Raw genomic sequence first — 115,343 nt, 5'->3', positions numbered from 1 at the left:
GGATCGTGCCCAACATCCACCGCCTGGCCGAGGCTCTCCGGGCCGCGGACGGTACGGTCGCCTGGGTCCTGCCGGCGGTGGGCGAGCGCACCGCGGTGGCCGACGAGTTCTTCGGACCGGAAGCGGCCGAGATGTACCGGACTTCCGGCGGCACCGGGCCGATGACCGAGCGCCTGTGGCGTGACTTCGTGGTCCATGCCGACGATCTGCTGGTGGAGAAGTCGGCGGCCAGCGCCTTCTTTCCGGGGCGTTGTCCGCTTCCGGATCTGTTGGAACAGCGCGAGATCGACACCGTCCTGATCACCGGCACCGTCACCAACGTGTGCTGCGAGTCCTCTGCACGCGATGCGAGCACCCTCGGATACCGGGTCATCATGGTCGCCGACGCGAACGCGGCACGCCGCGACCGGGACCACAACGCCACCCTGCACACCGTCTACCGGACCTTCGGCGACGTCCGCCCGACGTCTGATGTCCTCAGCATGATCGGATTGCTGTCATAGCCCGCGCCACACTGATGGCACGGCCCCACAACCGGGCAGTCGCACAATGCCGCCCTGCTCGCTGACCGGGCAGAAAGCAGGCAGCGCTTCAGTCCGGCAGCAGCACCACCTGCGGGAGCGGCGACCGGCGGCACGCTCCGCGCGCTGACCGATGCGACGGCCTCGCAGGTCCCCATTTCTGCGGCACCGCCGTTTCCGGCGGGCATGTTGCCCTGCTGGTTCCATCCCGGACAGTACGTAGTGTCCAGATCAATCTCGATCTCGGACCGTTCGTGACCAGGTCGCGAACGAACACAAACGGAGGAAAGATGAGTACAGATCAACCTGACCAGGCGTCCCATATAGGTTCGCACATCGACCTGTTAACAGACTTATCGAGGGTCGTTGACGGGGCGGACCCCGGAACGGTGGACGCCATTGTGGTTCCCACGATGACTCCGCTGGCAGTGGGGCCGGCGATCGACTTGGCAAAAGCGCTGGAGTGCACGATCGTCCTATTGTGCAGCCCGTCTGCACAGCTACGGGAGCTCGGCAGAATGGGCCGTGTCCTGCCCTCCAATGCACTTTATCTGGAAGTCTCGCAGGAGTACGGTCACCCGCTGCTCGGTTTCGAGCGGCGGGAGATCGAGAAGCATACGGACATCGCGACGAAGAGGAACATCGGACTGCTGATGGCCCGCATGTGCGGCTGGCGGACGGTCTTCTTCCTCGACGACGACATCCGGGGCATGGAGCCGTCCCTGATCAGGCGGGCCGCCGCTCTGACCGGGCAGTATCGGGTGGTCGGATTCCAGATTCCCGAATTCCCGGATAATTCGGTCGTGTGTCACGCCAGCCGGGTTTCCGGGGGAGTGCAGTCGACCTTCATCGGGGGTAACGCACTCCTCGTCGACACGCGTCGCGCGGAAGCGTACTTCCCCGCGATCTACAATGAGGACTGGCTGTTCATCTACGATGCGGTCGCCGCTCGCTCGGCGGGCGTCGCGGGCAGGCTGCGTCAGCTGGCGTACGATCCGTTCAGCCGGAGCGCCACACCGGAGGAGTTCGGCGAACTCATCGCCGAAGGCCTGGTCCGGGCGCTCCATTCGGGATCGGATGTTTCCACGCTCTACTTCTGGATGGACGCGATCAAGAAACGCTCGCGTTTCATCGACGAGGTGGTGGGCCGCCTGCACGGAACTGCGCCCGGAACGGATGAGCCGGTTCCAGATCGCGACCGTATCCTGCGACGCCTCGACGAGGCGAAGAAGCGGCTCCTGGAGATCTCCCCGATGAGCTGCTTGTCCTTCTATCGCACATGGCGCGAGAACGTGGACGTCTGGCAGCGGCAGCTTCTGGGTCTTCCCACCTCGCTCACCCCTCAACAGGCGATTCGCTATCTGCGGCTGCCGAGCGTGTAGGGCTTGCCGGCCAGGGAGGGCGAGGTCCCACGTGTCCGGTAGGGCCCGGTCGGTCACGACCGGGCCCTACCGGACCCAACTGGTCCCGGGGCCGAGGCCCCGGGACCGCGGTTTCATGAAGGACGTCATGCGGCGGCGCGGGGCTCTGCAGACGAACCGGGGAAGCGGTCACACCCTGGCCGCTATCCCTGCGACTCTGTTCATCGATCAGGGCAGGCCGTCTCCGAGCGACACCGCCCGATCAAGATGGATCGAGAGACGAGGAGCCGGATGTCGGTCAACGCTGTGACCCGCCTGAACTTCCGAGACCCGCAGGGGGCGACCCCGTGCGCAATGCCGACCGATCTGGGCCGGGCAGGGATCCGGGTCTCGGCCTTCATCGGCCCCCGCGCCGCGGCATGAGCCCGACGACCGTGTTGGGCACCCGGGCCCTCAACCGCGCCACGCTCGCCCGGCAGCTGTTGCTCGAACGCGCCGACCTGCCCGTCCACGACGCCGTCGCGCACCTGTGCGGCCTTCAGGCGCAGGAACCGCAGGCACCGTTCGTCGGGCTCTGGTCGCGGCTGCGCACGTTCGCCCCGGTGACGCTGGACGAGTTGCTGGTGGGGCGGCGCGTGGTGCGGACCCATCTCATGCGTCGCACCGTCCACCTCGTCACCGCCGACGACGCCCTGGCCTGGCGGGCCCGCCACGACCCCATGCTGCGGCAGCGGGTGCTCGGGGTCTACCGCGGCGAGCTCGCCGGAGTGGACCTCGACGAGCTCGCCGCGGAGGGCCGGGCGGTGCTGGCCGACGGCGAGCCCCGCTCGATGCCCGAGCTCGGCCGGGCGCTCGCCGACCGGTGGCCGGACCCGGGCCCGCGGGCGCTGGGCGAGATGCTGGTTTCCGCCCTTGTCCCGATGGTGCAACTGCCGCCGCGCGGGATGTGGCGCACGAAGGCGGGGGTCCGCAACGTCCCGCTGTCCTCCTGGCTGGGGCGCGAGATCGATCCCCCGGCCCGGGAGGGCGCCGATCCGGTCGGCGAGACACTCGTCCGGCGCTACCTGGCCGCGTACGGACCCGCCGCCACGGCCGACCTGCGCGCCTGGTGCGGCCTCGCCGGCCTGCCCGCCGCGGTCGCCGCGATACGCGAGGAGCTGGTCGCCTTCCGCGACGAGCGAGGCCGGGAACTGCTTGACCTGCCCGACGCACCGCGTCCCGATCCCGACACCCCCGCCCCCGTGCGCTTCCTGCCGGCCTTCGACAACGCACTCCTCGGCTACCAGGACCGCAGCCGAATCGTCGACGACGCCCATCGCGGACTGTCGGTCGCCGGTGCCCGCGTCGTCCTGGTCGACGGCCGGGTGGCCGCGACCTGGGGCATCGAGGACGGCAACGTGAGCGTCACCCCGCTGCGCCGCTTCTCCCGGGACGACCGCGCCGGCGTCGATGAACAGGGACGGGCACTGGCGGCGTTCCTCTTCTCCGACGACCGACACCGCGTACAGATCGACGCGTCCCCTCGGTGAGCGGCACACCACGAGCGCCCCACCCCGTCGAGCCGTCCCCTCGCGGATGGCCGCGCAACCGCTGTCGCGCCGACGACACCGTGGCGACCAGGCGCCGAGCCGATCCAGCGGCGGACGGTCAGGTGACCAGGCCGTTGCGGTAGGCGTAGACGACGGCCTGCACGCGGTCGCGCAGATCGAGTTTGGTGAGGACGCGCGACACGTAGGTCTTGACGGTCTCCTGGCTGAGGACCAGAGTCGCGGCGATCTCGCGGTTGGAAAGGCCGTCGGCGATGAGGCGCAACACCTCCAGTTCGCGCGAGGTCAGCGCGACGTCGTCCGCCGTGCCGGGGGCGGGCCGGATCCGCGCCGCGTACCTGCCGACGAGCTGCCGCGTCACCTCGGGCGCCAGCAGAGCGGCCCCGGCTGCGACGGTGCGGATACCGTGCAGGATCTGCGCCGGTGGGGCGTCCTTGAGCAGGAACCCGCTCGCGCCCGCGCGCAGCGCCTCGTACACGTACTCGTCCAGGTTGAACGTCGTCACCACGAGCACCTTGACGGGGTCCTCGACCCCGGCGCCGGCCAGCAGGCGCGTCGCTCCGATGCCGTCGAGCACCGGCATCCGGACGTCCATCACCACCATGTCCGGGTTCAGGCGGCGGGCGAGGTCGACCCCGGCCCGCCCGTTCCCGCACTCGCCCACCACCTCCAGGTCGGGCTGGGCATCGATGATCGTCGCGAAGCCGGTGCGGATCAGCGCCTGGTCGTCGCAGACCAGCACCCGGACGGGTGCGCTCACGACGGGCTCCCCGTCGGGATGCGCGCCCGCACGACGAAACCGCCGCCGGCCTCCGCGCCCGCGCTGAACTCGCCGCCGAGAGCGCCGACCCGGTCGCGGAGCCCGGCCAGGCCCCGCCCGCTCCCGCCGGGGGTCCCGATCCGCTTTCCGGGACCGTCGGTGCCGACCTGCACGATGATCTCCTTCTCGCCGTAGCGCACCCGGGTGAAAGTGCGGTTGCCGTGGGCGTGCTTGAGGGCGTTGGTCAGGGCCTCCTGGACGACCCGGTACGCCACCAGCTCGGCGCTGCCGGCGGACTCGGCGGGCTCGCCCTCCTCGGTGAACTCCACCGGTTGCCCGGCCTTGCGCGTCTGCTCCACGAGGGTGCGGAGGTCGCCGGTGGACTCCGTCCCGGCGTCGTCTCGGGGCGGCGTGCCGTGGTCGGGGTTGAGCAGGTCGAGCAGGTGCCGCAGGTCGGTGATGGCGCGCCGTCCGGTGTCGGAGACGGCGTTCAGGGTCGCGTCGAGCCGATCGGGCGCGCCGGTCAGGTACCGTGCCGCCTCGGCCTGCACGACCATCGCCGTCACATGGTGGGTCACGACGTCGTGGAGCTCGCGGGCGATGCGGGTGCGTTCGGCGGCACGGGTGGCCTCGGCGATGCGGAGGCGGCGCTCGGCCTCGGCGGTGCGGGTGGAACGCAGCCAGGACCCGATGCCCCAGACGACGGCCAGCGCAAGGTAGAAGATCACGTACCCGTCCAGATGCTCGGCCCCGCCGAGCCGGTGGAGCGCGACGGCCAGCGGCACGTACGCGGCGGACAGGACGATCACAGTGATACGCCGGTGGCGTTCCAGGTGGGCGCCGGCGCTCATCAGCGCGATGGGCAATGCGGTACCCGCGACCATGTGGTACCCGCGGAGTTCCGCGACGGCGAATCCGAGCGACACCAGGACGAGGCACGCGCCCGGCCACCGCCGGCGCACCGCGAGCGGGAGGCAGTGGAGGGCGAGCGCCGCGATGGCCAGCGCGTCGAAGGGACGGGCCGGAAGTTCGCCGACATGCGTCTCATGGCCGCGGAGCACCGGCAGGAACGACATGACGATGAGCAGGAGCGCGAGCGGGAGATCGCGGACGATCACGTTCCGACTCCGCCACAGGGCCTCGACCCGCCGCAGATCGATCACTGGGCGAGGGTAGCGGCCGCGGCCCCGCGGGCGCCGGGCCTCCGGGGAACCAGGTTGCCCCGCCTGTGGGCCAGCCACATGAAGGCGATCGTCAGCAGCACGCCGAACACGACCGTGTACGGGCTCGCCTCCGGCCCGAACCGGCCGCCGGTGAGCAGGTCCGGTCCGGACGTCACGCCTCGCAGAAGCCCTTCCGTTCTGCCATTGCCGGACACCTCGGTGCCGAAGATGCCGGCCTCGGCGAAGTTCCAGCCGAAGTGCAGTCCGATCGGCTCCCAGAGGTTGCGGGTGGCGGCGTACACGGCGGCGAGCGTTCCGCCGGCCGAGACCGCGATGGCGACCGCGCCCCACACGGTGGCGTCCGGGTTGAGCATGTGCCACAGGCCGAACAGCACGCTGGTCAGCGCCAGCGCCGTCCACGTGCCGGCGCGCTCCTCGACGACCCGGAACAGGACGCCGCGGAACATCAGTTCCTCCGTCACGGCGGCGGCGGCCATGAAGCCGAACAGGCCGACCGGGCCCGTCGCCGTCCCGAAGCCGTCGACCCGGTAGCCGTCGAGGAAGGCGATGTTCCCGATGACGGCCGCGAACCACCCGAACCCGATCAGCGTCCCCAGGACGGTACGGGCGATGGCGCCTTCGGCGGCGACCTCGTCAGGCGCGCGGCGCTCGGACCACCGCACCATCCGGGCGTACACCAACACGGCGAGCGCGGCCGTCGCGACACCGAGGACCAGGCTCAGAAGCGCGTTGTCCTTCACGGCCATAAGGCCCCGGCCGCCAACGAAAGCGACCGCTGCGACGGGCAGGAGTTGCTTCAACGACCGCATGCCGGCTCCTCTGCAAGACTTCTTCCGCGGGCTTCCTCGGACCGATCGGCTCGGCCAGGACGAACGCTAGGGAGTCGGCGACCCCGCGATCTTCCCCGCACGGAGGACATTCGCCGGTAGCTCGCACGGGGGACATAGGCGCGACCAGGCCGATGGTGCGGGCGCGGGCGGGGCTCCCGTAAGGAGACCGAGATGACTCTCGCCCGGTATGCGGGCCCCGATGGGGAGGCAACGCCTGAAGAGACTTTCAGGCCGTGTCAGTGCGTCCAGGCCGCGCCGGGAGGATCGTGCGGGGGATGGGGCCCTTGTTGCGCCGGCCGCTCTGGGTCTCCTCCCAGGCGTGGGCGAGGATGCCGATGCTGCGGCTGAGGACGAACAGGCCGCGCGCGAGCGGGGCGGGGAATCCGAGTTCGGCGTAGATGATGGCGGTGGCGCCGTCGATGTTCATCGGGACGGGCCTGTCGCGGCCCTCGGCGAGGAGGGTCTCCACCGACGTTCCGGCGCGGAGGTGGTCGCCGGGGACGACGCCGTCGCGGACGGCGTCCTCGACCAGGCCGATCAGCGGGTCGCGGCGGGGGTCGCGGGGATGGAAGCGGTGGCCGAATCCCGGGAGGTGGCGCGGCCAGGCGGCGATGGTCTGCTCGGTCGCCGTGCGGAGGTCGAGGCCGGCGGCCTCGCGCCGCAGGACGTCGTCCAGGAGCCGGACGCACTGTTCGCCCGCGCCGCCGTGGGTGTCGCCGAGGGTGTTGACGGCGCTGGCGACGGCGTTGTTGAGGCCGACGCCGCAGGTGGCGGCCATGCGGGCGATGGCGATCGAGGGGGCTTGGGGGCCGTGGTCGACGGCGGCGACGAGCGCCGCCTCCAGCAGGGCCGCCTGCCGGGGTGCCGGGAGGTCGCCGCGCAGCATCAGCCAGATCATGGAGGTGAGGCCGGTGGTGCCGATGAGGTCCTGGACGGGGCGGCCGCGCAGTTCGATGACGCCGGGTTCCATGCGGGTGATGGCGGTCGCCCACCATTCCGCGACGGCGCCCGTCGGGTCGATGTCGTTCACGGGAGCCTCCTGCGCTCGACGGTCGGTCATGGGGTGGCGGCGTTCCGGCCGTTCCAGCGGCCCGCCAGGGCACCGCGCTCGGGGTTCTGCTCGCCGAGCAGGGGCGGGGGGCCGGTGGGGCGCAGCGGTTCGCCGTCGTGCAGGACGCCGCTGCCGACGACCTTGAACACGCGTCCGGAGTCGTCGGGGAACGGGAGTTCGGTGAAGAAGCCCCGGTGGTCGAGCTGGTCCAGTTCGACCGTCTGGGGGACGGTGGTGACGCGGGCGGCGGGGACGCCGGCCGTGCTGAGCATCCCCTCCCATTCGCGGGCGGTGCGGCGGCGCAGGGCGAGGTTGAGCTCGCCGGTCAATTCGTCGCGGTGCAGTTTGCGCTGCTCCCGGTCGGTGAAGCGCGGGTCGTCGAGGAGGTCGCGCCGGTCGATGAGGGCGCACAGTGTCTCGAACTGCCGCTGGCGGTTGGCTGCGATGTTGAGGGGACCGTCGGAGGTCTCGAAGGTGCCCGAGGGGGCGGCGGTGGCGTTCTGGGTGCCCATGGGCTCGGGCGGGACGCCGCTGACGAGGTAGTTGGAGATCGCCCAGCCCATGGCGGACACCGCCGACTCCAGCATGGAGACGTCGAGGAACGTTCCCTCTCCGGTGCGGTCGCGGCCCGCCAGGGCGGCGCAGATGTGCAGGGCCGCGGTGAGCCCGCCCACGGTGTCGCAGACGGGAAAGCCGATCCGGAGCGGGGCGGTGTCGCTGGTCCCGGTGATGCTCATCATCCCGGAGAGGCCCTGGATGATCTGGTCGTAGGCGGGGGCCTGGCTCATCGGGCCGGTCTGCCCGAAGCCGGAGATGGCGCAGTAGACCAGCCGGGGGTTCAGCTCGCGCAGCCGCGGCCAGCCGAAGCCGAGCCTCGCCAGGACGCCGGCGCGGAAGTTCTCCAGGAGCACGTCGGCGCCGCGGACCATGTCCTCGAACTCGGCGCGGCCCGCGGCGTCCTTGAGGTCGGTCTCGACGGACTTCTTGCCCGCGTTCTGCGCCAGGAACGAGGCGCCGATGCCGGTCCGGTTCAGCTCGGCGTCCGGACCGAGGTGCCGGGCGAGGTCGCCCTGCCCCGGCACCTCGATCTTGAGGACCTCGGCGCCGAGCAGCATCAGCTGGTAGCTGCAGTACGGTCCGGCCAGGACGTTGGTCAGGTCGAGGACCCGGACGCCGCTGAGCGGTCGCTCTGGCATGCGGTTGCTCCTTTGGAACCGGCCCCGCGCGGGTTCAGCGCGCGGGGCTGAGCGGGTGGTCGAAACCGCGTTCGGACATCTCCTTCGCCACCTGGCGCAGATCCGCGGCGTACTGCTCGACGATCTCCCCGGGGAAGCGGACCGTGGGACCGCTGAGCGACAGGGCGGCGACGACCGTGCCGGACCGTCCGATGACGGGGACGGCGACGGCGGACAGGCCGTCCTCGCGCTCGCCGTGGCTGTCGGCCCAGCCCTGGTGGGCGGCCTCGTCGATCCACTCCCGCAGCCGCTTGACGTGGCCCTCGCCGTAGGGGGAGGCGACGGCGACGCGTCGCAGGAGGGGCTCGGGGGCGTCGCGCAGCAGGACCTTGGAGGACGCGCCCGCCCAGAGCGGCAGCTCGTCGCCGATGTGCACGACGTGCCGGAGCGGCTGGGGGCTCTCCTGCTGCGCGACGCAGACCCGGTAGATGTCGCGGACCATGTAGAGGTTCACCGTCTCGCGGCGGCGGGCGCCGAGGTCCCGCATGAACTTGCGGGTCTCCGGCGGCAGCTCCCAGCTGCTGCGCGCGAGGTGCGCCCATCGCCACAGGCCGGGCCCGGGAAGGTAGCCGTTGGGGGCGGCCCACAGCAGGCCGTTCTGCTCCAGCGTCTGGACGAGCCGGATGACCGTCGTCTTCGCCAGGCCGGTCGCCTCGACGATCTCGCGGATCGAGATGACGGGGCGCTCCTCGCCGAGCAAGGACATGATCTCGACGGCGCGCTGGACGCTGCGGACGCCCCCGGCGTCGGCCGCCTGGTCGCCGCCGTTCTTCTTCGCTGGGCTCACTGGTTCTCCCCGATTCTGGTCCGGGACGGTGGAAGCACGAGTGTCCCGGGTTTTCCGCCGTCGAGGGGACGCGGAACCGGCGAAGACCGCGCCCCTGGGGCGGGGGACGGTTCGTACGTTACACGTAGTCCACATAGCGGTCTAGTTGGACCATTAGTCGGTCTTTCTGGGGTCATCTCGCGATGATTTTCCCGTGCGCTCTTCCCCTTGTGAGCCCGGTCACCTATAACTAACTCACTGGTTCGAACATTACGAGCGGTGGAGGTGGAGTGCCGTGCAGGAGTCCCCATGGCCGAGTCGTGCCGCGCAAGTTCCTCCATCGCGGCCCTTGCCGGCACCCGGCGGTGGCCCCTACGTTAACGCGAAGTCCGCATGATGGCACGAATAGACCGCTTAGCGGATCAGGAGGAACGGATGCTGGAAGCGGTGCTCGCGGCGGCCGTGGAGGGCGGGCCGGTACAGGCGGCGGCCCTCATCGGGGGCCGGTGGAGTACGGACGGTCCGCAGAGCGAGCGCGTCGGACCGTATCTGCGCACGACGGTCAGCCGGGCGCCGGCCGCCGGGCCCGCCGAGGTCGCCGCCGTCCGCGGCCATGCGCGCGCCTACGCCCGGACCGTGGCGCGGCTGGCGCCCGCCTCGCGGGCGGACGTGCTGGAGCGGGCCTCGCGCGCCGCCACCGGCAACCGCGACGACCTGGCCCGGCTTCTCGCCCTCGAGCTGGGCAAACCCGTCAAGGACGGCCGGGGCGAGATCGACCGTGTGGCCGACACGTTCGCCGTCTGCGCGGCCGAGGCGCGGCAGATCGGGGGAGAGACCCTTCCGGTCGCCGGGTGGGCCCGCGGGGTCGCCGACACCGCCTTCACCTACCGGGCCCCGGCGGGCGTGGCGCTCGCCATCACCCCCTTCAACGCGCCGGCGAACCTTCTCGCGCACAAGCTGGGCGCCTCGTTCGCCGCCGGCAACACCACGATCGTCAAGGCGCCGCCGCAGGCCCCCGCCGTCTCCACGGCCGTCGTCGCGTTGCTGGTCGAGGCGGGCATGCCCGTGGAGGCCGTCCAGCTGCTGCACGGGGACGGCGCGGTCGGCGCCGAGCTGTGCGCGGCGGAAGAGGTCGCCGTCATCAGCTTCACCGGCAGCGCCGCCACCGGGGCGGCGGTCGCCAGGGCGGCCGGGGCCAAGCGCCTGGTGCTGGAACTGGGCGGGAACGCCGCCACGATCGTGTGCGAGGACGCCGACATCGCCGGGGCCGCCCGGATCTGCGCCCGCACCGGCTACAGCAACTCCGGCCAGAGCTGCATCTCCGTCCAGCGCGTCTACGTCCACCGCTCGCGCTTCGAGGAGTTCCTGGACGGGTTCACCGCCGAGGTGAAGTCGCTGACCGTGGGCGATCCGCTGGATCCGCGCACCGACGTCGGCTCCATGGTGGACGAGGAAGCCGCCGAACGGGTGGTGCGCTGGAGCGCGGAGGCCGCCGAGCAGGGGGCGCGCGTGCTCCTCGGCGGCCGGCGGGAGGGGGCCACCGCCCTGCCGACGGTCGTGGCCGATCCGCCGCCCGGCGCCTCGCTCGTGCGCGAGGAGGTCTTCGGCGCGCTGGTCGCGGTCATGCCGTTCGACGACTTCGACGGCGTCGTCGAGCAGTGCAACGAGAGCCGGTACGGCCTCCAGGCGGGCCTGTTCACCCGCGACCTCGACCGGATCGTCACGGCCTGGCGCGAGCTGGAGGTCGGCGGGCTCGTCGTCAACGGCTCGTCCAACTACCGCCTGGACCACGTGCCCTTCGGGGGCGTCAAGGACTCCGGCTTCGGGCGCGAGTCGCCCCGCTGCATGATCGAGGACTACACCGTCGTCAAGACGCTGATGCTTCGCGGCACCTCGCTGTGGGGCGCCGCGTGAAGGCGGTCGCGCTCCTCGCGCCGGAGACGGTGGAGGTCGTGGACGACCGGCCCGAGCCGGCCTGCGGCCCGGACGAGGTCGTCGTCGCGGTCCACGGGGTCGGGCTGTGCGGCTCCGACCTGGCGGTCGTCTCCGGCCACCGCCCGGTGCCCGCCCTGCCGTGGGTGCTCGGGCACGAGGCGTTCGGCGTCGTCGTGGCCGCCGGCGAGCGGGTCGCCGACCGTTTCCCCGGGCAGCGCGTCGTCGTCGAACCCAACTATCCGTGCCTGCGTTGCGCGCCGTGCCGGACCGGTGCCACGGCGGGCTGCAGGAACCGCCGGGCGGCCGGCATCTCCGAGCCTGGTCTGCTGGCCGAGCGCGTCGCCGTCCCGGCCCGCTTCACCTGGCCCGTCCCGGACGGCTGGGACGACACCGACGTCGTCTGCGTGGAGCCGTTCACGGTGGCGCTGAACGCCGTGCGCATGAGCGGCCTCGCTCCGGGGGACCGGTGCCTGGTCGTCGGCGCGGGCTCCCAGGGGCTGCTGGTCTCGGTGGCCGTCACGCATGCCGGGGGAGTCCCTTTCGTTGTCGAGCCCCACCCCGGGCGCCGGGCGCTGGCACGGGAGCTCGGGGCCGAGGACGCCTCCGAACCGCCGTCCGGGACGACCTTCCCGGTGGTGATCGAGACCTCCGGCGCCCCGGAGGCGTTCGAGCGGGCGCTGGAGCGCACGTCCCCCGGCGGCTCCCTCATCGCCGTCGGGCAGGGCGGCCGTCCCGCCCGCCTCTCCACCTTCACTCTCGTGCAGCGCCGCCTGACCCTGCGCGGCTGCCTCATCTACGACCACCCGGCCGACTTCCCCCGCACGATCGCGACGCTCGCCGAGCACGACCTGCACCCCGGCAGGGTGCTGCGCGAGCGCTTCGAGCTCGCCGAGGCGCCCGCGGCGTTCGCGCGGGCGGCCCGCATCGCCGGCAAGACCTGGATCAGCCTGCCCCGAACCGAGGAGAACGCCTCATGACCGTGGACGTCCACCCCCGTGACGACAGCGCCGTGTCGGTGTCCGCGGCGGAGGCGCTCGTCCGGCAGCTCGAGGGCTACGGCGTGGAGTACGTCTTCGGGACCTGCGGCCACACCAACATCGCCCTGCTGGACGCGCTGAGCCGCAGCCCCATCACCTTCGTCATCGCGCGCCACGAGCAGGCCGCGGCGCACGCCGCCGACGGCTACGCCCGCGCCTCCGGCAGGCCCGGCGTCCTGCTCGTCCACGTCGGGCCGGGCATGATGAACGCCGTCACCGGCGTGGCCACCGCCGCGCTGGACTCGGTGCCGCTGGTCGCCATCGCCGGCGACGTCCCGTCCTACTACCACGGCCGGCACCCGCACCAGGAGGTCAACCTCCACGCCGACGCCGACCAGACCGCCGTCTACCGGCCCTTCGTCAAGCGCGCCTGGCACGTCCACCGTGCCGAGGACCTCGCCCGCTTCACCGAGCGGGCGTTCTGGACGGCCTCCTCCGGACGTCCCGGCGCGGTGCTGCTCAACGTGCCGATGGACCTGTTCTCACGGCCCGTCGCCCCGGCCGAGCACCCGCTCCCGGCGCACGAGGGGGTGCCCGCCCTGCCCGCCGACGTCGCCGAGCGGATCGCCGTGCGGCTCGCCGAGGCCGAACGGCCGCTGATCTACCTCGGCGGCGGTCTGCGCGGCGAGACCGGCCGCCGCGCCCTGCTCGCCCTCGCCGAACACCTCGACGTCCCCATGGTCCACTCGCTGATGGGCAAGGGCACCGTGCCGGACGACCACCCGCTGCTGCTCGGCATGCCGGGCTTCTGGGGGCTGCGCACCACCAACGACTACGCCCGCACGGCCGACGTCGTGCTCGCCCTCGCCACCCGGTTCGCCGAGACCGACGCCAGCTCGTGGGACCCCCGCCACACCTGGAACCTCGGCGCCGCCGTCCCGGCGGACGGCGCGGCGCCGGGACGGCTCATCCAGATCGACATCGACCCGGCGGAGATCGGCCGCAACTATCCGGTGGAGATCGGCGCCGTCGCGGACGTGACCCTCGCCGTCCAGGCGGTCGAGGAGGCCGTGCGGGCCGTCCGGCCCGAGCCCGTGGCGCGCCCGGAGCTGCGCGAGCGCATCCGCGCCGCCCGCTCCGATCTGTTCGCGCAGAGCCGCGAGCGCGGCCGCGGCGCCGACTTCCCGCTCCGGCCCGAGCGCATCCTCGCCGACCTGCGGGAGGCGCTCCCGGCCGACGCGGTGCTGGTCACCGACGTCGGCTGGAACAAGAACGGCGTGGCCCAGTGCTACGAGCTGCCCGCCGAGGGGCGTTTCATCACCCCCGGCGGCGCGTCCACCATGGGCTTCGGCCCCGCCGCGGCCGTCGGCGTGCAGATCGGCGCGCCCGGCAGGGTCGTGGTCGCGCTGGTCGGCGACGGCGGCATGAGCGCCCAGTTGCCGGCCGTCCCGATGGCGGTCGAGCAGGGACTGCCGGTCGTGTTCGTGGTGATGAACAACCGCGCCCACGGCACGATCGCCGACCTGCAGACAGCCAACTTCGGCGCGGGCTACGGCTGCGAGTTCCGCGACCCGGACGGCCGGCCCTACAGCCCCGACTTCGCCGCCTTCGCCGAGGCGTGCGGAGCCGACGGCCACCGGATCGACGCGCCGGAGGCACTGCTGCCGGCGCTGCGCGCGGCCGTCGGCGCGCGCCGCCCGGCGGTCCTGGACGTGCCCATGGTCAACGAGCCCGTGCCCACACCCGGGCACTGGAACATCAACGACATCTACCAGGGTGTCTTCCCGGACGGCAGCGGCCACCCCACGCTGCCCGCCATCTGAGCCGACCGACCCCCACCCACCCCGACAGCCACCCACCGAGGTGAAGCAATGTTCAACATCCCCAGACTCCGTGTCACCGCCCTGGCCGCCGGAGTCCTCGCCGCGGGCCTGACCGCGGCGTGCGGTGCCCCCGGTGAGTCGAAGGACTCCGGCTCCGGCGGCAGCGGGCCGATCAAGATCGCCGTCGTCGACGCCCAGAGCGGGCAGCTGAGCTCGCTCGGCAAGTGGGAGCACAAGGGCGTCAAGCTCGCCGTCGACGAGTGGAACGCCAAGGGCGGCGTCAACGGCAGGAAGATCCAGCTGGCCGTCTTCGACGACCAGGGCGACCCCACGGTCGGGACGAACCTCGCCCGCAAGATCGACAGCCAGGGGTACATCGCGATGCTCGGCACCGCGGAGAGCGCCGTCACGATCGCCATGGCGCCCTCGCTCAGGCAGGCGGAGATCCCCAACATCGCCTCCGGGCAGTCGCCGGGCATGGTGGCCCTGAAGAGCCCGTTCCTCTTCCTCAACGGACCCACGAGCACGACCTACGACGAGACCCTGGCCAAGTACGTCGTCGATCAGAAGAAGATGAAGAAGATCGCGATGATCAGCAACAACGGGTCCTACGGCAAGGGCGAGCACGACGCCTTCCTCAAGGCGCTCGGGGACCGGGGCCTCAAGCCCGTCGCCGACGAGGTCGTCACCACCGACCAGAAGGACTTCAGCGCCCAGCTCACCAAGATCCGGCAGAGGTCGCCGGAGGTGATCTTCCTCGGCGCCGAGGAGGTGGAGTCCGGGCTGATCGTCAAGCAGGCCCGCGACCTCGGCATCACCGTGCCGTTCGCCGGCGCGGCGCCGCAGGGCACCCCGGTGTACCGCGACACGGCCGGCGTCAAGAACGCCGAGGGGACCATCGTCAGTTCGCCCTACCTCAGCAACGACGTGAGCGAGGCGTCCAAGAGGTTCGCGGCCGCCTACAAGGCCGCCTACGGCGAGGACGCCGAACTGCACGGCGCCAAGGCCTACGACGGAGCGCAGATCCTGCTCACCGCACTGAAGAACAGCGGCGTCGCGACCGGGCGGAAGCTCGCCGACGCGATCCGCGCGGTGCGGTACCAGGGCCTGCTCGGCGACTTCGCCTACGACGAGACGGGGGTAGGCATCAAGGCCACCACGATCGGGATCATGAAGAACGGGACGGTCGTCGAGGCCGGAACCTGATCCGGCGACCGGACGGGCGTCGGCGGCCGGACGCCGGCACCGAGCACGGTGCCCGGCCGCCCGCCCCGTCCCCGGCCGGCCCCTCCGCCGGCCCGCGTCAGAAAGAGAGCCATGCAGGTCTTCCTCCAGACACTCATCGGCGGGCTGAGCCTCGGCGCGATCTACGCCCTCGTCGCCATGGGGTTCTCCCTCGTCTACCGCACCATGGGCCTGGTCAACTTCGCGCACGCCGACGTGCTCATGATCGGCGCCTACACCGCCTCCACCTTCTCCATGTCCAGCCGGCTGCCCTTCGCGCTCGCCATGGCGCTGGCCATCGGGATCACCGCGCTCATCGGCCTGTTCATCGAGCGGGTCCTGCGCCCGCTGGAGAACAGGGACTTCACCCTGATGCTGATCGGCACGATCGGCTTCGGGATGGTCCTGCAGGCCGTCGCGGTGCTCATCTGGGGCGCCACCGGCCGCGCCGTCGCGTCCCCGGTCAAGGCCGCTCCGCTGGAGTTCCTCGGGCTGCGCGTGCGCACCTACGACCTCGTGGTGCTGCTCATCGCGGCGCTCGCGGTGCTGCTGCTCGTCGGCTTCCTCCAGCGGACGAAGATGGGCGCCGCCATGCAGGCGGTCGCCATGGACCACGAGGCGGCCACCGCGGTCGGCATCCACGTCGGCCGCAGCAACGCCATCGCCTTCGCCGTCGGCGCCGGGCTCGCCGCGCTGGCCGGCGGGCTCGTCGGCCCGCTGCTGTACGTGAACCCGACGATGGGCGGGACCATCGGGATCAAGGGCTTCGCCGCCGCCATGCTCGGCGGCTGCGGGAACGTGCCCGGGGCGATCGCCGGCGGCTTCCTCATCGGGATCCTCGACTCGTTCGCCGCGGGGCATTTCCAGGGCTACTCCGAACTGGTGGTGTTCCTGGTGTTCACCGTGGCCATCATGATCCGGCCGACCGGCCTCTTCGGCGAGACGACGGTGAGCCGCGCATGAACGCCCTCCTCCGCCACCGCCGCACCCCGGGGCTCGCGACGCTCGTCGCGCTCGTCCTGGTCGCCTGGCTGCTGCCGTACCAGCTCGGCGGCTACGCCATCCACGTCGTCAACATCGCGCTGGTGTTCGCGCTGCTGGCCATCGGCATGGGCCTCGCCATGGGGATCGCCGGCCAGATCAACCTCGCCCAGGTGGCCTTCTTCGGGGTCAGCGCGTACGCCACCGCGATCCTCACCACCGACAAGGGACTCGGGTTCTGGCCCGCCGCTCTGATCGCCCTCGTGGCCACCGCCCTGATCGGGCTGCTGGTCGGCATCCCGGCGCTGCGGATGCAGTCGCACTACCTCGGCATCGTCACCCTCGGCCTCGCGCTGGGGTTCATCAACTGGACGACCAACGCCGAGCTGGCCGGCGGCGCGGAGGGAATCTCCGCCATCCCCGTCCCGCCGATGTTCGGCGTCGACCTGTCCAGCGAGTACCTGTACTACTACCTCGAAGTGGTGGTGTTCGCGGGCGCGCTGGCGTTCGGGCTGTTCGTCGTCCGGACCGGGCTCGGCCGCAGGATGATGGCCATGCGGGACGACCCGCTGGCCGCCGGCGCCGTCGGCGCGGAGATCCCGCTGCTGCGGATGACCGCGTTCATGCTCTCCAGCGTCTTCGGCGGCCTCGCCGGCATCCTCTACGCCGGGCTCATCCGCTACGTCGCGCCCGACACCTTCAACATCGCCAACATGTTCCTGTTGCTCGCCATGGTGGTGATCGGCGGACGGCAGAGCCTCGTCGGCTGCGTCGTAGGCGCGGTCGGGCTGACGCTCGTGCGCGAGCAGCTCGTCGACTACCCGACCTACGCCCAGCTCGGCTTCGGCGCCGTCGTGGTCCTCATGGTGGTGTTCGCGCCGACGGGGCTCGCGGGAGTCCCGGCGCGGGTGAGGACCCTGGTGCACCGCCGCCGGGGCCGGACCGCCGAGCGCGCCGTGCTGCGCCCGTTCCGCCCGTACGAGCCGGTGGACGCCGCCGATGCCGCGGGCGGCACCGGGCCGGGCGGTGAACCGCTGCTGGAGATCCGGGAGATCGCCAAGCACTTCCGCGGTCTCAAGGCGCTCAAGGACGTCTCGCTGACGGTGCGGCGCGGGGAGATCCGCGGCATCGTCGGCCCGAACGGCTCGGGGAAGACGACGCTGTTCAACGTCATCAGCGGCTTCTACAGGCCGTCCGGCGGCCGGGTGCTCATGGACGGGCGGGTCGTGTCGGGCTCGCGCCCGTACCGGCTCTCCATGCTGGGCGTGGCCCGCACCTTCCAGAACCTGCGCCTGTTCGGGGAGCTGAGCGTCCGGGACAACCTCCTGGTCGCGCTGGACCGGTCCCGCACCCGGGCGATCTGGCGGTACGCGCTGTGGCCCGTCGGGGTCTGGCGGCAGGAGCGCCGGCTGCACCGGCGGGCGGACGAGCTGCTCGACCGCTTCGGGCTGACCGGGTTCGCCGGCGCCGCGCCGGGCTCGCTGCCCTACGGCATCCAGCGGCGCATCGAGATCGCCCGCGCCATGGCGGCCGGGCCGCGCCTGCTGCTGCTCGACGAGCCGGCGGCCGGGCTGAACGGCGAGGAGGTCCGCCAGCTCGCCGAGATCGTCCGGTCGATCCGCGACAGCGGCGTCACCGTCGTCCTCATCGAGCACAACATGGGCCTGGTGATGTCGCTGTGCGAGCGGGTCACCGTGCTCGGCGGCGGCTCGGTGATCGCCGAGGGCACGCCCGCCGAGGTGGTCGCCGACCACGCGGTGATCGAGGCCTACCTCGGCGACTCCGCCATGGCCGGGATGCCCCTTCCGGACACCAGCGAGGTGACCTCATGAACGCCGACACGACCTCCGCCGGAACCCGAGACGAGAAGACGCCCCCGAGGAGGGAGGGCGCGACCCTCACGGTGGAGGACCTGTCCGTCCACTACGGAGGGGTCTGCGCGGTCAGCTCGATCGGCTTCACCGTCGAGCCCGGCCAGTCGGTGGGCATCATCGGCGCGAACGGCGCGGGCAAGACCTCCACGCTCAAGGCGCTGATGGGCCTGGTGCCGCGCAGCGGCGGCCGCGTCACCTTCGGGGACACCGACCTGGCGAAGGTCAGGGCGCGCGACGTCGTCCGGCACGGCATCGGCTACGTCCCCGAGGGGCGGCACGTCTTCCCCGGCCTCACCGTCGAGAAGAACCTGATGCTGGGCGCCTACGCCCGGTCGTGGCGCGACACCGGGACCAGGGAGGCCCTCGCCGGGGTCTACGAGCTGTTCCCGGTGCTGGCGGAGATGCGGTCCCGGCTCGCCGGCGCCCTGTCCGGCGGGCAGCAGCAGATGCTGGCCGTCGGCAGGGCGCTGATGGCCCGGCCGCGGCTGATCCTCCTGGACGAGCCGTCCATGGGGCTGTCGCCGAAGCTCGTGGAGGACATCCTCGCCGTGCTGCTGCGGCTGCGCGAGGAGGGGCTGAGCCTGCTGCTGGTCGAGCAGAACGCCAAGCTGACCTTCGAGGCCACGAGCGACTGCGTGGTCATGGAGAACGGGGAGGTGGCCATGACCGGCACCTCACGCGAACTGCGCGACGACGTCCGCGTCCGCCGCATCTACCTGGGCCTGTGAAGCGGGCGGGCACGGGGGACCGGTGCTCCGGGCGTCAGCGGCAGAAGGGCTTCTCGCCCATCGCGGACTCGATCCCGTTGAGCAGCAGGCTCTGGAACTCCTTCGCCCCGGCGAAGGCGCTGCCGTCGTCGGTGAACGCCTCGGCGTCGTGGCCGAGCGTGGTGAGCCAGGCGCGTCCGCCGTCGTAGTACTGGCACCAGGCCACCGGGTGGAACGAGCCGTGCCCCGGGTGGTTCATGTTGCCCGTGGCGCCCTGCACCAGGGTCCTTTCGTCCACGGTCGCCAGGAACCGCACCCGGCTCGGGAAGGGGACGAGGTTGTACCACTCGTCGGCGAAGGTCCAGCGGCTCGGCAACCCGGCGGTGGAGACGTCCTCGCGGTCGACGGTCTGGACGGTCCCGGGCTGCTCGCGCGGATGGTCGTAGAAGTTGGCGCCGCCGAGGAGGCCCTCGTACCACGGCCAGTTGTACTCGGTCCCGAACGCGTTGTGGACGCCGACGAATCCGCCGCCGCCACGGATGTACTGCCGCAGCGACGTCTGGGCCGCGTCGTCGAGGGTGTCGCGGGTCGTGCTGAGGAACACGACCGCGTTGTAGCCGAAGAGCCTGGCCGGGGAGGACAGCTGCGCCACGTCCTCGGTCCAGTCGACGGAGAATCCGTTCGTCCGGCCCATCTCGACCAGGGCCTTCTGCGCCACGTTCGCGTCGCCGAGCGGCGGGTTCATGCCCGCCGGGAGACTGGGCCCGAGGTTGGCGTGCCGGGGTCCGGCCGTCCGGCTGTAGACGAGGATCTCGTAGCCCTCGGCCGGGTCGAAGTTGCCCCAGTCGTGGTAGCAGCGCGGGTCGGTGCCGCGGCACACGCCGTAGTCGGGGTCGCCGAGTTGCTGGGCGCCGCGGTCCTCGGGCTTGGCGAGCGGCGCGCCGGCGGTGGCGGACGCTCCGCCGAGCAGCGACGTGGTGACGAGCACCGCGGCCGTGCCGAGCGCGGCGGCGGCCCCGGCGACGAGGGGGGACGAGGGTCTCCTCATGGAACGGATTCCTTCCTGACATGCGTCCTTGGCGGTCCGCCTAGCGGTCTAGTTGGACCGTCAAAAGGTTCAAGGAACATCTCATGCGATGTCGGCGGCGGCAATACCCGATCCGCGACGGATTGAATTGGTGAGACATTGGCGTCGAAAACAGCGGTTTTGTCCCCGGACCCCGCATGCGAGCTCTTGTCAGGAGGCGGAAACCGGCTTACCGTGTCGTCCGTTCACTGGACCTTTGAGTCCGTCTAGCGGACCTTTGGAGGAGAGGGCATGGAACGACGGAACTTCCTGGCCGGCGCGGCGGCGGCCGCCGGCGGCACCGTGGCCTTCGCGCCGCTCCGTGCTCCGGAGGCGCAGGCCGAGGCCGCCCGCTCCCGGCTCGCGCTGCCGGTGCCCCGGCAGCCGGCCGCGTTCGGCTCGACCGGACGCGACTTCCCGACGGTCTGCGGCAACCTCGCCAACCAGAACCACTCCACGCTCCGCAGGATCAACCGCGGCAACGTCGAGCACCTCGGCGGCGCCTGGCACGTCAACCTCGAAGGTGGCAGCGCCTCCGGCCGCTCGCAGCAGAGCACGATCGTCGCCGCGGACGGCGTCCTGTACGTGCAGACCGCCGAGCAGAACGTGTTCGCCGTCGACGGCCGGACCGGCGAGATCAGGTGGCGGACCAGCGTCGGCGCCCGGCAGACCAACATGCGCGGCGTGGGGCTGGGGGAGGGGCTGATCTTCACCACCTCCGGCGAGAACATCGTCTACGCCCTCGACCAGAGGACCGGCGCCGTCGTCTGGCGGCGCGAGCTGCTCGTCGCCGGGGAGGGCGACCCGTCCTGCGACCCCGAGGAGGGGCAGTGCGGGGGCAACCGCGGCGGGCTCGCCGGGGCCGTCGTCTACTGGGACGGCCTCATCTACGTCGGGACCGAGGGCAGCACGGCCGGCGCCCGCGGCCGCGGCTACGCGCTGAACGCCCGGACCGGCGAGGTCGCCTGGACGTTCTGGGGCACGCCCGGCCCCGGCGAGTACGGCAACGACACCTGGGAGGGCGACACCTGGAAGACCGGCGGTGCCGTCTGCTGGATACACCCGGCGATCGACCCCGAGCTCGGCCTGGTCTACTGGACGTTCGGCAACCCCTATCCCCGGACGAACGGCTCCACCCGGGGCGGGGCGAACCTGTTCTCCAACTGCCTGGTCGCCATCGACGCCAAGACGGGGAAGCGCCGCTGGCACTTCCAGTCCGTCCACCACGACATCTGGGACTACGACAACGTCATGGCCCCGGTGCTGATCGACCTGCAGATCGGTCACCGCAAGCGCAAGGTCGTGGTGTACGGCAGCAAGGTCGGGATGTACTACATCCTGGACCGCGCGACCGGCAGGCCAGTGCACGGCATCACCGAGCGGCCCGTCCCGCAGGAGCCGCGCCAGAAGACCTGGCCGACCCAGCCCTTCCCGGGCGGCGAGCCGTTCGTCCACCAGGCGCCGAGTTTCCACGACGCCACCAGGCCGGTGCCGTACTACCCGACCGGGGGGATCTTCACACCGTTCTGGGACGACGCCACGATCCTGTTCCCCGGCGCGGGCGGCGGTGCGGACTGGTCGTACCTGTCGTTCAGCCCGCACACCGGGTTCGTCTACGTCGGCTACGGGCTCATCAACTCGTCCTACTCCAACACCAACGGCGGACGTGTCAACACCGCGCGCCCCTTCGGGGAGTACTTCTCGGGCGGCCTCGCCGCCGTGGACCCGCGCACGAACAAGCCCGTGTGGCGCAAGGAAGGCGAATGGTCCCTCGCCCACGGCAACGGCATCCTCACCACGGCCGGGCGCGTGATGTTCCAGGGCCGGCCGGACGGGGTGCTCGTCGCCATGGACGACACCAACGGCCGTGACCTGTGGACCTGGCAATGCGGTGCCGGGGTCCACACCAGCCCGATCAGCTACGAGATCGACGGTGAGCAGTACCTCGCGGTCTTCGCCGGCGGAAGCGGGCTGCCCTACCCCGACATCCCCAAGGGCGACCACCTCTGGGCGTTCAAACTCGGCGGGGAGGTCGGTCCGGCGCCCACGCCCACGCCGCCGTCCAGGCGGAACCAGATCCGCGCGGCGGCGGTCGCGGGCGGCGCCGTGAACGACACGGTCACGCTCGGCCGGATCTGGGACCCGGTGGCCGGCGCGCCCGGCGGCGAGGAGAACACCGTCGCGCAGAACGCCATGGCGCCGCAGCACCTGACGGTCCCGGTCGGCACCGAGGTCACCTTCGTGAACCCCGCCGGCAACGGGCACTCACACGGCGCCGCGTCGTTCTTCGAGCACGTCTTCAACAGCGGGCGGCTGAAGCCGGGCGAGTCCTACGAGCACAGGTTCACCGAGCGCGGCGAGTACTTCTACAACGACCCCGTCTTCCCGCAGAGCACCGGGAAGATCGTCGTCCGGTGAGCCCGCCATGGCCGCCGATGCTTTCCGGACGAGATCGGCTGACCGCCGATCTGGCGGCCGCTAGTTCCCGCCCTCCCGGAGTCCTCCGCGTCCGGCGGCGGTCAGGTAGGCGACGACCATGTCGCCGATCATCTCGCGGTGACGCTCCCGGTGTTCGGGCGCCGTCATGTCGCGGCCGAACAGGACGCCGAACGTGTGCTGGTTGGCGATCCGGAAGAAACAGAACGAACTGATCATCATGTGCACGTCGACGGCGTCCGCCTCGGCCACGAAGTCGCCGCTCGCGCGGCCGGCGTCGAGGATCTGCGAGATGAGGTCGGCGACCGGCCCGCTGAGATCGGCGAGCATGCGCGACTCGCGCAGGTGCTCGGCCTGGTGAATGTTCTCGATGCTGACGAGCTTGATGAAGTCGGGATGCGCCTCGTGGTGGTCGAAGGTCAGTTCCGCCAGCGTCCGGATCGCCTCCACCGGCGCCAGATGCCGCACGTCGATGGCCGATTCCAGTTTCCTGACCTCGGCGTAGGCCTTCTCCAGCACGGCGAGGTACAGCTTTTCCTTGCCGCCGAAGTAGTAGTAGATCATCCGTTTGGTGGTGCGCATGAGCGCCGCCATGTCGTCCACCCGGGCGCCGGCGTAACCGTGCCGCGCGAATTCCCGCTGAGCGACGTCCAGGATCTCCGCCCGGGTGCGGTCGGCGTCGCGCTGACGCTCTCCCGAGGCGGGTGTGACGGACCGCGTCGACATGTGACTCCGCAAGGTGGTGGCTGACGGACCAGATCCTATTGTGGCGCGCGGCGGGTCCGCCGGGCGTGCTGCGCGGCCAGCCGGACCGGCGCGTTGACCGCGCCGTATCCCCGGTAGCCGCCCAGCCGCTGGACGATCTCGAAGAACACCCGGCCGATCGTCGCCGTGTAGAAATGCAGGAACTCCCCCTGCTCGTCCCGGTCGTAGAGCAGTCCGAGTTCCCGGAGCAGCCGGTGCCGTTCCGCGCCGAGGTCGAACCGGGCTTCGAGATCGTCGTAGTAGTTGTCCGGAATGGCGAGCGTCGCCGCCCCCGCCGCGTGCGCCCGCCGCGCGGTCGCCACGATGTCGGCGCTCGCCAGCGCCACGTGCTGCCACGCCAGGTCGTACCTGCCGTCGTGCGCCCCGACATAGGCGACGTTGAGCGCCACCCGCACCCCGCCGTCCTCGGTGGAGACCGCGCGGCTCCGCATCAGCCCGTAGGGGTCGGGCAGTTCGAGGCTGTCATGCGGCCGGAGCCCGAGGACGCTCCGGTAGAACAGCGACGCCTCGTCGAAGTGGTGCCAGGGCTGGGTCAGCGCCACATGGTCGATATGGGTGATCTCGCCCGGCGCCTCACCGGCGGGACGGCGGTCCCGCGAGAAGTCGTCGGTCCAGCTGGAATGGTCGGGCCGGGCGGTGCGGCAGAAGAACACCTCGGTCCCGTCCGGGGCCGCGACGGCGTCCAGGGGCGCGTCCCGGGGGCCGCGCAGGCGGGGCAGGACGGGAGACAGGAGCGCCTCGGCGCGCTTGACCGACGCCGCCGGGTCGGGCGACTCCAGCCCGACGGCGGCGAGCGCGGGACCGTCCTGGCCCTCCGCGCTCCCGCTGTTCACCAGGATGCGCGCGGCCCCCTGCTCCCACAGTTCCACCGGCTTGCCGGCATGCCGCCCGCCGCGGACGAATCCCAGCGCGCCCAGCAGCTCGCCGACCGGCCCGGCGGACGGCGCGGCCAGCTCGGCGAACGCGAACCCGGTCGGCGCGAGCGGAGGGGGAAGGGCTCCGCCCGGGCGCGGCGCATCGCCCGCCCGCTGGACGACCTCCTCCAGGGCGATGAGCGACCGCATGGCGTCCTGCGCGGTGCGCATCGCGGCGGCCTGCCGGAAGATGTCGTTGAAGACCTCCAGCGACAGCGGGCCGTCGTACCCGGTCCGCAGGACGTGGTCGACGAGCCCCGCCACGTCGAGGTCGCCCTGCCCGGGGAAGCAGCGGTAGTGCCGGCTCCAGTGGAGGACGTCCATCGGCAGCGTCGGCGCGTCCGCGAGCTGCACGAAGAAGATCTTGTCGCCCGGGATCGTCCGGATCGCGTACGGGTCGACGTCGCGGGCCAGGATGTGGAAGCTGTCCAGGCACAGCCCGAGGTTGGGGTGGTCGGCCGCGCGCACGATCCGCCAGGCGTGGAAGTAGTCGTCGACGTGCCGCCCCCAGGCGAGCGCCTCGTAGGCGACGTCGACGCCGTGCTCCGCGGCGCGCTCCGCGAGCAGCCTCAGCTGCTCGGCGGCGAGGGCGTCGTCGTCGATCGCCGCGGGGGAGACGTTCGAGCAGACCAGCAGCCGCGTGGCGCCGAGCCGCTCCATCACGGCGAACTTGTGCTCTGCGCGCCGCAGCCCGGCCGCGAGGACGTCGGGCGGCACCGCCTCGAAGTCGCGGAAGGGCTGATAGAGGTCGATGGTGAGCCCGAGGTCCGCCGCCCTGCGGCGCACGTCCTCGGGGCTCATGTCGCTGCCGAGAAGGTCGTTCTCGAAGATCTCGACCCCGTCGAACCCTGCGGCCCCGATGGCGGTCAGCTTGTCGGCCAGCGACCCGCTGAGCGACACGGTCGCGATCGACCTGCGCATACCGTGCGCCCCTCTCCAATGGACGAACTAGTACGTTAGCCTAGCATCGCCCTGTGCCCGGGGTTCGCCGCCGGAGTCAGGTGATCAGTCTCAAGCCGGGGGTCGCCAGGGTGAGGGGGCCGTGGTAGGACGCGCGGGCCTCCCGGAGGGCGGCCATGGGGTCGGCCCATGGCCGCAGGTGGGTGAGGACGAGGTGGGCGGCGCCGGCTTCCTCGGCCAGGCGTGCCGCCTGCGCCGGGGTGAGGTGGGCGGCGCCCGAGCCGGGGGTCTCGACGGCGGCCGCCGCCTCGCACAGGAGGACGTTCGTCCCGCGCGCCAGTTCCAGGAGCTCCGCGCATTCACCGGTGTCGCCCGAGTAGGTGAGGCTCGCGGATCCGGCGGTGACCCGGACGGCCTGCGCCGGCACCGAGTGCCGCACCGGAACCGTCTCGATCGTCAACGGCCCGAGCCTGGCCGACCCCGCGGGCGGGTCCCGCCAGTCGAGGGCCCGCGCGTAGCCAGACGGGGCGGCGACGTGCGCCGCGGTCCCCGCCGGGGCGATCACGGGCAGCCGGGCGGTGGTGCCCCTGCGATCCCGCAGGTAGGCGAGGGGCACCAGGTCCGAGCAGTGGTCGCGATGCCGGTGGCTGATGAGCACCGCGTCGATCGCGCACGGATCGGCGAAGCGCTGCAGGGGCCCGAGCGAGCCCGTCCCGGCGTCCAGCAGGAGCCGGAAGCCGTCGTGTTCCAGCAGGTAGCAGGAGCACGCGGCCTCCGGCCCCGGGACGGTGCCCGCGCAGCCGACGACGGTCAGGATCACGGCAGGACGCGGGCCACGAGGTCGGCGACGGCGCCCTCGGCGCACGGGCCCACGACCACGTCGGCGGCGGCCCGGACGGCCTCGGCGCCGTCCCCGACGGCGGCGCCGAGGCCGGCGGCCTGGATCATGTCCAGGTCGTTGGGGTTGTCGCCGATCGCCGCGACGGCGCTCAGGGCCACGCCCTGGGACGAGGCCAGCTCGCGCAGCGCCGTGCCCTTGGTCGCGCCCTCGGGCAGCGCCTCCAGGTAGGTGCTCTCGGACCTGACGAGGGTGACGCCGGGCACGGCCGCCGACACCGCCTCCTCGGTCGGATCCATCAGCCCGGGGCGGTCGCAGATGAACATGACCTTGACGATGTCGTCCAACGGCAGGTCGCCCCAGGAGCTGATCTCTTCGAACTCGATGCCGTCGCGGCGGGCGTACTCCAGCAGCGCCGGCGAGGATCGCGCGGTGTGGGCGCGGCCCTTGGCGAAGGCGACCGGCCAGACCCCGGCGGGCAGCTCGGCGAACAGCAGCGTGAGCTTCGCCCAGGCGGCGACGCCGAGGCAGCGCCGGAACAGGACGGCGCCGGTGCTGAGGTCGACCACGCGCGCCCCGTTGTACAGGATCGCGGGGGTGGTCAGGCCGAGCGTCCGGTAGTACGGAAGCGCGGCCTCCTCGCTGCGCCCGGTGGCGATGAGGACGGTGCCGCCGGAGGCGATGAAGCGGCGCAGCGCGGTCAGGCTCGGCTCGACGATCTTCAGGTCGCGCCCGACGAGGGTCCCGTCGAGGTCGGTGACGATCCAGTCGGCGGTCCGCGCTCCGGTCGCGCTCATGCGGGCTCACCGGCGTTCACGAGCCCCGCGACGTCGGCGATGACGGAGCCGTCCAGGTCGAAGCCGCCCACGCACGCCAGGTAGCCGGGGGCCTCCCAGTCGTGGCCGCCGGGCTCCCCGTTCAGCGGCAGGTAGGTGCCGCCGGCCTGCCGGACCAGCAGCACGGCCGCCGCGACGTCCCACGCGTTGACGGACGTCCCGTAGGCCACGTCCGCCCATCCGGCGGCGACGTGGGCGAGGGTGAGGGCGGCGCTGCCCGGACGGCGCACGGTGGCGAACGCGTTGACCAGCGAGCCGAACCGCCGCAGCGACTCCTCTCCGCGGCGGTGCATCTCCCGCGCGTTGGGGTAGCCGGTGACGAGCACCGCGGTCTCGTCGCGGGTCGCCCCGCGGCTGCGGATCGGCTCGCCGTTGCAGGTGGCGCCGTCGAGCGTGGCGGTGAACATGTCGTCGCGCACCGGGTCGTAGACCACGCCCGCGACCAGCTCATCGCCTACGGCCGCGCCGATGGACACGCAGAAGAACGGCAGGCCGACGGCGAAGTTGGCCGTCCCGTCGATGGGGTCGACGAACCAGCGCAGGTCGCCGTCGCCTCCGCCCACGCCGCCCTCTTCACCGACGACGGCGCTTCCCGGGGCGTGCTCCGCCAGCACCTCCCGGATCGTCTCCTCCGCCGCCCGGTCGTGCTCGGTGACCGGGTCGTGGAAGTCGCGCTTGAGATCGACCTCGGGACGCGACCGGAACGCCGTCCGCAGACGGTCGCCGGTGGCGCGGGCCGCGAGTTCGGCGATCCCGGCGAGCTCCCGCGAGGCGGGGACATCGACGCTCATTGTTCTCCTTCGATCGTGGCGGTGAGCAGGTCGAGCAGTCCGTGCCCGTCGTCGACGACGGCGTCGGGGCGGCATCGCACCTCGAACGGGACGTCGTGGGTGCCCTTGGCCACCATCAGCACGTTCCCGCCGACGCCGGCGCGGTGCCCGCACAGGACGTCCCGGTCGAAGTTGTCGCCGACGTACCACGCGTCGGGCGGCTCGACCCCGAGGGCACGGGTCGCGATCCAGATCATCTCCGGGTTGGGTTTGCGGATCCCGACCTCGTCGCTGTAGACCTCCAGGGCCAGCTTGCCCGCCAGCCCCGTCGAGGCCGTGTAGTCCCGGTGCACCGCACCGGACAGCGCGTTGCTGACGACCGCGCAGGGGATGCCGAGTCCGGCGGCGGCGTCGAGCAGTTCGGGGATGCCCGGACGGGTGCGGCGGTCCTGCCGCAGTTCGCCCATCCGCTTGCACAGCGGGGTGGCGTGCGCGACGACGAGCTGCCGCGCGGGCGCGGGCCAGTCGGCCGCCACGTAGTCGCCCCAGAAGGCGGCGTGGGTCGTCTCGCGAGGCGCGTACGGGCGGGACATCGCGTCCTTCCAGCACTTGTCCGCGGCCGCGCCCGCCCTGATGTCGGTCTCGACCGCGGCGGCGTCCAGCTCGCGGGAGCCGGCGCCGGAGAGAAGGGCGTGCACCTCCTTGGCCAGGGCCGCCTGCCAGCCGGCCCGCTTGGAGGTCTCGACCAGCACCCCGCCGAAGTCCAGCAGCAGCGCCCTCGGCCGGCGCAGAACCGCGGTCACGAGGCCGCCTTCCGGACGGGCGCGACGGCATCGTCCCAGGCGCCCATCCGGGAACCGTCCTCGGCGAACACGTGGAGCCGCCCGGGACGCGTCCAGCAGTGGAGCGCGTCGCCCGGCGCCGCCTCGGGGTCCTCGTGGGTGACGGCGAACAGGTCGGTGTCCAGGACGCGCAGCTGCACGGTCCAGCTCGACCCGGTCGGCAGGACGGTCTCGACGACGGCCTCGTCCGCCCAGGCCGTGTCGGGCACCTCGTCCCGCGAGCGCGCCAGCTTCAGCGCCTCGGGCCGGACGCCCGCGCACAACGCCCCGCTCAGGCCGGCGCGCTTCTCCACATAGCGCAGCAGCGACCCGGCGAGCCCGTCGGGCTCGTCGCCCAGGGGGACGATGTTCATCGGGGGGCTTCCCACGAACTCGGCGACGAAGCGGTTGGCCGGACGCTCGTACATCTCCATCGGCGGCGCGACCTGCTGGAGCTCTCCCTCCGACATGACCGCGATGTGCGTGGCCATCGTCATGGCCTCCATCTGGTCGTGGGTGACGAACACGACCGTCGCGCCCGTCTCCTCGTGGATGCGCTTCAGCTCCGTCCGCATCTCCAGGCGCAGCCGCGCGTCGAGGTTGGACAGCGGCTCGTCCAGCAGCAGGACGTCGGGGTCGACGGCGAGCATCCGCGCCAGCGCGACGCGCTGCTGCTGGCCGCCGGACAGCTGGGACGGGTACCGGTCCATGCAGTCGGCGACGCGCACCTTCTCCAGAGCCTCCTGGGCACGGGCCCTGCGGCGCTCCGCCGGCACCCTGCGCATCCGGAGCCCGAACTCGGTGTTGCCGCGGACGGTGAGGTGCGGCCAGAGCGCGTAGTTCTGGAACACCAGGCCCATGTCCCGCTTCTCCGGCGGGACGTAGACGCCGCGCTCGACCGAGTCCAGGACCCGGTCGCCCACGCTGATCTCGCCCCGGGTCGGCTGCTCCAGCCCGGCGATCATGCGCAGGGTGGTGGTCTTGCCGCAGCCGGACGGTCCGAGCAGGCAGGTGAAGGACCCGTCCGGGATGACGAGGTCGAGGTCCTTCACCGCGGCGCGGCCGCCGCCGACGTAGTGCTTGACCACTCCGCTGAGGGTGATGTCCGGCATGGTCAACCTCCGATGCCCGAGGCCAGGCTGCTCTTGGTGAGCCGCTGGGCCAGGTAGGTCATGGTGAACGAGAGCAGGGCGATGACGAGCACGACGCCGTTGGCGAGCTGGGTGTAGCCGTAGTCGACGAGCCCGATGGACAGGGTGGTGAGCAGTTGCGTCCCGGACGTGGTCAGCATGATGACGATGCTGAGCTCCTTCAGCCCGGAGATGAACGGCAGGACCACGCCGGTGACGAGCGCGCCCCGCTGGATCGGGATGATGATGCGGACCATCCGGGTCGGCCAGCGCGCCCCGCTGATCTGCGCGGCCTCCTCCGGCTCCCGGCCGAGCTGCATCATCGCCGAGATCCCCGACCGGGACGAGTACGGCAGGTGCGTCACCACCATCACCAGGACCAGCAGCGTGATCGTCCCGTAGAGGGCGGGCACGGGGCCGCGCCGGACGGCGAACAGCGACAGGCACGCGGCGGCGAACGCGATGCCGGGCACCAGGTAGGGCAGGAACGACACCTGCCGCAGGAACGCCGAGACGCGGCTCCCGGCGCCGCGCACCACCACGTAGCCGACGAGGAGCCCGACGAAGCCGCAGACCAGCGAGGCCAGCCCGACGATCCGCACGCTGTTCCAGGCCGCCTCCCACAGCTCGCCTCCGCGCAGCACGCCGTGCGGGAACCCGACCGCGCCCTTGATGTCGGATCCGAACCAGTACTTCAGGGTGAAGTTGCCGGGGCTGAACACGCCGGGCGTCTTGGTGATCGTGGACAGCAGCAGCGTCAGCACCGGGATGACGACGCTCGCGGCGAACACCGCCATCGCCAGCCCGAACGCGGGCCACCGCCAGCGGCGCAGGTCGCCGCGCCGGTCCATGGCGCCCTTCCCGCCGACCGTGACGAATCGGCGCTGCTCCCTCACCAGCCGGGTGTCGACGACGACGACGAGCACCCCGACCAGCACGATCACGCCGGCGATCGTCGAGGCGACGCCGGTGCTGCGGTCGCGGATCGCGTGGAACAGGCTCGTGGACAGGACGTTGTAGTCGCTCGGCAGCCCGAGGATGTAGGGGGTGCCGAACGTGCCGAGGACGCGTCCGAGGACGAGCAGCACCGCCGACGACAGCGCCGGCAGCATCAGCGGCAGCGTGATGCGGCGCAGGACCGTCCGGCCGCCGGCGCCGAGGATGCGCGCCGAGTCCTCCAGTTGCGAGTCGATGCGGCGCAGCGCGTTGCCGAACAGCAGCAGCACGAACGGGTAGTAGTGCAGGCCGAGCGTCACGATGATCGGCACCGGCCCGTAGGCGAGCCAGTCGGGGGTGTGGATCCCGGCCCCCTGCAGATAGCCGACCTGCCCGCCGGACCTCTCGTTCTTGAACAGCGACAGCCACGCCAGCGCGAACGTCCAGGACGGCAGCATGTACGGCACGACCAGCGCGCCGGCCAGGAACGTGCGGCCCGGGACGTTCGTGCGGGTCACGAGCCACGCCATCGACCCGCCGACGACGAGTGCGAACGCGATCACGCCGACCGCCACCGTGAGGGTGTGCAGGAGCGGTTCCCAGAACAGCAGCCTGCTGACCGGGGAGCGGAACACCCGCCACAGGTAGTAGCTCGTCCACGAGCCCGCGCCCTGGCCGGAGCGGGCCTCGTCGCCGTACTGGACGCGGCCGGCGTCCGAGACGACCGAGACGAGCGGGGCGATGACGAGGTAGAGGAGCGCGGCGCTCAGCACGAGGCCGAGCAGCACGGTGGGGTCACGCAGCAGGACGCGGATCCGGTACAGCACGCGCCGGCCGCGTGACACGGGCCGTGCGGAGGCGGCGACCGCCATGGGTTCTTCCTCCGGGGTGGAGCCCGGCGGGCCGCTCGTGCGGCCCGCCGGGAGTCGGGCAGTGCTCAGGAGTGGTTGACGCGCCAGAAGTCCTTGATGTCCTGGCGGTTGCGGAAGTCGGCGAGCAGCTTGTCGGAGGAGAACCAGTACAGCTGGGTGTTCCAGTCGGTGAGGCCGGGCGGGTTGTGCGGGCTCACCCCGACCGCGTCGTTGCCGGACACGCCGCCTGAGTGGGCCTCAAGGTCGAAGCCCTCCTTCGACATCGCGAAGTGGACGAACAGCTTGGCGGCGTTGGGGTGCTTGGACTTCGCCGCGATCGTCGCGAACTTGGGGTAGGCGAAGCCGGTCCAGGGGCTCAGGCCCTCGCAGACCTTCATGTTGAAGCCCTTGCCCTCCAGGTCGCGGAACTTGGCGATCGAGAACAGCCCGATCGTCGTCCGGGTCTGGTTGGGGGCGCCGACGGCGGTCGCGACGTCCTCGTCCTCGGTGGTCAGCACCGGGTCGTTCTTCGCGAGCCGCTTCACCCACTCGTAGGCGGCGTCCTTCTCCCCGGTCTTGAGCTTGCCCTTGCCGAGCTGCTCGTAGGCGGCCGCGAGCTTGTCGGGGCTCCGCTCCGACAGTTGGGTGAACCACTGGGTGAAGACCTCCTTGCCCAGCGGGTCCTGCATCATGACCTTGCCCTTCCACTGGGGGTCGGTCAGGTCCCAGACGTTCTTCACCGGGCATCCGGCGGGGTTGAGCCTGGGGTTGTAGGCGAACACGTACGCCTTCGAGAGCATCATGAGCGGGTTCCGGTTCTTCTCGCCGATGGTCTTGGCGAGGTCCGGCGGGATCCACGTCGTGACGATCTTCTGGGGGAGGAGCTGGCCGACGAGCATCGGGCCGTCCTCGAACAGGCTGACGTCGATGGTGACGTTGCCGGCCTGGGCCTCGCGCGTCATCTTCTCCGCGGTCGCGGCGGCCTTGGACTTCTCGCCCTCGGCCTTGATGCCGTACTTCTTCTCGAACGCGGCGGCCATGTCCTTGACGTCGCCGCTGCCGTCGTAGGCGAGGACGCTCCCCTCCTTCCTGGCGGCGGCGATCAGCGCGTTCAGGTCGAAGGACGCCGCGTCCTCCACGGTCACGGCGGGGAGGGGCCGGTCGGCCCCCGCCTGCCCCTCGCTGGACGGCGCGCACGCGCTCAGCGCCGCGGTGGCGAGGGCGGCGGCGACGGCGGCCCCGGCCTGTGCCCGGCGCCCTCTCATCATGGTGCGGATCATGGTGGGTTCTCTCCTTGCGCTGTGCCCGCAGCCCCGACCTGCGGCTTCATGGTTCGATCAGTGACTGCGTTTGAGCATCGCGTCCGAGAGCGCGTCGGCCGCCTCGCCGAGCCGCCGCCCCACCGCGTCCAGGCGGTCGAGCAGCTCCCGCCTGCGCAGGACGTCGATGTCCAGCGGGCCGGCGAACAGCCGGGTCAGCGCCGCCTGCCGGGTCTCCCGGACGCGGTTGCCCGCCTTGCGCGCGCCGAGCGCCGCGACGGTGACCGCGGCGGGCTCGGCGAGGACCTTCCGGACGGCGGTGTCGAGGGAGGTCAGCCCCTCCAGGACCGCGTCCAGCGGTGGGACGGCGAAGCCGAGTCCGGGCGGCCCGAACATGTCGGCCTCGCGGACGAAGTCGCGGAGGTTGTCCAGGACGTCGTCGACGGAGCGGGAGAGCCGGTACAGGTCCTCCCGGTCGATGGGGGTGGCGAGGACTCCGTGCAGCATCGCGGCGAGCGCCGCGCGCTCGGCGTCCCCCGCGTGCTCGATCTCGGCCATCCGGGTACGGGCCTCGCCGGAGGGGACCCGCCCGGCCGCCATCTCCCGGGCCAGCTCGGCGCCGTCACGGACGGCGCGGATCTGCCGGGCGACCTGCCCGACGACCCGGTCTCCGGAACGGCCGCGCAGGTCGTCCCACACGAGCCGGATGCGGCGGACGGGCCGGACGGCGGCGCTCACAGCGCCCTCACCGCGACGCCGCCGAGCGTTCCCGCGGTGAAGGCGAGCGGCAGTGTGAACAGCCACGCGGCGCCGATGCCGACGACGTTCTGCCAGCGCACCCGGGAGGCGCCCTCGCTCGCGGCGACGCCGACCACCCCGGCGGTGACCGACTGCGTCATGCTGACCGGCGCGCCCGCGAGCGAGCTGGCCGCGACCGACGCGGCGGCCGCCGCTTCCGTGGACACCACGTGCAGCGGCCTGGCCAGCACGAGCCCGCGCCCCAGCCGGTCGCCCACCCGATGGGCGGCGCTCAGCGCACCGGCGCAGAAGACGACGGCGATCGCGATGAGCACCACCGGGGTCGGCTGGACGGGGCCGACCCCGCCGAGGCGCCGCGTGGACACCACATGCCGCGCCACGCTGACGACGGCGAGCATCTTCTGCCCGTCGTTGGCGGCGTAGGCGGCGCACTGGGCGGTGTAGGCCAGGACGTGGGCGGTCCGGACGGCTCCGGGCATGCCGGTGAAGGACGGCACGCGCCGCGACGCGAGCCCGAGCCCGAACCCGACGGACGTGCCGACCAGCGGGGCGGCGGCGCCGGCGATCAGGACGAGGCCGAGCCCGTCCCAGGCCACGTCCAGGCCCATGCCGAGCCCGGCGCCGCCGATGCCGCCGACGATCGCCAGGGTGAGACTGGTGGGCAGGCCGCGCCGGGTGAGCCCGGCGACGACGGCGAGCGCGACGGTCACGCCGAGCAGGAAGGCGAGCGCGCCCCGCCGGTCGCCGAGGTCGGTGAGGCCCTCGGTGAACGTCCGCGCGACCGTGACCGTCACCTGCGGGACGAGGACGAGGGGCACGAGCACCAGCGCGGTCAGCAGCAGTCTGGGTGAGCGGGGGTAGCGCCCGCTGAGCCCGAGCAGGGCCGCGCCGTCGTTGACGCCGGTCACCCAGACGAAGGCGAGCGCGACCGTGCCGAACGCCACCGCCCAGATCATCGGATCTCCGCGAGCGGGACGCGGCGGCCCTCGCGCAGCGAGAGCGCGGCGGCCTCGGCGACGAGGAACGCCTCCAGCGCGTCGTCGATCGTGCAGGGGCTGCCCGCGCGGCCCCTGGCCATTTCCAGGAACGTTCCAATTTCGTTCGCGTACGCGGGTTCGAAGCGCTCCTGGAAGTCGGTCCACGGGTCGCCGGGAGGCCAGTCCACGCCGGGCTCGGCCGACCGGAGCGGGGCGCGCTCGTCGAGCCCGACCACCCAGGTGCCGGCGGTGCCCGACAGCTCCATGCGCACGTCGTATCCGGCGCCGTTGTACCGCGAGCCCTGCAGCGTGGCGAGCGTCCCGTCGTCCATGGCCAGGACGGCGGCGCTGGTGTCCACGTCCCCGGCGGCGGAGAAGTAGGCGTCGCCGCGGTTGGCGCCGACGGCGGTGACCGAGTCGACCTCCCGCCCGGTGACCCACCGCAGGATGTCGAAGTCGTGGATGTGGCAGTCGCGGAAGATCCCGCCCGACGAGCGGACGTACTCGGCCGGTGGCGGCGCCGGGTCGGCGGTGACCAGGTGGACGCGGTGGAGGGCTCCCAGGCGCCCGTCGAGCACGGCCTGCCGCGCCGCCGCGTAGCCGGCGTCGAACCGGCGCTGGAAGCCCACGTGCACGGGCACTCCCGTCTTGGCGGCGCGGTCGCGGACCTCCAGCGTCGTGCGCAGGTCGGGCGCGACCGGCTTCTCGCAGAACGCGGGGACTCCCGCGTCGCAGGCGCGGACGAGCAGCTCGGCGTGCGTGGACGTCGGCGTGGCGATGACGACGGCGTCGAGCCCGGCGGTGAGCACGGTCTCCGGGTCCCCGGCGCGGGCGCCGATCGGGCCCGCCAGCGCCGCGGCGCGGCGGACGTCGGCGTCTCCGATCAGCAGGGTGTCGACGTGGGGATGGCCGCCCAGGAACCGGGCGTGCGACGCCCCGATCCGCCCCGCGCCCAGCAGTCCGACCCGCATGGTGCCTCCCATGGCTGTCCGATCGGATGGCGAGTTCATCTGATGGACCGGCGGCGGACACCGGTTGTTCATCTGCTCGTCATCTTCGTGTGGCTTGGGCCACATTTGTAGCCCGAGCCGGAACTGCAGTCAAGACTTTGTTCTTACATCTTGACGTTCTTACTTGGACTGGAGTCTTGTTCGCGCCGGCCGCGGGGCGGCGGAGCTGCGGGAACGGCGAGGCGCGGCTCGGCTCCGACCGGCCGCGTCCGGCCAGAAGCGACGCGCGAGGGCGCGGCACGACGGATCCGCGTGCCGCGGGCATGGCAGAAGGGCGTGCCGCGCGATCGGCCGGAGCCGGGATGGCACGCCTTCGAGCATCCGGGGCCGGGCTACCGGGTGGTGCCGCGCTCATCGAGGACGGGCGGGACGATGACGCGCCGGGTCGCCGCCGGCGCGCCGTCCCCGATCCGGTCCAGCAGGAGCGCCGCGGCCTCGCGGCCCATCTCCGCGGGCGGCGAGGCGATCGTCGTCAGCCCCGCGGCCCGCGCCCCCGGCGGATCGCCGTGGACGATCAGCGACACGTCGTCCGGCACGCGCCTCCCGGCGCGCAGCAGCGCGGTGAGCGCGGCGGTGCCCGTCGCGTCGCCGAGCGCGAGGACGGCCGTCGGTGGCTCGGGCCGCCGCCACAGCTCGTCCGGATGGGCGGCGACGGCGCCGGGCGGGCACGCGCGGCGCAGGGGCGAGGGGCGGGGACCGAGGTCGAGGCAGGCGACGCGGTGGTGGCCGAGGTCCGCCAGGTGCCCGAGCGCCCGCTCGACGGCCGCGGCCCCGTCGCCGGTCACGCAGTCGACGCGGTCGGAGCGCACGGAGCGCCCGACCACGGACACGGCGCAACCGGCGGCGGCGCGCTCGATGTCGGCGGCGGCCAGCCTCGGCCCGGCCAGGACGACACCGTCCGGGCGCAGGTCGAGCAGGTCGTCCAGGGCGATCCGCTCGCGCGCCGGGCCGCCGCGCCCGGTGGCCAGCAGGAGCCGGACGCCGCGCCGGGCGGCCTCGTCGGCGAGCCCGTCGTAGACCGCGCCGGACCAGGGGTCGTGGAGGTCGGAGAGGAGCACGCCGATCATGCCCGTCCGGCCGGCCGCGAGGCCCCGCGCCATCATGTTGGGCCGGTAGCCGAGCTCCCGGGCCGCCCGGAGCACCGCCTCGCGGCGCTCCTTGCCGACCTTGGGGGAGCCGCGCATCACCAGCGACACGAGCGCGCGCGACACTCCGGCACGCGCGGCCACGTCCTCCAGGGTCGGGTGGGTCATGCGGTGTTCTCCCGGGTACGGCGAGTCGCCGCCATGGGGGCATGGCGGCGACTCGCGTCGGTGCGGTCCGTGCTGTCGTCGCTAGTCGCGCGGGTCCCAGTCGCCGGGCGTGACGTCCAGGTCGAGCGGGTCCGCCACATCCTCCCAGTCGACCAGCTTGAAGTTGGTGTTCTCCCGGACCTCGCCGTTGCCGTCCGTGACGGTGGGGGTGTTGACGCCGTCGTGGACGACGAGGAGGCCGTTCTCGAATCCGCCGACGGGGGCGCTGGTCACCATCGCCCCGTCGCAGACCTCCGAGCCGTCGACCGTCGTGCCGGCGGCGACGCGGAAGTGGCCGAGGTACTGGCGCGGGTCCTCGCGGTCGTAGACGACGAAGGTGTCGTCACCCTGGCTGGAGGCGAGCAGGTACCCCTCGCCGTCGTCCTGCCGGTAGAGGGACAGGCCCTCGGCGTCGGCGGTGATGTGCGTGCCTCCGACGCCGGGGTCGGGTCCGCTCGGGGCGCACTCCTCGGTCTCGGGGTCGTAGGCGGCGGGGACGCCGTACTCCTTGACCTTGTCGATGAGCTGCGGCGCGCCGCCGCCCAGTGGGATGCGCCAGATGCCGACGTCCTCCTGGGCCGCGAAGAGCACCCCGTTCTCGGGGTCGGCGACCATGCCCTCGACCTGCGGCCCCTCGCCGGGATCCTCGCACGGCGTCCAGGTGCCGCCGCCCGGCAGCGCGAACGAGGTGGGCAGATCGACGTCGCGGACGTGCCGGTAGGTGACGGTGCCCGTGGCGGTGGCCTCCAGCCGGACGGTGCCGACCCGGGAGGTGTGCCGGCGGCTGAGCGCGACGTAGGAGGTGCCGCGGATGTCCTTCCAGGACGCCAGCCCGTACGCCGTCGCCTGCTCGTTGATCTCGTCGAGCGAGGACGAGAAGACGGGCGGGGCCGCGGGGTCGGTGACGTCGATGAGCGGGGTGCGGTGGGCCTCGGCCTTCGCCGGGTCGATCGCGTAGGTGCGGACGGTGTCGCGGCCGCGGTCGGACACGACGGCCAGGTCGACCTTGCGGCGGCCGAGTTGGAAACCGTAGATCAGGTCGACGTTGTTGAACCGTCCGGGCTCGTCGCCGGGGCGGGGCGGGGCGGGGGCGGCGAGCCGCTGGATCTCCCGGCCTGCGGTGTCGTACACCGCGAGCCCGCCCTGTTTGAGCGTGGCGACGATCAGGTCGCCGCGGCGGTCGCCGGGATGGCTCCAGATCGCCGGGTCGTCGGCGTTGGCGTTGCCGCCCGCGTCGTCGTCGAGGTTCGCGGGCGTCTCCAGCGCGGCGCGGACCTGGGCGAGCTCATCGCCGTCGGCGGCCGCGGGGGCCGCGGCCAGGAAGGCCGCGGCGAGCGCGGTCGTCGCCGCGGCCGCCAGGCGGACGCCCTGGGGGGTGGGTCGCAACTGCATCGGGTTCCTCCTGATGCGTGGGGGATGCCTGAACCGTAAGCATTAGAGCGCTCTAATTCAATAGAGCGCTCTAATCGATCACGAGGATTTCCCCGGACGTTCGCCCTCGGCCCCGGGCGGGCCGGCTAGCGCTCGACGAGGGTCAGGGCGAAGGAGTACCGGTCGGCGCGGTAGACGTGGCAGCCGTACTCGATCGCTCCGCCCTTGTCGTCGTAGGCGGTGCGGGTCATGGTCAGCAGCGGGACGCCGCGCCGCTCGTCCAGCAGCCGGGCCTCGGCCGCCGTCGCGCCGCGGGCGCCGATCGTCTGGTTCGCGATGCGCAGGTTGACGCCGGTCGCGCGCAGCAGCTCGTACAGGCCGTGCTCGGCGAGGTCGGCCTCGGTGATCCTGAGCAGGTCGGGCGGCAGGTAGTTGGTGAGCAGGGCGAGCGGCTCGTCGCCGGTGAACCGGATGCGGCGCATCCTGGTGACCTCGGCGCCGGGCGTGACGCCGAGCTCCTTGGCCACCTGGTCCTCGGCGGGGACGGGCCCGAGCTCCAGGACCTCGGTGCGCGGCTCGCGCCCCGCCGCCGCGAGGTCGTCGTGCAGACTGGTCAGCTCGATCGGGCGGCGGATCTCCGACTGGACCACCTGCGTGCCGACGCCGCGCTTGCGCACCAGCAGTCCCCGGTCCACCAGGTGCTGGATCGCCTGCCGGACGGTCGGGCGCGACAGCCCGCACCGCTCGGCCAGCTCGACCTCGTTCTCCAGACGGGTGCCCGGGGACAGCTCGCCCTCCCGTATCGCCGCCTCCAGCTGCTGCGCGAGCTGGTAGTACAGCGGGACGGGGCTACTGCGGTCCACGGTCACGCGCGGTCGGTACACCCGGCGCCTCCTCTCGTCGGGACGATCGTACCCGCCGCCACCAGTTAGCTTATTACCTCATAATGTCATAACAAAGTATTGACATACCTTCCCGGCTTTCAGCAGACTCGGCGAGGCCGATACCGAGCACGCAGCCGGGCGCGTCCCAGGGAGATGGTGAGCCGATGTTCAACGACCGCGTCGCGGGAGCCCCGATCTCGTGGGGGGTGTGCGAGGTGCCCGGCTGGGGGCATCAGATGGACCCCGGACGGGTGCTGGCGGAGATGCGCGACCTCGGGCTGGCCGCCACGGAGTTCGGACCGGACGGCTTCCTGCCGCCCGGGGCCGAGGAGCGCGCCGCCCTGCTCGACGAGTACGGACTCCGTGCGGTGGGGGGCTTCGCGCCCGTCGTGCTGCACGACCCTGACCGCGACCCGCTGCCCGAGATCCGGCGGATCCTGTCCGGCTATGAAGTGGAACGCTCCAAATCGGAACTGACGCTGGTGCTGGCCGCCGTGCACGGGCTGGAGGGCTACGACGAGCGCCCCTCGCTCGGCGCCGCCGGGTGGACGGCGCTGCTGGCCAATCTCGACCGGATCGCCTCGCTGGCCGCGGAGGCCGGCGTCCGGGCCGTGCTCCACCCGCACGTAGGGACCATGGTGGAACGATCCAACGAGGTGCGGCGCGTCCTCGACGGGTCGGGCGTGCCCCTGTGCCTGGACACCGGCCACCTGCTGATCGGCGGCACCGACCCGGTCGAGCTGGCGGCGGGCGCCGCCGGGCGGATCGCGCACGTCCACCTCAAGGACGTCGACGCCGAACTCGCCGAGAGCGTCCAGCACGGCCGGACGCCCTACACCGAGGCCGTCCGCGCGGGCCTCTACCGCCCGCTCGGCGCGGGGGACGTCGACATCGCCGCGATCGTCGGCTCTCTCGAAGGCGCCGGGTACGACGGCTGGTACGTCCTGGAGCAGGACACCGTCCTCGACCGCGAACCCGCCCCCGGCGCCGGTCCGCTGGCCGACGTCCGGGCCTGCGTCGAGTACCTCACCGGGATCGGCTCATGAGCGGCGCCGCGTCCTTCGACGTCATCACCATGGGCCGCGTCGGCATCGACCTCTACCCGCTCACCTCCGGTGTCGGGCTCGAGGAGGTCGAGACGTTCGCCCGGTTCCTCGGCGGCAGCGCCACCAACGTCGCGGTCGCCGCCGCCCGGCACGGCCGCCGGAGCGCCGTGATCACCCGGACCGGCGCCGACCCGTTCGGCCACTTCGTCCGCCGGGCGCTCGCCGAGTACGGCGTCGACGACCGGTACGTCGCCGACGTCCCCGGCCTGCCGACCCCGGTGACCTTCTGCGAGCTGTTCCCGCCCGACGACTTCCCGCTGTACTTCTACCGCTTCCCGAAGGCACCCGACCTGGAGATCCGCGCGGACGAGCTGGACCGGTCCGCGATCGAGGGCGCCGGGGTGCTGTGGGCCACGATGACGGGGCTGTGCGCCGAACCGTCCCGGACGGCGACGCTGGCCGCGCTCGGCGCCCGGCGCCCGGCTGCCCTCACCGTCCTTGACCTCGACTACCGGCCCATGTTCTGGGAGTCGCGGGCCGAGGCGCGGCGCTGGGCCGGCGAGGCCCTCGAACACGCCACCGTCGCGGTCGGCAACATCGCCGAGTGCGAGGTGGCCGTGGGGGAGAGCGACCCCCTCCTGGCCGCCCGCGCGCTGCTGGACCGGGGCGTCCGGCTCGCCGTCGTCAAGCGCGGACCGGACGGCGTCCTCGCCGTCGACGCCGAGGGCCGGACCGCCGAGGCGCCGCCGGTGCCGGTCGAGGTCGTCAACGGCCTCGGCGCGGGCGACGCGTTCGGCGGGGCCCTCTGCCACGGGCTGCTGTCCGGGTGGGACCTGCCGCGCGTCCTGGATTTCGCCAACGCCGCCGGCGCGATCGTCGCGTCCCGGCTGGCGTGCTCCGCGGCGATGCCCACGACGGACGAGGTGCTGGCACTGACGGAAGGGGTGGTCGCATGACCCTCGACATGCCGGTGACCTCCGCCGGTTCGTGGGCGGAGCGGATCGCGGGGCTGACCGAGGCGCGGGTGATGCGTCCGGAGGCGATCGCCGAGGCGGCGGAGCGCAGGACCAGGCGGAACTCGCTGGTCGGGGAGTCGGGGCGGTTGATGCTGCTGGCCGCCGATCATCCGGCGCGTGGCGCCCTGGCGGCCGGTGGCGATCCACTGGCGATGGGCGACCGGGGTGAGCTGCTGGACCGGTTGTGCGTCGCCTTGGAGCGGCCGGGCGTGGACGGCGTGATGGGCACGGCGGATGTGATCGAGGATCTGCTGCTGCTGGGCGTGCTGGACGGCAAGGTCGTGATCGGTTCGATGAACCGGGGCGGCTTGGTGGGGTCGGCGTTTGAGATCGATGACCGCTTCACGGCCTACAGCGCGGATGCGATCGCGGCGTCGGGGTTGGACGGCGGCAAGATGCTGGTGCGGGTGGACGATGACGACCCGGCGACTGTGCGCACGTTGGAGGCGTGTGCTCGGGCGGTGACGGAGCTGGCCGAGCATGGGCTGATGGCGATGGTGGAGCCGTTCATCTCCCGGCGGGTGGACGGGCGGGTGCGCAATGATCTGTCGCCCGAGGCGATGACGCGGGCGGTGGCGATCGCTTCGGGGTTGGGGTCGACGTCGGCGTACACGTGGTTGAAGGTGCCGGTGGTGGCGGACATGGAGCGGGTGATGGCGGCGTCGACGCTGCCGGCGCTGCTGCTGGGCGGGGAGGTGGCCGCCGATCAGGGGGCCGCGCGGGAGGGGTGGCGGCGGGCGCTGCGGCTGCCGACCGTGCGGGGTCTGGTGGTGGGCCGGTCCCTGCTGTATCCGCCGGACGGCGACGTCGCCGCGGCCGTCGACGCCGCGGTGGAACTGCTGTGAACGTGATGGCCGGGCCTTCGCCGGAGCGCGCGTGGCGCATCTGCGACGACCCGGCGCACGCCTGGATCCGGAAGAGCCGGGGAGGGCGGCCGGTCGGTTCGCGGCCGCCCCTGCCCCGGGCACGCGGTGTGGAGGAGCGGTCATGAGGTTGACGGTGAGTCAGGCGCTGGTGCGTTTCCTGTCGGTGCAGTACAGCGAGCGGGATGGTGTGGAGCGGCGGTTCTTCGCGGGGTGTTTCGGGATTTTCGGGCACGGCAATGTGGCCGGGATGGGGCAGGCGCTGCTGGAGCATGGTGGTGAGCTGCCGTATTACATGGCGCGTAACGAGCAGGCGATGGTGCATGCGGCGGCGGGGTTCGCGCGGATGAGTGACCGGTTGTCGACGTTGGCGTGTACGACGTCGATCGGGCCGGGTGCGACGAACATGGTGACGGGTGCGGCGCTGGCGACTGTCAATCGGTTGCCGGTGTTGTTGCTGCCGGGTGATGTGTTCGCGACGCGTGCGGCGAATCCGGTGTTGCAGGAGTTGGAGGATGCGCGCTCGTATGACGTGTCGGTGAACGACTGCTTCAAGCCGGTGTCGAGGTATTGGGATCGGATCAATCGGGCCGAGCAGTTGCCGGGGGCGTTGCTGGCGGCGATGCGGGTGTTGACCGATCCGGCCGAGACCGGGGCGGTGACGTTGGCGCTGCCGCAGGATGTGCAGGCCGAGGCGTTCGAGTGGCCGCAGGAGTTGTTCGCGCGGCGGGTGTGGCGGGTGGGGCGTGCGGTGCCTGAGCCGGCGGTGCTGGAGGAGGCGGCGGCGATCGTGCGGGGGGCGGAGCGTCCGTTGATCGTGGCGGGCGGCGGGGTGATCTACTCCGGTGCCACTGGGGAGTTGGGGGCGTTGGCCGAGCGGACGGGTGTTCCGGTCGCCGAGACCCAGGCGGGCAAGGGTTCGCTGGCGTGGGATCACCGGGGTTCGGTGGGGGCGGTGGGTGCGACCGGGACCACGGCGGCCAACGCGCTGGCGCGTGAGGCTGATGTGGTGATCGGGATCGGTACGCGTTACAGCGATTTCACCACTGCCTCGCACAGTCTGTTCGCTCACCCTTCGGTCAGGTTCGTCAACATCAACGTCGCCCGCGCCGACGCGGTCAAGCTGGGGGGATTGTCGGTGGTGGCCGACGCCCGCGAAGCGATCCGGGCACTGGACGAGGCGCTGGCCGGCTACACCGTCCCGCAGGGCTACAGGGAGCGTGCACGGGCGCTGATGGCCGACTGGAACGCCAGGGTCGAGCGGGCCTGCGCGCCCAAGGACGGGGACGGGGGGTTGCTGACCCAGGCCGAGGTGATCGGGGCGGTCAACGAGGTCAGCGGGCCGCGGGACGTGGTGGTGTGCGCGGCCGGGTCGATGCCCGGTGACCTGCACAAGCTGTGGCGGGCGCGTGACCCCAAGGGCTACCACGTCGAGTACGGCTACTCCTGCATGGGGTACGAGATCGCCGGTGGTCTCGGGGTGAAGATGGCCGCACCCGACCGCGAGGTGTTCGTCCTGGTCGGTGACGGCTCCTACCTGATGATGGCCCAGGAGCTCACCACCGCCGCCGCCGAAGGGATCAGACTCGTCGTGGTCCTGGTGCAGAACCACGGCTACGCCTCCATCGGCAACCTGTCGGAGTCCGTCGGCGCCCAGCGCTTCGGCACCCGCCACCGCCTGCGCACCCCCACCGGCCTGGACGGCGACCCCATCCCCCTCGACCTCGCCGCCAACGCCGCCAGCCTCGGCGCCGACGTCATCCGCGCCGACGACGCCGACGGATTCAGGAAGGCGCTCCGCCAGGCGATCGCGTCGCCCCGCACGACGGTCGTGCACGTGGAGACCGACCCCCTCGCCGCAGGCCCGGGCAGCGAGGCGTGGTGGGACGTCCCGGTCGCCGAGGTCTCCGAACTGGACGACACCCGGCGGGCACGCGCCCACTACGACGACAGCAAGAAGACTCAGCGCCGTTACCTCTGAAAGGAACCTGATGCGTTCTATCCAGCACTGGATCGGTGGTGTCCCGGTGGGCGGGAGCACCTCGGCCGCCGTCCACGACCCGGCGACCGGCCTGCAGTCGGGCGAGGTCGTGCTCGGGCGGCGCGCCGAGGTCGACCTGGCGGTGGGGGCCGCGGCGCGGGCGTTCGAGTCGTGGTCCGAGGTGTCGCTGAGCCGGCGGGCGCAGATCATGTTCGCGCTGCGCGACCTGCTGGAACGGCACGAGGACGAGCTGGCCCGCCTGGTCACCGCCGAGCACGGCAAGGTCCTGGACGACGCGCGCGGAGAGGTCGTGCGGGGGCGGGAGGTCGTCGAGTTCGCCTGCGGGATCGCGCAGGTGCTCAAGGGCGAGTACTCCGACCAGGTGTCGTCGGGGGTGGACGCGTTCTCGTTCCGGCAGCCGCTCGGCGTGTGCGCGGGCGTCGTCCCGTTCAACTTCCCGGTCATGGTCCCGCTGTGGATGCACCCGATCGCCATCGCGTGCGGCAACACGTTCGTGCTGAAGCCGAGCGAGCGCGTGCCGTCGGCGTCCAATCTGGTCGCCGAGCTGTACGCGCAGGCCGGGCTGCCGGACGGGGTGTTCAACGTGCTGCACGGCGACCACGAGACCGCCGACGCGCTGATCACGCACCCGGGCGTGGCGGCGGTGTCGTTCGTCGGGTCCACGCCCGTCGCGCGGCACGTCCACGAGGCGGCGAGCTCCGCGGGGAAGCGGGTGCAGGCCCTCGGCGGCGCGAAGAACCACGCGGTGGTCCTGCCCGACGCCGACCTCGACCTGGCCGCGGACCAGATCACGGCGGCGGCGTACGGATCGGCGGGCCAGCGCTGCATGGCGGTGTCCGTCGCGGTCGCCGTCGGGGCCGCCGCGGACCCGCTGATCGAGCGGCTCGCCGCCCGGGCCCGCGCGATCAGGGTCGGGCCGGGCGACGACCCGGCGAGCGAGATGGGGCCGGTGATCAGTGAAGCGGCGCGGCAGCGCGTCACCGGCCATGTCGAGGACGCCGAGCGGGCCGGCGCGAAGCTCGTCGTGGACGGGCGCGGCGCGGCCGGCCCCGGGTTCTTCGTCGGCCCCTGCCTGCTCGACGGCGTCGCCACCGGCATGGCGGCCTACCAGGAGGAGATCTTCGGCCCGGTCCTGCTGGTGCTGCGCGCCGAGACGCTCGACGAGGCGATCGCGCTGATCAACGCCAACCCCTACGGCAACGGGACGGCGATCTTCACCTCGTCCGGAGAGGCGGCGCGGCGGTTCCAGCGGGCCGTGCACGTCGGGATGATCGGGGTGAACGTCCCCATCCCGGTGCCGATGGCGTTCTACTCCTTCGGCGGCTGGAAGGCGTCCCTGTTCGGTGACACCCACGTCCACGGGGCCGAAGGGGTGCGCTTCTACACGCGCGCCAAGGCCGTCACGTCCCGGTGGCCCGCCCCCGTCGTGGCCGACGGGGCATCCTCAATGGCCTTCCCCACGGCCCGATGAGGACCCGCGCACGGTGGTGAGCGCCTCGTCGAGGGACAGGACGTCGGCGTACTTGGCGCCCAGGTCCAGCAGGTTCGCCTCGTGCAGGCGGCGGTCCCGGTCGCCGCAGGCCTCGTCCACCACCAGCGGGCGGAACCCGTGCTGCAGCGCGTCGGTCGCGGTGGCGCGGATGCAGCCGCTGGTGGTGAGCCCGCAGACCAGCACGGTGTCGATGCCGGACGCGGTCAGGGTGGCCGCCAGGGACGTGCCGTGGAACGCGCTGGCGTACTGCTTGGTGACCACGGTCTCGCCGGCACGAGGGGCCGCCCCCTCGGCGAAGTCGCCGAGGGGGCTCCCTTCCTCGAATACGCGGAGCGCGGGAATCTTGCGGCGGAACAGGCCGCCGTCCGCGCCGCCCGGCTGGTACTTCACCCGCGTGAACAGCACGGGCAGCCCGGCCGCCCGGCCCGCGTCGACGAGGGTCGCGGCGGCGGCCACCGCTTCCTCGACCGGGGCGCGCAGCGGCGACCCGTCCACCAGGTAGGCGCGGACGAGGTCCACGGCCAGCACCGCCGGCGACCGGCCGCAGCCGAGGCCGCGGCCGAATCCCGAGGCGCGGTAGCCGGCGGCGAGGTCGTCGCTCACCGGCGGTCCCGCAGCGCGGCGGCGGACCGGACGTCGACCGGCGGGCGCGGCGCGGGAAGGCCCGTCTCCTCCTCGCAGCGGGCGAGGATCTCCGCCAGCGGCGGGCCCATGTCGAAGACCGGGATCTCTGTCCGCTCCTCGGCCATCCTCGCCCGCAGCAGGTCGGTGGCCTCCTCGTCGAGGACGCCCTCGGCGGTGCAGACGACCCCGTAGCCGGCGCGGGCGCCGTCCGCGGTGACCAGGCCGCGCAGGACCTCCAGTGCGACCAGTTCGGCGGGACGGGCGAGGGGGTCGCCCCATCCGCCGCCGCCCCAGGTCACGAAGTGCAGGACGTCCCCGGGCCCGACCACGACGTCGTGGATCTTGCTGGGCAGCACCTCCCGGGTGCCGTCCGCCCGTTCGATCCACTTGCGGCCCCGCTCGCCCGGACGTCCGCCGTTCACCCCCCACGGGTAGGTGAGCCAGCGGTCGTCGTGGATCGCGATCGTGCCGGGCTCCTCGAAGCAGTACGCGACGTCGACCCCGTTGCCGCCCCGGTGCAGGCCCGCGCCGCCGGAGTCGGCGATCGTCTCCCACCGCTCGACGCGCAGCGGGTAGTACGACTCCAGGTACTCGCAGGGGATGTTGACGAACGACGGCCACAGCGAGTGCCCGTCCGGGCCGTCCCCGACGGGGCGTCCCGGCACACCGCCGAACCCGATCGAGTACAGCTGGAACCACTCGCCCTCGCGCGGCCCCGAGCCGTAGTGGCCCGAGTACATGAAGTGCGGCGAGGACGAGAAGCCGGCCGCGTTGAGGATCTCCGGGTTGGTCTGGCCGAGCAGCCCGCCGAACAGGTCGAACACCCGGCCGATGCCGTGGTTGCGGGCGTTCAGCGCGGCCGGGTGGCGCGGCTTCCAGAACGAGTCCTCCGGGATCGTCACGTCGATCAGCGGGTAGAAGCCGTCGTTCCAGAGGATCTGCGGGTCCGCGACGGTGATCACGTAGATCCCGAAGAACATCCGGACGAGGTTCTCGTTGATGAAGTAGTTGACCGGCCCGACGGCCTGCGGAGCCGCGTGGGAGAAGTCCAGATGGATCTTCTCGCCGGTCCGGGTGAGTGAGATCTTCAGTTCGTACGGGCCGTACCCGCAGCCGTCGTCGCAGATGTAGTCGGCGAACTCCAGCGTCCGGCCGTCCTCGAAGAGGGTGGCCAGCAGGACCTTCATGGCCTGGTAGTTGCGGTCGAGCAGGGCGTCCAGCGCCGACAGGTAGGTCTCGACGCCGAACCGGGCGCACAGTTCGGAGACCCGCCGGGCGGCCGTGGTGCACGCGGCGACCAGGCCGTTCAGGTCGGCCCGGTTCCAGTCGGGCATGCGCACCTGGTTGAGGATGATGCGCAGCGCCGGCTCGTTCAGCCGGCCGCCCTCGTACAGCTTGAACGGCGGGACGACCACGCCCTCCTCGTAGATGGTGCGGGCGTCGGCGGGCATCGAGCTGGGCGTCTTGCCGCCCACGTCCGACATGTGCCCGAACATCGAGGACCAGCCGACCAGCCGGCCCTCGTGGAAGATCGGCACCACCAGCAGCCAGTCGTTGGCGTGGCTGATCGCCGCGCCGCACGCGTACGGGTCGGACGTCATCAGGATGTCGCCCTCGCCGATCGTCCCGTCGAAGTTCTCCAGGAAGTCGGGCACCGAGAGCCCGAACTGGCCGACGACCATCTTCCCCGACGGACCGGCGATCAGCGGGAACTCGTCGTGCTGCTCGCGGATGCCCGGGGACAGCGCGGTGCGGAACAGCACCTCGTCCATCTCGTGGCGGGCGTTGCGCAGCGCGTTCTCGATGATGTCCAGGGTCACCGGGTCGACGTCGACGCGGCCGGCCGGCGCGGTCGCGGTCTGCAGGATCTCGGCCATCAGCCCTCCTCGTTCAGCGGACGGATCAGCAGGCTGCCGCTCGGGTGCACGGTCGCGGCGTGCCCGGCCAGCACGAGGGTGGTGGAGTCCATCTCGACCACCACGGCCGGTCCGGCCACGACGTCCCCTGAGAGCAGCCGGGAACGGTCGTAGACGCGGGCGGACGTCGTGGCGCCGTCCATCCACACCTCGGTCTCGCGGACGAGCGCGGCGGACGGGTCGCCCGACCCCTCCGGCAGCACGCGCCAGGCGACCTCCGGGCGCGGCCCGCTCACCGTGACCCGCAGGTTGATCACCTCGCGTTCGTTGCCGAGCAGGAAGGAGAACAGCCGCTCGTGCTCGGCGTCGAACGCGGCGCCGAGGCCGGCCAGCAGGTCGCCGTCGACAGTGGCACGGTCCAGCTCGACCGGGATCTCGAAGCCCTGCCCGTGGTAGCGCAGGTCGATCTGGTACGTCGCGGTCTGGCTCTCGCGCGGCACGCCCTCCGCCTCCAGCCGCCCGGCGGCGGCGTCGGCCAGTTCGGCGAGCGCGGCGCGCAGCTCGTCGTCGTCGAGGGTGGAGAAGCGGCGCACCATCGTGCGGGCGCTCTCGTCGCGCGGGCAGGTGGTCGCGTCCCCGTAGGCGCACAGGACGCCCGGCGACGGCGGCACGATCACCGGCCAGGAGCCGGTCAGCCGGCCGAGCGCGTTGGCGTGCAGCGGGCCCGCGCCGCCGAACGACATCAGCGCGAAGTCGCGGGGGTCGTAGCCCTGCCGGACGCTGATCAGGCGGAGCGCGCCGAGCATGTTCTCGTTGACGATGTCGATCACGCCGGCCGCCGCCGCCTCGACGCTCGGCAGGCCCATCGCGTCGGCGACGGAGCGCATCGCCTTGCGGGCGGCCTCGGCGTCCAGGGCGATCTCCCCGCCGGCGAGCCGCGTCGGAAGGTGGCCGAGCACGACGTTGGCGTCGGTCACGGTCGGGTCGGTGCCGCCCGCCCCGTAGGCGGCCGGGCCGGGGTCGGCGCCCGCCGACTGCGGGCCGACCCGCAGCGCCCTGGTCAGCTCCGGGACGTGCGCGATCGAGCCGCCGCCCGCGCCGACCGTGCGGACGTCCACGCTGGTGGCGCGGACGGTGAGGTCGCCGACGGTGGTCTCCCGGCCGATCCGGGGGCGCCCGCCGAGCACCAGCGCCACGTCGGTGGACGTGCCGCCCATGTCGAAGGTGAGGAAGTCGGGGAACCCGGCCTGCTCGGCGAACCAGACCGCCCCCGTCACCCCGCCGGCCGGGCCGGACAGCAGCAGCGACACCGGGTCCTCGGCCGCCTTGGCGGCCTTGGTCAGCCCGCCGTCGCTGCGCAGCACCGACAGCGGCGCGTCGATCCCGCTGCCGCTCAGCGACCGGTCCAGGTTGCCCACGTAGCGGGACACCTCGGGCTGCACATAGCTGTTCGCCACGGTGGTGACGGTGCGCTCGTACTCCCGCATCTCCGGCAGGACATGGCTGGACAGCGACACCGGCACCCCGGGCAGCTCCTCGGCGGCCAGTTCGGCCACCCGCCGCTCGTGCGCGTCGTTCGCGTAGGAGTTGATCAGCGAGACCGTCAGCGCCTCGATGCCGGCCCCGCCGAGCCGCCGCAGCTCCGCACGCGCGCGGTCCTCGTCCAGCGGGGCGACGACCGTGCCGTCGGCGGCGATCCGGCCAGGGATCTCCACGGTGTGCTCCAGCCGGGCCAGCGGCTCGGGCTTCGGCCAGATGATCCAGCCGGCGAGGCCGCCGGGGACGAACGACCGGCCGATCTGCAGGACCTGCCGGAACCCCTCGGTGGTCACCAGCCCGACCCGCGCGCCCCGGCCCTGGAGGATCGCGTTGGTCGCCACGGTGGTGCCGTGCAGGACGTGCGCCACCTCGTGCATCTCGATCCCGGCGTCCCGGCACACCTTGCGGATGCCGTTGAGCACGCCCTCCGACTGGTCGGCCGGAGTGGACGCCGTCTTGGCGCGGTGGCTGACGCCGGTCCGCTCGTCGACCAGCAGCACGTCGGTGAACGTGCCGCCCACGTCGACGCCCAGTCGATAACCCATCTGCTCTCCCGGTGCTGTGCTCAGATGACGCCGCGCTCCGACAGCGCGGCGATCTCGTCTTCTGGTAGGTCCAGGAGGCCGCCGTAGACCTCCCGGTTGTGCTCGCCGAGCCCGGGGCCGGGCCGGCGGACCGCCCCCGGGGTCTCGCTGAGCCTGGGGAACGCGTTGTGCATCGGGAGCTCGCCGAAGTCCGGGTGGACGAGGCGCACGATCGCCTCGCGGGCGGCGAAGTGGGGATCGTCGAACATGTCCTTGGCGGTGTAGATGCGGCCGGCCGGGACGCCGCCGGCGTGCAGCCGCTCCAGCAGGTCCTCCGTCTCGATCCGGGCCGACCAGGCCGAGATGATCTCGTCGAGCTCGGCCATGTTCCGGCCCCGGTCGGCGTGCCCGGCGTACCGGGGGTCGGCGCTCAGTTCGGGCCTGCCCATCGTCCTGGCGAGCCGGCCGAACACGGTGTCCTGGTTGGCGGCGATCAGGATCATCTCGCCCGACGCGGTCGGGTAGACGTTGCTGGGCGAGACGTTGGGCAGCACGGATCCGGTCCGCTCGCGCTGGTACCCGGCGACCGCCCACTCGGGCAGCAGCGACTCCATCATCGCCAGCACCGCCTCGTAGATGGCCGAGTCGACGACCTGGCCGCGTCCGGTGACGTTCCGGTGGTGGACGGCGACGAGCGCGCCGATCGTGGCGAACACCGCCGCCAGCGAGTCGCCCAGCGAGATCCCGGCGCGGGCGGGCGCGCCGCCGGGATCGCCGGTCACGTAGCGGATGCCGCCCATCGCCTCGCCGATCGACCCGTACCCGGCGCGGGGGGCGTAGGGGCCGGTCTGCCCGAACCCGGACACGCGCACCAGGACCAGGCCGTGGTTCGTCTCGCGGAGCCGGTCGAAGTCCATGCCCCAGCGCTCCAGCGTGCCGGGCCGGAAGTTCTCGACCACGATGTCGGCGCGCTCGATGATCCGCCGGGCGAGGTCCTGGCCCTCGGGGGTGCGCAGGTCGCAGGTCACCGACTTCTTGTTGCGGGCGACCACCGGCCACCACAGGGACTTGCCGTGCGGCTTCTCCCGCCCCCACTGGCGCATCGGGTCGCCGGCGCCGGGCGACTCCAGCTTGATCACTTCCGCGCCGAAGTCGCCGAGCAGCTGGCCGCAGAACGGTCCGGCGAGCAGCTGCCCCATCTCCACGACGCGGAGGTCGGCGAGCGGGCCCCTGGTGTCCGGCGCGGCGCCGTCGTGCGTTGACATCTAGCCGGTCCTCGTTTCCGTGTCGTCGTTCCGGTTGCTCGGGTCGTTCCACTTGCTCGGATCGTCCCGGTCGTCCGGGGCGCGGGCGGCGCGCAGGAGCACCGCCTTCGCGGCGAGCACGTGCGCCCGCATCACCGACTCGGCCCACGTCCCGTCGCGGGCGCGCAGCGCGGCGGCCAACTCCCGGTGGTGCGCGGAACTGCGGGCGAGGTCGGCGGGGGAGTAGCGGTGGAAGGTCCGCATCACGAGCGGGAGCTGCACCACCGCGTTGAGCATGGACACGAGCCGGCCGCTGGAGGCGGCGGCGCGGACGATGTCGTGGAACTCGGCGTTGAACTCGGCGACCCGGTCCAGGTCCTGGCCGGGGCCCGGTTCGACGGCCGCCTCCATCAGGCGGCACAGCTCGTCCATCCGGTCCAGGTCCGCGGCGGTCACGCGGGTGGCGGCGCGACCCGCGGCGGCGCTCTCCAGCAGCATCCGCAGGTCGTAGATCTCCTCCAGGTCCTCCGGCGTCCAGTCCGGGACCCGCGCGCCGCGGTGCGGCAGGACCTCCACCAGGCCCTCGACCTCCAGCCGCCGCAGCGCCTCCCGGACGGGCGTCCGGCTGGAGCCGGTGGCCTCGGCCAGCTCGGCCTCGCCGAGTCGTGCCCCGGGTGGGTGGACGCCGGCCAGGATGTCGGCGCGCAGCCGTGTGTAGACACGGTCCACGGCACGGACCATCCGAACCTCCCTCGATCGATTGCATGCAACATAGGCGGAACGTGAGCCTTGACACAAGAGACTTCCCAGGACAATCCTGCAGATGACTCTGGATTGCATACAAAGGATGCTCATGGTCGAACTCATCGAGGTGGCGCCCCGGGACGGGCTGCAGAACGAGTCCGCGGTCCTCGCGACCGCCGACAAGGTGCGGCTCATCGAGCGCAGCGTCGAGGCGGGACTGCGGCGGATCGAGGCCGTCAGCTTCGTGAACCCGAAGCGGGTCCCGCAGATGGCCGACGCCGAGGCGGTGATGGAGCGGCTCCCCAGGCCGGAAGGCGTCGGCTACGCGGGGCTCGTCCTCAACCGGCGCGGGCTCGACCGCGCGCTGGCCGCCGGCGTCGACGAGATCAACGTCGTCGTGGTGGCCACCGACGAGTTCAGCCGCCGCAACCAGGGCTGCACGGTCGAGGAGGGCGCCGCGGCCTGGGCCGCCATCGCCGCGGACGCCCGCGCCGCCGGCGTCCGCCGCACCGTCACGATCGCCGCCGCATTCGGCTGCCCCTTCGAGGGCGAGGTCCCCGCGAGCCGCGTGCTCGACCTGGTCCGTCGGGTCGCCGAAAGCGAACCCGACGAGATCGCCGTGGCCGACACGATCGGCGTCGGCGTCCCCGCCCAGGTCCGCGCGCTGCTGACGGGCGCCGCCGGGATCGCCCCCGGCGTCCCGCTGCGCTGCCATTTCCACAACACGCGCAACACCGGCTACGCCAACGCCCTCACCGCGCTCGACTGCGGGGTGAGCGCGCTGGACGCCAGCGCCGGCGGCTTCGGCGGCTGCCCGTTCGCGCCCGCCGCCACCGGCAACATCGCTACCGAGGATCTGCTGTACGCCCTGGACCGCTCGGGCGTCGACACCGGCGTCCGGATGTCCGCGGTCGCCGAGACGGCGGCCTGGCTGGGCGAACGCCTTGGCAAGCCCGTCCCGGCCCTGCTCGGCCGCGCCGGCCCGTTTCCGGCCGCCCCCTGATCGGCACCGCGCGGCACGCGGGCGTCACAGCGATTCGATGAGGCGCAGGGACGCCTTGATCTCCTCGTCGGTGGGAGCGACGTCGACGGTCTCTCCGGAGAGGTGGCTCTCGTAGGCGCCGAGGTCCAGCAGCCCATGGCCGCTGAGACCGACCAGGACGACCCGCTCCCGGTCCTCTTCGCGCGCTCGCACCGCCTCGTCGATCGCGGCGGCGACGGCGTGGGCCGATTCGGGGGCGGGAACGAGCCCCTCGGCCTTGGCGAACGCGGCGCCGCTCTCGAAGACGCGGCTCTGGGAGTAGGAGGTCGCCTCCACCATGCCGTGGTCGTACATCGCGCTGACGATCGGAGCGGCGCCGTGGTAGCGCAGCCCCCCGGCGTGGATGTGGTAGGCCGTGAACGTGTGCCCGAGGGTGTACATCTTGACCGCGGGAGTCACACCGGAGTAGTCGGTGTAATCCATCATGTAGCTGCCCCTGGTCATCTTGGGGCACGCGTCGGGCTCGACCGCCAGGAACCGCGTCGCGGTGTTCTCGGTCAGCGCCGCCCGGTAGAAGGGGAAGGTCAGGCCGGCGAAGTTGCTGCCCGCTCCCATGGCGCCGATCACGACATCGGGGAACTCGCCTGCCAGCTTCATCTGCAGCAGCGCCTCCTCACCGATGACCGTCTGGTGCATCAGGACGTGGTTCTCTCCGCTGCCGATCGAGAAGCGCGCCTCCCTCCGGCCGTTCGCGTACTCGATCGCCTCGGCGTTCGCGATCCCGAGGGTGCCCGGCGACCGCGGGTCGGCGCGCAGGGCGGCCCTGCCCACCTCCGTCCTCGTGCTGGGACTCGGGATGACCTCGGCGCCGTTCAACCGCATCAGGGTGCCCCGGTACGGCTTCTGCTCGTAGCTGGACCGCACCATGAAGACGGTGCACGCCATGCCGTACGGGTGGCATGCCATCGCGAGGGCGGTGCCCCACTGGCCGGCGCCGGTTCCCGTCACCATCTCCCTGACGCCGGACCTGCCGTAGTAGAAGGCCTGTGCGAGCGCGGTGTTTATCTTGTGGCTGCCGGACGGGCTCGTGCCTTCGTACTTGACGTAGATGTGCGCCGGGGTGTCGAGGGCGCTCTCCAACCTGGACGCGCGGAAAAGGGGCGTCGGGCGCCAGCGCTGGTATTCGGACCGAACGGGGCCGGGGATCTCGACGTAGCGTTCACGGCCGATGCTCTGGCGGTACATCGACAACGGCAGTTGTGGCTGCAGTGGCGCCGCGTCGCCGCTTCTCGGCGGAGCCGGTCGCGCCGGGGGCACCTCGATCGGAAGGTCCGCGAGTATGTTGTACCAGTGCGTGGGAACCCGGTCCCGGTCCAGTTCGAAAGCCTCGCGCATGTTACGCTTTTCCGCCCTCCGCCTCGATGATTCCGCTGATCATGTCGACGAGGCTTCCCACGTTCCTCAGTTCCGCGAGCATGACGTCCTCGTCGTCGATCTCGATGTCGAACTCCTTCTCGATCTCCACGAGGGTGTGCAGCAGGCTCAGCGAGTCCATTCCCACGATCGGCGAGTAGAGCGAGACCTTCTCGTCGAGCCGCTCGGGAGTGATGTCCAAATCGAGAACGCGGATCATGATGCTTTTGATCCGCGCCGCCAGGTCCACGTTGTTGGCACGATCCATGGCATGCACCTCGTCTGGGCGTCGGCCCGGGAAAGGTAAAGGCGAGTCGGCTCGGCGGGAATCGATATTCGCGGATCGAGGGTGCCCGCTGGGGGGAACGGCGCATCGTTTACCGGCGACCTGGCCGTCCGAACCTCGGTTCTCGCCGACGAACCGGTGGCGGGCCGTCCATGGCCGGAACGTTTTCCGCTTCGATTGGTTGACGGTCCGTACCGTACGACAGGCGCCCAGGGGGCGCAAGAGGTCGTACGGAGCGCCCCGCAGAGCCCATTTGGCAGAAGTTGGGCTTCTCAAGATCGCTTCACGGATGCACAATGACAGCGATCGGTGCGGCGCGGCCGGGTTTCCCGTGGCCGCCTGGCGGACCGGAGGGGCGACGCTTGCGATTCCGCGCGGTAGTGGCACCGTCACGCCAATGTGCAGCCCGTGCGTCGCCGGGTACACGGCCGTGACGCCGCTGCTCTAAAGCAGGCGGTCATCCGGCGATTCTCGATATGGCATGACATCCCGCTTGGGGGATTGGAGAGCCATGCGGTTCGAATGGGACGGTGGCCAGGACGGGCTGTACCGCGTTTTCCGCGCGTTCGGCGAAGAAGCGCTGAGCAAGGACGTGACCGAGCGGGACAGGGCCGGGGTGTTCGGCCGCGACGATTGGTCGCGCTGCGCCGAACAGGGCGTTCTCGGACTGATCCTGCCGTCCGAGTACGGGGGATCCGGATGCGGTCCCCTCGACTACGTGCACGCGATGGAGGGGCTCGGCCACGGCTGCCTCGACAACGGCCTCATGATGGCGATCGGCGCCCACATCCTGGCCGTCGAGGTGCCGGTGTGGAAGTTCGGCGACGAGGAGCAGCGGCGCAGGTACCTGCCCGAGCTCGCCGCCGGCCGCCTCATCGGGGCCAACGCGATGACCGAGCCGGGAAGCGGATCGGACGCGCTGGCGCTCGCCACCACGGCCGAGCGCGACGGCGACTCCTACCTTCTGACCGGACGCAAGCGCTACGTCACGAACGCGCCGGTCGCCGATGTCTTCATCGTGTACGCGACCGTCGACCCGGAGCTCGGATTCACCGGCGTCACAGCCTTTCTGGTGGAGCGGGGCGATCCCGGCGTCTCGGTGAAAGAGCAGGCCGAGAAGATGGGCCTTCGCACCGCCCGCTGGGGAGAGGTCGAGCTGGACGCGTGCCGGATTCCCGCCTCTCGGCGGCTCGGTGCCGAGAGGCAGGGATCCGCCGTGTTCGCGCGGACGATGGCATGGGAGCGGGCGCTTCTCCTGGCACCGTGGCTCGGCGTCATGCGGCGCGAGATCGAGGAATGCACGCGCTTCTGCCGGCGGCGCCGCCAGTTCGGCAAGCACATCGGGAGCTACCAATCGGTCTCCAACCGGATCGTCGACATGCGGATCCGCTGGGAGATCTCCCGCATGCTCGTGCGCCGCGCCGCGGCGGAACTCGACGGCCCGGAGGCGACCATCTTTCCCGAGGTCGGCAAGTTGTACGCGAGCGAGGCGGCAGCGGAGATCTTCACCAGCGCGATGCAGGTGTACGGGGCGCTCGGCTATTCCTCCGAAGGGCGCGCCGAACGCAATCTCCGGGACGCCCTCGGCATGACGATCTCGTCGGGCACGTCGGACATGCAGCGAGTGATCATCTCCGGGAAGCTCGGCCTCGCCTGGCCGGACACCGGGGGAAGCGGGGAGGAAAGGTGAACGGTCTCGGCGACTGCCTGCGCCATTGGGCCGCAAAGCGTCCGGAGGCTCCGGCGGTCGAGTTCCAGGGCGAGGCGATCACCTACGGCGAGCTGGATCGGCGCAGCTCGGCACTGGCCCGGACGCTGATCGACTGCGGAGTCGTACCCGGTGACAGGGTCGCCTTGTGGCTGCACAAGTCGATCGAGTCGGTCATCGCCGTTCACGGAGTGCTGAAGGCCGGTGCGGCGTACGTGCCCATCGACCCGAGTGCGCCCTTCAAGAGGGCCGGCCACATCATCGCGCACTGCGAGGTCGCCTGTGTGATCGCCCAGGACGACCGGGTCGAATGGCTGCGGAAGGACTCCTCCTGCCGGATCGTGTCCGTCGGCCTGGCGGCGGACGCGTCCGTCATCGGCTGGGAGGAGGCGCTCGCCGCCGTCCCGGCGAAAGACGCGCGCGGACCGCTCCCCGATCTCCACGGCCCGGCCTTCATCCTCCATACCTCGGGATCGAAGGGCGTCCCCAAGGGCGTTGTGCTCTCCCATGGCAATGCTCGCGCGTTCGTGGAATGGGCGGTCGCCGAATTCGGTCTGGGCCCCTCCGACCGCGTTTCCAGCCACGCGCCCCTGCACTTCGACCTGTCCGTGCTGGATCTGTTCGCGACGTGCATGGCGGGCGGCTGCGTGGTGCTGGTGCCGGAGAGCCAGGTCGGGCTCGGGGGCGCCCTCAACAGGTTCGTCGTCGAGCGGCGTATCACCGTCTGGTACTCGGTCCCCGGCGCGCTGACCCGGATGCTCGCCGCGAAGAACAGCGGGCTGCTGGCCGGGTCGCGGCTGCGGGTCGTCCTGTTCGCCGGTGAGACGTTTCCGATCGCCCGGCTCCGGCAACTGCACTCGCTCATCGCCGATGCGGACTTCTACAACCTCTACGGTCCGACGGAGACCAACGTCTGCGTCTTCCACCGCGTCCGCGGGTCGGACGTCACCGAAGAGCGCCGGCACCCCGTGCCGATCGGACGCGCCTGCCCGTACGCGGCGACGTTCATCGTCGACGCGGCCGGACGCCCGGTGGCGCACGAGCCGGCGGCGTCCGGGGAGCTCTGCGTCGCCGGGGACTCGGTGATGCTCGGCTACTGGCGGGACGACGACGAGACGACGGCGAAGACGGTGCGGATTCCCCGGGACGGCGCCGAGCCGCTGGACGCGTACCGGACCGGGGATCTGGTCCGGCTCGACGACGAGCTGAACTACGTGTTCTGCGGCCGTGAGGACGACATGGTGAAGGTACGCGGGCACCGTGTCGAGATCGGTGAGATCGAGGCGGTCCTGTCGGCCGCGGACAATGTCCGGGAGGCCGCGTGCGTCGCGGTCGACGACGGCACCGGGGAACGGGTCATCGAGGCGTACCTGGTGCCCGAGGCGCCCCCGCTCGATCTCTCCGCGGTGCGCCGGCACTGCCTGACCGAGATCCCGCGCTACATGGTTCCGGAGCGGTTCCATGTCAGGACCGCGTTCCCGGTCACCGGCACAGGGAAGATCGACCGGAAGCGGCTGGGGGAGACCCGGGCGGATCCGCGATGAAGGTCCTGACGGAGACCTGGCGGAGCGAGTCGATCGGCCGGGAGAAGTCGGTGAACGTCCTTCTGCCGTCCAGGTACTCGTCGGCCGGCCGAGCTTTTCCGGTGCTGTACCTCCTTCACGGCTTCGGAGGGAACCGGAGCACGTGGCTCCAGTGCGACGATCTTTCGACCGTTGTGGATTCGGCCGGGCTGGTCGTGGTCCTCCCCGAGTCCGGACGCTCGTGGTTCATCAACGACGCGCGGGGGCGGCGCTACGAGGACTACCTGGTGGAGGAGGTCGTCGGCCACGTCGATGACGCTTTCAACACCGTGGCGTCCCGGGACGGGCGAGGCATCGGAGGGTTCTCCATGGGCGGGGCGGCGGCCCTCTACCAGGCGCTGCGGCACGGTGAGGTGTTCTCGGTCGTGTGCAGCAACGCCGGTGCCTTCGAGGCCCCCCTGCGCGAAGGCGATCCCTACGGCCACCTGCGGGACGGGCAGAGGCTGGCCATGCCGACCACGAGGGACCACGAGCGCGTCTGGGGGCCGGTCGGCAGCGAGGTCCGGCGCGAGTACGACCCGTACCGCGCGGTCCGGGACCGGGACGCGAAGTACCCGATCGACGTGAATCTCGACGTCGGCCTGGACGACTATCCCCGGATGATCGACATGAACCGGCGAATGCGTGAGGCCCTTGCGGCCAGTTCCGTTCCCCACCGGTACCGGGAACGGCCCGGCGGGCACGATTGGGAGTTCGTCAACGCCGGCCTTCCCGATCTCTTCGCGTTCGCGCGGAGCCGTCTCCTTTCCGCCTGATCTGCGCGCACCACCAAGAGGACAACGGAAGGAGCGCACGTGTGCGGCATAACCGGATGGGCCGACTGGACGCGGGACCTCTCCCAGCAGGGCCCCGTCGTGACCGGCATGACGCGAACGCAGGCCCCGCGGGGCCCGGACGACGAGGGGACGTGGCTCTCCCGCCACGCCGCACTGGGCCACCGGCGGCTCGCCGTGATCGACATCGAGGGCGGGCGGCAGCCCATGCTGCGCGAGGGGCGCGACGGCGAGCCGGTCGTCATCACGTTCAGCGGCGAGATCTACAACTTCCACGAGCTCCGTGCGCAGCTGCGTTCGGCCGGCTGGTCGTTCAGCACCCGATCGGACACCGAGGTGCTGCTGACGGCCTATCTCCAGTGGGGCGCGGATCTCGTCACACGGCTCAACGGAATGTACGCGTTCGCCATCTGGGACGAACACGCGCGGCAACTGCTTCTGGTGAGGGACCGGCTCGGCATCAAGCCGCTCTACTATGCCCGGCTGGGCGACGGAATCATTTTCGGCTCGGAGCCCAAGGCGCTGCTGGCCCATCCCGAGATGAAGGCCGAAGTGGACCTGGAGGGCCTCGCCGAGTTGACGGCCGTCCCGCGCGCGAGGACGCCCGGCCACGCCGTCTACCGCGGGATGCGGGAGCTCAAGCCGGGATGCCTCGTCGTCGCCGGCCCCTCCGGATGCCGCGAGAGCCGGTACTGGCAGGTGGAGGCCCGGCCCCACACCGAGGACTTCCGCACGACGACGGCCGAGATCCGCTCCCTGCTCACCGACATCGTCAGGCGCCAGGTCGTGGCGGACGTGCCGGTCGGCACGCTGCTGTCCGGAGGGATCGACTCCAGCGCGATCACGGCCCTGGCCGCCCGCGAGTTCGAGGGAGAGCTGACCAGCTACTCGGTGAGCGTCCCGGCGCCCGCCCGGCCGGGGAGCGACCTGTGGCGGCCCAGCCCGGACGAGCCGTACGCGCGCCTGGTGGCCGACCGGCTCGGCCTCAAGCATTCCGTGGTCCAGGTCGGCACCGACAGCCTCGTCGAGGGGATCGACCGCGGCCTGCGGGCGCGCGACCTTCCCGGCTGGGGCGATCTCGACATCTCGATGTACCACCTGTTCCGCGGGGTCCGGGGAGGCTGCACGGTGGCGCTGTCGGGGGAGTCCGCCGACGAGATGTTCGGCGGCTACACCTGGCAGGTCGACGACAGGTACGTCCGGCACACGTCGTTTCCCTGGATGTACGCGCGCCGCCAGCCGCAGTTCCTGCTCCGCGAGGAGGTGAGGCGCGCGATCCGGCCGGAGGAGTACGAGGCCGACCGCTACCGGGAGGCGCTTGGGGAGGTCCCGCACCTGGGCGGCGAGGACCGCACCGGACGCAGGCAGCGGGAGGTGTTCTACCTCGGTCTGACCCGCTGGCTGGGCGCGCTGCTGGACCGCAAGGACCGGATGAGCATGGCCGTCGGCCTCGAAGTGCGGGTCCCCTTCGCCGACCACAGGCTCGCCGAGTACCTGTTCAACGTGCCCGCGGACATGAAGGCCGACGGGGGGACGGAGAAGGCGGTGCTGCGCCGGGCGTGCGCGGACCTGCTGCCGGAGGAGATCGTCAACAGACCCAAGAGCGCCTACCCGGCCAGCCGGGACCCCGGCTACGTCGAGACGCTGAAGAACCTGGTCATCGAGACGATCGACGAACCGGGAGCCCCGCTCTTCGACCTCATGGACCGTGCGAAGGTCCGCCAGGCGGTCACCTCCGACCTGGACGCGCTGCCCGGCCCGATCACCGCCCGTACCTCCGCGATCGGCCTGTCCTACCTCCTCGAACTGAACCGGTGGCTCACCCGGGTCCGCGTCGTGACGTGACGCCGGACGGCCGCGGGCGCCGCAGCCGTCATCGTGTCCGCTCCGCTCGCGAGTAGCGCCGGCGCAGGTCCTCCTTCCGGATCTTCCCCGTCGCGGTCGTGGGCAGGACCTCCAGGAGCTCCAGCCGCCGCGGCCAGTACGCCTTGGTCATCCCGGCCTCGTCCAGCGAGCTCTGCAACTCCTCCAGGGTGACCGGGGCGGTCGCGGAGACCGGCGTCACCACCGCGCAGATCGTCTCGTCCTCGTGCTCGTCGGGAAGGCCGATGACCGCGACGTCGCGCACGCCGGGGTGCCTGCCGATGATCGACTCCAGGTCGGTGACCGGCGCGATGTTCGCGTTGCGCAGGATCATGTCCTTGGCCCGGCCGGTGATCCGGATGCCGCCGCGACCGTCCGGTCGGGCCAGGTCGCCGGTGTTGAACCATCCGCCCTCATCGAGGTCGGCCGCGTACAGCTCGTCCCGCCGGTAGTAGCCGAGGCACTGCGTCGGCCCCCGCACCCACAGCACGCCCTCGCCCTCGGTGCGGTCCGACACGGGGTCGATCCGCAGCTCCATGTCGGAGATGGGGCTCCCGTCGCTGTGGGCGGCCCAGTCCTCGGGGTCGTCCGGACGGATGATCGTCACCGGCCCGTTCTCGGTCATGCCCCACAGCGAGTACAACCGGAGCCCGAAGACGCTCTCGGTCTCGCCGATGAAGTAGGGGGGTATCGGCGCGGAGCCGCTGACCAGCCACGCCAACGCGGGCAGGGCGCGCGGCGCGGACCGCTGTTCCTTGATCAGGCTCAGCAGGTAGAAGGGCGCGCAGTAGAAGAACGTAACCCCCTGGCGGGCCATGAGGTCGAGAGCGTCACCGGGGTCCTTGGCGTCCTGGAACGCCATCGTCCCGCCCAGCGCCAGCGGCATCAGCATGCCCTGCACGACACCGGTGTAGTGCGTGTAGAGCGCGGTCGTGTACATGACGAGCGTCTCGTCGAGGCCGAAGGTCTCCGCCTCGCCGCGAATGGCGGCGTACAGCGTGTTCTGGCTGTGCAGGACACCCTTGGGATCGCTCGTCGTGCCCGAGGTGAACAGCACCAGGTACGGGTCGTCGGGACCGAGCTCCCGCTCGTCGAGCAGGTGGCCGTGCCGCTCCTCCCATGCGGTCCCGAAGAAGAAGGACTCGAAGTCCTCGGTGCCTTCCGGCCCCTGGCCGTCCGCGACGAACACGCGTTCCAGGGACGGCAGCTCCGCGGCCAGCTCGGCGCCCAGTTCGCCCAGCCGGTCGCCGTTGTCCTCCTCCATGGTGACGAGGACCCGCGCCTCGGTGACGCGCAGCATGACGTCGAGCTCGCGGCGCCGGTAGGTCTTCATGAGGGGGCAGTACACGACCCCGGCCCGGATGCAGCCGAGCGTGATCGCGGCGAGCTCCCACCGGTCGGTGAGCTGAGCCGCGAACACGTCTCCGGGGCGCAGCCCGAGCTCGACCAGGGCGCCGGCGCACCTGTCGGCGGCGGCGGCGAGCCGCTCGTAGTCGAGCCGGTGCGTCCGCCCGTCGGACTGGCGCCGGGTGACCACCGCCGTCTTCCCCGGCCTGTCGCGCACATGCCGCCGGAGGTCGTCGAGAAACGTCTCGTCCCGCCACCAGCCGCGGTCGCGGTAGTTCGCGGAGGTCATGGCCATGTCTGCACCACCGTCACATCTTCGGGAAAGGTGGACCCGTCCGCGCGGAATTGGAGATCAACATAACCCGAATTCCGCTACCGTCACCACCCTCGGCGCCATGCGTTGATTGCGGTGACGCCTTTCTCGGCGACACGGCGGGACGGCTCCCGAGACGGCCGGCGCGGCGGCCCGTTCGACGGGCCACCGCGGCCTCGCGCTCCTGTCACCGGGTCAGTCGCGGTCGCGGACCAGGGTGTACCGGTGCTCGGCGGAGCCGTCCGGGAAGGTGCGGGAGCCGGCGAGCTGGAGGGGGGTGGTGGCGCTCTTCTCCAGGGTCAGACGGAGGCCGTCGCCGAGCAGGACGGGCATGACGACCACGCCGAGTTCGTCCAGTGCGTCGATGTCGCGGAAGGCCTGGATGGTCTGCTGGCCGCCGACCAGATGCACGTCGCCGGCGAAGTCCGCCTCGCGCATGAGGCGAAGCAGTTCGGCCGGAAAGGGCCTGAAGCCGGCAGGCGGGTGCGGGGGAGCAGAGGGGCCGGCGGCAGGTCGAGGAAGCCGGACGGCGCCCTCGGCGGACGCCTGAATGCGGCGGCGTTAAAGATGCGTTAAGCGCGGCGTCCTGCGCGCTAAGAACGCGTCAACGGCTCGGGGAGATGCCGGGAAAGTGCCGTTTACTTCCTGATGCACCCCCACAGCGGGTGCGGGTGCGACGAGCACCCGGCGCTCCATGGCGGCCGCGCGCCGCCCTCCAAGGAACCGAGAGATGTCAGATCTGGCGTTCATCCTGCTCACGGTGGCGGTCTTCATCGTGTTCGCACTGGTCGTGAAGGCGGTCGAGCGACTGTGACCGTAGAGAACGGAATCGGCCTGGCGCTGGCCGTGGTGCTGGTCGCCTTCCTGGTCGCGGCCCTTCTTTTCCCGGAGCGTTTCTAGTGAGTCCGACGATCGCCGGGGTCCTTTTCCTCGGCTCTCTCCTGCTCGCCCTCGCCCTTTCGTGCAGGCCATTGGGCGACTATATGCACAGGGTCTATTCCGGGACCCGGCATTCGCGCGTGGAGCGCGTACTCTACCGGCTTGTCGGGGTCGATCCCGACGCCGAGCAGAGGTGGGGCGTCTATGCGCGCAGCGTTCTGGCCTTCTCGGTCGTCGGTGTCCTGTTCCTGTACGGCTTCCAGCGGGTGCAGAACCACCTCCTTCTCAGCCTGGGGTTCGACCCGGTCAAGCCCGACCAGGCATGGAACACCGCGGTCAGCTTCGTGACCAACACCAACTGGCAGTCGTACTCGGGCGAGTCGACGATGGGCCATCTGGTGCAGATGGCCGGGCTGGCGGTGCAGAACTTCGTCTCGGCCGCCGTGGGCATGGCCGTGGCCGTCGCGCTGGTGCGCGGGTTCGCGCGCCGCAAGAGCGATCACCTCGGCAACTTCTGGGTCGACCTGACCAGGGGATCGCTGCGGATCCTGCTGCCGATCGCCTTCGTCGGCGCCGTCGTCCTGGTGTCCGGCGGACTGGTGCAGAACTTCTGGGACCCGGCACACCACACGGTGGACACGATCGCCGGGGGCACCCAGACGCTGACGGGCGGCCCGGTGGCGTCCCAGGAAGTGATCAAGGAACTCGGGACGAACGGCGGCGGCTTCTACAACGCCAACTCCTCGCACCCGTTCGAGAACGCGGTGTCGTGGACGAACTGGCTGGAGATCTTCCTGATCCTGGTCATCCCGTTCGCGCTGACCCGGACCTTCGGCCGCATGGTGGGCCAGGTGCGGCAGGGGTACGCGATCGCAGCGGTCATGGGCGTCCTCGCCCTGGTGAGCGTCTCGCTCACAATGATCTTCCAGGGCATGCACCACGGCACGGTGCCGACCGCGGTCGGCGCGGCGACGGAGGGCACCGAAACGCGTTTCGGGGTGCTCGACTCCGCGGTCTTCGCCGCGGCGACCACGCTGACGTCGACCGGCGCCGTGGACTCCTTCCACGACTCCTACACCAGCCTCGGCGGCATGATGACGCTGTTCAACATGATGCTCGGCGAGGTGGCGCCCGGCGGCGTGGGCGCGGGCCTGTACGGGATGCTGGTCCTCGCCGTGATCACGGTGTTCGTGGCGGGGCTGATGGTGGGCCGCACGCCCGAGTACCTGGGCAAGCGGATCGGCTCCCGGGAGATCAAGTTCGCCGCGCTGTACTTCCTGGTCACGCCCGCGCTCGTGCTGGCCGGGAGCGCCGCGGCGATGGCGACCGAGAGCGGCCGCGCGGGCCTGCTGAACTCCGGACCGCACGGGTTGTCGGAGGTCCTGTACGCCTTCACGTCCGCGTCCAACAACAACGGTTCGGCGTTCGCCGGCCTCACCGTCAACACGGTCTGGTACGACACGGCGCTGGGCCTCTGCATGGCGTTCGGCCGTTTCCTGCCGATCATCTTCGTGCTCGCGCTGGCCGGCTCGCTGGCCCGCCAGGGGCACACCCCCGAATCGGACGGCACCCTGCCCACGCACCGGCCCCAGTTCGTCGGGCTGGTCGCGGGCGTCACCGTCGTCCTCGTCGCGCTCACGTTCCTGCCCGCGCTCGCGCTCGGGCCGCTGGCAGAAGGAATCCACTGATGTCCACGACGCAGACCGCGCGGACGCCCGCGCAGTCACCCGTTCCCCAACCCTCGGGCCGCGTCCGGGGCGGCCTGCTCGACCCGCGGCAGATGCTGCGGTCCCTCCCGGACGCGATCCGGAAACTCGACCCCCGGACGCTGTGGCGGAACCCGGTGATGCTGATCGTCGAGATCGGCGCCGTGTGGTCCACGATTCTGGCGGCCACCGATCCGACCTGGTTCGCATGGCTGGTCGTCGTCTGGCTGTGGCTCACGGTGGTCTTCGCCAACCTGGCCGAGGCGGTGGCCGAGGGCCGCGGCAAGGCCCAGGCGGACACGCTCCGGCGGGCCAAGCGGGACATGACGGCCCGGCGCCTGGTCGGCTGGAGTCCCGCGGCCGTGGACGTGCGGGAGGAGTCGGTCCCCGCACCGCGGCTCGCGCAGGGCGACATCGTGGTCGTCGAGGCCGGGCAGATCATCCCGGCGGACGGCGACGTCGTGGACGGCATCGCGAGTGTGGACGAGTCCGCGATCACGGGGGAGTCGGCCCCGGTGATCCGGGAGTCCGGCGGCGACCGCAGCGCGGTGACCGGCGGCACCAGGGTGCTGTCGGACCGCATCGTGGTGCAGGTGACGCAGAAGCCCGGCGAGAGCTTCATCGACCGGATGATCGCGCTGGTGGAGGGGTCGAGCCGGCAGAAGACGCCGAACGAGATCGCGCTGAACATCCTGCTCGCCGCGCTGACGATCATCTTCCTGCTCGCCGCCGCGACGCTGCAGCCGCTGGCGATCTACTCCAAGGACGCCAATCCCGGAGTGCCGGACTCGCCGGCCCTGGACGCCCACGGGGTCACCGGGATCGTATTGGTGTCGCTGCTGGTGTGCCTGATCCCGACGACGATCGGCGCGCTGCTGTCGGCGATCGGGATCGCGGGCATGGACCGTCTCGTCCAGCGGAACGTGCTGGCGATGTCGGGACGCGCGGTGGAGGCCGCGGGAGACGTCGACACCCTGCTGCTGGACAAGACGGGCACCATCACCCTCGGCAACCGGCAGGCGGCGGAGTTCCTCCCGCTCGCCGGGGTGCCGGAGGAGGAACTGGCCGACGCGGCGCAGCTGTCCAGCCTCGCCGACGAGACGCCCGAGGGCCGCTCGGTCGTCGTCCTGGCCAAGCAGCGGTACGGACTCCGTGAGCGCACGCCCGGGGAGCTGTCCCACGCCGACTGGGTGGCGTTCACCGCCCAGACCCGGATGTCGGGCGTCGACCTGGACGAGGGCGCGAAGCGGTCGCTGCGCAAGGGAGCGGCCGGCGCGGTCACCGACTGGGTCCGCCGGCAGGGCGGCACGGTGCCGCCGATGCTCGGCCAGATCGTGGACGGCATCTCCGCCTCCGGCGGGACACCGCTCGTGGTCGGCGAGTCCGCCGGCGGGGGAGCGCGCGTCCTCGGCGTGATCCACCTGAAGGACGTGGTCAAGCAGGGGATGCGGGAGCGGTTCGCCGCGATGCGGGCGATGGGCATCCGGACGGTCATGATCACCGGTGACAACCCGCTGACGGCCAGGGCGATCGCGGACGAGGCGGGTGTGGACGACTTCCTGGCCGAGGCCCGGCCCGAGGACAAGCTCGCCCTGATCAGGAAGGAGCAGGAGGGCGGCCGGCTCGTCGCCATGACGGGGGACGGCACCAACGATGCTCCGGCGCTCGCCCAGGCCGACGTCGGGGTAGCGATGAACACCGGCACCTCCGCCGCCAAGGAGGCCGGGAACATGGTGGATCTGGACTCCGACCCGACCAAGCTCATCGAGATCGTGAAGATCGGCAAGCAGTTGCTGATCACGCGGGGCGCGTTGACGACGTTCTCCATCGCCAACGACATCGCCAAGTACTTCGCGATCATCCCGGCGCTGTTCGTGACGCTCTTCCCGGGCCTGGACGCCCTCAACGTCATGCGGCTGTCCAGCCCGCATTCGGCGATCCTGTCGGCCGTCGTGTTCAACGCACTGATCATCGTCGCGCTGATCCCGCTGGCACTGCGCGGCGTCCGGTACCGGCCGAGCAGCGCGTCCAAGCTCCTGTCGCGCAACCTCGGCGTCTACGGCCTCGGCGGCATCGTCGCACCGTTCGTCGGAATCAAGACCATCGACCTCATCGTCCAGTTCCTTCCGGGGATGTCCTGACATGCGTATGCCAATCTGGATCCGCCAGCACGTGGCCGCGGCCCGAGCGCTGCTGGTCCTCACCGTCGTGCTCGGCGTCGCCTACCCGCTCGCCGTCTTCGCGGTCGCCCAGATCCCGGGGCTGAAGAGCCGGGCCGACGGGAGCATCGTGAAGACGGCCGACGGCAGGGCGGCGGGCAGCGCGCTCATCGGCCAGTCCTTCACCGGCAAGGACGGGGGTCCGCTCAGGCAGTACTTCCAGAGCCGCCCCTCGGCCGCCGGCGACGGCTACGACCCGACCTCGACGGCCGCGAGCAACCTCGGGCCCGAGGACGTCCTGGACACGCTCGCCGTTCCGGCGACCGGGGTCGGGGCCGAGCAGAGCCTCCTCACGCAGGTCTGCTCGCGGAGCAGGGCAGTCGGCGATCTCGAAGGCGTGGACGGCGGGCGGCCGTACTGCACGCCGGACGGGGTGGGCGCGGTCCTCAAGGTGTTCGGGACGAGGGCCCCGGACGGGACCATCCCCAGGCCCACGCGGGTCGTCAGCGCCAACCAGTCATGCCCCGCCGCGCCCTTCATCGCCGCCTACAAGGGGGCCAGAGTCGAGTGCGCCAGGCCGGGCGAGGACCTCGCCTCGGGCCTGACCGTCCCGGTCAGAGGGAACGCGCCCGCGAAGCCGCAGGTGCCGCCCGACGCCGTCACCGCGAGCGGCAGCGGCCTGGACCCGCACATCACGCCCGCCTACGCGAGGCTTCAGGCGCCGCGGATCGCCAAGGCGCGCGGCATCTCCGAGGCGCAGGTGCTCGCGGCCGTCCGGCACGACCAGACCGGCCGCACGCTCGGGTTCATGGGGGAGCCGGTGGTGAACGTCGTCCGGCTCAACCTCGCACTGGACCGTGACCACCCGTACCGGGCCTAGGAGGGACTGATCATGACGCGTGGGCGGCTCCGCATCTACCTGGGGGCCGCCCCGGGTGTGGGCAAGACGTACGCGATGCTCGCCGAGGCGCACCGGAGGCGGGCCCGCGGTACCGACGTGGTCGTGGGCTGTGTGGAGACCCACGGCCGGCCCCTGACCGTCGAGCGGCTCGCCGGGCTGGAGACGCTTCCCCGCAAGACCATGGAGTACCGCGGGACGGCGTTCACCGAACTCGACACCGAGGCGGTGATCGCCCGGCGCCCGCGGGTCGTGCTGGTCGACGAGCTCGCGCACACCAACGTGCCCGGCTCGCGCCGCACCAAGCGCTGGCAGGACGTCGAGGAGATCCTGGAGGCCGGGATCGACGTCATCTCCACCGTCAACGTGCAGCACCTGGAGTCGGTGAACGACGTCGTCGAGCAGATCACCGGTGTGCCGCAGCGCGAGACCGTCCCGGACGAGGTGGTCCGCCGCGCCGACCAGGTCGAGCTGGTCGACATGGCGCCCGAGGCGCTGCGCCGCCGGATGGCCCACGGCAACGTGTACGCCCCCGAGAAGGTCGACGCCGCGCTCGGCAACTACTTCCGCGTCGGGAACCTGACCGCCCTCCGGGAACTGGCGCTGCTGTGGCTGGCCGGCAAGGTCGACGACCAGCTCGACCGGTACCGCGCCGACCACGAGATCCGCGGCACCTGGGAGGCGCGCGAACGGGTCGTGGTCGCCCTCACCGGCGGCCCCGAAGGCGACACGCTCGTCCGCAGGGCCGCCCGCGTCGCCGACCGCTCCAAGGGCGCCGACCTGCTGGCCGTCCACGCCCTCCCCGGGGACGGCCTCACCGGCACCGACCCCGCGCACCTCGTGCGGCAGAGGGCCCTCGTGGAGAATCTCGGCGGCACCTACCACCAGGTCGTCGGCGACGACATCCCCACCGCCCTCCTGGACTTCGCCCGGGGCGTCAACGCGACCCAGCTGGTCCTGGGCGCCTCCCGCCGGGGGCGGGTCGCGCAGCTGTTCTCCCGGGGCGTCGGCGTGACGACGACCGCCCACTCCGGCCCCATCGACGTCCACCTGGTCACGCACGAGGAGGTCAGCAAGGGGCGCCGGGCCCGGCCGTCGCGCGGCGGCCTCACCCGGCGGCGGCGCACCGCGGGCTTCGTGCTGGCCGCCGCGCTCCTCCCGCTCCTCACCCTGGTGCTCCACCATCTGCGGGGGGAGTTCTCCCTGCCCAGCGACATCCTGCTGTTCCTCCTCGTGGTCATCGGGGTCGCGCTGACCGGCGGACTGTACCCCGCGCTCTTCACCGCGGTGTTCGGGTCCCTCCTGCTGAACTACTACTTCACGCCGCCGCTCGACCGGTTCACGATCTCCGAGCAGGAGAACCTGCTGGCCCTGGTGGTCTACGTCGTGGTGGCCGCCGTCGTCAGCGCCGTCGTCGACCTGAACTACCGGCGCAGCCGGGAGGCGTCCCGGACCCGGGCCGAGGCCGAGGTCCTGTCCGGCCTGGCGGGCGGGGTGCTCCGCGGCCAGAACACGCCGCGCGACATCCTCGAAGACCTGCGGCAGACCTTCGGTCTCACGGCGGTGACCCTGCTGGAGCGCGGGCCGGAGGCCGCCGGGGCGCTCGGAATGCACAGCGATCCGGACCGCTGGCGCATCGTGTCGACGGCCGGGGGCCCGCCCTGCACCGCCCCAAAGGCCGGTGAGACCGAGATCCCGATCGACGACGACCTCGTCCTCGTGCTGCGCGGCCGGACGCTGCGGGCCGAGGACCGGCGGGTGCTGGAGGCCTTCGCCGCGCACGCCGCGGTCGCGTTGCGGCAGCAGCGGCTGACGGCCGAGGCCGAGCAGGCGCGCCCGCTGGCCGAGGCCGACCGGATACGCACCGCCCTGCTCAACGCCGTCGGTCACGACCTGCGGACGCCGCTGTCCGCGGCGAAGGCCGCGGTGGACAGCCTGCGCAGCCCCGACGTCACCTGGATCGAGGAGGACCGGGACGAACTGATCGACACCGCCGCCGAGTCCCTGGCGCGGCTCGACCGGCTGGTGGCCAACCTTCTCGACATGAGCCGCCTGCAGGCCGGCGTGCTCGGCGTCCTCCCGCGCCCCCTGGCCGTCGAGGACGTCGTGCCCCGCGCCGTCTCCTCCCTCGATCACGTCGACGCGACCGGCGTGCGCATCCGGATCGCCGGAGAGCTGCCCGAGGTGTCGGCCGATCCGGCCCTGCTCGAACGGGTGCTGGCGAACCTCGTCGCCAACGCCGTCCGCCACAACCCGCCTGGGGAGCCCGTCACGGTGACCGCCAGCGCCCACGCGGACCGGGTCGAGCTGCGCGTGATCGACCGCGGCCCCGGCATCCCCCCGTCCGAGACGGACGCGGTCTTCGTGCCCTTCCAGCGGCTGGGCGACCGCGACAACGGCACCGGCGTCGGCCTCGGGCTGGCGCTGTCGCGGGGGCTGACCGAGGCGATGGGCGGCACCCTGCTCCCCGAGGAGACCCCCGGCGGCGGCCTGACCATGGTGGTCACCCTGCGGAGCGGCCGGTCGCCCGCGCCGGAGCCGCCTCGAAGCGTTCCCGGAGAATACGGAAAGCCCGGCGGCCGTTAAGAAAACGTCAATTCCTGATCCGCGGGGACGGACCGTACAGGGGCGCCCACCAGGCTTTGCTAGATTTCGCCAGGCCCCATAAAGGGACGATTCAGGCGAGGGGGAGGCGGCGCTCGGCATGGGCAGGCGGGGCACATGGCGCATCTATCTTGGCGCGGCGCCCGGGGTCGGCAAGACCTACGCCATGCTGAACGAGGGCCGGCGGCGCGCCGGGCGCGGCACGGACGTGGTCGTCGGCCTCGTCGAGACCCACGGGCGCTCCCGGACGGCCGAGCAGATCGGCGACCTGGAGGTCGTCCCTGCCCGCCGGACGCCCTACCGGGGGTCGTGGCTCACCGAGTTGGACGTGGACGCCCTGCTGGCCCGCCGTCCCGAGGTCGCGCTGGTCGACGAACCGGCCCACGCCAACGCGCCGGGAAGCCGCAACGCCCGGCGATGGCAGGACATCGAGGAACTCCTGCGGGCGGGCATCGACGTGATCTCCACTCTCAACATCCAGCATCTGGAATCGCTCGGCGACGTGGTGGAGAGCATCACCGGGGTCCGGCAGGACGAGACCGTCCCGGACGCCGTCGTCCGGCGGGCGGACCAGATCGAGCTGGTCGACATGACCGCCGAGGCGCTCCGCAGGCGGCTCGCGCACGGGAACGTCCACGCGCCGGACGAGACCGGCGCCGCGCCGGCCGGCTACTACGGGACGGGCAACCTCAGCGCCCTCCGCGAGCTGGCCCTGCTGTGGGTGGCCGACCGCGTCGACGAGGGCCTCGCCCGCTACCGCGACCAGCACGGCATCACCGAGCCCTGGGAGGCGCGCGAGCGCATCGTGGTGGCGCTGGGCGGCGGCCCGGAGGGCGACGCGCTGATCCGCCGCGCGGCCCGCATGGGCGCCCGGGCCGGGCGCGCGGACCTCCTCGCCGTCCGCGTGATGCGCAGCGGCGGCCTCGACGAGGGCTCCGCGGCGGCACTCGCGCGTCAGCGCGCCCTGGTGGAGAGCATGAACGGGACGTTTCACCAGGTGGTGGGCGACGACGTGGCGACGGCGCTGCTGGAGTTCGCCCGCGGCGTCAACGCCACGCAGCTCGTCGTGGGGGCCGGCCGCCGCTCCGGTCGGCGGCGGATGTTCGGAACCGGCATCGGGGCCGCCGTGACCAGGGACTCCGGCAACGTCGACGTCCACATCGTCAGCCACGGGCACGCCCGGAAGGGCCCCGGCATCACCCGCGCGAGCGGTCCTGCGCTGAGCCGCCGGCGCAGGGGGACGGGATGGGCGCTCGCCGTCGCCGGCCCCCCGGCGCTGACCGGCCTGCTGGCCGGTGCGGGCCTGGAGTTCGGCCTGGTCACCGACATCCTGTTCTACCTGGTGCTCACCGTCGGGGTCGCGCTCGCGGGAGGGCTGTGGCCGGCCGTGGCCGCCGCGGTGCTGGGCAGCCTACTGGCCAACTGGTTCTTCACCCCGCCCTTCCACACCCTCACCATCGGCGACCGCGACAACGCCCTCGCGCTGGTGATCTTCGTCGGCGTGGCGGCGGCGGTCGCCTCGGTGGTCGACCTCGCCGCGCGCCGCTCCCGGCAGGCGGCGCAGAGCAGCGCGGAGGCCGAGACCCTGAGCATGCTGGCGACCAGTGTGCTGCGCGGCGAGAAGGCGCTGCCCGCCCTGCTGGAGCGGATCCGCGAGACCTTCGGCGTGGCCTCGGTCGCGCTGCTGGAGAGAGCGGGCGACGGCTGGACCGTCCTGGGCTCGACCGGCTCCGACCCGTGCCCCGACCCCGACCGCGCCGACGCGCAGGCCGGGGTCGGCGCGGGCGAGGGGGCGGACCGGAGCGGCGAGACCGTGCTGGCCCTGCGCGGACGCGTCCTGCCCGCCGCGGACCGCCGGGTGCTGTCGGCGTTCGCGTCCCAGGCAGCCGCCGCGCTGGAGTGGCGGCGGCTGGCCGAGGATGCGGGGCGGGCACGGCGGCTCGCCGAGGGCGACAAGATCCGTACCGCCCTGCTCGCCGCGGTCTCCCACGACCTGCGCACCCCGCTGGCCTCGATCAAGGCCGGCGTGAGCAGCCTGCGCCAGACCGACGTCGACTGGGATCCCGAGGACGAGGCCGAACTGCTGGCCACCGTCGAGGAGTCGGCCGACAAGCTCGACGGCCTCATCGGCAACCTGCTCGACATGAGCCGCCTGCAGACGGGGGTCGTCTCCCCGCTGACCCAGCCGGTCTCCCTGGAGCAGGTGGTGCCGCCCGCCCTCCAGGGCGTGCCGGCGGGCCGCGTCGAGGTGGACGTCCCGGAGACGCTCCCGCCGGTCCTGGCCGACCCGGGCCTCCTGGAACGGGCGCTGGCCAACGTGGTCGAGAACGCCGTCCGGCACGGCACCGGCGCCGTCACCCTGTCGGCCGGTGAGCTGCGGACGCACCGGCGGCCCCCGCGGGTCGAGATCAGGGTCGCGGACCGGGGTCCCGGAGTGCCGGAGGCCGCCAAGGAGCAGATCTTCGCGCCGTTCCAGCGCCTCGGGGACTCTCCCCGGGGCGCCGGGGTGGGGCTGGGCCTGGCCGTGGCCCGGGGCTTCACCGAGGCGATGGGCGGCACCCTGCGGGCCGAGGACACCCCCGGAGGCGGCCTCACCATGGTCTTCGCGCTGCCGGCCGCCGGCGCCCGCGGGGACGTCTCCGCATCCGGCGACGAGGGTAGGGGATCATCGTGACGCGGATACTCCTCGTCGAGGACGAGCGGCAACTCGTCCGCGCGCTGCGGATCAACCTGAGGACGCGCGGCTACGAGGTGGACGCCGCGCCCGACGGCCGCACCGCCCTCGACCTGGCCGCCCGGCGCAGACCGGACGTGGTGGTGCTCGACCTCGGACTGCCCGACATGGACGGCGTCGAGGTGATCCAGGGGCTGCGCGGCTGGCTGAACGTCCCCATCATCGTGCTCTCCGCGCGGCACGCCTCCGAGGAGAAGGTCCGGGCCCTGGACACGGGCGCCGACGACTACGTCACCAAGCCGTTCGGCATGGACGAGCTCCTGGCCCGGTTGCGCGCGGCGGTCCGGCGGGCGGCCCCGGCCGAGCAGGCCGCCACCGTGGTGGAGACCGGGGCCTTCACGATCGACCTGGGGGCCAAGCGGGTGACCCGGGCGGGCCGGGAGATCCGCCTGACGCCCACGGAGTGGAACATCCTGGAGCTCCTGGTCCGCAACACCGGCGCCCTCGTCGGCCAGCGGCAGCTGCTCCACGAGGTATGGGGCCCCGGCTATGACAAGGAGACGAACTACCTGCGCGTCTACCTCGCGCACCTGCGCCGCAAGCTGGAACCCGACCCGGCCCACCCCCGCCACCTGATCACCGAGCCGGGCATGGGTTACCGCTTCGAGCCCTGACCCGGGACGCCTCCCCCCCCGCGCGAAGCGCTCGATCCCGCCTGGGCTAGGAGACGAGGGTGGGCGGGGGCGGGGTCCAGCGCGCATTCTTCGAGGGCACCCCGAAGTCGGATTTGAGTTCCTGGGGGATGGCGTAGTGCATGACGCGGCCCCGCGTCAGGGAGGACAGTTCCAGCATGGTGACCAGGTGGCCGAGCCGGTCGGAGATGTGCTCGGCCCACGGCCCGCGGTCCTCGACCCATTCCAGGGCGCCCAGCAGGGCCGGGGCGATCCTGATGAGTGAGTCGAACCGCGTACGGGGGACCTGGAGCCAGTCCGCGGAGGTGTCGCCGATGAGGTAGCGGATGAGCGCGGGCACGACCGGGTCGAGCAGCGTCCCGGGCACGACCTCCTCGTACAGGTCGATCAGCTGCCGGGTCAGGTGCACCCCCTCGGGGGAGGGGCCCATGTGGCGCACCATGTACCGGTCGGAGAACTCCCGGGCCGCCTGCAGGTCCGGGGGGATGGTGTCGGGCTCGATGCCGAGGATGACGCCGACGACGCGCCAGGCGTAGTAGTAGGCGTCCGCGCCTTCGGCGGTGATGTGGATGCCCATGCGGTGCAGGGCGTCCAGGACCTGGATGCTGAACATCATCAGCCCGCCGAGCATGTCCTCCTGGCAGATCGCGACGGGCTCGGGCCAGTGGCCCTGCTCCTTCAGGTGCCGGCGGATGGAGGCGTGCAGCAGCCGGACCTTCTGCGCCGCCGGAAGGAACCGCCCGCCGGCCTGGAACGCCTCGGGCTGCATGAGGTAGACGGTGAACTGCCCGGTCTCGGCCATCCGGCGTGAGGGGTAGGCCAGCGAGTGCGTGGCCGACAGCAGCTTGGCCACGTGCGGGACGACGTAGCAGGCCGGCATCGCCGCGAACGACAGGGCGGTGGAGACGTGCACGTCGTTGTCGATGAAGAACTGGCGCGCCTGTTCCATGACGCCCCAGTCGATCCAGTCCGGCGGGGTCGCGGTCGCCTGGAGGTAGTCGCGCGCCGCGTCGGGCAGTCCGTCGGGGAGCGCCTGGCCGGAGGTCGTGAACCAGCGCATGAGGGTGTTGTACTCGCCCACCTGCCCGGAGCTGAACAGGGCTTCGACGGTCGCGTCGGCGAGCGGGTCGCCCTTCAGCCGCAGAGCGTCCATGTACCGGTCGGTGTAGTCAGTCATCGGCGGTCACCTCGCAGATCAGTCGGGCCAGGGCGTCGGCGGCGTCCGGCCGGGTGCCGGCGAGGGCCGCCTGCGCGGCGTGTGCGCGTTCGTCGATCATCTGCCGGACGCGGGCCGGCGCCCGGGCGCGCAGCATGATCTCCCGGATCTCGGCGGCGCCGGCCGGGGTGAGCGGTCCGTCCAGCAGGTCCCGCAGGCGCCGGCGGTCGGGTTCGCCGGCTTCGGTCAGGGTCAGCGCGAGCAGGGCGGTGGGCTTGCGGCCCGCCAGGTCGTCCAGGAGCGACTTGCCGGTTCGGCGCGGGTCGCCGAACACGCCCCACAGGTCGTCCCGCAACTGGAAGGCCTCTCCGAGCGGACGGGCGTAGGCGGCCAGCGCGGCCAGTGTCGGCGCGGCCGCCCCGCCCAGCACCGCGCCGATCCGCAGGGGCCCCTCGACGGTGTAGGAGCCGGTCTTGAACCGCACGATCGTCAGGGAACGGGCCACGTCCGGCGCCGCCCCGGTCCGCAGGATCTCCAGGCACTCGCCCGCCACCAGTTCGCGGCCCATCGCGGTCCACTGCGGCACCGCCCGGCCGAGGAAGGCCCTCGGCAGGCCCGAGGAGTGGAACAGCTGCGCGGACCACGCCACCAGCAGGTCGCCGACCATGATGGCGAGGGCGTCGCCGAGGCTCTCGTGCGCGCTCGGCCGTCCGCGGCGCATCGGGCTGCGGTCGATGACGTCGTCGTGGACGATCGCCGCGGCGTGGACCAGCTCCAGCGCCGCCGCCGCGCGGACGATGGCGTCGGTGTCCGGCTGACCCGCGGCGCGCCACCCCCAGTAGCAGAACGCCGGGCGGATCCGCTTGCCGCCGTCGACCGAGATCCGCAACTGGTCGGCCACGGGCGCCAGGTCGCCGTCCAGGGCCAGCAGCTCGGCGACCTCCGCCTCGACGAACTCCGCCAGCGCCCGGTCGACCCGGGTGCGAAGGTCAGCCATCCTGGGGCCGTGCGGCGGCCTGACGGGCCAGGACCTCCATGTGCGCCTCCGGAGCCACGCCGTTGCGCCGCAGCGCCAGCTCACCGCGTGCGCGAAGCTCCTGCCTCACGTCGGCCGGACCGGGCATGCGCCGGGTCAGGCCTCGCAACCCCTCCGCCACCACATCGGCGACCCCGGCCGCCAGGCAGAGCACTTCGTTGCGGGAACCGGCTCTTCCGTCAGAATGCGCCATCGTCACCTTCCGCTCTCTTGTAGTCACGGCAAGTGATATCAGGAAAGCGGTGGGTCACCACCGAAACGGGGTGGCAGGACTGCCTTGCCGCCGCACGACGGAATAGTCACTCCGAGAGCCCGTTGCGGTGGGGGCGTGTCTCAGGCGCTGGTCCAGGGGCGAAGTTTCTCGGGGTTGCGGACCGCCCAGATGTGCCTGATCCGATCTCCTGTGATCTCGAACGCGTACACCGTCACGGTGACGCCGTCCTGCTGGGCGATCAGGCCGGGCTGGCCGTTGACCGTGCGCTCCAGGAGCGTCACGCCGGTCACCCGCCGGACGAGTTCGGCGATGGCGTGCGCGATCCGCTCGCCGCCCTCGATCGGACGCAGGACGGTCCTGACCACGCCGCCGCCGTCGGCGGTGAGGACGGCGCCCGGGTCGAGAAGGCCGATCAGGGCGTCGACGTCACCGGTCTCCAGCGCCTGCTTGAAGTTCCTGACGACGCCGGCGCGGCCGGCGGCCGGGGCCGCGGGCGGCGTGGAGGCGCGGATGCGGCGGCGGGCCGAGGAGGCCAGCTGGCGGCACGCCGCCGGGGTGCGGCCGGTGATCTCGGCCACTTCGGCGAAGGGGTAGCGGAAGACGTCGTGCAGGATGAGCGAGACGCGTTCGGCCGGGGTCATCGATTCGAGTACGACGAGGAAGGCCATGGCGACCGATTCGTCCAGGGTGATCCGGTCGGCCGGGTCGGACGCGGCGGCGCCCGGCCGCCCGCCGATCCACCGCTCGGGCTCGGGCAGCGGTTCGGGGATCCACTCGCCCACGTAGCGCTCCCGCCTCGCGCGGGCCGAGCCGAGCACGTCCAGGCAGATCCGGCCGGCGACCTTCGACAGCCAGGCGCCGGGGGAGGCGACGGCCTCCCGCCGCCGCGGGGACATGGCGTACCAGCGGGCGTAGGTCTCCTGCACGACGTCCTCGGCGTCGGCCAGGGAGCCGAGGAGCCGGTAGGAGAGGCCGATCAGCCGGCGCCGCTCGCTGATGATCGCGCTCAGGCCCGCGTCGGGCAGGTCGTGTCCTGGTGGCGAGTGGCCGGTCGAGTGGTCGGTCATGTCCCGGTGGCTCCCTGGCTCGGATGTGCTCACACCACTCCGACGAGACGGCGCCCCGGAATGTCACGTCGCCGCGCGGCCTGACATTCCGGGGGCCCGTGTCGTCGAACCTTCGACGTGACTCCGCTCGAAGCGACAAGGAGATGATCATGCCTGCACGCAGTGCGGTCCCGGTGGCCGGGCCCGGGGCCGGCGCGGCCGGGACGACGGACCTGGATCCGAGACGATGGCTCGTCCTCGCCGTCATCGCCGCCGCCCAGCTCATGGTCGTCCTCGACCTGACCGTGATGAACCTCGCGCTGCCGTCGGCGCAGCGCGCGCTGGACTTCTCGACCGCCGACAGGCAGTGGGTCGTGACCGCGTACGCGCTGTCGTTCGGGAGTCTGCTGCTGTTCTGCGGACGCCTGGCCGACCTGGCCGGCCGCAAGGCGACCTTCCTGACCGGGCTCGTCGGCTTCGCGGCCGCCTCCGCCGTCGGCGGCGCCTCGGTCGACTTCTCGATGCTGGTGACGGCGCGCGCCTGCCAGGGGGCCTTCGGCGCCCTGCTGGCGCCGTCCGCCCTGTCGCTGCTGACCACGACCTTCCGGGACCCCGGGGAGCGGGCCAGGGCGTTCGGCGTCTACGGCGCGGTCGCGGCCGCCGGCGGCGGCCTCGGGCTGCTGCTCGGCGGTGCGCTGACGTCCTACCTGTCCTGGCGGTGGTGCATGTACGTCAACCTCGTCTTCGCCGCGATCGCGATCATCGGGGGAGCGCTGCTGATCGGAAGGCAGCACAGGACGCCGGGCGGCCGCCTGGACGTTCCGGGCGTGGTGGCGGTGTCCGGGGGGATGCTCTGCCTGGTCTACGGCTTCTCCAACGCCGCGTCCCACGGCTGGGGCACGCCCTCGACCTGGGGCTTCCTCGCGATCGGTGTCGTCCTGCTGATCGTTTTCGCGGCCTGGCAGGCGCGCACCGCGCACCCCCTGCTGCCGCCCCGCATCGTGCTCGACCGCGTCCGCGCCGGCGCCTACCTCACGATCCTGATCAGCGGGGCCGGCACGTTCGGCGTCTTCCTGTTCCTCGTCTACTACATGCAGGTGACCCTGGGGTACTCGGCCGTCAGGTCGGGGCTGGCCATGCTGCCGATGGTGGTGCTCAGCGGTGCCATGGCCGTCCTGGGCAACACCAGGCTGATGCCGCGGTTCGGCCCCGGGCCGATGGTCGTCGCCGGCATGCTGCTCAGCTCGGGCGCCATGGTGTGGCTGACGAGGATCGGCGCCCATTCGGGCTACGGGCCGGCGCTGCTCGGCCCGCTCATGGTCATCGGCGCCGGCATGGGGCTCATCTTCGGCATGGCGGCCGCCACCGGCACCTTCGGCGTGGAGCCGCGGGACGCGGGGGTGGCCTCGGCGAGCATCAACACCGGGCAGCAACTGGGCGGCTCGATCGGCACGGCGCTGCTCAACACGATCGCGGCCGGCGCCACCAGCGGCTACCTGGCCGACCATCTGCACGGGCGGCCGACGCCGCAGATGCTCCAGCTCGCGGCGGTCCACGGCTACACCACGGTGTTCTGGTGGTGCGCCGGCATCTTCGCGGCCGGCGCCCTCGTCTGCGGCGTGCTCCTGCCCCGCGGCCCGCTGACCCGTCCCGCGGAGGCCGCGCCGCGGGAACCGTCCGAGGAGGCCACGGCGGCGCGCCAGCATGGACGGACGCCGTCTGGTTATGAGTGACCAGGTGACGTCCTTGAGGAGTAGACCTCGTGGTCGCGCAGCGGGCCGACGGTCAGGCCGGTGGCGCGACAGGTCGCCACCACGCCGGGGAGGGCGCCGAGGGACGCTCTCCATGCGCCCGGTGTCGAGGTGGCGTCGCTGTCGTGCAGAAGAAGCGTCGCGCCGCCGTCCAGGCCGGGGGAGAGCGTGGCCAACACGGAACGAGGCGTCGCGGAGGCCGTCCAGTCTCTGCCCCAAGCCGTCCACAGGACGGGCCGCAGGTTGTCGCGATGGGCCGCGAAGAGGGCTTCGGCACTGAAGACGCCGTACGGGGGGCGGTACCAGGAGGGGGTGGCGCCGCACACGTCCTCGATGAGGCGGACGGTGCGGCGCACCTCGGCGGAGACACGGCCGGGGCGGGTCTTCAGGGCGTTGTCGTGGTGCCATCCATGGACGGCGATCTCGTGGCCGTCGGCGACGATGCGCCGCCCCAGGGACGGGCTGCGCTCGAGCATCGCGCCGAGGACGAAGAAGGTCGCATGACAGCCGAGGCGGGCCAGTTCGTCCAGGAAGAGGGGCGTGGAGGCGGCATCGGGCCCGTCGTCCAGGGTGAGCGCGACATGGCGGGCTCCGCCGCGGCCGGCGAGACGGGGAGTCAGGCGGCGGACGGGCGGAAGCCAGGTCGCGGCGGGCAGGGCGTGCGCCAGGAGGACCCCGGCGAGACCCCGCGTCAGATGCGACATGGGACCAGTCTCACAGGGGGAACGATCGCATGGGCAAACGGCTCCTCATCCTCACGGCGGCCATGGGCGCGGGCCACGACGCGGTCGCCGGGGAACTGGCGCGCCGGATCGCGCCGTGGGGCGTGGAGGTGTGCGTCGTCGACGTCCTGGACCTGGTCCCGCTGCGCCTCGGGGGCGGGCTCAGGCGGACGTACGGGGCGATGCTCCGCGGGGCGCCGTGGCTGTACGAGTGGATCTACCGGGCGTTCTTCGTGGCGCCGCACCCGCCGCCCGCGTCGCCGCTCACGGTGTTGATCGCCAGGAGGCTGGAGCGGCGGGCGTCGGAACCGCCGCCGGACGTGGTGGTGTCGACCTTTCATGTCGCGGCGCAGGTCGCGGGGTGGATGCGCCTGCGGGGGCGGCTGGATGCGCCGTCGCTCGTGCTGGTGACCGACTTCGTCGCGCACCGGATGTGGGCGCACCCGGGCAACGACCGCTTCCTGTGCCCGGACGAGGCCTCGGCGCGGGCGGTGGCGGAGCGGACGGGACGTCCGGCCGGCCGGGTCGCGCCCGTGGTGCGGCCCGGATTCGGGCGTGCGGACGACGGCGGACGGCTGCGGGACGCGGTCGGCGCGCGGCCCGGGGAGCGGATCGTGCTGATCTCCGCGGGGGCCTGGGGCGTCGGCCGGGTGACCGAGACGGCCCGCGGGCTCGCGGCGTCCGGCCGGTACCTGCCGGTCGTGCTGTGCGGACGGAACCGGCGGCTGCGCGCCCGGATCCGGGCCGCCGGGGCCGGGCACGCCCTCGGCTGGCGGGACGACATGCCCGGCCTGATGTCGGGCGCGTACGCGCTGGTCGACAACGCGGCCGGGCAGACGTGCCGGGAGGCTTTCGCGTGCGGGCTGCCGGTGGTCTCCTACCGGCCCATCCCCGGCCACGGACGCGACGGCGCCGAGGCGATGGAGCGGGCCGGCCTGAGCGCTCTCGCGCGGTCGCCCGCCGAACTCCTGGAGATGCTGGACGGGCTCGGGAACGAGCGGGTCCGCATGGCCCGGGCGCGGCGGGTGGACGTCCTGTTCGACGCCGTCCGGGCCGAGCACGTCATTCGCGCCGCGCTGGGGTGACGGCGCGGTCGTCGTGCAGCAGGGGGGACCGGGCGATGGCGCCGCTGCCGAGCAGGATCAGCACGATGCTCAGGATCTCCGCGGCGATCCACGGACCGGTCCGGATGCTCTCTTCGAAGAGCCCGACCCCCAGCAGGATGCTGGCGACCGGGTCCGTGACCGTCAGGGCGGGCTGCACGGCCACCAGACTGCCGCTCTGCAGCGCGTTCTGGAGCAGGAACAGGCTCGCGACCCCCGCCACGGCCATGGCGTAGAGCTCCCAGGTCGTGAGGACGGCGACGAAACCGCCGGAGAAGGCGCGCGTGGCCGTCCTCATGAACGCCGCCGTCAGCGCGAAGCCCAGGGACGTCGTCACGCCCAGCAGCACGCCGCGGATCGGCCCGCGGATGGACCAGGCCGCCGCCACCAGGGCGGCGGCGCAGCCCACCGTGGCGGCCGTCGCGATGAGCCACTCGCCGGGGCCCGGCGCGCCCAGGCCCTCGCTGGGAGCGGCGGCGACGAGCAGCCCGGCCAGGCCCACGGTGAGGACGGTGACACCCGTCCACGGCACCTGGCGCAGCCCGCGCGGCGGCAGCAGGGCGATGAGGATCATGGTGAACGGCAGTTCGGAGGCCAGCAGCGGCTGGACCAGCGCCAGCCCCGCGATCGACAGCGCCGCGGCCTGCAGGAGGAACGCGGCGATGAGCGCGCCCACCCCGCCGAGCCAGAGGGGCTGCCACAGCAGGTCGAGGATGAGGGACGGCTTGAAGGCGTCGGCTTCGGGCGCGGTCCTGGCGGCCCGCCGCTGGAGCACCGACGCCAGGGCGTTGGCCGCGCCGGCCAGCAATCCCAGGATGACGGCGATCATTGGCCCGCACTCCCGTCCCGCGATGCCATTTCGCCCGGTTTGCCGAGATACGGCGACCGGCCGAGGACGACGATGCCCGCCACCATGCCCGCCAGGCCCAGCGCCTCCAGGGCCAGGTCACGGGTGGACAGCCGGATCTTCTCGTCGAAGATCACGACGCCCAGCGCGATCGCGGTCAGCGGCTCGGCCGCAGTACTGGCGGGCAGCGAGATGCGCAGCGGCGCCGCGTCGAAGGCCGACTGCGCGAACAGCAGGGCGAGAGCCCCGACGCACACCAGGCCGTAGGGCTGCCACGTCCTGAAGGCGTCGGCCACGCCCCCGGCGAACAGCAGCACGACGCTGCGGGTCAGCGTGTCCTGGAGGCCGAAGAGCAGCCCGGCGGCCGAGGCGAGCAGCATCGCCCGGACCCTCAGGTCCCGGTGGCCTCCTCCCACCGCGACCAGCACGGCGAGGACCAGCACGACCGCCCCGCCCAACCAGCGAAGGGAGTGCGTGCCGGGCGGCGTGCCCCCGTGCGGCTGCCCGACGCCCAGGAACAGCGCGACCCCGCCGGTCAGCATCAGCGACCCCACCAGTGCCCTGACGCCGAACGGCTCCCGGTAGATCACATGCGCGGCGATCAGAGCGAAGACGAGGTTGACGGTGAGCACCGGCGTGGCCTGGGCGACGCCGACGAGGTCCAGCGCGAACGCGAAGACGAGCTGACCGGCGATCATCAGGGCGATCCCGGCCAGCCACAGCCGGCTGTGCAGCAGGTCCAGCAGCAGGCTCGGATGCAGGATCCGTCCCAACGGCTCCTGGAAGGCCGCGTGCTGCTGCGCCACGAAGCCCAGACCGATGAGGCAGGCCGCCACCACCGCGACGGCCATTCCGAGAAGACTCATCCTGATTCGCGATTTCCCCCGCCGTGACTCTCGCGTCGGTCCCCTACCCGGCTCCGGATGCCCGAATCCGCCTCCCAGATCCGACCGAAACCAGGGGAGGTGGGCCGGCCGGGGAGGGCGGTGACGCGCACCCGCGGTACCGCCGCACGTCACGACGTACACGGCCGGGCCTGTGGCGATCCCCACAGAGCTAAATCAGACTTTGTGATTCCGATTAAAACTATGATCAAGCCGTGCACCTGACCCAGTCGACCGACCTGGCCCTGCGCGTGCTGATGCTGCTGGGCGCGCGGAACGAGCGGCGTTCCGCCGCCGAGATGGCCGAGCGCCTGCGGGTCGCGCCGCAGCACATGGCGAAGATCGTCCAGCGGCTCCGCAGGGACGGGTTCGTCAGCACGACCCGCGGCCGCGGAGGCGGCGTCGTCCTCGCCGACGGGGTGACCGACCTCCCGGTCGGCGAGATCGTCCGCGTACTGGAAGGACCCGGCGAAGCGGTCGAATGCGACAGCCCGCCCTGCCCGCTGCGCGGCGGCTGCCGCCTGCGCGGGGTGCTGCGGGCGGCGCAGGCGGCCTTCCTGGCGTCGCTGGACCAGGTGCGACTGCGTGAGCTGGTGGCCGATCCGACCGGACCGGTCCTGCTCTCCCTGGCGCCGCCGGCGTCCGCCGGCGCGCCGACCCCCGCAGAGGAAGGTTGCTGATGCTCTCGTCCGACCACGCCGAGATCGTGCGGGCCACGCTGCCCGCCGTCACCGCCAACGGCACCGCGATCACCGGAGAGTTCTACACCGCGATGTTCGCCGCCCACCCCGAGTTGCGACACCTGTTCAACCAGGGCAACCAGGCCAACGGCGAGCAGCGCCGGGCACTGGCCGGCTCGGTGGCCGCGTTCGCCGAGCACCTGGTGACGGAGGAGTCGGCCATCCCCTTCCAGCAGATCCTCTCGCGGATCGCGCACAAGCACGCCTCGCTCGGCATCCGCCCCGAGCAGTACACGATCGTGGGCCGGCACCTGATGGACGCGGTCGCCGAGGTGCTCGGCGACGCGGTGACACCGCGGGTGCACGCGGCCTGGTCCGAGGTGTACTGGCTCTTCGCGACGCTGCTGATCGCGGAGGAGGCACGCCTGTACCGGGACGCCGCCTGCGACCCGGCGGCGCCGTTCCGGCCGTGGCGGGTCACCGAGCGGCGGGACGAGGCCGAGGACACCGTCTCCCTCGTCCTCGCCCCCGCCGACGGCGGCAGGGTGCCCGCGCACCGGCCGGGTCAGTACGTCTCTCTCGCGGTCACGCTGCCGGACGGGTTGCGCCAGCCCCGCCAGTACACGCTGTCGCGAGCGACCGGGGACACCGTCCAGATCACCCTGCGGCGCGTGCGCGGCGACGCCACCGCCCCCGACGGCGCCGTCTCGACGTTCCTGTTCGAGAACGCCGTCGGCGACGTCGTCGAGTTGTCCCCGCCGTTCGGCGACGTGGTGATGGAGGACGACGGCGATCCCCTCGTCCTGATCAGCGCGGGGATCGGCATCACCCCGGTCGCCGCGATGATCGACCACCTGGCGGTGGAGCAGCCGGGCCGCCGCGTCCTGGCCGTGCACGCCGACCGGAGCGCCCGCACCCACGCGCTGCGGCGGCAGATCGCCGAGGCGGGCGCCAGGATGCCCCATTTCCAGCAGCTGACCTGGTACGAGGACACAGGCGGGGAAGAGGACCAGGACGTCCGGCCCGGCCGGATCGAGGTCACCCGACTGCCGCTGCCGCGCAAGGCCCGCGTCTTCATGTGCGGGCCGATCCCGTTCATGCGCGAGATCCGGCGCGGACTGGCCGGCGCCGGAGTCTCGGACGAACGCGTTCACTACGAGGTCTTCGGCCCAGACCTGTGGGCGACGGGCAGCTGAACCCCCGGCGGTCCCGCCGTCCGAACCTCCGTGATCCCAGGTGCGGCGCCCTCCTGGGATCGCGCGCGCCGGCCGGAGAATTTCGATCTTTATCGGGGGCCCCGCGGAGGACGTGAGGGCCGCGGCCGCAGCGGTAGGCGGTATTACCGGAAGCCGTCACTTCGCGCAAGGGGAAACGTCCGCGAAGAGGGGTGCGCGACTTACAGGATTTCAGTGTCCGGAGTGGCAATCGAGGCTCTTGGAGGGGAACCCCGGCCGGCGATGGACGTTCGTTAATCTGCGAGTTGTCACTCGGTGCGCACTGCCGAGGCCATCCTGTGACCCGTGATCGGTTTCCGGATGGATGACTGACGAGGCCGGAATTGGCAACAGGTGCCTTGGTGAGATGAGCGAGGGATCCGGGTCGAGAGGCGCCCGTTCAGGGTGCTGACCGGCGTTCCGGCAGGTGGTGGGCGTGCTGGTGGCGTTGAGGCGGCGGTCGCGCGAGCCCCGCGTCCCGAGACGGGGTCGGCCGGGCGTCCGGGCGGGCCGAGCCGAGGCGCCGCCGCGCCCGGGACCGTCGAGTGCGGGCGGGGGTTTGGCGAGAGGGCCGGCCGCGGAGAAGTCGGCCGTTCAGAAGGCCGCGCCGACCGGTATCCGGGCCGGAATCGGAATGGCGATCGGCGGGTGGCGGACCAGATCGGTGCGTGTTACCGTTGCCTCGCAGACGGGCAACGGGGCGTGTTTCTCCAGTCGGTTGAAGATTGAATTTCGCAATACGGTGGGATGGGTGGCGGGCGGCCGCATCCGGACTCGGACTGCGACCAGACCGCGCCGATCGGAGCCTTCATGAGCGAATGGCCGAAAGAGCATGCCGCCGGATGCTCAGTGAAGCGCCGCCCTCGCCCGGAACGCGAGCCCGCCGCATTCCGGGGGCGGTCTTGACGCTGCGGACCATTCTGATCGTCGACAGCCACACCCTCGTCCGGCAGGGCGTGCGGGAGATCCTCGAAGAGGACGACCGTCTGAAGGTGGTCGGCGAGGCGGGCAACGGCGACGAGGCCCTGACGGTCGTCGCCGACCTGCGGCCCGACGTCGTCCTGCTGGAGGTCGGGGGTTCCGGCCAGGACCCCGTCACCACGGTGCGGCGCATCCGGCGGCACTCGCCGGCCACCAAGGTCATCATCCTCAGCATGCAGGAGGGGCCCGAACTGCTGCGCGCGCTTCTGGAGGCGGGCATCCGCGGCTACCTGCTGAAGACGGTGTCGCGCAACGAACTGGTCGCGGCGATCCAGGCGGTGGAGGACCCCGAGCGCATCGTGCTCAGCGTCTCGCGGCGCAGCCTGCCCGAGGACGACGGGGCGCAGCCGGTCCAGCTGACCGAGCGGGAGCGGCAGGTGCTCGAACTCACCGCGCGGGCGCTGACCAACCGGCAGATCGCGAACCGGCTCTCGCTCACCGAGGCCACGGTCAAGCGCCACCTGCGCAACATCTTCGCCAAGCTCGGCGCGGGATCGCGGCTCGACGCGGTCAACCGCGCGGCCCTCGCGGGGCTCATCGATCCGCCCCGCACCAAGCCCTAGAGGCGGGCTCTGACGGGACGCGAACCGGGCTCGACGCGGGCGGCCTACGTTGTCGGCGACCGTTCGCCCAGCGGAGGGAGCGCCGTGCTTCGCCAGATCCAGCCCGTGGAGGCCAGCGAGTTCCGCTCGGTGATGCGCGGCTTCGCCACGGGAGTGACGGTGGCCGCCGCCGACTCGGGGGACGGCCCCACCGGAACGACGATGAACTCGTTCACCTCGGTCTCGCTGGAACCGCCGCTCGTCCTGTTCTGCATCGGGTGCGGTTCGCGGACGTGGCCGGTGGTGGAACGGGCGGGCTGTTTCGCGGTGAGCTTCCTGTGCGCCGACCAGGAACCCCTCGCGCGCCGGTTCGCGGCGCCCGGCGTGGACCGGTTCGCCGGGCAGGAGGTCGTGACCGCGGCGACCGGATCGCCCGTGCTCGCCGAGGCGGCGGGCTTCGTCGACTGCCGGATGGTGGACGCCGCCGAGCTCGGCGACCACCGCGTGGTCGTGGGGCTGGTGGTGGCGGCGGGCTGCCTCCGGGACGCCAAACCGCTGGTCTTCGCCGACGGAGGTTATGGAAGTGTCTGAGATGCGGGATCGCGTGGCCCGGCTGGAGGCCGAGCGCCGGGCCGCCGCCGAGGTCGGCGGCGACAGGGCCACGCAGGCGCAGAAGTCCAAGGGGAAGCTGACCGTGCGCGAACGGCTCGACCTGCTGTTCGACGAGGGCACCTTCACCGAGATCGAGACGTTCCGGCGGCACCGCGCGCAGGGCTTCGGCATGGAGCGCAGGCGCCCGCCGACGGACGGGGTCGTCGTCGGCTGGGGCCTGGTCGGGGGACGGCGGGTGTTCGCCTACGCCCACGACTTCCGCGTCTTCGGCGGCAGCCTCGGCGAGGCGCACGCCGGCAAGATCCACAAGATCATGGATCTGGCGGCCAGGGCGGGCGCTCCGCTGGTCGGGCTGTGCGACGGGGCGGGCGCCCGCATCCAGGAGGGCGTGACCGCGCTCGCCGGGTACGGCGGCATCTTCCGGCGCAACGTCCGCAACTCCGGAGTGATCCCGCAGATCAGCGTGATGCTGGGCCCGTGCGCGGGCGGGGCGGCGTACTCGCCGTCGCTCACCGACTTCGTCTTCATGGTGCGCGACACCGCGCAGATGTTCATCACCGGCCCGGACGTGGTGGGCGCCGTCACCGGCGAGACGATCACCCATGAGGAGCTGGGCGGCGCCGAGGTGCACGCGTCGCGGACCGGCGTGGCCGAGGCGATGTACGAGGACGAAGAGGAGTGCCTCGCCGACGTGCGGCACCTGCTGACGCTGCTGCCGGCCGACAACACCCGGTTCGCGCCCGAGCAGCCCACCGACGACCCGCCGGACCGGCCCTGCCCGGCGCTGCGCGACATGGTGCCCGTCGATCCCAAGACCGCCTACGACGTGCGCGCGGTCATCGAGGAGATCGTCGACGACGGCGAGACGTTCGAGATCCACGAGATGTGGGGCACCACCGTGGTGTGCGCGTTCGTCCGGTTCGCGGGCAGGGTCACCGGGGTGGTGGCCAACCAGCCCGCGGAGACGGCCGGGGTCCTGGACATCACGGCCGCGGAGAAGGCGTCCCGGTTCGTCCAGTTCTGCGACGCGTTCAACATTCCGCTCGTGACGCTGGTCGACGTTCCGGGCTTCCTGCCCGGGGTCGACCAGGAGCACGGGGGGATCATCCGGCACGGCGCCAAGCTGCTCTACGCCTACTGCGACGCGACCGTGCCCCGCGTGCAGCTCGTCCTGCGCAAGGCGTACGGCGGCGCCTACATCGTGATGGACTCGCGGTCGATCGGCGCGGACGTGTCCCTCGCCTGGCCGACGAACGAGATCGCCGTGATGGGCGCCGAGGCCGCCGTGAACGTGGTGTACCGGCGGGAGATCGCCGCCGCCGACGACCCCGAGGCCGAGCGCCGCGCCCGGGTCGAGGACTACCGGCGGGAGCTGATGGGTCCCTTCCACGCCGCCGAGCGCGGCCTGGTGGACGAGGTGATCGACCCGGCCGAGACGCGCGCCCGGATCGTCGACGCGCTGGACATGCTCGCCGACAAGTACGTGCCCCGTCCCGGCCGCAAGCACGGGAACCAGCCGCAGTGAGCACCGTCCGGTGGGGGAGCGGGCAGCGATGAGCGCCGACTTCGAGATCGTGAAGGGTCGTCTGGACGAGCGGGAGCTGGCGGCGCTCGTCGCCGTGCTCGTGGAGCACGGGGCGCACGAGGGCCCCGGCGGGAAGGAGGCCGCCGCTCCGCGGGAGGCGGAGCGGCGGCCCGGGCCGCGCTGGGACTCCGAGGGACTCAGCCCGCCGCGTCCCGCGTCCGCTCCACGACGGCCGCGGAGTAGGTGAAGCCCGCGCCGACCCCGGCGAGCAGGCACCGCTGCCCGGGTGCGAGGCGGCCGGACGCGACGAGCTCGCCGAGCCCGGCGATCTGGTCCCCGGCGCCGAGGTGGCCGATCCGGCGCCCCCAGTCCCAGGTCGTGCGCTCCCGCTCGATCCCGAGCGGCTCGAAGAACTGCACGTTCATCTTCGGCAGGCCCAGATGGGGCAGGACGAACCAGTCCACGTCGGCCTGCTTGACGCCGGCCTCGGACAGGGCGTCCTCGACGGCGCGCGCCTGCCCCTCCTGCAGCCGCCGCAGGACCTCGGCGAACCCGAGTTCGGAGACCGCCTGTTCGCGCGGCGTCTCGGCGTCGATCGGGCGGGCCGCCTCCAGCGGCGCGTCCGCGAACGGCCGCGCGCCCCGGCCGAGCCTCTCCAGGTCCGGGTCCGAGACGGAGACCGCGCTGCGCAGCCTGAGGGCGCCCCGCCCGTCCCGCGGAGTCCCGCCGCGCGACAGGACCATCGCGGTGCCGCCGTCGCCGCAGATCGTTCCCGGGTCCGTGCGCCAGCGGTCGAAGCCCGGCGGGGCGAACCGGTCGCCGGTGGACACCAGCGCCCCGCGGCCCCCGGGTCTCGACGCCAGGAACGCGGCGGCCAGCTCGATCGCCGCCATGCCGCCGTTGGACTGCTGGTTCACCTCGACGGCGGGGCAGGTGTTGCCGACCGCCTCGCGCTGCACGTAGGAGGCGGCCGCCCACAGGTCGTGGCCCTGGTAGTGGACGCTGGCGTGCAGGATCAGCTCGATGTCGGACGGCTTCGCGCCGGCGTCCGAGAGGGCGCGCCGCGCGGCGGCCGCGGCCATGTCCGGTGGGGCCTCCTCCGCGACGCACACGGCTTCGATGCCGGTGCGCCAGACGTCCTTGCGGGCGCACAGGCCCCGTGCCTCCGCGTCCGCGATCTCGATCGCGTCGGGCAGGTGACGGCCGATTCCCGTCACGTAGATGTCCTCGTACTCCATGCCGCGAGGATCGCAACCGCCCGTCAGGAAGCTGTCGAGGACAGGTCGTCCCGGCCCTCCCGCACCGCCGAGCCCGAATGACCCTAGGCCGAGCCTCGACGCGGGCGGCCTAGACATGGGGGCATGACTCGGGCAGATGGAAGGACAGGGGCGGGTGGCATGACAGGGACAGGCGGCATGACAGGCGACCGCTCCGCCGGCGCCGGACGCCCGCTGCCGATCGCGCTGCTGATCCCCGGCCAGGGGGCGCAGCATCCGCGGATGGCGGCGTCCCTGTACGGCGCCGTCCCCTCCTTCACCCGCACGATGGACGAGGCGTTCGAGCTCATGGGGCCGCGCGGTCCGCACGTGCGCGCGCAGTGGCTCGCCGAGCGGCCGCCGCCGGAGTTCGACGACGTCACGGTGGCGCAGCCGCTGCTGTACGCGGTCGGGTACGCGCTCGGGCGGACGCTGGTGGACCGATGCGGGCGGCCGGACGCGCTGCTCGGCCACTCGGCCGGCGAGATGGTGGCCGGCGCGCTCGCCGAGGTTTTCGACTTCGCCGACGGCATGCGGCTGATGATGGAGCGGCTCCCGGAGCTGGCCGCGACCGAGCCGGGCGGGATGCTCGCGGTGGCGGCCTCGGTGCGGGACGTGGAGCCCCTGCTCGGCGGGGACGTCCACCTGGCGGCCGTCAACGCGCCCCGGCAGTTGCTGCTCGCCGGGGCGGAGGCGCCGCTCCGGCGGGCCATGTCCCGGCTCCGGGCCGACGGGAGGACGGTCCGGCGCGTCCCCGCCCGGCAGGCCTTCCACAGTCCGCTCGTGGAGGCGGCGTCCGCCCAGGCCGGTGACCGCTGGACCGGCGTCACCCTGCGGCCGCCCGCCGTGCGGCTCTACTCGGCCTACGACGCCGCGCCGCTGACCGCCGAGCGGGCGTGCGACCCGTCCTTCTGGATCGGGCAGCCGGCCCGGACCGTCCGTTTCGCCGGGGCGCTGGACCGGCTCCTGGACGACGGCGACCATCTGCTCGTGGAGACCGGCCCGGGGCAGAGCCTCACGATGCTCGCCCGCCGCCATCCCCGAGTCGCGGCCGGCCGCAGCCAGGTGATCGCGATGTCGCCCGACCGCCGCGGCGACGGCGCCGAGCGCGACGCCGTGCGGTCGGCGACCGAACGGGTGCTGACGCGCCGTTGACCCCGGGGCCCGCCGCCGGGCCCGATCTCGCCAGACGTCGGAGGAGCTGGAACCGCAATGAGCACCCCCATCGCCGTCATCGGCATGTCCGCCCGCGTCCCCGGGGGCCCGGGCCTGGAGGAGTTCTGGTCGCTGCTGTGGCGGGGCGACGAGGCGATCCGCCCGGCCCCCGAGGGCCGCGAGGGCGCGCCCGGCCGCGGCGGCTTCCTCGACCGGGTGGACGGCTTCGACGCCGCGTTCTTCGGGATCCCGTCGCGGGAGGCCGCCGAACTCGACCCGCAGCAGCGCCTGATGCTCGAACTCACCTGGGAGGCGCTGGAGGACGCCCGCGTCCTGCCCGCCTCGCTGCGCGGGGGCCGCACGGGCGTCTTCGTCGGCGCGATGGCCGATGACTACGGGCTCCTCCAGGCCCGCAGGGGCGACGCCGAAGCGTCGCCTTTCACGCTGACCGGAACGCGCCGCGGCTTCATCTCCGGACGCGTGTCGCACGTGTTCGGCCTGCGCGGCCCCAGTGTCACCGTCGACACCGCCCAGTCGTCCTCCCTGGTGGCGGTGTACCAGGCGGCGCAGAGCCTGCGGGACGGCGACTGCGAGCTGGCCGTCGCGGGCGGCGTGCAGGTGAACCTGGCGCGGGAGAGCCACGAGGCGCTGCGGGAGCTGGGCGCGCTGTCACCGGACGGGCATTGCCGTCCCTTCGACGCGCAGGCCAACGGCTTCGTGCGCGGCGAGGGCGGGGGCGCGGTCGTGCTCAAGCCGCTCGACGCGGCGCTGCGCGACGGCGACCGCGTGCACTGCGTGATCATCGGCGGCGCGGTCAACAACGACGGCGCCACGCCCGGTCTGACCGCGCCCAGTGCCGAGGCGCAGGAAGAGGTCCTGCGGCTCGCCTGCGAGCGGGCCGGCGTGGATCCTGGCGCGGTCCGGTACGTGGAGCTGCACGGCACCGGGACGCGGCGCGGCGACCCGGTGGAGGCGGCCGCGCTGGGCCGGGTGCTCGGCGCCGCTCGTCCGCCGGACGAGCCGCTGCTGGTGGGGTCGGTGAAGTCGAACATCGGCCATCTGGAAGCCGCGGCCGGGATCGCCGGGCTCGTCAAGACGGCCGCCGGACTGTCGCGCGGGCGGCTCCCCGGGACGCCGAACTTCGCCGCCCCCAACCCCGAGATCGACCTCGCGGGCCTGAACCTGCGGGTCCACGACCGTCCCGGCGACTGGCCGGGCGGGGAGCGGGTCGCGGGCGTCTCGGCGTTCGGCCTCGGCGGCTCCAACTGCCACCTCGTCCTCGCCGGGCCGCCCCGCGCCGGCGCCGGGGACGCCTCCGCATCGGCGCCGTCCCGCGGGCCAGTCCCGTGGGTGGTGAGCGGACGATCCGAGCGGGCGCTGCGCGCCCAGGCCGGGAGGCTCGCCGACCTGGCCGAGACGGGACCCGACCCGCGGGACGTCGGCTGCGCGCTCGCGCTCTCGCGGACCGCGTTCGAGCACGGCGCCGTCGTGACCGGCGACCACCTGGCGGGCCTGCGCGCCCTCGCGGCGGGGCGCGACGCGCCCGGTGCCGTCCGGGTCAGGCGGCGCGACGGCCGCACCGCACTGGTGTTCCCGGGCCAGGGCGTGCAGCGCGCGGGCATGGGCCGCGACCTGTACGAGACGTATCCGGCGTTCGCGCGGGCGCTCGACGAGGTCGGCGCCGCGCTGGAGCCGGCGATCGGCGCTCCGATCACCGAGGCGATGTGGAACGACCGGCAGGAGCGCCAGGAGCTGGTGCAGCCCGCCGTGTTCGCGGTCGAGGTCGCGCTCTTCCGCCTGCTGGAGTCGTGGGGCGTCCGGCCCGAGGCCGTCGCGGGCCACTCCCTCGGCGAGATCACCGCCGCGCATGTCGCCGGGGTGCTCCCGCTCGCCGACGCGGCGCAGTTCGTCGCGGCGCGGGGACGGCTGTTCGCAGGGCTGCCGCCCGGCCTCGCGGTCGCGGTCGAGGCGGGCGAGGACGAGGCCCGCGCCGCGCTCGCGGACCGTCCGGACCACGCCGACGTCGCCGCCGTGAACGGCCCCCGCTCGGTGGTGATCTCGGGGGAGGAGGCGGTCGTGACCGCGGTCGCCGAGCGCTTCGCCGGTTCCGGGCGGCGCACGAAGCGGCTGCGCATCGGACGCGCCGTCCATTCGCCGCTCGTCGAACCGCTGCTGGACGACCTGCGCTCCGTGGCCGCCGGGCTCGACTGGCGGCGGCCGGACGGGGGACCGGCCGTCGTCTCCTCGGTGACGGGCACGCGGACGGACGCCGACCGGCTCGCGGACCCCGGGCACTGGGCCGCCAACGCGCGCAGGACCGTCCGGTTCGGCGAGGCCCTCAGGACGCTGCACGCCCTGGGCGCGCGGCGGTTCGTGGAGGCCGGCCCGGGCACCGCGCTCACCGACCTGCTGCCGGCGAACGTCCCCGATCCCGCCGTGACCGCCCTGCCCTGCATGCCCGGTGAGCAGGACGAGGTGCAGGGCGTGGTGACGGCCCTGGCCGGTGTCCACCTGGCCGGTGGCCGGGTCGCCTGGCGCGCCTTCTTCGGGACGGGCGCCCGCACGGTCGATCTGCCGACGTACGCGTTCCAGCGCGACCGGCACTGGCTCGACACCGCCGACGACGAAGCGGCTCCGGCGGGGCCGGACGCCGACACCCGGCGGCTGGTGGCCGAGACCCTCGAACAGGTGCTCGGGACCGGCGCGGAGGCCGGCCCCGACGTGCCGTTCCGCGAACTGGGCGTCGACTCGCGGATGGCCGTCGTGATCCGCGACCGCCTCGCGGCCGCCCTCGGCCGGGACCTGCCCGGTTCCCTGCTCTTCGACCACCCCACCGCCGCGGAACTGGCCGACGCCCTGCGGACGGAACCCGCGGCCCGTTCCGCCGCGCCCCGTCCCGCCGTCGCCCGGCCCGGGCAGCGCGACGCGGCCGGCGAGCGGGAGGACGACATCGCGGTCGTCGCGATGGGCTGCCGCTATCCGGGCGGCGTGCGCTCGCCGGAGGATCTCTGGCGGCTGGTGGACGCCGGAACCGACGCGATCGGGCCGTTCCCGGACGACCGGGACTGGGATCTCGACGAGCTGCGGGAGGGCCCCGCCATGGGCGGGTTCCTCGACGGCGCCGCCGAGTTCGACGCCGCGTTCTTCGGGATCTCGCCGCGCGAGGCCGCGGGGATCGACCCGCAGCAGCGCCTGCTGCTGGAGACCGCGTGGGAGGCGTTCGAGCGGGCCGGGCTGGACCGTGAAACCCTGCGCGGCAGCCGTACCGGCGTCTTCGTCGGCGCCACCGCGCAGGACTACGGTCCGCGCCTGGCCGAACCCGAGGACGGCACCCGCGGCCACCGGCTCACCGGCACCACCCCCAGCGTCGCCTCCGGACGCATCGCCTACGTCCTCGGCCTTCGCGGTCCCGCCGTCACCGTCGACACCGCGTGCTCGGCGTCCCTGGTCAGCGTGCACATGGCCGCGCAGGCGATCCGGCAGGGCGAGTGCGACACCGCGCTCGCCGGAGGCGTGACGGTACTGGCGACCCCCGGCATGTTCCTGGACTTCGGCCGCCAGCAGGGGCTCGCCGCCGACGGCCGCTGCAAGGCGTTCTCCGCCGACGCCGACGGGACGGCCTGGGCCGAGGGCGCCGGGCTGGTCGTCCTGCAGCGCCTGGGCGACGCCCGGCGGGCGGGACGTCCCGTCCTGGCCGTCCTGCGCGGCAGCGCCGTCAACCAGGACGGGGCCAGCAACGGGCTCACCGCCCCGAACGGCACCGCCCAGGAGCAGGTCATCCGCGACGCGCTGGACCGCGCCGGTATCGGCCCCGCCGACGTGGACGCCGTCGAGGCGCACGGAACCGGGACCGCGCTGGGCGACCCGATCGAGGCGGGCGCCCTGGCCCGCACCTACGGCGCCGCCCGCGCCGGAGGCGACCCGGTCCGGCTGGGCTCGCTCAAGTCCAACATCGGGCACGCGCAGGCGGCCGCGGGCGTCGGCGGCCTGATCAAGATGGTGGAGGCGCTGCGCGCCGGGCGGCTGCCCCGCACGCTGCACCTGCGCGCGCCGTCCCCGCACGTCGACTGGGACGCCAGCGGCCTGGCCCTGCTGACCGAGCCGGTGCCGTGGCCGCGCGCGGACCGCCCCCGCCGCGCCGCCGTCTCCTCGTTCGGCATCAGCGGCACCAACGCGCACGTCATCGTCGAGGAGGCCGGGCCCCTCGGACAGCAGGACCGGCCCGCCGGAGAGCCGGACCGTCCCGCCCCCTTCGCGCTGCCGCTGTCGGCGCGCACCGACACGGCGCTGCGCGCGCAGGCCGGACGGGCCCGCGAGTTCATGGCCGCGCATCCGGAGGAGCATCTGGCCGACATCGCCCGGACGCTGGCGGCCCGCACGCCGATGCGGTGGCGCGCCGCCGTGGTCGGGGACACCCGCGACGACCTCATGGACGGCCTGGAGACGCTGGCGGGCGAGGGCAAGGTGCCGGCGGCCGTGCGCGGCTACCGGTCGCCCGCCCTGGTCCGGGCCCAGGCGCGCGACGCCTCCGATCCGGTGTTCGTGTTCCCCGGCCAGGGGGCGCAGTGGCGGGGCATGGCCCTGGAGCTGCTGCGCGAGTCCCCGGTGTTCCGCGAGCGGATGGCCGAGTGCGAGCGGGCCCTGTCGGAGCACTGCGACTGGTCGCTCGCGGACGTGCTGGAGAACGACCCGCTGGACAGGGTGGACGTCGTCCAGCCGGCGCTGTTCGCCGTCATGGTGTCGCTCGCCCGCCTGTGGGAGTCGGCCGGGGTGCGTCCGGGGGCGGTGGTCGGGCACTCGCAGGGCGAGATCGCGGCGGCCTGCGTGTCCGGGGCCCTGTCGCTGGACGACGCCGCCAAGGTGGTGTGCCTGCGCAGCCGGGCGCTGCGGAAGGTCGCGGGCAGCGGCGGCATGGCCTCGGTGCCGCTGCCCGCCGATGAGATCGAACTGCCCGGCCGGGTGTGGACGGCGGCGGTGAACGGGCCGTCCTCCACCGTCGTCGCCGGGGACGCCGGCGCGCTCGACGATTTCGTCGCCCGGCTCCAGGACGAGGGCGTCGACGCCCGGTGCGTGGACGTGGACTACGCCTCCCACACCGAGGCGATGGAACCGATGCGCGACCCGCTCCTCGCCGACCTGGCCGGGCTCGCGCCGGCCGCCCCGGACGTCCCGCTGTGGTCCACGCTGACCGGCGGGCCGCTCGACCGGACGATGGACGAGCACTACTGGTTCGACAACATCCGCGGAACCGTGCGGTTCCGGGACGCGGTGCGCGGGCTCGTCGACGCCGGGCATACGCGGTTCGTCGAGGTCAGCCCTCATCCCGTGCTGGCCCGCGCGATCGCCGGCACGGCGGGCGACGGGGAGGTGACCGTCCTCGGCACGCTGAGGCGCGACGACGGCGGGCTCGCGCAGTTCCTCACCTGCGTCGCCGCCGCCTACGTCGACGGGATGCCGGTGGACTTTGGCGCGTTCGTCCCCGAGGGCCGGATCGTGCCGATGCCGACCTACGCGTTCGAGCCCCAGCGGTACTGGCGGTCCGCCGGGACCGGGGGCGCGGCGGGCGTCGCGGGCGCGGCGAAGGCCGGGCATCCGCTGCTGGACGTCGAGGTGGAACTGCCCGGCGGCGGGCTCCTGCGCACCGGCCGGCTGTCCGTCGCGCGGCACCCGTGGCTCGCCGACCACGAGGTCGCCGGGGCGATCCTGCTGCCGGGGACCGCCCAGGTCGAGATGGCCTGTTCGGCGGGCGCGCGGGTCGGCCACGGGCGCCTGCGCGAGCTGGTGCTGGAACGCCCGCTGACCGTTCCCGCCTCCGAGGAGGTCGAGGTCCGGCTGCTGGCCGGCGCGGACCTGTCGGTCGTCATCGAGTCGCGTCCCGGCGACGGGGGCGACTGGACGCGGCACGCCACCGGAAGCCTGGAGGACGACGCCGAGCCCGCGGGGCGCGCCGAGGAGTGGCCGCCGCCCGGCGCGGAACCGGTGTCCCTGGACGGCGCCTACGACAGGCTCGCCGAACGCGGCTACGCCTACGGCCCGGCCTTCCGCGGTCTGCGCCGTGCCTGGCGGGACGGTGACGACGTCTACGCCGAGGTCGTCTCCGAGCAGGACCGGGGCGCGCACCGCGTCCATCCCGCGCTGCTGGACGCGGCCCTGCACCCGCTGCTCCTGCCCGGTGAGGGACCGCCGGAGGTGCCGTTCGTCTGGAAGGGCGTCACCTGCCGTCCCGCCGACACGTCCGCGCTGCGCGTGCGGCTGAGCCGCGACGGCGACGGGACGGTCAGGCTGGAGGCAGCCGACGCCGAAGGACGCATGGTCGCCGCCGTCGAGTCGCTCGACCTGCGGCCGCTCGCCGAGGACGCGTCCGGCGACCTTTATGGGACTCACTGGCGTGAGGTGACGGACGAGCCGGACGGCGACGCGTCCGAGGTGCACGTCGTGCGCGTCCCCGACCTGGACGGCCTCATGCCAGACGACGCTCACCGCGCCGCACGTGCCGTCCTGGAAGAGCTCCAGAAGACCCCGGATTCCGACGCCGTCGTCGTCATCACCAGGAACGCGCAACGCGTCCTCCCGGGCGACGAGGTTTCAGGGCTGCCCCAGGCGGTGGTGACCGGGCTCGCGCGCTCGGTCCGCGCCGAACGGCAGGGCCGCCTCGTCCTGATCGACGGAGACGGCGACCGGCTCTCCGAACAGGCACTGCCCAAGGCGCTCGCGACCGGGGAATCCGAACTGGCGGTCAGGCGGGGCCGCTTGTACGCGCCCCGGCTGGCCCGGCCCGGCGACGACGACCTCACCCCGCCGGACGGGACCGCCTGGCGGCTGGACGTCACCCGCCGGGGCTCGCTGCGCGACCTGGCGCTCGTCCCCGCCCCCGAGGCCGGAAGGCCGCTCGGCGAGGGCGAGGTCCGCATCGCCGTCCGCGCGTCGGGACTCAACTTCCGCGACATCGCCGTCGCCCTGCGCCTGGTCTCCACCGAGCGGACCATGGGCAGCGAAGGAGCCGGGATCGTCACCGAGACCGGACCCGGCGTCACCGCGCTCCGCCCGGGGGACCGGGTCACGGGCGTGTTCGAGCGGTCCCACGGTCCCGTCGCGGTCGCCGACGCCCGCCAGGTCGTCCCGATGCCGCCCGGCTGGACGTTCACTCGCGCCGCGTCGGTGCCGATCGTCTTCGCCACCGCCTACCAGTGCCTGGTCGAGATCGCCGAGCTGCGGCGCGGGGAGAGCGTGCTGATCCACGCGGCGACCGGCGGTGTGGGACTGGCCGCCCTCCACCTCGCGCGGCACCTGGGCGCCGAGGTGTACGCCACCGCCGGCCCGCGCAAGCAGCACGTCCTGCGCGGGCTCGGCCTCGACGACGACCACATCGCCTCCTCGCGCGACGTGGCGTTCGAGGAGCGGTTCCGGGGACGCGTCGACGTCGTCCTCAACTCGCTGGCCCGCGAGACCGTGGACGCCTCGCTGCGCGTGCTGCGCCCCGGCGGCCGCTTCGTGGAGATCGGCAAGACCGACCTCCGCGACCCCGGCGCGGTGGAGGCCGAACACCCCCAGGTGCGGTACGCCGCGTACGACCTGCTCAGCGTCGAGCCCGAACGGGTCGGCGAGGTCCTGCGGACCGTGCTCGCCCTGCACGAGGACGGCGCGCTGCGGCCCCTCCCGCTCCAGGTCCACGACGTGCGGCGGGCGCCCGAGGCGCTGCGGACCCTTCGGCACGCCGAGCACATCGGCAAGCTCGTCCTGGCCGTCCCGCCCCCGGCGCCCTTCGCGCCCGGCGGAACGGTCCTCATCACCGGCGGCACGGGGACGCTGGGCGCCCTGCTGGCGCGGCACCTCGTCCGCGAGCACGGCGTGCGCAGGCTCGTCCTGGCGGGCCGCCGCGGACGCTCCGCCGACGTCGTCCCCGCGCTCGAAGCCGAGTTGACCGCCCTCGGCGCCGAGGTCGCCTTCCCCGCCTGCGACACCGCCGACCGCGACGCCGTGGCCCGCCTGCTGTCCGAGCACCCGCCGGCCGCCGTGGTGCACGCCGCCGGGGTCCTGGACGACGGCCTGGCCGCGACGCTGACGGGTGAACGCCTGGACGCCGTCCTGAGCCCCAAGGTGGATGCCGCCTGGCACCTGCACGAGCTGACCCGGGAGATGGACCTGACGGCGTTCGTGACGTTCTCCTCGGCGGTCGGCGTGCTCGGCGCGCCCGGGCAGTCCAACTACGCCGCCGCCAACACCTGGCTGGACGCCCTGGCGCAGCGGCGGCGCGCCGAGGGCCTGCCCGCAGTCTCGCTCTCCTGGGGCCTGTGGGACGAGCGCGGCGGCATGACCGGGCACCTGTCGGACGACCAGGTCGGCAGGCTGCGCCGCACGGGGATCGCGCCGCTGCCCGCCGAACGCGGGCTCGCCCTGTTCGACGCGGCGCTGCGGGCGTCGCGCGACCACCTGGTCCCGGTGAACCTGGACGTCCGCGAGGTGCGGCCGGGCACCGTCCCGATGCTCGCCGACCTCGTCGGCGACGAACCCGAGCCCGCCCGGCCGGAGGAGGCGTCGGGCGACGGCCTGGCCGAGCGCGTGCGCGGCGTGTCCGGCGACGACCTGGAACGCGTCCTGACCGCGGCCGTGTGCGACACCGCCGGGGAGATCCTCGGGTACCCCGAGCCCGGCGGCGTCGGACCGGACGACGCGTTCAAGGAACTCGGCTTCGACTCCCTGCTCAGCGTGGACCTGCGCAACCGCGTCAACCGCGAGCTGGGGATCGAGCTGCCGACCACCGCGGTCATGGACAACCCGACCCCCGCCGAACTGGCCGGGGTCATCCGGGCGGCCCTGCCGCCCGGGCAACCGGACGCCGATGGGAAGGAGAAGGGACGATGAGCGAGCAGCGCGACCGCCACGCCTTCGTGAGCGGGGCGACCAGCGGCATCGGCCGCGCGGTCGCCGAGCGGCTGGCCGGCGAGGGCGCGCGGGTGTTCATCTGCGCGCGCGACGCCGACGCCGTCGCCGGAACGATCAAGGAGCTGCGGGACGCGGGCGGCGACGTGGACGGCGCCCCCTGCGACGTCCGCGACGCCGGCCAGGTCCGTTCCGTGGTCGAGGAGGCCAACGCGGCGGGACGGGTCAACGTCCTGGTCAACAACGTCGGCCGGGGCGGCGGCGGGCAGACCGCCGAGATCCCCGACGAACTGTGGGACGACGTCATCGCCACCAACCTGACCAGCGTCTTCCGCGTGACGCGCGCGTTCCTGGCGTCCGGTCTCAAGGACGCCGGGTGGGGACGCGTCATCAACATCGCGTCCACGGCGGGCAAGCAGGGCGTCGTCCTCGGAGCGCCGTACTCGGCGTCCAAGCACGGCGTCGTCGGCTTCACCAAGGCGCTCGGCCTGGAACTGGCCAAGAGCGGCGTCACCGTCAACGCCGTCTGCCCCGGCTACGTCGAGACGCCCATGGCGGAGAACATCCGGCGCGGCTACGCCGACTACTGGGACGTCACCGAGGGCGAGGTGCTGGCCCGGTTCGAGGCGAAGATCCCGCTGGGCCGCTACACCACGCCCGAGGAGGTCGCCGCGATGGTCGCCTACCTGGCCGGTCCCGACACCGGCGCGGTCACGGCCCAGGCGATCAACGTCTGCGGCGGGCTCGGCAACTTCTGAGGAGCGGCGTATGACCCTGCGAGAAGACACCGCGGCGACCATCCGGCACACCGAGCACACCACGCGGATCGCGGCGCCGCCGGACGCGGTCTACCGGATCGTGGCGGACGTGACGTCCTGGCCGGTGCATTTCCCGCCGACCGTGCACGCCGTCCGCGTCTCCGGCGACGACCGGGCGGAGCGCATCCGGATCTGGGCGCTCGCCAACGGCGCGCTCCGCACCTGGGTGTCGCGGCGCGCCCTCGACGCCGGCGCGCGGACCGTCGAGTTCGCGCAGGCCGAGCCGAGCGCTCCGGTCGCCGAGATGCGCGGGACCTGGCGGATCATGCCGGACGGGGACGGCGGCTCCAGCGTCGCCCTGATCCACGACTACGCCGCCGTGGACGACGACCCGGACGCCCTCGCACTCATCGACCGGGCCGTCGAGGGCAACAGCACCGCGGAGCTGGACGCGCTCAGGCGCGCGGCGGAGATCGGCGACGGCGACGGCCTGACCCTGGAGTTCAGCGACGGCGAGCTCGTCCACGGACCGCTGGAGGCGGCGTACGACTTCGTCAACGAGTGCGACCGGTGGCCCGAGCGGCTTCCGCACGTGCTGCGCGTCGCCCTGACCGAGGACGAGCCCGGCCTCCAGTTCATGGAGATGGACACCCGGTCGCCGGACGGCTCCGCGCACACCACCGCGTCCGGCCGGGTGTGCGTGCCCGGCGAGCGCATCGTCTACAAGCAGACCACGACGCCGCCGGTCATGCGCACGCACAACGGCGAGTGGCTGTTCGAGGACGCCGGGGGCGGCGCGGTGCGCGTCACGTCCCGGCACACGGTCGTCATCGACCCGGAGGCGCTGCCGGGACCGGCCGCCGGCGGGATGGACCTGCCGGCGGTGCGCGAGAAGATCCGCGAAACGCTCGGCGCCAACAGCAGGGCGACCCTGCGCGCCGCCAAGCGGTACGCGGAGAACGAGAGGAGCGGAAAGTGAAGGAACTGACCCTGGACGACCTGAAGGACGCCCTGCGCGCGGCGGCGGGCGAGGCGGAGAACCTCGACGATCCGGCCGACCTGCTGGAGGTGCCGTTCTCCGAGCTGGGCTACGACTCGCTGGCCGTCATGGAGACCACCGCGCAGGTCGAGCGCATGCTCGGCATCGAACTGCCCGAGGAGGAGACCGCCGAGCTGAAGACGCCGCGAGAATACTTGGACTTCGTCAACGCCAGGATCGGGGAGACGGTGTAGGTCTCGGATCCTGAGGATCCCTGCGCGCGAAAGAGCCGGTGGCCCGCACGGCCACCGGCTCTTTCGCGCGCCTTTCCCGATGATCGGGGAATGGCCGGTCAGGAGATCCCGTCGACCCGGACGACCCGCTCCCGGATCAGCCAGGAACCACCGTCCGGAACCAGAATGTCCTCGCAGGTCGTGCTCGCGTGCAGAAGGGTCCCCTTCTCCTTGCTCGACTGGAACACCAGGGCGTAGCTGACGACCCGGACGTTCCCGTCCCCGGGGGAGATGTGGCTCATCCCGAGCCAGTGGCGCCGGACGATCCCCGCCTCGGCGAGCTTGTCGGCGACGGCTCGGGACGCCGACCGGATGTTCTCCCGCCCGCGGACGGGTTCGGGATGGCCCTGGGCGTCGAACACGCCGTCGGAGGTGAAGGCGCCCGCCCACTCCTCGACCCTTCCGGCGTCGAGGAGCTGCATGTGCCAGGCGTAGAAGTTGTCGATGTCGGCCCGCAGTTCGGCGGGCGCGACGGTGGTCGGCGCGGTGGTCGGCATGCTGCGTCCTTCCTTGAGTCGTGTTGCGGGAGTCGTGCCGCGGGGTCGCGTTCGTCAGCGGACGGTCTGCGCGGGCGGGTGCCCGGCGTTTCGCGGGGCCCGCGGATTCGGCACGGCGGCCGCGGCCGGCGCCGGCCCGGGGGCCGTCGCCGCCTTGGGCGCCGTGCACGTCAGCGGCGTCCTGGGCTGCTCGCCCTGCAGGACGGCGGCGTGCACCTCGTTGAGTTCGGGAGACGGGCTGAGCCCGAGATCCTCGGCGAGGATGGTGCGGGCCGAGTGAAAGGCCTCCAGCGCGTCGTAGCGGCGCCCGGAACGTGCCAACGCGCACACCAGGAGAGCGTGGTACCACTCGTCGTACGGCTTGAGGGCGACCAGTGAGCGCAGCTCGCCGATGAGCTCGCGGTGCCGGCCGAGCCGCAGGTCGGCCTCGATGCGCAGGTTCAGCGCGTGCGCTCGGTGCTCGTCCAGCGCCGCCGCGTGGCTCTCCAGCACGCGGCCGAGCTCGACGTTGGCCAGCGGGGGACCGGTCCAGAGGTCGAGCGCGTCGCACAGCGGCTCCACCGCCTCGGCGGAGCGGCCGTCCTGCAGCAGCCCGCGGCCCCTGGCGAGCAGCCGGTCGAACCGGCTGAGGTCCAGCTGCTCGGGGGAGACCCCCAGCATGTAGCCGGGCGGGCGGGTGAGCAGGACGTCCCTGTCCCCGTCACCGTCCCGCTCGGGCGTCGCCTCGGCCGTCAGCCAGCGCCGGATCTGGTACACGTACGTCTGGGCGGTGCGGGCCGCGCTGCGCGGCGGGTCATCGCCCCACAGCTCCTCGATGATCGTGTCGAGCGGCACGACGCGGTCCGCGCGCACCAGCAGCAGCGCGAGCGTGTTCAGCACGCGCGGCGCGGTCGGTGCGAACGCCGATCCGCCGCCGCCCACGACCTCCAGCGGGCCGAGCAGCTTGAAGCGGAGCATCTGAGTTTCGCCCTCCGTCGATCTGTTCGCGGTTATTCACGGCATTCGCCGCTTTTTGCCGGGAAGACGCTTTCTAACCGCGCCATCGTCGTTCGGTGGGGAATGGGATCCGAACGTCGACCGCCGCGTGCTCCTTCCGGTCCGAACAGGGGTATCGAAAGGAGTACTCCGCGGTCGGTGCGAACGCGTTTCCGCCTTCGGCGCTCGGTTATCAAGCGCGACGTCAGAGAACGCCTCGTCGACCGAAGAGGAGTGATCCTCGGTGACGACAGAAACGACGGTTGCCGAGAAGGGCACGTCGGAGCGGCTCGGGCTCGTCCTCGCCGTCTGCTGCGCCGGCCAGTTCCTGGTGGTGCTGGACGCCTCGGTGATGAACGTCGCGCTGCCCTCGATCAAGACCGCGCTGCACTTCCGGACCGACTCGCTGCAATGGATCATCAACGCGTACACCATCGTGTTCGCGGGTTTCCTGCTGCTCGGCGGACGGCTCGCCGACATCTACGGGCGGCGCCGGGTCTTCCTCGGCGGCATCGCCGTGTTCACGCTCGCGAGCCTGGCCGGCGGCCTGGCCTGGAACCCGGCCTCGCTGCTCGCCGCGCGGGGCGTCCAGGGACTGGGCGCGGCCATCATGGCGCCGGCGACGCTCACCGTCCTCGGCACCACCTTCACCGACCGGGAGCGTCGCGCCCGGGCGTTCGGGCTCTGGGGGGCGGTCGCCGCGGGAGGCGGCGCGATCGGCGCGCTCGTCGGCGGTGCCATCACCGAGTGGCTCTCCTGGCGCTGGATCCTGCTCGTCAACGTCCCCGTCGGCGTCCTGCTGACGGTGGGCGCGGTGTACGCGGTCACCGAGTCCCGCAAGGAGGACGACGACCGGCGGATGGACCTGCCCGGCGCCCTCGCCATCACGGCCGGGCTGATCCTGCTCGTGTACGGCATCGTCCGGTCCGAGAAGGAGGGCTGGGACTCGCCGCAGATCGTCGCGAGCCTGGGTGTGGCCGTCGTCCTTCTGGTCCTGTTCGCGGTGAACGAGGCCCGCCGGAGGAGCCACCCGCTGGTGCCGCTCGGCATCTTTCGCAACCGCTCGGTGACGGCGGCCAACCTGGTCGCGTTCACCAGCACCGCGGCTCTGTGGGGGACGTTCTTCCTGTTCACCCTGCTGCTCCAGCTCGTCCTCGGCTACAGCCCCCTGGAGACCGGGTTCGCCTACCTGCCGCTGTCCCTCGGCATCGTCGCGGCGGCGCGCGGCATCGCCCCGCTGGTGCCGAAGGTCGGCCCGCGCCCGCTGCTGGTGGCCGGGTTGCTGCTGTCGGCGGCCGGCCTGGCCTGGCTGTCGCGCGCCGGAGCCGGCGCCGGCTTCCTGACCGACCTGTTCGGCCCGACGCTCGTCCTCGGCATCGGCCAGGGCCTGGTGTCGGCGTCGATGACCGTCGCGGGCACGTCCGAGGTCGGCTACCGCGAGCAGGGCCTCGTCTCCGGGCTGCTCAACACCAGCCGCCAGGTCGGCGGTGCGCTCGGGCTCGGCATCCTCGCCGTCGTCGCGGCCGCGCACACCTCCGACGTCGCGCACGGCGCCCACGTCACCACCCGGGCCCTCGCCGAGGGCTTCGACCGCGCCCTGCTGGTCTCGGCGCTGTTCCCGCTGCTGGGCGTGGCCGCCGCCCTCGCCGTCCCGAGGATCCGCCCGGACGAGGAGCGGGCCGCGCGCGGCTGACCCCGCCTCGACAGCATCCCGACAGGACGTCGACGGACGCGGGCGAGATTGGGGCCATGGATGCGAGCCAGTCAGCGACCTCCACCACGGTCCCTCCCGTCCGCAAGTCCGTCGACGTCTCCGTGCCGGCGGACCGCGCCTTCGCTCACTTCACCCGCCGGCCCACCGACTGGTGGCCGGAGAGCCACGTGCTGGTCGCCCGGCGAGAACGGGTGATCTTCGAACCCCGGGTGGGCGGCCGCTGGTACGAGCGTTCCACCGACGGCTCCGAGCTCGACTGGGGCCGGGTGCTCGCCTGGGACCCGCCGCGCCGCCTCGTGCTGACGTGGCGCATCGACGGCGCCTTCCGTCCCATCGACGGCGACGAGCGGGCCAGCCGCGTCGAGGTGACCTTCACCCCGCGCGGACCCGGGTCGACCCGCGTGGAACTGGCCCACGTCGAGCTGGCGCGGCACGGCGAGGCCGCCGGGCGCATCCGCGCGGCCATCGACGGCCCGAGCCCCGGCGAGACGCTCGCGAGATTCGCCGCCACCCTCACCTCAGGAGAAGACCATGCCTGACCACGAGCACATGCCCGACCAGGAGCACCCGCACGAGGCCGAGGCGCGCGGCGCGCCCTTCCCCTGGCGCCGCCCCGGCCCGTTCGCCCCGCCCGACCGGCACCGCGAGTGCCGCGAGGCGCCGGGCCTCACCCGGGTCCCGCGGTCGGCGGGCGAGCCGACCTGGGTGGTCACCCGGTACGCGGAGGTCCGCGAGGCCCTGAACGACGAGCGGCTCGGCAACGACCGGGGCCGCCCGGGGTTCCCCGCGCCGTTCCCGATCCCCAAGGACTTCACGCTCAACTCGTCCCTGCTCGGCATGGATCCGCCCCGGCACACCGACTACCGCAAGCGCGTCGCCAAGGACTTCACCGTCCGGCGCGTCAAGCTGCTGCGGCCCCGCGTCGAGGAGATCGTGGACGGGCAGGTGGCCGCGCTGGCCGACGCGGGCCCGCCGTGCGACCTGCTCGCCGGCTTCGCCCTGCCGATCACCATCTCGGTGATCATGGAGCTGCTGGGCATCCCGCCGCGCGACAAGGACTTCCTCCACGTGCGCACCCGCACCATGTTCGGCGGGACGGCCACGGCCGCCGAGCGCAAGGAGGCGGTCAACCAGCTGGACGCCTACTTCCGCGACCTGGTCGCCGCCAAGTACGACGACCCCGGCGACGACCTCGTCTCCAAGCTCACCGGCGCGTTCCCGCGCGAGGACGACTTCGACGAGCTCGTCCACCTGACGCGGCTGCTGTTCAACGGCGGGCACGAGAGCACCGCCAGCATGATCGCGGTGGGCACGCTCGCGCTGCTGCGCCACCCGGACCAGCTCGACCTGCTGCGCGGCGACCCCGACCTCGCGCCGCAGGCCGTCGAGGAGCTGCTGCGCTACCTCAGCGTCACCGACCTCACCACGGCGCGCGTCGCGCGCACCGACCTGACGATCTCCGGCACGCCGGTGCGGGAGGGCGAGGGCGTCTTCCCGCTCACCGCCGCCGCCAACCGGGACCCCGAGGCGTTCGAGCGCCCCGACGAACTCGACATCACCCGCGGGTCCCGCAAGCACCTGGCCTTCGGCCACGGCCGCCACCTGTGCCTCGGGTCCGAGCTGGCCCGGCTGGAGCTGGAGGTCGTCTTCCGCACCCTCTACCGCCGGTTGCCCGGACTGCGGCTCGCCGTCCCGTTCGAGGAGCTGTCCTTCAAGGACGGCGGGCTCGTGTACGGCGTCGAGGCGCTGCCCGTCACCTGGTGACCCGTCTGGAGTGATGAACGTGACCACCACCATGACCGACGAGAGAACGGCCCTGGACGCCGCCGTGCGGGCCGCCGCCGACCACGCCGACGAGGCCGACCGCACCGGGCGGCTGAGCGACGAGGCCGTCGCCGCCGTGGCCGCGACCGCCCTGCCCCGCCACTTCGTGCCCGCCCGCTGGGGCGGCGCCGAGTCCACGTTCCGCGAGCTGACCGCCGCGGTCGTCCGGCTCGGCGAGGCGTGCGCGTCCACCGCCTGGTGCGCCGCGATGCTCGCCTACACCGGCCGGTTCGCCGCCCACCTGCCGATCGAGGGCCAGCGCGACCTGTGGGACGGCACGCCGGGCACGCTGCTCGTCCCCGGCCTTGTGCCCGCCGGCTCCGCCGAGGAGACCGAGGGGGGCTTCCTGCTGCGCGGGCGCTGGCGCTACGTCAGCGGCGTCGAGTTCGCCGACTGGGCGTTCATCTCCGGGCCCGCGGGCGGCGGCATCGAGCCGCGCTTCTTCGCGGTGCCCCGCGCCGACTTCACCTTCGAACCCAGCTGGGACGCGGTCGGCATGCGCGCCACCGGCAGCCACACCCTCGTGGTGGACGAGGCGTTCGTGCCGGCCCACCGCACGGCGCTGTTCAAGGAGGTGATGGGCGGGATGAACCACACCTCGCAGGCGCCGCAGCACAACGCCCCGCTCCCCGCCGTCGGCGGCCTGACCTGCATCTCCGCGCTGATCGGCGCGGCGCGCGGCGCCCTGGCGTCCGCGACCCGCACCGCCGCGGCCAAGCGCGCGTCGGGCCCGCCGGCCGGCGCCCCGCGCACCGGCGGCCCGCCGCCGGCCGGCGACGCGGCGTCGGTGGACCTCGCGACGTCCGCCGCGCGGATCGAGGCGGCCGAACTGCTGATCGACCAGGTCGTGTCGGCGCTGGACGCCGGAGAGGGCCGCCCGCGCGCGTTCGAGAACGCCAACCGCGCCTCCTACGCGGCGTCCCTGCTGGTGGAGGCGGTCAACGCGCTGATGAAGTCGGCGGGCACCGCGGCACAGGACCGGAGCGCGCCGCTCCAGCGGTGCTGGCGGGACGTCACCGTCGGCTGCTCGCACGCCGCGCTGCGCCCCGAACGCGCCGCGTCCGGCTTCGTCGAGGCGCTGGCCAAGCGCACCTGATCCCCCGACGTCGATCGGGGGTCGTCCCCCACAAGTGACCCGGAAAGGAGTCGACGATGGAATACGGAGTGGCACTGCCCACCATGGTCCGGGGCGTCCAGGGGCGTGACCTGCTGGACTGGGCCCGCCGGGCCGAGACGGCCGGGCTCGCCGACCTGGCGGTGCTCGACCGCCTGGTGTACGGCAACGATGAGCCCCTGGTCACCCTGGCCGCCGCCGCGGCCGTGACCGAACGGATCCGGCTCACCACCGGGATCCTCATCGCCCCGTACCGGAGCAACACCGCGCTGGTCGCCAAGCAGGCCGCGTCCGTCCACCACCTGTCGGGCGGGCGGCTCACGCTCGGCGTCGCGGTGGGCGCCCGGCCGGACGACTACGCGGCGTCGGGCGCCGAGTTCGGCGACCGGGGCCGCCGCCTCGACACGATGCTCGCCGAGATGCGCAAGATCTGGGCGGGTGGCGAGATCGGCCCGGAGCCGCCCGGCGGCGATCCCGAGATCCTCGTCGGCGGCCGCGCGCCGGGCGCGCTGTGCCGGGCCGTCGCGCACGGCGACGGCTACTTCGCCGCCGCCGGGCCGCCGCAGACCTTCGCCGAGCGCGCCGGCGACGTCCGCCGCCGCTGGCAGGAGGCCGGGCGTCCCGGCGCCCCGCGGGTGGTCGCGCAGGCGTACTACGCCCTCGGCCCGGACGCGGACGCCCACGTCCGCGAGCACCTCGGCGACTACTACTCCTTCGCGGGACGGCTCGCCGAGATGATGATCAAGGGCGCTCTGACGACGCCCGAGCGGCTGCGCGAGGCCGCGCGCGCCTTCGCCGACGCCGGATGCGACGAGCTCGTGCTGGTGCCCTGCGCGGCCGGGCCGGAGCAGCTCGACCTGCTCGCCGAGACGCTGCGGGAGGCCGTCTGATGTCGAGGAGGAGAACCGTCATCACCGGGATCGGCGTGGTCGCCCCCGGCGGGATCGGCACCGGGCCCTTCTGGGAGCTGATCACCTCGGGACGGACGGCGACGCGCCGCATCACCCAGTTCGACCCGTCCGCGCACCGCTGCCAGGTCGCCGCCGAGTGCGACTTCGACCCCGCCGAGGCCGGCCTCACGCCGCGGGAGATCCGGCGCAGCGACCGGTTCGTCCAGCTCGCAAAGGTGGCCGCGCGGGAGGCCGTGGACGACAGCGGCCTGTCCGTCGACGGGCGCCTCGCCGAACGGACCGGCGTCGCGATGGGCAGCGCGGTCGCCGGGACCAAGAGCATGGAGAGCGAGTACGTCGTGCTCAGCGACGGCGGCGCGCACTGGAAGGTCGACCCGGCCTACGTCAGCCCGCACATGTACGACTACTTCCTGCCCAGCTCGGTGGCCGCCGAGGTCGCGCTCACCACGGGCGCCCGCGGGCCGGCCACCGTCGTGTCGACCGGCTGCACCTCCGGCATCGACTCGGTGGCGCACGCCGCCGAGGTGATCCGGGACGGCTCGGCCGACGTGGTCGTCACCGGCGGCAGCGACGCCCCGATCTCGCCGATCACCGTGACCTGCTTCGACGTGATCAAGGCGCAGTCGGTCTACAACGACGAGCCGCCGCGCGCCTGCCGCCCGTTCGACCGCACCCGCCGCGGACTGATCCTCGGCGAGGGCTCCGCCGTCCTGGTGCTGGAGGAGTACGAGCACGCCCGGCGCCGCGGCGCGCGGATCTACGCCGAGGTCGCGGGCGCGGCCTCCCGGTGCAACGCCTTCCACATGACCGGCCTCAAGCCCGACGGCCGGGAGATGGGCGAGGCGATCACCACCGCGCTCGGCGAGGCCCGGATGAACCCCGAGGACGTGGACTACGTGAACGCCCACGGCTCGGGCACCAAGCAGAACGACCGGCACGAGACGGCGGCGTTCAAGCGCGCCCTCGGCGAGCACGCCCGCCGTACCCCGGTCAGCGGGATCAAGGCGGCGGTCGGCCACTCGCTCGGCGCGATCGGCTCCATCGAGATCGCCGCGTGCGCGCTGGCGATGGCGCACGGCGTGGTGCCGCCGACCGCCAACCTGCGCGAGCCCGACCCCGAATGCGACCTGGACTACGTGCCGCTCGACGCGCGCGAGCACCGCGTGCGCGGCGCGCTCACCGTCGGCAGCGGGTTCGGCGGGTTCCAGAGCGCGATGGTGTTCCGCGATCCGGAGCGAGCCCGCGACGAGGAAGGGAGTGGCGCATGAGCGGCCAGGCGGTGGTGACCGGCATCGGCGTGACCGCCCCGAACGGCATCGGCGCCCACGACTACTGGGACGCCGTCCGCGGCGGGCGGAGCGGCATCGGCCCGATCACCAGGTTCGACGCGTCCGGCTACCCGGTGGCGCTGGCGGGGGAGATCCCCGAGTGCGCGGCCGAACGGGACCTGCCCGAGCGGCTCCTGCCGCAGAGCGACCGGGTGACCAGGCTCGCCCTCGTCGCCGCCGAGCAGGCGCTGCGGGACGCGGCGGTCAAGCCGGGCGACGTGCCCGAGTACCAGATGGGCGTCGTCACGGCGAGCACGTCCGGCGGCCTGGAGTTCGGGCAGCGCGAACTGCAGAAGCTGTGGGGGAGCGGCTGGCGCGACGTGAGCGCCTACATGTCCTTCGCCTGGTACTACGCGGTGCACACCGGCCAGATCTCCATCCAGAACGGGATGCGGGGCCCCGGCGGGGTCCTGGCCTCCGAGCAGTCGGGCGGCCTGGACACGCTGGCCTTCGCCCGCCGGAAGATCCGTGCCGGCACGACGATGATGGTGGCCGGAGGCGTGGACGGCACGCTCTGCCCCTACGGCATCGCGATCCAGACCGCGAGCGGAGAGCTCAGCCCGTGCACCGACCCAGAGGGGGCCTACCTGCCGTTCGACGCCGGCGCGGGCGGCTGCGTCCCGGGCGAGGGCGGAGCGATCCTCATCGTCGAGGACCGCGACGACGCGCGGGAGCGCGGCGCCCCGCAGATCTACGGCGCCGTCGCCGGGCACGGCGCGGCGTTCGACCCGGAGCCCGGCTGCGCCGACGGCCTGTACCGGGCCGCGCGGACCGCCCTCGACGACGCCGGGGTGCCCGCCGAGGCCGTGGACGTGGTGTTCGCCGACGCGGCGGGGCGCCGCGACCTGGACGACGGGGAGGCGACGGCGCTGACCCGGCTGTTCGGTGCGCGCGCCGTCCCGGTCACCGCGCCCAAGTCGATGACGGGGCGGCTGCTGTCGGGCGGCGCGGCGCTGGACCTGGCGACCGCCCTGCTGGCCCTGCGGGACGCGGTGATCCCGCCGACCGTCGGCACCCGTCCCGGCCGCGCCGACGACCGCATCGACCTGGTGGTGGACGAGCCGCGGCCCGCCGAGCTCGGGACGGCGCTCGTCCTGGCCCGGGGGCGCGGCGGCTTCGCCTCGGCGGCCGTGCTCACCGCGCCGTAGCCCCGCTCACCGAGGGAGTCCCGCATGTCCGACATCAGGCCGTACCGGGTCGCGGTCCCCGAGTCCCGGCTCGACGACCTGCGACGCCGGCTGCGCGCCACCCGGTGGGCGCCCGATCCGCCCGGCACCGGCTGGTCGCGCGGCGTCCCCACCGCCTACCTGCGCCGCCTCGCCGCCTACTGGGCCGACGGCTACGACTGGCGGCGGCACGAGGCGGACCTGAACGCCCACCCGCAGTTCGTCACCGAGATCGACGGGACCGCCGTGCACTTCCTGCACGAGCGCTCCGCGAACCCCGGCGCCGTCCCGCTGGTGCTGCTGCACGGCTGGCCGGGGTCGGTCGCCGACTTCCACACCCTGATCGGCGCCCTCAGGGACGCCTTCCACCTGGTGGTGCCCTCCCTGCCCGGCTTCGGGTTCCCGGGGCCGCCGCCGGAACCGGGATGGACCGACGAACGGACCGCCAGGGCGCTGAACGAGCTGATGCGCCGCCTCGGATACGCCGAGTACGGGGTGCACGGCGGCGACGTCGGCGCGTTCGTGGCGCCGCGCATGGGCATGGACGCCCCGGACCGCGTCCGCGGCGTCCATGTCAACGCCCTGGTCACGGTGCCCGGCGACGACGAGGACGTCGAGGCGCTGGACGCCGCCGACCGCGAGAGGCTGGAGGCGATGCGGCGGTGGCAGGAGAACGAGGGCGCCTACCTGCGCGTCCAGGGCACCAGCCCGCAGACGCTCGCGCATGCCCACCACGACTCGCCCGCCGGGCTGCTCGCCTGGTTCGCGGAGCGGTACCGCGACCTGTCCGGGACCGCCGACCTGCCGGACGACGCACTCGGCAGGGACGCCGTCCTGACCGACGTCAGCGTCTACTGGTTCACCGGAACGGCGGGCTCGGCGGCGCACAGCTACTACGAGCGGTTCCACGACCAGGGGGAGCCTGCCGGCCGCTCCCCGGTGCCCACGGCGGTGGCGGTCTTCCCGACCGACCACGCCGTCCGGCCGTTCGCCGAGCGCGCGAACACGGTCGTCCGGTGGACGGAGTTCGGGCGGGGCGGCCACTTCCCCGCGCTGGAGGCTCCGGACCTGCTGGCCGCCGACCTCCGCGCCTTCTTCCTCGACCAGATCTTCGGGAGACCACGATGACCGAGCCGCGACTGCAACGGCTGGCCGCCGGTGTGCACGCCTACGTCCAGCCGGACGGAGGATGGTGCCTGAACAACGCCGGCGTCATCGCCTCCGGCGACACCACGATCGTGGTGGACACCGCCGCGACCATGAGACGCGCCCTGGCCCTGCGGGACGCGGTGCGCCAGGTGGCGTCCGCGCCGCCGCGCCTCGTCGTGAACACGCACTTCCACGGCGACCACACCTTCGGCAACTGCGTCTTCACGCCGGAGGCCGTCGTGCTCGCCCACCAGGGCACGCGCGAGGAGGCGATCCTCGCGGACCTGCACCTCACGGGCCTCTGGCCGGACGTCGAGTGGGGCGACCTGCGCCTCGAACCGCCGGCGCTCACCTACGAGCGGCGGATGACGCTGCACGCCGGGGACCTGCGCGCCGAGCTGTTCCGCCTCGGCCCCGCCCACACCCGCGACGACACCGTCGTGTGGCTGCCGGACCAGCGCGTCCTGTTCGCCGGAGACCTCGTCATGTCGGGCGTCACCCCGTTCTGCATGATGGGCTCGGTCGAGGGCTCGCTGCGCGCGATCGAGACGCTGCGCGGCCTGGAGCCGGCCGTCGTCGTACCCGGCCACGGACCCGTCGGCGGGCCCGAGCTGCTGGACGAGACGGAGCACTACCTCCGCTGGACGCGAGAACTGGCCCAGCGGGGCCTCTCCGACGGGCTGGACCCCCTGGAGATCGCGCGCCGAGCCGAGCCGGACCGGCGGCTGCTCGACCCCGAGCGCCTCGTCCCGAACCTGCGCCGCGCCTGCGCCGAGGAGCGCGGCGCCCCGCCCGGCGAGCGCATGGACGTCGCCGCGATGTTCGACGAAATGATCACCTACCACGGCGGCCCGCTGCCCTGCCGAGCCTGATCCGGAGGAGACCGTGCGCAAGATCCTGATCGCGAACCGGGGCGAGATCGCGGTCCGCGTCGTGCGGGCGTGCCGCGACGCGGGCCTCGCCAGCGTGGCCGTGTACGCCGATCCGGACGTCGGGGCGCCGCACGCGCGGATGGCCGACGAGGCGTACGCGCTCGGCGGCGCCACCCCCGCGGACACCTATCTGGACATCGGCAAGGTGCTCAAGGCGGCGGCGGACGCGGGCGCCGACGCCGTGCACCCCGGCTACGGGTTCCTGTCCGAGAGCGCCGAGTTCGCCCGGGCGGTCATCGACGAGGGCCTCGTCTGGATCGGTCCGCCCCCGTCCGCCATCGACCTGCTCGGCGACAAGGTGCAGGCCCGCCGCGTCGCCCGCGAGCAGGGCGCCCCACTCGCCCCAGGGACGCCCGAGCCGGTGTCCGGCGCCGGCGAGGCCGTGGCGTTCGGACGCGAGCACGGCCTGCCTGTGGCGATCAAGGCCGCGTTCGGCGGCGGCGGCCGGGGCCTCAAGGTGGCCCGCACCCTCGACGAGATCCCCGATCGCTTCGAGTCGGCCGTCCGCGAGGCCGAGACGGCTTTCGGGCGCGGCGAGTGCTTCGTCGAGCGCTACCTCGACCGTCCCCGGCACGTCGAGACCCAATGCCTGGCCGACCGGCACGGGAACGTCGTCGTGGTGTCCACCCGCGACTGCACCCTGCAGCGCCGCCACCAGAAACTCGTCGAGGAGGCCCCAGCGCCCTTCCTCACCGAAGAGCAGCGGCGGACGCTGTACGAGTCGTCCAAGAAGATCCTGCGGGCCGCCGGATACGTGGGTGCGGGCACCTGCGAGTTCCTGGTCGCCGCCGATGGCGCGCTGTCGTTCCTGGAGGTCAACACCCGGCTCCAGGTCGAGCACCCGGTCACCGAGGAGGTCACCGGCATCGACCTGGTCAGGGAGATGTTCCGGATCGCCGAGGGTGAAGCGCTCGGCTATGGCGACCCCGCCCCGCGCGGCCACGCGATGGAGTTCCGGATCAACGCCGAGGACCCGGGCCGCGGCTTCCTGCCCGCGACCGGGACGCTCGCGACCTGGCGGCCCCCCTCCGGCCCGGGCGTGCGCCTGGACGGCGGCTGCGCCGAGGGCCAGGAGATCCCGGGCCAGTTCGACTCCCTGCTCGCCAAACTCGTGGTCACCGGCCCGACCCGCGACATCGCCCTGCAGCGCGCCCGCCGCGCCCTGGCGGAGTTCGAGGTGGCCGGGATCCCGACCGTCCTGCCCTTCCACCGCGCGGTCGTCGAGGACAAGGCCTTCACCGGCGAGCCCTTCGACGTCCACACGGCCTGGATCGAGTCCGACCAGTCGCCCTCGGTCCCTCCCTGCCCGGACTCCTCCGAGGCCCCCGCCCCGCCCGTCCGCAAGCCCGTCACCGTCGAGGTGGACGGCAAACGCGTCGAGGTCGTCCTGCACTCGTCCGCCGACGCTCCGGCGGCGCCCTCCCGCCCCCGACCCCGCAGGGCCAAGGCCAAGGAGGACAACGGCGACGCCCTGGTCTGCCCGCTGCAGTCCACCATCGTGAAGGTCCTCGTCGAAGAGGGCGACACCGTGGCCGCCGGCGACACCATCGTCGTGGTGGAGGCGATGAAGATGGAGCAACCCCTGACCGCGCACAAATCCGGCACCGTCTCCGCGCTCAACGCCAGCCCCGGTCGGCCCGTGACCAACGGCGCCGAGATCTGCCTGATCCGCTGATCACGTGTTCGGCGGCAGGGCGATGCCGCACACCGGGGCTGTACTGGAGGGGTTCGTTTAACTGAACCGGCTGTCTTAATAGGAGCGGACCGACCAATACTCGGTTATAGGGCACCGAATTCTCCCGATTTGCTTGTCCTGCCGGGCTATTAATAGGAAACTTAACTATCAATAGCCCCCCGCCCCCAAGGACTCCCCATGTCGGTAGAGACTCCCTTGCGGCCCTCGCCGCCCGTGGCATCCGAGCACCCGGCCCTTTACGCCCTCGCGGCAGGACGGCTCTTCCTGGGCTGGACCTTCCTCTGGGCCTTCGTCGACAAGCTCTTCGGCCTCGGCAGGCCCGCGGAGAAGGGCTGGCTGTCCGGCGTCTCGCCGTCCGAGGGCTTCCTCGGCCACACCCAAGGCCCGTTCAAGGAGATCTTTCACGCGATGGCCGGCGAGGTCTGGGTCGACGCCCTCTTCATGTTCGGGCTCGGCGGCCTCGGCATCGCGCTGCTCCTCGGGATCTGCCTCCGCCTCGCCGCGATCGGCGGCACCGTCCTCCTCGCCATGCTGTGGGCGGCGTCCCTCTGGCCGGACGCCAACCCCTTCATGGACATGCACTGGATCTACGCCGCCACGTTGATCTCCGCCGCGCTCGCCGACGCCGGAAGGCCGCTCGGACTCGGACGTTTCTGGGAACGGCTCCCGGTGATCCGCCGCCACCCCCTCCTCCGCTGACGACTGCCGCACCGGAAACTCATGTCACCGGAGCGCGACGCCGGCGAGCACCGGCGCCTCCTGTCGGCTTTCCTCGGCGCCGCTAGGAGGGGGAACCTGACGGCCCTGGAAGTGCCTCTCGCGCAGGACGTCGTCGGCACTCCGCAGGACGACCCCGTCACCGTCGGCGCGGCGTACCCTCGCGCCCGCGGCGGACGCCGTCGACGCTGAGGTGACTCCCACGGGGCAGCACATTCGCGTGATCGAACGCCGCAGCCTTTCCCCGGCTGTGCGTCCTGGGCCG

The 115,343-nt window shown here is 72.8% G+C and carries 93 protein-coding genes (1 of these 93 running past the window's edge); 52 read left to right on the top strand and 41 right to left on the bottom strand.

The window, feature by feature from the left end:
• From BJ999_RS24680 to BJ999_RS24670, 3 genes are all read left to right on the top strand, one after another.
• A protein-coding gene (locus tag BJ999_RS24680; protein WP_218935205.1) for a cysteine hydrolase family protein crosses the window boundary here: on the top strand, window positions 1-503 show its 3' portion. Its footprint begins 148 nt before the window's first position; 503 of the gene's 651 nt are visible here — the last part of the coding sequence; its start codon lies beyond the left edge, outside the window; its stop codon occupies window positions 501-503.
• A 407-nt stretch (window positions 504-910) separates the two neighbouring features.
• Window positions 911-1,903 carry a hypothetical protein gene (locus BJ999_RS24675; RefSeq protein WP_179835492.1) on the top strand — a complete coding sequence of 331 codons (993 nt, stop codon included), beginning with the start codon at window positions 911-913 and terminating at the stop codon, window positions 1,901-1,903.
• A gap of 398 nt (window positions 1,904-2,301) precedes the next feature.
• Window positions 2,302-3,411, top strand: coding sequence for a winged helix DNA-binding domain-containing protein (locus tag BJ999_RS24670; protein WP_179835491.1), 1,110 nt, complete (start codon window positions 2,302-2,304; stop codon window positions 3,409-3,411).
• 118 nt (window positions 3,412-3,529) lie between these two features.
• Here the strand turns inward: BJ999_RS24670 and BJ999_RS24665 are convergent, their stop codons facing one another.
• From BJ999_RS24665 to BJ999_RS24640, 6 genes are all read right to left on the bottom strand, one after another.
• Window positions 3,530-4,189 carry a response regulator gene (locus BJ999_RS24665; RefSeq protein WP_179835490.1) on the bottom strand — a complete coding sequence of 220 codons (660 nt, stop codon included), beginning with the start codon at window positions 4,187-4,189 and terminating at the stop codon, window positions 3,530-3,532.
• Window positions 4,186-5,352 (bottom strand): sensor histidine kinase, encoded by a 1,167-nt coding sequence (locus BJ999_RS24660; protein ID WP_179835489.1) that lies wholly within the window; start codon window positions 5,350-5,352, stop codon window positions 4,186-4,188. Before BJ999_RS24660 ends, BJ999_RS24665 begins: the two co-directional genes overlap by 4 nt.
• A complete protein-coding gene (locus BJ999_RS24655; protein WP_179835488.1) occupies window positions 5,349-6,182 on the bottom strand; it encodes a CPBP family intramembrane glutamic endopeptidase in 834 nt (277 codons plus the stop codon). Before BJ999_RS24655 ends, BJ999_RS24660 begins: the two co-directional genes overlap by 4 nt.
• 247 nt (window positions 6,183-6,429) lie before the next feature.
• Window positions 6,430-7,233: a citryl-CoA lyase gene (locus BJ999_RS24650; RefSeq protein WP_229810374.1), complete on the bottom strand. Its 804-nt coding sequence runs from the start codon at window positions 7,231-7,233 to the stop codon at window positions 6,430-6,432.
• A 26-nt stretch (window positions 7,234-7,259) separates the two neighbouring features.
• Window positions 7,260-8,450 carry a CaiB/BaiF CoA transferase family protein gene (locus BJ999_RS24645; protein WP_179835486.1) on the bottom strand — a complete coding sequence of 397 codons (1,191 nt, stop codon included), beginning with the start codon at window positions 8,448-8,450 and terminating at the stop codon, window positions 7,260-7,262.
• A 34-nt stretch (window positions 8,451-8,484) separates the two neighbouring features.
• Window positions 8,485-9,276 (bottom strand): IclR family transcriptional regulator, encoded by a 792-nt coding sequence (locus BJ999_RS24640; protein ID WP_229810375.1) that lies wholly within the window; start codon window positions 9,274-9,276, stop codon window positions 8,485-8,487.
• A gap of 414 nt (window positions 9,277-9,690) precedes the next feature.
• Between BJ999_RS24640 and BJ999_RS24635 the strand changes: the two genes are divergently transcribed.
• The 7 genes from BJ999_RS24635 to BJ999_RS24605 all read left to right on the top strand — a co-directional run bounded on the left by BJ999_RS24635 (window position 9,691) and on the right by BJ999_RS24605 (window position 18,797).
• Complete coding sequence (locus BJ999_RS24635; protein WP_179835484.1) at window positions 9,691-11,169, top strand: aldehyde dehydrogenase family protein; 1,479 nt, start codon at window positions 9,691-9,693, stop codon at window positions 11,167-11,169.
• Complete coding sequence (locus BJ999_RS24630; protein ID WP_179835483.1) at window positions 11,166-12,167, top strand: zinc-dependent alcohol dehydrogenase; 1,002 nt, start codon at window positions 11,166-11,168, stop codon at window positions 12,165-12,167. The genes BJ999_RS24635 and BJ999_RS24630 overlap by 4 nt, the downstream gene beginning before the upstream one ends.
• Window positions 12,164-13,990: a thiamine pyrophosphate-binding protein gene (locus BJ999_RS24625; RefSeq protein ID WP_179835482.1), complete on the top strand. Its 1,827-nt coding sequence runs from the start codon at window positions 12,164-12,166 to the stop codon at window positions 13,988-13,990. The genes BJ999_RS24630 and BJ999_RS24625 overlap by 4 nt, the downstream gene beginning before the upstream one ends.
• Before the next feature lie 48 nt (window positions 13,991-14,038).
• Window positions 14,039-15,196 carry an ABC transporter substrate-binding protein gene (locus tag BJ999_RS24620; protein ID WP_179835481.1) on the top strand — a complete coding sequence of 386 codons (1,158 nt, stop codon included), beginning with the start codon at window positions 14,039-14,041 and terminating at the stop codon, window positions 15,194-15,196.
• A gap of 111 nt (window positions 15,197-15,307) precedes the next feature.
• The gene (locus BJ999_RS24615; RefSeq protein ID WP_179835480.1) at window positions 15,308-16,177 is read left to right on the top strand and encodes a branched-chain amino acid ABC transporter permease; all 870 of its coding nucleotides are present in this window, start codon (window positions 15,308-15,310) and stop codon (window positions 16,175-16,177) included.
• The gene (locus BJ999_RS24610) at window positions 16,174-18,027 is read left to right on the top strand and encodes a branched-chain amino acid ABC transporter ATP-binding protein/permease (RefSeq protein ID WP_179835479.1); all 1,854 of its coding nucleotides are present in this window, start codon (window positions 16,174-16,176) and stop codon (window positions 18,025-18,027) included. The genes BJ999_RS24615 and BJ999_RS24610 overlap by 4 nt, the downstream gene beginning before the upstream one ends.
• Window positions 18,024-18,797, top strand: coding sequence for an ABC transporter ATP-binding protein (locus BJ999_RS24605; protein WP_179835478.1), 774 nt, complete (start codon window positions 18,024-18,026; stop codon window positions 18,795-18,797). The genes BJ999_RS24610 and BJ999_RS24605 overlap by 4 nt, the downstream gene beginning before the upstream one ends.
• A gap of 34 nt (window positions 18,798-18,831) precedes the next feature.
• Here the strand turns inward: BJ999_RS24605 and BJ999_RS24600 are convergent, their stop codons facing one another.
• Entirely contained in the window at window positions 18,832-19,824 is a 993-nt protein-coding gene (locus BJ999_RS24600) for a ThuA domain-containing protein (protein ID WP_179835477.1), read from the bottom strand.
• Between the two features lie 270 nt (window positions 19,825-20,094).
• On the opposite strand from BJ999_RS24600, the gene BJ999_RS24595 reads away from it, so the two are divergent.
• Window positions 20,095-22,260, top strand: a complete 2,166-nt coding sequence (locus tag BJ999_RS24595; RefSeq protein ID WP_179835476.1) for an outer membrane protein assembly factor BamB family protein — start codon at window positions 20,095-20,097, stop codon at window positions 22,258-22,260.
• Between the two features lie 60 nt (window positions 22,261-22,320).
• Here BJ999_RS24595 and BJ999_RS24590 read toward each other — a convergent pair whose 3' ends face one another.
• From BJ999_RS24590 to BJ999_RS24520, 15 genes are all read right to left on the bottom strand, one after another.
• Window positions 22,321-23,004 (bottom strand): TetR/AcrR family transcriptional regulator, encoded by a 684-nt coding sequence (locus BJ999_RS24590; protein ID WP_179835475.1) that lies wholly within the window; start codon window positions 23,002-23,004, stop codon window positions 22,321-22,323.
• Between the two features lie 35 nt (window positions 23,005-23,039).
• The gene (locus tag BJ999_RS24585; protein ID WP_179835474.1) at window positions 23,040-24,878 is read right to left on the bottom strand and encodes a bifunctional sugar phosphate isomerase/epimerase/4-hydroxyphenylpyruvate dioxygenase family protein; all 1,839 of its coding nucleotides are present in this window, start codon (window positions 24,876-24,878) and stop codon (window positions 23,040-23,042) included.
• 76 nt (window positions 24,879-24,954) lie between these two features.
• A complete protein-coding gene (locus tag BJ999_RS24580) occupies window positions 24,955-25,677 on the bottom strand; it encodes an MBL fold metallo-hydrolase (protein ID WP_179835473.1) in 723 nt (240 codons plus the stop codon).
• Complete coding sequence (locus BJ999_RS24575; RefSeq protein WP_179835472.1) at window positions 25,674-26,492, bottom strand: Cof-type HAD-IIB family hydrolase; 819 nt, start codon at window positions 26,490-26,492, stop codon at window positions 25,674-25,676. The genes BJ999_RS24580 and BJ999_RS24575 overlap by 4 nt, the downstream gene beginning before the upstream one ends.
• The gene (locus BJ999_RS24570; protein WP_179835471.1) at window positions 26,489-27,322 is read right to left on the bottom strand and encodes an inositol monophosphatase family protein; all 834 of its coding nucleotides are present in this window, start codon (window positions 27,320-27,322) and stop codon (window positions 26,489-26,491) included. Before BJ999_RS24570 ends, BJ999_RS24575 begins: the two co-directional genes overlap by 4 nt.
• A complete protein-coding gene (locus BJ999_RS24565) occupies window positions 27,319-28,104 on the bottom strand; it encodes an HAD family hydrolase (RefSeq protein WP_229810376.1) in 786 nt (261 codons plus the stop codon). Before BJ999_RS24565 ends, BJ999_RS24570 begins: the two co-directional genes overlap by 4 nt.
• Window positions 28,101-29,234, bottom strand: coding sequence for an ABC transporter ATP-binding protein (locus BJ999_RS24560; RefSeq protein WP_179835470.1), 1,134 nt, complete (start codon window positions 29,232-29,234; stop codon window positions 28,101-28,103). Before BJ999_RS24560 ends, BJ999_RS24565 begins: the two co-directional genes overlap by 4 nt.
• A 2-nt stretch (window positions 29,235-29,236) precedes the next feature.
• Window positions 29,237-31,060 carry an ABC transporter permease gene (locus BJ999_RS24555; RefSeq protein ID WP_179835469.1) on the bottom strand — a complete coding sequence of 608 codons (1,824 nt, stop codon included), beginning with the start codon at window positions 31,058-31,060 and terminating at the stop codon, window positions 29,237-29,239.
• A gap of 65 nt (window positions 31,061-31,125) precedes the next feature.
• A complete protein-coding gene (locus BJ999_RS24550; protein ID WP_179835468.1) occupies window positions 31,126-32,319 on the bottom strand; it encodes an ABC transporter substrate-binding protein in 1,194 nt (397 codons plus the stop codon).
• Between the two features lie 57 nt (window positions 32,320-32,376).
• Window positions 32,377-33,036, bottom strand: coding sequence for a DUF47 domain-containing protein (locus BJ999_RS24545; protein WP_218935204.1), 660 nt, complete (start codon window positions 33,034-33,036; stop codon window positions 32,377-32,379).
• Window positions 33,033-34,013, bottom strand: a complete 981-nt coding sequence (locus BJ999_RS24540; RefSeq protein ID WP_179835467.1) for an inorganic phosphate transporter — start codon at window positions 34,011-34,013, stop codon at window positions 33,033-33,035. Before BJ999_RS24540 ends, BJ999_RS24545 begins: the two co-directional genes overlap by 4 nt.
• Window positions 34,010-35,005: a Gfo/Idh/MocA family protein gene (locus BJ999_RS24535; RefSeq protein ID WP_179835466.1), complete on the bottom strand. Its 996-nt coding sequence runs from the start codon at window positions 35,003-35,005 to the stop codon at window positions 34,010-34,012. The genes BJ999_RS24540 and BJ999_RS24535 overlap by 4 nt, the downstream gene beginning before the upstream one ends.
• Window positions 35,006-35,376: 371 nt before the next feature.
• Entirely contained in the window at window positions 35,377-36,297 is a 921-nt protein-coding gene (locus tag BJ999_RS24530) for a LacI family DNA-binding transcriptional regulator (RefSeq protein ID WP_179835465.1), read from the bottom strand.
• Between the two features lie 81 nt (window positions 36,298-36,378).
• The gene (locus BJ999_RS24525; protein WP_179835464.1) at window positions 36,379-37,728 is read right to left on the bottom strand and encodes a phytase; all 1,350 of its coding nucleotides are present in this window, start codon (window positions 37,726-37,728) and stop codon (window positions 36,379-36,381) included.
• A 125-nt stretch (window positions 37,729-37,853) separates the two neighbouring features.
• Window positions 37,854-38,591, bottom strand: a complete 738-nt coding sequence (locus tag BJ999_RS24520) for a GntR family transcriptional regulator (RefSeq protein WP_229810377.1) — start codon at window positions 38,589-38,591, stop codon at window positions 37,854-37,856.
• Window positions 38,592-38,755: 164 nt separating this feature from the next.
• Between BJ999_RS24520 and BJ999_RS24515 the strand changes: the two genes are divergently transcribed.
• The 5 genes from BJ999_RS24515 (at window position 38,756) to BJ999_RS24495 (ending at window position 44,989) form a co-directional block, all read left to right on the top strand.
• Complete coding sequence (locus BJ999_RS24515; protein ID WP_179835463.1) at window positions 38,756-39,637, top strand: TIM barrel protein; 882 nt, start codon at window positions 38,756-38,758, stop codon at window positions 39,635-39,637.
• Window positions 39,634-40,593 carry a 5-dehydro-2-deoxygluconokinase gene (iolC, locus tag BJ999_RS24510; RefSeq protein WP_179835462.1) on the top strand — a complete coding sequence of 320 codons (960 nt, stop codon included), beginning with the start codon at window positions 39,634-39,636 and terminating at the stop codon, window positions 40,591-40,593. The genes BJ999_RS24515 and iolC overlap by 4 nt, the downstream gene beginning before the upstream one ends.
• A gap of 8 nt (window positions 40,594-40,601) precedes the next feature.
• The gene (locus BJ999_RS24505; RefSeq protein ID WP_218936076.1) at window positions 40,602-41,498 is read left to right on the top strand and encodes a Cgl0159 family (beta/alpha)8-fold protein; all 897 of its coding nucleotides are present in this window, start codon (window positions 40,602-40,604) and stop codon (window positions 41,496-41,498) included.
• A 142-nt stretch (window positions 41,499-41,640) separates the two neighbouring features.
• Window positions 41,641-43,497, top strand: coding sequence for a 3D-(3,5/4)-trihydroxycyclohexane-1,2-dione acylhydrolase (decyclizing) (gene iolD, locus BJ999_RS24500; RefSeq protein ID WP_179835461.1), 1,857 nt, complete (start codon window positions 41,641-41,643; stop codon window positions 43,495-43,497).
• A 7-nt stretch (window positions 43,498-43,504) separates the two neighbouring features.
• On the top strand, window positions 43,505-44,989 hold the full coding sequence (locus BJ999_RS24495; protein WP_373292922.1) for a CoA-acylating methylmalonate-semialdehyde dehydrogenase: 1,485 nt from the start codon (window positions 43,505-43,507) through the stop codon (window positions 44,987-44,989).
• On the opposite strand, the gene BJ999_RS24490 is transcribed toward BJ999_RS24495, so the two are convergent.
• From BJ999_RS24490 to BJ999_RS24470, 5 genes are read right to left on the bottom strand one after another with little or no spacing between them, the layout of a single operon-like run.
• Window positions 44,963-45,613 (bottom strand): isochorismatase family protein, encoded by a 651-nt coding sequence (locus BJ999_RS24490; RefSeq protein WP_179835459.1) that lies wholly within the window; start codon window positions 45,611-45,613, stop codon window positions 44,963-44,965. The genes BJ999_RS24495 and BJ999_RS24490 overlap by 27 nt on opposite strands.
• The gene (locus BJ999_RS24485; protein ID WP_179835458.1) at window positions 45,610-47,511 is read right to left on the bottom strand and encodes a hydantoinase B/oxoprolinase family protein; all 1,902 of its coding nucleotides are present in this window, start codon (window positions 47,509-47,511) and stop codon (window positions 45,610-45,612) included. The genes BJ999_RS24490 and BJ999_RS24485 overlap by 4 nt, the downstream gene beginning before the upstream one ends.
• On the bottom strand, window positions 47,511-49,574 hold the full coding sequence (locus BJ999_RS24480) for a hydantoinase/oxoprolinase family protein (RefSeq protein ID WP_179835457.1): 2,064 nt from the start codon (window positions 49,572-49,574) through the stop codon (window positions 47,511-47,513). Before BJ999_RS24480 ends, BJ999_RS24485 begins: the two co-directional genes overlap by 1 nt.
• A 20-nt stretch (window positions 49,575-49,594) precedes the next feature.
• Entirely contained in the window at window positions 49,595-50,818 is a 1,224-nt protein-coding gene (locus tag BJ999_RS24475; RefSeq protein WP_179835456.1) for a CaiB/BaiF CoA transferase family protein, read from the bottom strand.
• Complete coding sequence (locus tag BJ999_RS24470; RefSeq protein ID WP_179835455.1) at window positions 50,819-51,538, bottom strand: GntR family transcriptional regulator; 720 nt, start codon at window positions 51,536-51,538, stop codon at window positions 50,819-50,821.
• Between the two features lie 112 nt (window positions 51,539-51,650).
• Between BJ999_RS24470 and BJ999_RS24465 the strand changes: the two genes are divergently transcribed.
• Window positions 51,651-52,544, top strand: coding sequence for a hydroxymethylglutaryl-CoA lyase (locus BJ999_RS24465; RefSeq protein WP_329089758.1), 894 nt, complete (start codon window positions 51,651-51,653; stop codon window positions 52,542-52,544).
• 24 nt (window positions 52,545-52,568) lie between these two features.
• Here BJ999_RS24465 and BJ999_RS24460 read toward each other — a convergent pair whose 3' ends face one another.
• Together BJ999_RS24460 and BJ999_RS24455 are read right to left on the bottom strand one after the other, a co-directional pair.
• On the bottom strand, window positions 52,569-53,918 hold the full coding sequence (locus BJ999_RS24460; protein ID WP_179835453.1) for a TrpB-like pyridoxal phosphate-dependent enzyme: 1,350 nt from the start codon (window positions 53,916-53,918) through the stop codon (window positions 52,569-52,571).
• Between the two features lies 1 nt (window position 53,919).
• The gene (locus tag BJ999_RS24455; protein ID WP_179835452.1) at window positions 53,920-54,204 is read right to left on the bottom strand and encodes an acyl carrier protein; all 285 of its coding nucleotides are present in this window, start codon (window positions 54,202-54,204) and stop codon (window positions 53,920-53,922) included.
• A gap of 529 nt (window positions 54,205-54,733) precedes the next feature.
• Between BJ999_RS24455 and BJ999_RS24450 the strand changes: the two genes are divergently transcribed.
• The 4 genes from BJ999_RS24450 to asnB are packed head-to-tail and all read left to right on the top strand — an operon-like array spanning window position 54,734 to window position 60,131.
• Window positions 54,734-55,912 (top strand): acyl-CoA dehydrogenase family protein, encoded by a 1,179-nt coding sequence (locus BJ999_RS24450; RefSeq protein ID WP_179835451.1) that lies wholly within the window; start codon window positions 54,734-54,736, stop codon window positions 55,910-55,912.
• Entirely contained in the window at window positions 55,909-57,474 is a 1,566-nt protein-coding gene (locus BJ999_RS24445) for an amino acid adenylation domain-containing protein (RefSeq protein WP_218935203.1), read from the top strand. The genes BJ999_RS24450 and BJ999_RS24445 overlap by 4 nt, the downstream gene beginning before the upstream one ends.
• Complete coding sequence (locus tag BJ999_RS24440) at window positions 57,471-58,268, top strand: alpha/beta hydrolase (RefSeq protein ID WP_179835450.1); 798 nt, start codon at window positions 57,471-57,473, stop codon at window positions 58,266-58,268. Before BJ999_RS24445 ends, BJ999_RS24440 begins: the two co-directional genes overlap by 4 nt.
• Before the next feature lie 39 nt (window positions 58,269-58,307).
• Window positions 58,308-60,131, top strand: a complete 1,824-nt coding sequence (gene asnB, locus BJ999_RS24435; protein WP_179835449.1) for an asparagine synthase (glutamine-hydrolyzing) — start codon at window positions 58,308-58,310, stop codon at window positions 60,129-60,131.
• Window positions 60,132-60,159: 28 nt separating this feature from the next.
• Here the strand turns inward: asnB and BJ999_RS24430 are convergent, their stop codons facing one another.
• Entirely contained in the window at window positions 60,160-61,791 is a 1,632-nt protein-coding gene (locus tag BJ999_RS24430) for an AMP-binding protein (RefSeq protein WP_179835448.1), read from the bottom strand.
• A 213-nt stretch (window positions 61,792-62,004) separates the two neighbouring features.
• Window positions 62,005-62,247 (bottom strand): dihydrofolate reductase family protein, encoded by a 243-nt coding sequence (locus tag BJ999_RS24425; protein ID WP_179835447.1) that lies wholly within the window; start codon window positions 62,245-62,247, stop codon window positions 62,005-62,007.
• 372 nt (window positions 62,248-62,619) lie between these two features.
• Between BJ999_RS24425 and kdpF the strand changes: the two genes are divergently transcribed.
• From kdpF to BJ999_RS24390, 7 genes are all read left to right on the top strand, one after another.
• On the top strand, window positions 62,620-62,709 hold the full coding sequence (kdpF, locus tag BJ999_RS43695) for a K(+)-transporting ATPase subunit F (protein WP_229810772.1): 90 nt from the start codon (window positions 62,620-62,622) through the stop codon (window positions 62,707-62,709).
• Window positions 62,709-64,376 carry a potassium-transporting ATPase subunit KdpA gene (kdpA, locus tag BJ999_RS24415; RefSeq protein WP_179835445.1) on the top strand — a complete coding sequence of 556 codons (1,668 nt, stop codon included), beginning with the start codon at window positions 62,709-62,711 and terminating at the stop codon, window positions 64,374-64,376. Before kdpF ends, kdpA begins: the two co-directional genes overlap by 1 nt.
• Window positions 64,376-66,535, top strand: a complete 2,160-nt coding sequence (gene kdpB / locus BJ999_RS24410) for a potassium-transporting ATPase subunit KdpB (RefSeq protein WP_179835444.1) — start codon at window positions 64,376-64,378, stop codon at window positions 66,533-66,535. Before kdpA ends, kdpB begins: the two co-directional genes overlap by 1 nt.
• 7 nt (window positions 66,536-66,542) lie before the next feature.
• The gene (locus tag BJ999_RS24405) at window positions 66,543-67,433 is read left to right on the top strand and encodes a potassium-transporting ATPase subunit C (RefSeq protein ID WP_218936073.1); all 891 of its coding nucleotides are present in this window, start codon (window positions 66,543-66,545) and stop codon (window positions 67,431-67,433) included.
• A 12-nt stretch (window positions 67,434-67,445) separates the two neighbouring features.
• A complete protein-coding gene (locus BJ999_RS24400) occupies window positions 67,446-70,037 on the top strand; it encodes an ATP-binding protein (protein ID WP_179835442.1) in 2,592 nt (863 codons plus the stop codon).
• Between the two features lie 118 nt (window positions 70,038-70,155).
• Window positions 70,156-72,729: a sensor histidine kinase gene (locus BJ999_RS24395; RefSeq protein ID WP_179835441.1), complete on the top strand. Its 2,574-nt coding sequence runs from the start codon at window positions 70,156-70,158 to the stop codon at window positions 72,727-72,729.
• Window positions 72,726-73,403: a response regulator gene (locus tag BJ999_RS24390; protein WP_179835440.1), complete on the top strand. Its 678-nt coding sequence runs from the start codon at window positions 72,726-72,728 to the stop codon at window positions 73,401-73,403. The genes BJ999_RS24395 and BJ999_RS24390 overlap by 4 nt, the downstream gene beginning before the upstream one ends.
• A 46-nt stretch (window positions 73,404-73,449) precedes the next feature.
• Here BJ999_RS24390 and BJ999_RS24385 read toward each other — a convergent pair whose 3' ends face one another.
• The 4 genes from BJ999_RS24385 to sigJ all read right to left on the bottom strand — a co-directional run bounded on the left by BJ999_RS24385 (window position 73,450) and on the right by sigJ (window position 76,894).
• Window positions 73,450-74,598 carry an oxygenase MpaB family protein gene (locus tag BJ999_RS24385; protein ID WP_179835439.1) on the bottom strand — a complete coding sequence of 383 codons (1,149 nt, stop codon included), beginning with the start codon at window positions 74,596-74,598 and terminating at the stop codon, window positions 73,450-73,452.
• Window positions 74,591-75,574 (bottom strand): polyprenyl synthetase family protein, encoded by a 984-nt coding sequence (locus tag BJ999_RS24380; protein WP_179835438.1) that lies wholly within the window; start codon window positions 75,572-75,574, stop codon window positions 74,591-74,593. The genes BJ999_RS24385 and BJ999_RS24380 overlap by 8 nt, the downstream gene beginning before the upstream one ends.
• A complete protein-coding gene (locus BJ999_RS24375) occupies window positions 75,567-75,806 on the bottom strand; it encodes a polyprenyl synthetase (RefSeq protein WP_179835437.1) in 240 nt (79 codons plus the stop codon). The genes BJ999_RS24380 and BJ999_RS24375 overlap by 8 nt, the downstream gene beginning before the upstream one ends.
• A 140-nt stretch (window positions 75,807-75,946) precedes the next feature.
• Window positions 75,947-76,894 (bottom strand): RNA polymerase sigma factor SigJ, encoded by a 948-nt coding sequence (gene sigJ, locus BJ999_RS24370; protein WP_179835436.1) that lies wholly within the window; start codon window positions 76,892-76,894, stop codon window positions 75,947-75,949.
• Between the two features lie 149 nt (window positions 76,895-77,043).
• Between sigJ and BJ999_RS24365 the strand changes: the two genes are divergently transcribed.
• Window positions 77,044-78,606 (top strand): MFS transporter, encoded by a 1,563-nt coding sequence (locus tag BJ999_RS24365; protein ID WP_218935202.1) that lies wholly within the window; start codon window positions 77,044-77,046, stop codon window positions 78,604-78,606.
• On the opposite strand, the gene BJ999_RS24360 is transcribed toward BJ999_RS24365, so the two are convergent.
• Window positions 78,597-79,328, bottom strand: a complete 732-nt coding sequence (locus tag BJ999_RS24360) for a polysaccharide deacetylase family protein (RefSeq protein WP_179835435.1) — start codon at window positions 79,326-79,328, stop codon at window positions 78,597-78,599. The genes BJ999_RS24365 and BJ999_RS24360 overlap by 10 nt on opposite strands.
• A gap of 29 nt (window positions 79,329-79,357) precedes the next feature.
• Here BJ999_RS24360 and BJ999_RS24355 point away from each other — a divergent pair, with 29 nt between their 5' ends.
• A complete protein-coding gene (locus tag BJ999_RS24355; protein ID WP_179835434.1) occupies window positions 79,358-80,431 on the top strand; it encodes an MGDG synthase family glycosyltransferase in 1,074 nt (357 codons plus the stop codon).
• On the opposite strand, the gene BJ999_RS24350 is transcribed toward BJ999_RS24355, so the two are convergent.
• Window positions 80,409-81,278 (bottom strand): DMT family transporter, encoded by an 870-nt coding sequence (locus BJ999_RS24350; RefSeq protein WP_179835433.1) that lies wholly within the window; start codon window positions 81,276-81,278, stop codon window positions 80,409-80,411. The genes BJ999_RS24355 and BJ999_RS24350 overlap by 23 nt on opposite strands.
• Entirely contained in the window at window positions 81,275-82,162 is an 888-nt protein-coding gene (locus BJ999_RS24345) for a DMT family transporter (RefSeq protein ID WP_179835432.1), read from the bottom strand. The genes BJ999_RS24350 and BJ999_RS24345 overlap by 4 nt, the downstream gene beginning before the upstream one ends.
• Window positions 82,163-82,395: 233 nt before the next feature.
• On the opposite strand from BJ999_RS24345, the gene BJ999_RS24340 reads away from it, so the two are divergent.
• The 6 genes from BJ999_RS24340 (at window position 82,396) to BJ999_RS24315 (ending at window position 87,981) form a co-directional block, all read left to right on the top strand.
• Window positions 82,396-82,860, top strand: a complete 465-nt coding sequence (locus BJ999_RS24340) for an RrF2 family transcriptional regulator (RefSeq protein WP_179835431.1) — start codon at window positions 82,396-82,398, stop codon at window positions 82,858-82,860.
• The gene (locus tag BJ999_RS24335) at window positions 82,860-84,056 is read left to right on the top strand and encodes a globin domain-containing protein (RefSeq protein ID WP_179835430.1); all 1,197 of its coding nucleotides are present in this window, start codon (window positions 82,860-82,862) and stop codon (window positions 84,054-84,056) included. The genes BJ999_RS24340 and BJ999_RS24335 overlap by 1 nt, the downstream gene beginning before the upstream one ends.
• Before the next feature lie 920 nt (window positions 84,057-84,976).
• A complete protein-coding gene (locus tag BJ999_RS24330) occupies window positions 84,977-85,618 on the top strand; it encodes a response regulator (RefSeq protein ID WP_229810753.1) in 642 nt (213 codons plus the stop codon).
• Window positions 85,619-85,702: 84 nt separating this feature from the next.
• A complete protein-coding gene (locus BJ999_RS24325) occupies window positions 85,703-86,188 on the top strand; it encodes a flavin reductase family protein (RefSeq protein WP_179835428.1) in 486 nt (161 codons plus the stop codon).
• Between the two features lies 1 nt (window position 86,189).
• Window positions 86,190-87,734 carry an acyl-CoA carboxylase subunit beta gene (locus tag BJ999_RS24320; RefSeq protein ID WP_229810752.1) on the top strand — a complete coding sequence of 515 codons (1,545 nt, stop codon included), beginning with the start codon at window positions 86,190-86,192 and terminating at the stop codon, window positions 87,732-87,734.
• A gap of 28 nt (window positions 87,735-87,762) precedes the next feature.
• The gene (locus BJ999_RS24315; RefSeq protein ID WP_179835426.1) at window positions 87,763-87,981 is read left to right on the top strand and encodes a hypothetical protein; all 219 of its coding nucleotides are present in this window, start codon (window positions 87,763-87,765) and stop codon (window positions 87,979-87,981) included.
• Here BJ999_RS24315 and BJ999_RS24310 read toward each other — a convergent pair.
• A complete protein-coding gene (locus tag BJ999_RS24310) occupies window positions 87,932-88,972 on the bottom strand; it encodes a ketoacyl-ACP synthase III family protein (protein ID WP_179835425.1) in 1,041 nt (346 codons plus the stop codon). The genes BJ999_RS24315 and BJ999_RS24310 overlap by 50 nt on opposite strands.
• A gap of 177 nt (window positions 88,973-89,149) precedes the next feature.
• Here BJ999_RS24310 and BJ999_RS24305 point away from each other — a divergent pair, with 177 nt between their 5' ends.
• Genes BJ999_RS24305 through BJ999_RS24285 form a run of 5 tightly spaced genes read left to right on the top strand, consistent with a single transcriptional unit; the run spans window position 89,150 to window position 101,016 of the window.
• Window positions 89,150-90,145, top strand: coding sequence for an acyltransferase domain-containing protein (locus BJ999_RS24305; protein ID WP_179835424.1), 996 nt, complete (start codon window positions 89,150-89,152; stop codon window positions 90,143-90,145).
• Window positions 90,146-90,202: 57 nt separating this feature from the next.
• The gene (locus BJ999_RS24300) at window positions 90,203-99,007 is read left to right on the top strand and encodes a type I polyketide synthase (RefSeq protein WP_179835423.1); all 8,805 of its coding nucleotides are present in this window, start codon (window positions 90,203-90,205) and stop codon (window positions 99,005-99,007) included.
• Complete coding sequence (locus BJ999_RS24295) at window positions 99,004-99,783, top strand: SDR family NAD(P)-dependent oxidoreductase (protein WP_179835422.1); 780 nt, start codon at window positions 99,004-99,006, stop codon at window positions 99,781-99,783. The genes BJ999_RS24300 and BJ999_RS24295 overlap by 4 nt, the downstream gene beginning before the upstream one ends.
• 10 nt (window positions 99,784-99,793) lie before the next feature.
• Window positions 99,794-100,762, top strand: a complete 969-nt coding sequence (locus tag BJ999_RS24290) for an aromatase/cyclase (RefSeq protein WP_179835421.1) — start codon at window positions 99,794-99,796, stop codon at window positions 100,760-100,762.
• Window positions 100,759-101,016 (top strand): acyl carrier protein, encoded by a 258-nt coding sequence (locus BJ999_RS24285; RefSeq protein WP_179835420.1) that lies wholly within the window; start codon window positions 100,759-100,761, stop codon window positions 101,014-101,016. The genes BJ999_RS24290 and BJ999_RS24285 overlap by 4 nt, the downstream gene beginning before the upstream one ends.
• A gap of 98 nt (window positions 101,017-101,114) precedes the next feature.
• On the opposite strand, the gene BJ999_RS24280 is transcribed toward BJ999_RS24285, so the two are convergent.
• On the bottom strand, window positions 101,115-101,552 hold the full coding sequence (locus BJ999_RS24280; RefSeq protein ID WP_179835419.1) for a nuclear transport factor 2 family protein: 438 nt from the start codon (window positions 101,550-101,552) through the stop codon (window positions 101,115-101,117).
• Window positions 101,553-101,606: 54 nt separating this feature from the next.
• Window positions 101,607-102,509, bottom strand: a complete 903-nt coding sequence (locus BJ999_RS24275; RefSeq protein WP_179835418.1) for an AfsR/SARP family transcriptional regulator — start codon at window positions 102,507-102,509, stop codon at window positions 101,607-101,609.
• Window positions 102,510-102,771: 262 nt separating this feature from the next.
• Between BJ999_RS24275 and BJ999_RS24270 the strand changes: the two genes are divergently transcribed.
• The 11 genes from BJ999_RS24270 (at window position 102,772) to BJ999_RS24220 (ending at window position 115,060) form a co-directional block, all read left to right on the top strand.
• The gene (locus tag BJ999_RS24270) at window positions 102,772-104,220 is read left to right on the top strand and encodes an MFS transporter (protein ID WP_179835417.1); all 1,449 of its coding nucleotides are present in this window, start codon (window positions 102,772-102,774) and stop codon (window positions 104,218-104,220) included.
• A gap of 56 nt (window positions 104,221-104,276) precedes the next feature.
• Window positions 104,277-104,780, top strand: coding sequence for an SRPBCC family protein (locus BJ999_RS24265; RefSeq protein ID WP_179835416.1), 504 nt, complete (start codon window positions 104,277-104,279; stop codon window positions 104,778-104,780).
• A complete protein-coding gene (locus BJ999_RS24260; RefSeq protein WP_179835415.1) occupies window positions 104,773-106,005 on the top strand; it encodes a cytochrome P450 in 1,233 nt (410 codons plus the stop codon). The genes BJ999_RS24265 and BJ999_RS24260 overlap by 8 nt, the downstream gene beginning before the upstream one ends.
• A 19-nt stretch (window positions 106,006-106,024) precedes the next feature.
• Window positions 106,025-107,161, top strand: coding sequence for an acyl-CoA dehydrogenase family protein (locus tag BJ999_RS43690; RefSeq protein WP_179835414.1), 1,137 nt, complete (start codon window positions 106,025-106,027; stop codon window positions 107,159-107,161).
• A 56-nt stretch (window positions 107,162-107,217) separates the two neighbouring features.
• Window positions 107,218-108,069 (top strand): LLM class flavin-dependent oxidoreductase, encoded by an 852-nt coding sequence (locus BJ999_RS24250; protein WP_179835413.1) that lies wholly within the window; start codon window positions 107,218-107,220, stop codon window positions 108,067-108,069.
• Window positions 108,069-109,358 (top strand): beta-ketoacyl-[acyl-carrier-protein] synthase family protein, encoded by a 1,290-nt coding sequence (locus BJ999_RS24245; RefSeq protein ID WP_179835412.1) that lies wholly within the window; start codon window positions 108,069-108,071, stop codon window positions 109,356-109,358. Before BJ999_RS24250 ends, BJ999_RS24245 begins: the two co-directional genes overlap by 1 nt.
• On the top strand, window positions 109,355-110,566 hold the full coding sequence (locus tag BJ999_RS24240) for a ketosynthase chain-length factor (protein ID WP_179835411.1): 1,212 nt from the start codon (window positions 109,355-109,357) through the stop codon (window positions 110,564-110,566). Before BJ999_RS24245 ends, BJ999_RS24240 begins: the two co-directional genes overlap by 4 nt.
• Window positions 110,567-110,590: 24 nt before the next feature.
• Window positions 110,591-111,712 (top strand): epoxide hydrolase family protein, encoded by a 1,122-nt coding sequence (locus BJ999_RS24235; RefSeq protein ID WP_179835410.1) that lies wholly within the window; start codon window positions 110,591-110,593, stop codon window positions 111,710-111,712.
• Window positions 111,709-112,605 carry an MBL fold metallo-hydrolase gene (locus BJ999_RS24230; protein WP_179835409.1) on the top strand — a complete coding sequence of 299 codons (897 nt, stop codon included), beginning with the start codon at window positions 111,709-111,711 and terminating at the stop codon, window positions 112,603-112,605. The genes BJ999_RS24235 and BJ999_RS24230 overlap by 4 nt, the downstream gene beginning before the upstream one ends.
• A 13-nt stretch (window positions 112,606-112,618) precedes the next feature.
• On the top strand, window positions 112,619-114,340 hold the full coding sequence (locus tag BJ999_RS24225; protein WP_179835408.1) for an acetyl/propionyl/methylcrotonyl-CoA carboxylase subunit alpha: 1,722 nt from the start codon (window positions 112,619-112,621) through the stop codon (window positions 114,338-114,340).
• A 198-nt stretch (window positions 114,341-114,538) separates the two neighbouring features.
• Complete coding sequence (locus BJ999_RS24220; protein ID WP_179835407.1) at window positions 114,539-115,060, top strand: DoxX family membrane protein; 522 nt, start codon at window positions 114,539-114,541, stop codon at window positions 115,058-115,060.
• Window positions 115,061-115,343: the final 283 nt, after the last annotated feature.

The organism is Actinomadura citrea, from assembly GCF_013409045.1.
Classification (GTDB): Bacteria; Actinomycetota; Actinomycetes; order Streptosporangiales; family Streptosporangiaceae; genus Spirillospora; species Spirillospora citrea.
The sequence above is the reverse complement of the archived record's forward strand: the minus strand, read 5'-3'. Positions and strand labels throughout refer to the sequence as shown.

Coding starts and splice junctions, on each gene's coding strand:
- BJ999_RS24475 (WP_179835456.1), bottom strand. CDS start 50,818: ATGTCAACGCACGACGGCGCCGCGCCGGACACCAGGGGCCCGCTCGCC.
- BJ999_RS24610 (WP_179835479.1), top strand. CDS start 16,174: ATGAACGCCCTCCTCCGCCACCGCCGCACCCCGGGGCTCGCGACGCTC.
- BJ999_RS24265 (WP_179835416.1), top strand. CDS start 104,277: ATGGATGCGAGCCAGTCAGCGACCTCCACCACGGTCCCTCCCGTCCGC.
- BJ999_RS24485 (WP_179835458.1), bottom strand. CDS start 47,511: ATGGCCGAGATCCTGCAGACCGCGACCGCGCCGGCCGGCCGCGTCGAC.
- BJ999_RS24625 (WP_179835482.1), top strand. CDS start 12,164: ATGACCGTGGACGTCCACCCCCGTGACGACAGCGCCGTGTCGGTGTCC.
- BJ999_RS24345 (WP_179835432.1), bottom strand. CDS start 82,162: ATGAGTCTTCTCGGAATGGCCGTCGCGGTGGTGGCGGCCTGCCTCATC.
- BJ999_RS24600 (WP_179835477.1), bottom strand. CDS start 19,824: ATGAGGAGACCCTCGTCCCCCCTCGTCGCCGGGGCCGCCGCCGCGCTC.
- iolD (WP_179835461.1), top strand. CDS start 41,641: ATGAGGTTGACGGTGAGTCAGGCGCTGGTGCGTTTCCTGTCGGTGCAG.
- BJ999_RS24645 (WP_179835486.1), bottom strand. CDS start 8,450: ATGCCAGAGCGACCGCTCAGCGGCGTCCGGGTCCTCGACCTGACCAAC.
- BJ999_RS24375 (WP_179835437.1), bottom strand. CDS start 75,806: ATGGCGCATTCTGACGGAAGAGCCGGTTCCCGCAACGAAGTGCTCTGC.
- BJ999_RS24355 (WP_179835434.1), top strand. CDS start 79,358: ATGGGCAAACGGCTCCTCATCCTCACGGCGGCCATGGGCGCGGGCCAC.
- BJ999_RS24595 (WP_179835476.1), top strand. CDS start 20,095: ATGGAACGACGGAACTTCCTGGCCGGCGCGGCGGCGGCCGCCGGCGGC.
- BJ999_RS24335 (WP_179835430.1), top strand. CDS start 82,860: ATGCTCTCGTCCGACCACGCCGAGATCGTGCGGGCCACGCTGCCCGCC.
- BJ999_RS24585 (WP_179835474.1), bottom strand. CDS start 24,878: ATGCGCAGGTCGATCGCGACCGTGTCGCTCAGCGGGTCGCTGGCCGAC.
- BJ999_RS24295 (WP_179835422.1), top strand. CDS start 99,004: ATGAGCGAGCAGCGCGACCGCCACGCCTTCGTGAGCGGGGCGACCAGC.
- BJ999_RS24230 (WP_179835409.1), top strand. CDS start 111,709: ATGACCGAGCCGCGACTGCAACGGCTGGCCGCCGGTGTGCACGCCTAC.
- BJ999_RS24560 (WP_179835470.1), bottom strand. CDS start 29,234: ATGCCGGACATCACCCTCAGCGGAGTGGTCAAGCACTACGTCGGCGGC.
- BJ999_RS24455 (WP_179835452.1), bottom strand. CDS start 54,204: ATGGATCGTGCCAACAACGTGGACCTGGCGGCGCGGATCAAAAGCATC.
- BJ999_RS24280 (WP_179835419.1), bottom strand. CDS start 101,552: ATGCCGACCACCGCGCCGACCACCGTCGCGCCCGCCGAACTGCGGGCC.
- BJ999_RS24430 (WP_179835448.1), bottom strand. CDS start 61,791: ATGGCCATGACCTCCGCGAACTACCGCGACCGCGGCTGGTGGCGGGAC.
- BJ999_RS24540 (WP_179835467.1), bottom strand. CDS start 34,013: ATGATCTGGGCGGTGGCGTTCGGCACGGTCGCGCTCGCCTTCGTCTGG.
- BJ999_RS24480 (WP_179835457.1), bottom strand. CDS start 49,574: ATGGGTTATCGACTGGGCGTCGACGTGGGCGGCACGTTCACCGACGTG.
- iolC (WP_179835462.1), top strand. CDS start 39,634: ATGAGCGGCGCCGCGTCCTTCGACGTCATCACCATGGGCCGCGTCGGC.
- BJ999_RS24615 (WP_179835480.1), top strand. CDS start 15,308: ATGCAGGTCTTCCTCCAGACACTCATCGGCGGGCTGAGCCTCGGCGCG.
- BJ999_RS24360 (WP_179835435.1), bottom strand. CDS start 79,328: ATGTCGCATCTGACGCGGGGTCTCGCCGGGGTCCTCCTGGCGCACGCC.
- BJ999_RS24465 (WP_329089758.1), top strand. CDS start 51,651: ATGGTCGAACTCATCGAGGTGGCGCCCCGGGACGGGCTGCAGAACGAG.
- BJ999_RS24315 (WP_179835426.1), top strand. CDS start 87,763: ATGAGCGCCGACTTCGAGATCGTGAAGGGTCGTCTGGACGAGCGGGAG.
- kdpB (WP_179835444.1), top strand. CDS start 64,376: ATGTCCACGACGCAGACCGCGCGGACGCCCGCGCAGTCACCCGTTCCC.
- BJ999_RS24350 (WP_179835433.1), bottom strand. CDS start 81,278: ATGATCGCCGTCATCCTGGGATTGCTGGCCGGCGCGGCCAACGCCCTG.
- BJ999_RS24400 (WP_179835442.1), top strand. CDS start 67,446: ATGACGCGTGGGCGGCTCCGCATCTACCTGGGGGCCGCCCCGGGTGTG.
- BJ999_RS24380 (WP_179835438.1), bottom strand. CDS start 75,574: ATGGCTGACCTTCGCACCCGGGTCGACCGGGCGCTGGCGGAGTTCGTC.
- BJ999_RS24570 (WP_179835471.1), bottom strand. CDS start 27,322: ATGAGCGTCGATGTCCCCGCCTCGCGGGAGCTCGCCGGGATCGCCGAA.
- BJ999_RS24575 (WP_179835472.1), bottom strand. CDS start 26,492: ATGAGCGCGACCGGAGCGCGGACCGCCGACTGGATCGTCACCGACCTC.
- BJ999_RS24605 (WP_179835478.1), top strand. CDS start 18,024: ATGAACGCCGACACGACCTCCGCCGGAACCCGAGACGAGAAGACGCCC.
- BJ999_RS24300 (WP_179835423.1), top strand. CDS start 90,203: ATGAGCACCCCCATCGCCGTCATCGGCATGTCCGCCCGCGTCCCCGGG.
- BJ999_RS24395 (WP_179835441.1), top strand. CDS start 70,156: ATGGGCAGGCGGGGCACATGGCGCATCTATCTTGGCGCGGCGCCCGGG.
- BJ999_RS24655 (WP_179835488.1), bottom strand. CDS start 6,182: ATGCGGTCGTTGAAGCAACTCCTGCCCGTCGCAGCGGTCGCTTTCGTT.
- BJ999_RS24515 (WP_179835463.1), top strand. CDS start 38,756: ATGTTCAACGACCGCGTCGCGGGAGCCCCGATCTCGTGGGGGGTGTGC.
- BJ999_RS24320 (WP_229810752.1), top strand. CDS start 86,190: ATGCGGGATCGCGTGGCCCGGCTGGAGGCCGAGCGCCGGGCCGCCGCC.
- BJ999_RS24240 (WP_179835411.1), top strand. CDS start 109,355: ATGAGCGGCCAGGCGGTGGTGACCGGCATCGGCGTGACCGCCCCGAAC.
- BJ999_RS24530 (WP_179835465.1), bottom strand. CDS start 36,297: ATGACCCACCCGACCCTGGAGGACGTGGCCGCGCGTGCCGGAGTGTCG.
- BJ999_RS24525 (WP_179835464.1), bottom strand. CDS start 37,728: ATGCAGTTGCGACCCACCCCCCAGGGCGTCCGCCTGGCGGCCGCGGCG.
- BJ999_RS24245 (WP_179835412.1), top strand. CDS start 108,069: ATGTCGAGGAGGAGAACCGTCATCACCGGGATCGGCGTGGTCGCCCCC.
- sigJ (WP_179835436.1), bottom strand. CDS start 76,894: ATGACCGACCACTCGACCGGCCACTCGCCACCAGGACACGACCTGCCC.
- BJ999_RS24290 (WP_179835421.1), top strand. CDS start 99,794: ATGACCCTGCGAGAAGACACCGCGGCGACCATCCGGCACACCGAGCAC.
- BJ999_RS24250 (WP_179835413.1), top strand. CDS start 107,218: ATGGAATACGGAGTGGCACTGCCCACCATGGTCCGGGGCGTCCAGGGG.
- BJ999_RS24220 (WP_179835407.1), top strand. CDS start 114,539: ATGTCGGTAGAGACTCCCTTGCGGCCCTCGCCGCCCGTGGCATCCGAG.
- BJ999_RS24460 (WP_179835453.1), bottom strand. CDS start 53,918: ATGCGCGAGGCTTTCGAACTGGACCGGGACCGGGTTCCCACGCACTGG.
- BJ999_RS24670 (WP_179835491.1), top strand. CDS start 2,302: ATGAGCCCGACGACCGTGTTGGGCACCCGGGCCCTCAACCGCGCCACG.
- BJ999_RS24635 (WP_179835484.1), top strand. CDS start 9,691: ATGCTGGAAGCGGTGCTCGCGGCGGCCGTGGAGGGCGGGCCGGTACAG.
- BJ999_RS24550 (WP_179835468.1), bottom strand. CDS start 32,319: ATGATCCGCACCATGATGAGAGGGCGCCGGGCACAGGCCGGGGCCGCC.
- BJ999_RS24470 (WP_179835455.1), bottom strand. CDS start 51,538: ATGGTCCGTGCCGTGGACCGTGTCTACACACGGCTGCGCGCCGACATC.
- BJ999_RS24260 (WP_179835415.1), top strand. CDS start 104,773: ATGCCTGACCACGAGCACATGCCCGACCAGGAGCACCCGCACGAGGCC.
- BJ999_RS24365 (WP_218935202.1), top strand. CDS start 77,044: ATGCCTGCACGCAGTGCGGTCCCGGTGGCCGGGCCCGGGGCCGGCGCG.
- BJ999_RS24590 (WP_179835475.1), bottom strand. CDS start 23,004: ATGTCGACGCGGTCCGTCACACCCGCCTCGGGAGAGCGTCAGCGCGAC.
- BJ999_RS24535 (WP_179835466.1), bottom strand. CDS start 35,005: ATGCGGGTCGGACTGCTGGGCGCGGGGCGGATCGGGGCGTCGCACGCC.
- BJ999_RS24505 (WP_218936076.1), top strand. CDS start 40,602: ATGCCGGTGACCTCCGCCGGTTCGTGGGCGGAGCGGATCGCGGGGCTG.
- BJ999_RS24275 (WP_179835418.1), bottom strand. CDS start 102,509: ATGCTCCGCTTCAAGCTGCTCGGCCCGCTGGAGGTCGTGGGCGGCGGC.
- BJ999_RS24405 (WP_218936073.1), top strand. CDS start 66,543: ATGCCAATCTGGATCCGCCAGCACGTGGCCGCGGCCCGAGCGCTGCTG.
- BJ999_RS24450 (WP_179835451.1), top strand. CDS start 54,734: ATGCGGTTCGAATGGGACGGTGGCCAGGACGGGCTGTACCGCGTTTTC.
- BJ999_RS24310 (WP_179835425.1), bottom strand. CDS start 88,972: ATGGAGTACGAGGACATCTACGTGACGGGAATCGGCCGTCACCTGCCC.
- BJ999_RS24385 (WP_179835439.1), bottom strand. CDS start 74,598: ATGACTGACTACACCGACCGGTACATGGACGCTCTGCGGCTGAAGGGC.
- BJ999_RS24440 (WP_179835450.1), top strand. CDS start 57,471: ATGAAGGTCCTGACGGAGACCTGGCGGAGCGAGTCGATCGGCCGGGAG.
- BJ999_RS24620 (WP_179835481.1), top strand. CDS start 14,039: ATGTTCAACATCCCCAGACTCCGTGTCACCGCCCTGGCCGCCGGAGTC.
- BJ999_RS24555 (WP_179835469.1), bottom strand. CDS start 31,060: ATGGCGGTCGCCGCCTCCGCACGGCCCGTGTCACGCGGCCGGCGCGTG.
- BJ999_RS24425 (WP_179835447.1), bottom strand. CDS start 62,247: ATGCGCGAGGCGGACTTCGCCGGCGACGTGCATCTGGTCGGCGGCCAG.
- BJ999_RS24305 (WP_179835424.1), top strand. CDS start 89,150: ATGACAGGCGACCGCTCCGCCGGCGCCGGACGCCCGCTGCCGATCGCG.
- BJ999_RS24235 (WP_179835410.1), top strand. CDS start 110,591: ATGTCCGACATCAGGCCGTACCGGGTCGCGGTCCCCGAGTCCCGGCTC.